Source organism: Candidatus Kapaibacterium sp. (assembly GCA_023957315.1).
Taxonomy (GTDB): Bacteria; Bacteroidota; Ignavibacteria; order Kapaibacteriales; family UBA2268; genus PGYU01.
In genome coordinates this window covers 115,343-230,685 of sequence record JAMLHE010000002.1, presented here as the reverse complement: position 1 = coordinate 230,685, position 115,343 = coordinate 115,343, and the positions used below count along the sequence as shown (strand labels likewise).

Annotated in this window: 102 protein-coding genes and 2 pseudogenes (2 of these 104 running past the window's edge); 60 read left to right on the top strand and 44 right to left on the bottom strand. The window is 38.8% G+C overall.

All coding sequences use genetic code 11. The annotated features are described in order from the left end of the window. The 12 genes from M9949_02780 to M9949_02725 form a co-directional block, all read left to right on the top strand. Positions 1-1,013: the 3' portion of an efflux RND transporter periplasmic adaptor subunit gene (locus M9949_02780; GenBank protein ID MCO5250330.1), read on the top strand. The gene continues 493 nt to the left of window position 1, outside the view; 1,013 of the gene's 1,506 nt are visible here — the last part of the coding sequence; its start codon lies off the left edge, out of view; it ends in the stop codon at positions 1,011-1,013. 13 nt (positions 1,014-1,026) lie between these two features. After that, the gene (locus M9949_02775) at positions 1,027-4,131 is read left to right on the top strand and encodes an efflux RND transporter permease subunit (protein ID MCO5250329.1); all 3,105 of its coding nucleotides are present in this window, start codon (positions 1,027-1,029) and stop codon (positions 4,129-4,131) included. After that, positions 4,131-5,309 (top strand): TolC family protein, encoded by a 1,179-nt coding sequence (locus M9949_02770; protein MCO5250328.1) that lies wholly within the window; start codon positions 4,131-4,133, stop codon positions 5,307-5,309. The genes M9949_02775 and M9949_02770 overlap by 1 nt, the downstream gene beginning before the upstream one ends. A gap of 336 nt (positions 5,310-5,645) precedes the next feature. Continuing rightward, entirely contained in the window at positions 5,646-7,043 is a 1,398-nt protein-coding gene (locus tag M9949_02765) for a hypothetical protein (protein ID MCO5250327.1), read from the top strand. Between the two features lie 9 nt (positions 7,044-7,052). Further along, complete coding sequence (locus M9949_02760) at positions 7,053-8,489, top strand: T9SS type A sorting domain-containing protein (GenBank protein MCO5250326.1); 1,437 nt, start codon at positions 7,053-7,055, stop codon at positions 8,487-8,489. Between the two features lie 4 nt (positions 8,490-8,493). Beyond that, the gene (locus M9949_02755; GenBank protein ID MCO5250325.1) at positions 8,494-9,111 is read left to right on the top strand and encodes a hypothetical protein; all 618 of its coding nucleotides are present in this window, start codon (positions 8,494-8,496) and stop codon (positions 9,109-9,111) included. Between the two features lie 10 nt (positions 9,112-9,121). Then, the gene (locus tag M9949_02750; protein MCO5250324.1) at positions 9,122-10,627 is read left to right on the top strand and encodes a hypothetical protein; all 1,506 of its coding nucleotides are present in this window, start codon (positions 9,122-9,124) and stop codon (positions 10,625-10,627) included. Between the two features lie 13 nt (positions 10,628-10,640). Next, positions 10,641-11,264 carry a hypothetical protein gene (locus tag M9949_02745; protein MCO5250323.1) on the top strand — a complete coding sequence of 208 codons (624 nt, stop codon included), beginning with the start codon at positions 10,641-10,643 and terminating at the stop codon, positions 11,262-11,264. Positions 11,265-11,528: 264 nt separating this feature from the next. Beyond that, complete coding sequence (locus M9949_02740; protein ID MCO5250322.1) at positions 11,529-14,057, top strand: YfhO family protein; 2,529 nt, start codon at positions 11,529-11,531, stop codon at positions 14,055-14,057. A gap of 2 nt (positions 14,058-14,059) precedes the next feature. Continuing rightward, positions 14,060-14,458 carry a nucleotidyltransferase substrate binding protein gene (locus M9949_02735; GenBank protein ID MCO5250321.1) on the top strand — a complete coding sequence of 133 codons (399 nt, stop codon included), beginning with the start codon at positions 14,060-14,062 and terminating at the stop codon, positions 14,456-14,458. Next, a complete protein-coding gene (locus M9949_02730) occupies positions 14,455-14,787 on the top strand; it encodes a nucleotidyltransferase domain-containing protein (GenBank protein ID MCO5250320.1) in 333 nt (110 codons plus the stop codon). Before M9949_02735 ends, M9949_02730 begins: the two co-directional genes overlap by 4 nt. Before the next feature lie 80 nt (positions 14,788-14,867). Then, the gene (locus tag M9949_02725; protein ID MCO5250319.1) at positions 14,868-15,086 is read left to right on the top strand and encodes a hypothetical protein; all 219 of its coding nucleotides are present in this window, start codon (positions 14,868-14,870) and stop codon (positions 15,084-15,086) included. Positions 15,087-15,102: 16 nt separating this feature from the next. Here M9949_02725 and M9949_02720 read toward each other — a convergent pair whose 3' ends face one another. Continuing rightward, complete coding sequence (locus tag M9949_02720) at positions 15,103-15,945, bottom strand: DUF4349 domain-containing protein (GenBank protein MCO5250318.1); 843 nt, start codon at positions 15,943-15,945, stop codon at positions 15,103-15,105. Positions 15,946-16,088: 143 nt separating this feature from the next. On the opposite strand from M9949_02720, the gene rlmB reads away from it, so the two are divergent. Next, positions 16,089-16,841 (top strand): 23S rRNA (guanosine(2251)-2'-O)-methyltransferase RlmB, encoded by a 753-nt coding sequence (gene rlmB / locus M9949_02715; protein MCO5250317.1) that lies wholly within the window; start codon positions 16,089-16,091, stop codon positions 16,839-16,841. On the opposite strand, the gene M9949_02710 is transcribed toward rlmB, so the two are convergent. From M9949_02710 to M9949_02700, 3 genes are read right to left on the bottom strand one after another with little or no spacing between them, the layout of a single operon-like run. Then, on the bottom strand, positions 16,819-17,514 hold the full coding sequence (locus M9949_02710) for a hypothetical protein (GenBank protein ID MCO5250316.1): 696 nt from the start codon (positions 17,512-17,514) through the stop codon (positions 16,819-16,821). The two genes, rlmB and M9949_02710, sit on opposite strands and share 23 nt — an antisense overlap. 9 nt (positions 17,515-17,523) lie before the next feature. After that, positions 17,524-18,573: an ABC transporter substrate-binding protein gene (locus tag M9949_02705; protein ID MCO5250315.1), complete on the bottom strand. Its 1,050-nt coding sequence runs from the start codon at positions 18,571-18,573 to the stop codon at positions 17,524-17,526. A 21-nt stretch (positions 18,574-18,594) separates the two neighbouring features. Continuing rightward, positions 18,595-19,341 (bottom strand): ABC transporter permease, encoded by a 747-nt coding sequence (locus M9949_02700; protein ID MCO5250314.1) that lies wholly within the window; start codon positions 19,339-19,341, stop codon positions 18,595-18,597. Positions 19,342-19,493: 152 nt separating this feature from the next. Between M9949_02700 and M9949_02695 the strand changes: the two genes are divergently transcribed. From M9949_02695 to M9949_02685, 3 genes are all read left to right on the top strand, one after another. Next, positions 19,494-21,500, top strand: coding sequence for a T9SS type A sorting domain-containing protein (locus M9949_02695; GenBank protein ID MCO5250313.1), 2,007 nt, complete (start codon positions 19,494-19,496; stop codon positions 21,498-21,500). A 68-nt stretch (positions 21,501-21,568) separates the two neighbouring features. Beyond that, positions 21,569-23,713 (top strand): T9SS type A sorting domain-containing protein, encoded by a 2,145-nt coding sequence (locus M9949_02690; GenBank protein MCO5250312.1) that lies wholly within the window; start codon positions 21,569-21,571, stop codon positions 23,711-23,713. Then, positions 23,714-24,625, top strand: coding sequence for a hypothetical protein (locus M9949_02685; protein ID MCO5250311.1), 912 nt, complete (start codon positions 23,714-23,716; stop codon positions 24,623-24,625). It begins immediately after the preceding gene. On the opposite strand, the gene M9949_02680 is transcribed toward M9949_02685, so the two are convergent. Beyond that, entirely contained in the window at positions 24,615-28,028 is a 3,414-nt protein-coding gene (locus M9949_02680; protein MCO5250310.1) for a T9SS type A sorting domain-containing protein, read from the bottom strand. The two genes, M9949_02685 and M9949_02680, sit on opposite strands and share 11 nt — an antisense overlap. 93 nt (positions 28,029-28,121) lie before the next feature. Here M9949_02680 and lnt point away from each other — a divergent pair, with 93 nt between their 5' ends. From lnt to M9949_02620, 12 genes and pseudogenes are all read left to right on the top strand, one after another. Next, on the top strand, positions 28,122-29,765 hold the full coding sequence (gene lnt / locus M9949_02675; protein ID MCO5250309.1) for an apolipoprotein N-acyltransferase: 1,644 nt from the start codon (positions 28,122-28,124) through the stop codon (positions 29,763-29,765). A gap of 30 nt (positions 29,766-29,795) precedes the next feature. Further along, the gene (locus M9949_02670; GenBank protein ID MCO5250308.1) at positions 29,796-30,572 is read left to right on the top strand and encodes a flagellar motor protein MotB; all 777 of its coding nucleotides are present in this window, start codon (positions 29,796-29,798) and stop codon (positions 30,570-30,572) included. Positions 30,573-30,663: 91 nt separating this feature from the next. Further along, positions 30,664-31,089 (top strand): flagellar assembly protein FliW, encoded by a 426-nt coding sequence (gene fliW / locus M9949_02665; GenBank protein MCO5250307.1) that lies wholly within the window; start codon positions 30,664-30,666, stop codon positions 31,087-31,089. A gap of 3 nt (positions 31,090-31,092) precedes the next feature. After that, positions 31,093-31,245 (top strand): annotated as a pseudogene (gene csrA, locus M9949_02660) (carbon storage regulator CsrA). A gap of 151 nt (positions 31,246-31,396) precedes the next feature. Next, on the top strand, positions 31,397-32,017 hold the full coding sequence (locus M9949_02655; GenBank protein ID MCO5250306.1) for a response regulator: 621 nt from the start codon (positions 31,397-31,399) through the stop codon (positions 32,015-32,017). Between the two features lie 9 nt (positions 32,018-32,026). Then, positions 32,027-33,235 (top strand): HD domain-containing protein, encoded by a 1,209-nt coding sequence (locus M9949_02650; protein MCO5250305.1) that lies wholly within the window; start codon positions 32,027-32,029, stop codon positions 33,233-33,235. A 72-nt stretch (positions 33,236-33,307) separates the two neighbouring features. Beyond that, positions 33,308-34,807: an acetyl-CoA carboxylase biotin carboxylase subunit gene (locus M9949_02645; GenBank protein ID MCO5250304.1), complete on the top strand. Its 1,500-nt coding sequence runs from the start codon at positions 33,308-33,310 to the stop codon at positions 34,805-34,807. Between the two features lie 18 nt (positions 34,808-34,825). Beyond that, positions 34,826-35,347, top strand: a complete 522-nt coding sequence (locus M9949_02640; protein MCO5250303.1) for a hypothetical protein — start codon at positions 34,826-34,828, stop codon at positions 35,345-35,347. Further along, entirely contained in the window at positions 35,344-35,559 is a 216-nt protein-coding gene (locus M9949_02635) for a hypothetical protein (GenBank protein MCO5250302.1), read from the top strand. Before M9949_02640 ends, M9949_02635 begins: the two co-directional genes overlap by 4 nt. Positions 35,560-35,568: 9 nt before the next feature. Then, on the top strand, positions 35,569-37,050 hold the full coding sequence (locus M9949_02630; GenBank protein ID MCO5250301.1) for an FAD-binding oxidoreductase: 1,482 nt from the start codon (positions 35,569-35,571) through the stop codon (positions 37,048-37,050). A gap of 2 nt (positions 37,051-37,052) precedes the next feature. Continuing rightward, positions 37,053-38,624, top strand: a complete 1,572-nt coding sequence (locus tag M9949_02625) for an acyl-CoA carboxylase subunit beta (GenBank protein ID MCO5250300.1) — start codon at positions 37,053-37,055, stop codon at positions 38,622-38,624. Between the two features lie 291 nt (positions 38,625-38,915). Beyond that, on the top strand, positions 38,916-39,818 hold the full coding sequence (locus tag M9949_02620; GenBank protein ID MCO5250299.1) for an Abi family protein: 903 nt from the start codon (positions 38,916-38,918) through the stop codon (positions 39,816-39,818). Between the two features lie 31 nt (positions 39,819-39,849). On the opposite strand, the gene M9949_02615 is transcribed toward M9949_02620, so the two are convergent. Further along, a complete protein-coding gene (locus tag M9949_02615; GenBank protein ID MCO5250298.1) occupies positions 39,850-40,308 on the bottom strand; it encodes a hypothetical protein in 459 nt (152 codons plus the stop codon). Positions 40,309-40,568: 260 nt separating this feature from the next. Between M9949_02615 and M9949_02610 the strand changes: the two genes are divergently transcribed. The 7 genes from M9949_02610 to M9949_02580 all read left to right on the top strand — a co-directional run bounded on the left by M9949_02610 (position 40,569) and on the right by M9949_02580 (position 47,887). Further along, positions 40,569-40,739, top strand: coding sequence for a hypothetical protein (locus M9949_02610; GenBank protein MCO5250297.1), 171 nt, complete (start codon positions 40,569-40,571; stop codon positions 40,737-40,739). 211 nt (positions 40,740-40,950) lie between these two features. Beyond that, a complete protein-coding gene (locus tag M9949_02605; GenBank protein ID MCO5250296.1) occupies positions 40,951-41,853 on the top strand; it encodes a T9SS type A sorting domain-containing protein in 903 nt (300 codons plus the stop codon). Then, a complete protein-coding gene (locus M9949_02600) occupies positions 41,828-43,189 on the top strand; it encodes a hypothetical protein (GenBank protein ID MCO5250295.1) in 1,362 nt (453 codons plus the stop codon). The genes M9949_02605 and M9949_02600 overlap by 26 nt, the downstream gene beginning before the upstream one ends. Positions 43,190-43,196: 7 nt before the next feature. Then, complete coding sequence (locus M9949_02595) at positions 43,197-44,507, top strand: T9SS type A sorting domain-containing protein (GenBank protein MCO5250294.1); 1,311 nt, start codon at positions 43,197-43,199, stop codon at positions 44,505-44,507. Positions 44,508-44,720: 213 nt separating this feature from the next. Then, positions 44,721-45,812, top strand: coding sequence for a glycosyltransferase (locus M9949_02590; GenBank protein ID MCO5250293.1), 1,092 nt, complete (start codon positions 44,721-44,723; stop codon positions 45,810-45,812). Between the two features lie 96 nt (positions 45,813-45,908). Beyond that, positions 45,909-46,922, top strand: coding sequence for a hypothetical protein (locus tag M9949_02585; GenBank protein ID MCO5250292.1), 1,014 nt, complete (start codon positions 45,909-45,911; stop codon positions 46,920-46,922). Then, positions 46,919-47,887, top strand: a complete 969-nt coding sequence (locus M9949_02580; protein MCO5250291.1) for a glycosyltransferase family 9 protein — start codon at positions 46,919-46,921, stop codon at positions 47,885-47,887. The genes M9949_02585 and M9949_02580 overlap by 4 nt, the downstream gene beginning before the upstream one ends. A gap of 5 nt (positions 47,888-47,892) precedes the next feature. Here M9949_02580 and M9949_02575 read toward each other — a convergent pair whose 3' ends face one another. Continuing rightward, entirely contained in the window at positions 47,893-48,531 is a 639-nt protein-coding gene (locus M9949_02575; GenBank protein MCO5250290.1) for a hypothetical protein, read from the bottom strand. Position 48,532: 1 nt separating this feature from the next. Beyond that, a complete protein-coding gene (locus M9949_02570) occupies positions 48,533-49,333 on the bottom strand; it encodes a ferredoxin--NADP reductase (GenBank protein ID MCO5250289.1) in 801 nt (266 codons plus the stop codon). Between the two features lie 205 nt (positions 49,334-49,538). On the opposite strand from M9949_02570, the gene thpR reads away from it, so the two are divergent. Together thpR and M9949_02560 are read left to right on the top strand one after the other, a co-directional pair. Next, complete coding sequence (gene thpR, locus M9949_02565; GenBank protein MCO5250288.1) at positions 49,539-50,081, top strand: RNA 2',3'-cyclic phosphodiesterase; 543 nt, start codon at positions 49,539-49,541, stop codon at positions 50,079-50,081. A 19-nt stretch (positions 50,082-50,100) separates the two neighbouring features. Further along, positions 50,101-51,753 (top strand): glycosyltransferase family 39 protein, encoded by a 1,653-nt coding sequence (locus M9949_02560; protein ID MCO5250287.1) that lies wholly within the window; start codon positions 50,101-50,103, stop codon positions 51,751-51,753. On the opposite strand, the gene paaJ is transcribed toward M9949_02560, so the two are convergent. From paaJ to paaB, 3 genes are read right to left on the bottom strand one after another with little or no spacing between them, the layout of a single operon-like run. Then, complete coding sequence (paaJ, locus tag M9949_02555) at positions 51,747-52,259, bottom strand: phenylacetate-CoA oxygenase subunit PaaJ (protein ID MCO5250286.1); 513 nt, start codon at positions 52,257-52,259, stop codon at positions 51,747-51,749. The two genes, M9949_02560 and paaJ, sit on opposite strands and share 7 nt — an antisense overlap. Before the next feature lie 4 nt (positions 52,260-52,263). Next, complete coding sequence (gene paaC, locus M9949_02550; GenBank protein ID MCO5250285.1) at positions 52,264-53,034, bottom strand: phenylacetate-CoA oxygenase subunit PaaC; 771 nt, start codon at positions 53,032-53,034, stop codon at positions 52,264-52,266. Next, a complete protein-coding gene (gene paaB, locus M9949_02545; GenBank protein MCO5250284.1) occupies positions 53,024-53,320 on the bottom strand; it encodes a 1,2-phenylacetyl-CoA epoxidase subunit B in 297 nt (98 codons plus the stop codon). Before paaB ends, paaC begins: the two co-directional genes overlap by 11 nt. A gap of 161 nt (positions 53,321-53,481) precedes the next feature. On the opposite strand from paaB, the gene paaA reads away from it, so the two are divergent. From paaA to M9949_02525, 4 genes and pseudogenes are all read left to right on the top strand, one after another. Continuing rightward, complete coding sequence (paaA, locus tag M9949_02540; GenBank protein MCO5250283.1) at positions 53,482-54,408, top strand: 1,2-phenylacetyl-CoA epoxidase subunit A; 927 nt, start codon at positions 53,482-53,484, stop codon at positions 54,406-54,408. A 134-nt stretch (positions 54,409-54,542) separates the two neighbouring features. Further along, positions 54,543-56,056 (top strand): annotated as a pseudogene (locus tag M9949_02535) (IS1182 family transposase). Between the two features lie 287 nt (positions 56,057-56,343). After that, positions 56,344-56,736: a HEPN domain-containing protein gene (locus M9949_02530; GenBank protein MCO5250282.1), complete on the top strand. Its 393-nt coding sequence runs from the start codon at positions 56,344-56,346 to the stop codon at positions 56,734-56,736. Next, the gene (locus M9949_02525; protein MCO5250281.1) at positions 56,712-57,023 is read left to right on the top strand and encodes a nucleotidyltransferase domain-containing protein; all 312 of its coding nucleotides are present in this window, start codon (positions 56,712-56,714) and stop codon (positions 57,021-57,023) included. The genes M9949_02530 and M9949_02525 overlap by 25 nt, the downstream gene beginning before the upstream one ends. A 325-nt stretch (positions 57,024-57,348) precedes the next feature. Here M9949_02525 and M9949_02520 read toward each other — a convergent pair whose 3' ends face one another. Further along, on the bottom strand, positions 57,349-58,845 hold the full coding sequence (locus tag M9949_02520; protein ID MCO5250280.1) for a T9SS type A sorting domain-containing protein: 1,497 nt from the start codon (positions 58,843-58,845) through the stop codon (positions 57,349-57,351). A gap of 817 nt (positions 58,846-59,662) precedes the next feature. Here M9949_02520 and M9949_02515 point away from each other — a divergent pair. After that, positions 59,663-60,250, top strand: a complete 588-nt coding sequence (locus M9949_02515) for a hypothetical protein (GenBank protein MCO5250279.1) — start codon at positions 59,663-59,665, stop codon at positions 60,248-60,250. Here the strand turns inward: M9949_02515 and rpiB are convergent. From rpiB to M9949_02465, 10 genes are all read right to left on the bottom strand, one after another. Further along, positions 60,237-60,677, bottom strand: a complete 441-nt coding sequence (gene rpiB / locus M9949_02510) for a ribose 5-phosphate isomerase B (protein MCO5250278.1) — start codon at positions 60,675-60,677, stop codon at positions 60,237-60,239. The genes M9949_02515 and rpiB overlap by 14 nt on opposite strands. Positions 60,678-61,024: 347 nt before the next feature. Beyond that, positions 61,025-62,299, bottom strand: coding sequence for a serine--tRNA ligase (gene serS / locus M9949_02505; protein MCO5250277.1), 1,275 nt, complete (start codon positions 62,297-62,299; stop codon positions 61,025-61,027). Between the two features lie 88 nt (positions 62,300-62,387). Then, a complete protein-coding gene (locus tag M9949_02500; GenBank protein ID MCO5250276.1) occupies positions 62,388-63,989 on the bottom strand; it encodes a S41 family peptidase in 1,602 nt (533 codons plus the stop codon). Positions 63,990-64,200: 211 nt separating this feature from the next. Continuing rightward, positions 64,201-65,466: a hypothetical protein gene (locus M9949_02495; GenBank protein MCO5250275.1), complete on the bottom strand. Its 1,266-nt coding sequence runs from the start codon at positions 65,464-65,466 to the stop codon at positions 64,201-64,203. Between the two features lies 1 nt (position 65,467). Continuing rightward, positions 65,468-65,932, bottom strand: a complete 465-nt coding sequence (locus tag M9949_02490; protein MCO5250274.1) for a hypothetical protein — start codon at positions 65,930-65,932, stop codon at positions 65,468-65,470. Positions 65,933-65,959: 27 nt separating this feature from the next. Then, positions 65,960-67,165, bottom strand: a complete 1,206-nt coding sequence (locus M9949_02485) for a hypothetical protein (GenBank protein ID MCO5250273.1) — start codon at positions 67,163-67,165, stop codon at positions 65,960-65,962. A gap of 9 nt (positions 67,166-67,174) precedes the next feature. Further along, positions 67,175-70,705 (bottom strand): chromosome segregation protein SMC, encoded by a 3,531-nt coding sequence (gene smc / locus M9949_02480; protein ID MCO5250272.1) that lies wholly within the window; start codon positions 70,703-70,705, stop codon positions 67,175-67,177. Between the two features lie 8 nt (positions 70,706-70,713). Next, positions 70,714-71,244, bottom strand: coding sequence for a rod shape-determining protein MreD (mreD, locus tag M9949_02475; protein ID MCO5250271.1), 531 nt, complete (start codon positions 71,242-71,244; stop codon positions 70,714-70,716). A gap of 7 nt (positions 71,245-71,251) precedes the next feature. Further along, complete coding sequence (gene mreC / locus M9949_02470; GenBank protein ID MCO5250270.1) at positions 71,252-72,097, bottom strand: rod shape-determining protein MreC; 846 nt, start codon at positions 72,095-72,097, stop codon at positions 71,252-71,254. 45 nt (positions 72,098-72,142) lie between these two features. Beyond that, on the bottom strand, positions 72,143-73,171 hold the full coding sequence (locus tag M9949_02465; protein MCO5250269.1) for a rod shape-determining protein: 1,029 nt from the start codon (positions 73,169-73,171) through the stop codon (positions 72,143-72,145). Between the two features lie 322 nt (positions 73,172-73,493). Here M9949_02465 and M9949_02460 point away from each other — a divergent pair, with 322 nt between their 5' ends. The 7 genes from M9949_02460 (at position 73,494) to M9949_02430 (ending at position 88,499) form a co-directional block, all read left to right on the top strand. Then, the gene (locus tag M9949_02460; GenBank protein ID MCO5250268.1) at positions 73,494-73,871 is read left to right on the top strand and encodes a DUF971 domain-containing protein; all 378 of its coding nucleotides are present in this window, start codon (positions 73,494-73,496) and stop codon (positions 73,869-73,871) included. A 2-nt stretch (positions 73,872-73,873) separates the two neighbouring features. Further along, positions 73,874-75,520, top strand: coding sequence for a urocanate hydratase (gene hutU, locus M9949_02455; protein MCO5250267.1), 1,647 nt, complete (start codon positions 73,874-73,876; stop codon positions 75,518-75,520). Between the two features lie 215 nt (positions 75,521-75,735). Continuing rightward, on the top strand, positions 75,736-76,293 hold the full coding sequence (locus tag M9949_02450; protein MCO5250266.1) for an RNA polymerase sigma factor: 558 nt from the start codon (positions 75,736-75,738) through the stop codon (positions 76,291-76,293). Positions 76,294-76,509: 216 nt separating this feature from the next. Then, complete coding sequence (locus tag M9949_02445; GenBank protein ID MCO5250265.1) at positions 76,510-79,242, top strand: T9SS type A sorting domain-containing protein; 2,733 nt, start codon at positions 76,510-76,512, stop codon at positions 79,240-79,242. 82 nt (positions 79,243-79,324) lie between these two features. After that, positions 79,325-82,072 carry a T9SS type A sorting domain-containing protein gene (locus M9949_02440; protein MCO5250264.1) on the top strand — a complete coding sequence of 916 codons (2,748 nt, stop codon included), beginning with the start codon at positions 79,325-79,327 and terminating at the stop codon, positions 82,070-82,072. A 307-nt stretch (positions 82,073-82,379) separates the two neighbouring features. Further along, on the top strand, positions 82,380-85,142 hold the full coding sequence (locus M9949_02435; protein MCO5250263.1) for a T9SS type A sorting domain-containing protein: 2,763 nt from the start codon (positions 82,380-82,382) through the stop codon (positions 85,140-85,142). A 195-nt stretch (positions 85,143-85,337) separates the two neighbouring features. Then, complete coding sequence (locus M9949_02430; protein ID MCO5250262.1) at positions 85,338-88,499, top strand: N-6 DNA methylase; 3,162 nt, start codon at positions 85,338-85,340, stop codon at positions 88,497-88,499. A gap of 4 nt (positions 88,500-88,503) precedes the next feature. On the opposite strand, the gene M9949_02425 is transcribed toward M9949_02430, so the two are convergent. The 12 genes from M9949_02425 to mnmE form a co-directional block, all read right to left on the bottom strand. After that, on the bottom strand, positions 88,504-89,028 hold the full coding sequence (locus M9949_02425) for a DinB family protein (GenBank protein ID MCO5250261.1): 525 nt from the start codon (positions 89,026-89,028) through the stop codon (positions 88,504-88,506). 38 nt (positions 89,029-89,066) lie between these two features. Continuing rightward, positions 89,067-90,545 carry an ATP-binding protein gene (locus M9949_02420; protein MCO5250260.1) on the bottom strand — a complete coding sequence of 493 codons (1,479 nt, stop codon included), beginning with the start codon at positions 90,543-90,545 and terminating at the stop codon, positions 89,067-89,069. 187 nt (positions 90,546-90,732) lie between these two features. Continuing rightward, positions 90,733-91,893 (bottom strand): molecular chaperone DnaJ, encoded by a 1,161-nt coding sequence (gene dnaJ, locus M9949_02415; protein MCO5250259.1) that lies wholly within the window; start codon positions 91,891-91,893, stop codon positions 90,733-90,735. Between the two features lie 17 nt (positions 91,894-91,910). After that, complete coding sequence (locus M9949_02410; protein ID MCO5250258.1) at positions 91,911-92,615, bottom strand: nucleotide exchange factor GrpE; 705 nt, start codon at positions 92,613-92,615, stop codon at positions 91,911-91,913. Positions 92,616-92,838: 223 nt separating this feature from the next. After that, complete coding sequence (locus tag M9949_02405; GenBank protein MCO5250257.1) at positions 92,839-93,507, bottom strand: sugar transferase; 669 nt, start codon at positions 93,505-93,507, stop codon at positions 92,839-92,841. A 173-nt stretch (positions 93,508-93,680) separates the two neighbouring features. After that, on the bottom strand, positions 93,681-94,427 hold the full coding sequence (locus M9949_02400) for a glutaminyl-peptide cyclotransferase (GenBank protein ID MCO5250256.1): 747 nt from the start codon (positions 94,425-94,427) through the stop codon (positions 93,681-93,683). 86 nt (positions 94,428-94,513) lie between these two features. Beyond that, a complete protein-coding gene (rfaE2, locus tag M9949_02395; protein ID MCO5250255.1) occupies positions 94,514-94,984 on the bottom strand; it encodes a D-glycero-beta-D-manno-heptose 1-phosphate adenylyltransferase in 471 nt (156 codons plus the stop codon). 1 nt (position 94,985) lies between these two features. Then, positions 94,986-95,972, bottom strand: a complete 987-nt coding sequence (gene rfaE1, locus M9949_02390) for a D-glycero-beta-D-manno-heptose-7-phosphate kinase (protein MCO5250254.1) — start codon at positions 95,970-95,972, stop codon at positions 94,986-94,988. 6 nt (positions 95,973-95,978) lie between these two features. Then, entirely contained in the window at positions 95,979-96,677 is a 699-nt protein-coding gene (locus tag M9949_02385; GenBank protein MCO5250253.1) for a DUF2461 domain-containing protein, read from the bottom strand. A gap of 9 nt (positions 96,678-96,686) precedes the next feature. Further along, on the bottom strand, positions 96,687-97,574 hold the full coding sequence (locus M9949_02380) for a sugar nucleotide-binding protein (GenBank protein ID MCO5250252.1): 888 nt from the start codon (positions 97,572-97,574) through the stop codon (positions 96,687-96,689). Between the two features lie 27 nt (positions 97,575-97,601). Next, positions 97,602-99,467, bottom strand: a complete 1,866-nt coding sequence (gene mnmG / locus M9949_02375) for a tRNA uridine-5-carboxymethylaminomethyl(34) synthesis enzyme MnmG (protein MCO5250251.1) — start codon at positions 99,465-99,467, stop codon at positions 97,602-97,604. A 41-nt stretch (positions 99,468-99,508) separates the two neighbouring features. Continuing rightward, positions 99,509-100,846, bottom strand: coding sequence for a tRNA uridine-5-carboxymethylaminomethyl(34) synthesis GTPase MnmE (mnmE, locus tag M9949_02370; protein MCO5250250.1), 1,338 nt, complete (start codon positions 100,844-100,846; stop codon positions 99,509-99,511). Between the two features lie 137 nt (positions 100,847-100,983). Between mnmE and M9949_02365 the strand changes: the two genes are divergently transcribed. Then, a complete protein-coding gene (locus M9949_02365) occupies positions 100,984-103,524 on the top strand; it encodes a glycosyltransferase (GenBank protein MCO5250249.1) in 2,541 nt (846 codons plus the stop codon). On the opposite strand, the gene M9949_02360 is transcribed toward M9949_02365, so the two are convergent. From M9949_02360 to fliP, 7 genes are all read right to left on the bottom strand, one after another. Next, positions 103,525-104,205, bottom strand: a complete 681-nt coding sequence (locus M9949_02360; protein ID MCO5250248.1) for a phosphatase PAP2 family protein — start codon at positions 104,203-104,205, stop codon at positions 103,525-103,527. Further along, on the bottom strand, positions 104,202-104,489 hold the full coding sequence (locus M9949_02355) for a DnaJ domain-containing protein (protein MCO5250247.1): 288 nt from the start codon (positions 104,487-104,489) through the stop codon (positions 104,202-104,204). Before M9949_02355 ends, M9949_02360 begins: the two co-directional genes overlap by 4 nt. 71 nt (positions 104,490-104,560) lie before the next feature. Beyond that, positions 104,561-106,693, bottom strand: a complete 2,133-nt coding sequence (flhA, locus tag M9949_02350; GenBank protein ID MCO5250246.1) for a flagellar biosynthesis protein FlhA — start codon at positions 106,691-106,693, stop codon at positions 104,561-104,563. A gap of 50 nt (positions 106,694-106,743) precedes the next feature. Continuing rightward, positions 106,744-107,826 carry a flagellar biosynthesis protein FlhB gene (gene flhB, locus M9949_02345; GenBank protein MCO5250245.1) on the bottom strand — a complete coding sequence of 361 codons (1,083 nt, stop codon included), beginning with the start codon at positions 107,824-107,826 and terminating at the stop codon, positions 106,744-106,746. A gap of 1 nt (position 107,827) precedes the next feature. Further along, positions 107,828-108,628 (bottom strand): flagellar biosynthetic protein FliR, encoded by an 801-nt coding sequence (gene fliR / locus M9949_02340; protein MCO5250244.1) that lies wholly within the window; start codon positions 108,626-108,628, stop codon positions 107,828-107,830. A gap of 2 nt (positions 108,629-108,630) precedes the next feature. Further along, a complete protein-coding gene (fliQ, locus tag M9949_02335) occupies positions 108,631-108,894 on the bottom strand; it encodes a flagellar biosynthesis protein FliQ (GenBank protein ID MCO5250243.1) in 264 nt (87 codons plus the stop codon). An 8-nt stretch (positions 108,895-108,902) separates the two neighbouring features. Beyond that, the gene (fliP, locus tag M9949_02330; GenBank protein ID MCO5250242.1) at positions 108,903-109,661 is read right to left on the bottom strand and encodes a flagellar type III secretion system pore protein FliP; all 759 of its coding nucleotides are present in this window, start codon (positions 109,659-109,661) and stop codon (positions 108,903-108,905) included. A gap of 279 nt (positions 109,662-109,940) precedes the next feature. Between fliP and rplS the strand changes: the two genes are divergently transcribed. Continuing rightward, positions 109,941-110,321 carry a 50S ribosomal protein L19 gene (gene rplS, locus M9949_02325; protein ID MCO5250241.1) on the top strand — a complete coding sequence of 127 codons (381 nt, stop codon included), beginning with the start codon at positions 109,941-109,943 and terminating at the stop codon, positions 110,319-110,321. A gap of 259 nt (positions 110,322-110,580) precedes the next feature. Here rplS and M9949_02320 read toward each other — a convergent pair whose 3' ends face one another. After that, a complete protein-coding gene (locus tag M9949_02320) occupies positions 110,581-110,769 on the bottom strand; it encodes a T9SS type A sorting domain-containing protein (GenBank protein MCO5250240.1) in 189 nt (62 codons plus the stop codon). A 100-nt stretch (positions 110,770-110,869) separates the two neighbouring features. On the opposite strand from M9949_02320, the gene M9949_02315 reads away from it, so the two are divergent. From M9949_02315 to M9949_02290, 6 genes are all read left to right on the top strand, one after another. Next, complete coding sequence (locus tag M9949_02315; protein MCO5250239.1) at positions 110,870-111,085, top strand: hypothetical protein; 216 nt, start codon at positions 110,870-110,872, stop codon at positions 111,083-111,085. Continuing rightward, positions 111,078-111,236 carry a transposase gene (locus M9949_02310; GenBank protein MCO5250238.1) on the top strand — a complete coding sequence of 53 codons (159 nt, stop codon included), beginning with the start codon at positions 111,078-111,080 and terminating at the stop codon, positions 111,234-111,236. The genes M9949_02315 and M9949_02310 overlap by 8 nt, the downstream gene beginning before the upstream one ends. A 187-nt stretch (positions 111,237-111,423) precedes the next feature. Next, positions 111,424-111,609, top strand: coding sequence for a hypothetical protein (locus M9949_02305; protein ID MCO5250237.1), 186 nt, complete (start codon positions 111,424-111,426; stop codon positions 111,607-111,609). Positions 111,610-111,730: 121 nt separating this feature from the next. Then, on the top strand, positions 111,731-112,090 hold the full coding sequence (locus M9949_02300) for a transposase (GenBank protein MCO5250236.1): 360 nt from the start codon (positions 111,731-111,733) through the stop codon (positions 112,088-112,090). A gap of 115 nt (positions 112,091-112,205) precedes the next feature. Beyond that, positions 112,206-112,310 carry a transposase gene (locus M9949_02295; GenBank protein MCO5250235.1) on the top strand — a complete coding sequence of 35 codons (105 nt, stop codon included), beginning with the start codon at positions 112,206-112,208 and terminating at the stop codon, positions 112,308-112,310. Then, complete coding sequence (locus M9949_02290) at positions 112,264-112,386, top strand: transposase (GenBank protein MCO5250234.1); 123 nt, start codon at positions 112,264-112,266, stop codon at positions 112,384-112,386. The genes M9949_02295 and M9949_02290 overlap by 47 nt, the downstream gene beginning before the upstream one ends. A gap of 128 nt (positions 112,387-112,514) precedes the next feature. On the opposite strand, the gene M9949_02285 is transcribed toward M9949_02290, so the two are convergent. Both M9949_02285 and M9949_02280 read right to left on the bottom strand, forming a co-directional pair. Then, on the bottom strand, positions 112,515-113,570 hold the full coding sequence (locus M9949_02285; GenBank protein MCO5250233.1) for a hypothetical protein: 1,056 nt from the start codon (positions 113,568-113,570) through the stop codon (positions 112,515-112,517). Positions 113,571-113,581: 11 nt separating this feature from the next. After that, entirely contained in the window at positions 113,582-114,247 is a 666-nt protein-coding gene (locus M9949_02280; GenBank protein MCO5250232.1) for a hypothetical protein, read from the bottom strand. Positions 114,248-114,388: 141 nt separating this feature from the next. Between M9949_02280 and M9949_02275 the strand changes: the two genes are divergently transcribed. The 3 genes from M9949_02275 to M9949_02265 all read left to right on the top strand — a co-directional run. Continuing rightward, entirely contained in the window at positions 114,389-114,634 is a 246-nt protein-coding gene (locus M9949_02275) for a type II toxin-antitoxin system HicA family toxin (protein ID MCO5250231.1), read from the top strand. Between the two features lie 3 nt (positions 114,635-114,637). Further along, on the top strand, positions 114,638-114,862 hold the full coding sequence (locus tag M9949_02270; GenBank protein MCO5250230.1) for a type II toxin-antitoxin system HicB family antitoxin: 225 nt from the start codon (positions 114,638-114,640) through the stop codon (positions 114,860-114,862). Positions 114,863-115,199: 337 nt separating this feature from the next. After that, positions 115,200-115,343: the 5' end (the start) of a cobalamin-dependent protein gene (locus M9949_02265; protein MCO5250229.1), read on the top strand. It continues 333 nt past the right edge of the window; the window shows 144 of its 477 coding nt (coding positions 1-144); the start codon lies at positions 115,200-115,202; the stop codon falls past the right edge of the window.

Genomic DNA, 115,343 nt, shown 5'->3' with positions numbered 1-115,343 from the left:
TTACTAAAGAAGACGCCTGGAGCCTTGGAGTAGTGACGGATGTAGTTGCTTTCACTGAGTTCAGAAATTCCAAAAAAGCAATCGGTAAATTTGCAACAAAAACTGAAAAAGAAACAGTCATTACCGCAAGAGTGGGTGGGATTGTCAGGCTTTTAGGCGAATCCATTACTTCCGGCAAACAGATTTCTGCAAATCAGGGATTGTTCATGATTGCACCATCGGGACTGGAAGATGACAACACTGATGTGCGGTACTATCAAGCAAAGTCGCAATTCGACAAATCCAAAGAGGAATTCGATAGAGCCAAAAAGTTGCTCGCGGATAAAATCGTTTCCGACAAAGAATACGCAAGAATCAAATCCGAATTTGAAATAGCCGAAGCAAAGTTTCAGAGCTATTCAAATTATACTCCAAAATCCGGCACTTTGGTCAGTTCTCCTACTTCGGGGATGATTAAAGAACTTTACGTTTCAAACGGAAATCATGTAAGTGCGGGTCAGAATTTGGCAAAAATTATTAACGTTGACAGAATGATTATCGAAGTCGAGATTTTGCAAAAAGATTATCTGAAATTGCAACCAATCACAGACGCTTTGATTGAATTTGGCGAGTACAAAGTCCCACTTTCAGAATTAAATGGCAAACTGCTTTCAGTCAGTCCGTCAAAAACGGGCAATTTGAACTTTATTACGGTATATTTTGAAGTCAATAATAAGTTTAATTATTTGCCCGGAATGCCTGTAGAAGTGTATTTGTACGGCGGCAAAGCAGATAAATCCCTGACAGTACCACATGCAGCAGTTTGGGAAGATTTGGGATATTTCTATATATTTGTCCAAAAATCGGGCGAATTATATGAAAGACGCGAAGTTCAGGTCGGTGGATACGATGGCAAAAGCTACTTGATAACATCCGGATTGGGTGAAATGGAGCGTATTGTCGTGAATGGCACTTACAGATTAGTTTTAGCTTCCAAAACATCAGAAATGCCTGCTCACGGGCATACACACTAAGGGAGCAACAATAATGGTAAACCAAATTCTCAAATTTTCGCTCGAAAACCGAATTTTCGTGCTTGTTCTGGGCTTCATTATTATTTCTGTCGGGGCATTCATCAGCCGTGACATGGAAATTGATATATTCCCTGATTTGAATGCACCGACTGTTGTCATCATGACTGATGCACACGGAATGGCGCCGGAAGAAGTAGAACGCAGCGTAACATTTCTTATCGAATCGGCAATGAATGGCGCCCCCGAAGTCAGACGCGTTCGCTCAAACTCAACTCTGGGCTTTTCGATTGTTTGGATTGAATTTGATTGGGGCACAGATATTTTTCGTGCGCGGCAAACCGTCAACGAAAGGCTGTCAACTCTATTGAACTCACTTCCGCCGGGAGTTAGTACTCCGGTTCTTGCACCGCAAACATCCCTTCTGGGCGAAATTATGATTTTCGCTATGACCTCAGACAGCTTATCGGCAATGGATTTGAAGACATATGCCGATTGGCAAGTACGTCCAAGATTGTTGTCGCTTGGTGGCGTTGCGTATGTAACTGTTATGGGTGGTGATTCGAAGCATTATTTGATTGCAGCAGACCCCGAAAAAATGAGATTCTACGATGTGAGTATGAACGAATTGCAAAATGCTTGCAAAGAGATGAATATTAACTCAGCAGGCAGTTTTTTCAGCCAATACGGCAATGAATATGTAATTCGTGGAATAGGCAGAACCAATGATATTAATGAATTGGGAAATATTCTCATAAAAAGCGTTAATGGATTGCCTGTCAAAATTTCTGATGTTGCAGAAGTCAAAATAGATGCCCTCCAAAAAATTAACGATGCTTCGTATAACACAAAAGAGGCTGTAGTATTTACTTTGACAAAGCAACCCAAGGGAAATACTATTGAATTAACCGAAAAAGTGATTCAGACACTCGATGAAATCAAAGCAGTATTGCCGGGAAATGTTCAATTCCATACCGAAGTTTTCAATCAGGCTGATTTTATAAATATTTCAATATCCAATGTTACCAGAGCACTTATCGAAGGCGGGATTTTTGTAGTAGTAATATTATTCATTTTCCTCTTGTCAATGAGAACCACTTTTATTTCTTTGCTCGCAATTCCATTGTCGCTGTTTACTTCGGTTATTGTTTTGCAATTACTCGGACTGACTATAAATACTATGAGTTTGGGAGGGATGGCAATAGCAATCGGCTCACTTGTGGACGATGCAATTATTGATGTCGAAAACGTATTCAAACGCTTGAAGGAGAATGCTGTTAAGCCCGAGCACGAAAAGCAAAAATCACTAAAAGTTGTTTATGAAGCATCGAAGGAAATTCGAGCATCTATTATTAACGCAACTATGATTATCATTGTTACTTTCATTCCGCTGTTCTTTCTAACGGGAATGGAAGGGAGAATGCTCCAGCCACTTGGCATATCTTTCATCGTAGCACTCTTCGCATCATTAGTTGTTTCGATAACGATTACTCCTGTATTGTGTAGCTATTTATTAACAAATCCGAAGACGCTCGCTTCAAATATAAATGGAAGTGCTTTAGTGCGTTTTCTTACAGGAATTTACGAGAAAATTGTACGATTCATCTTACCAAAATATAAAGTGATTATTGCTGTATCGGCACTTTTGTTCCTAATTACTCTTATTAGCAATTTTTATCTTGGCAGGAATTTCTTGCCTCCGTTTAATGAAGGCTCATTGACAATAAATTTGGCTACTTTGCCCGGGACATCGCTCGAACAATCCACCGACATCGCCCGACAAGCTGAAGAGGTACTCATGACCATTCCTGAAGTTGTTTCTGTCACCCGAAAAACGGGACGTGCAGAGCTATCGGAACATTCATTCGGCTCAAGCATTTCCGAAATCGAAGTGCCTTTTTTGGTTGATGAGCGTACTCGGAATGAATTTCTTTTCGATGTCAGAAACAAACTATCGTCAATAAATGGAGTAATTTATCATATAGGTCAACCGATTAGCCACAAAATTGACCATATAATATCGGGTTCGAAGACTTCGATTGCGATTAAACTCTATGGTACAGATTTAGACAGAATCTATCGTTTGGCAAATGTCATTCGTAGTCGGATTGTAAACGTTGACGGAATCGTGGATTTGAGCGTTGAACAATTAGTGAACGTTCCACAACTGCTAATTAAAGCCGATAGAGATAAATTACAAGCATACGGTATCACAATGAGCAATTTCCATAGACTTGTGGATGATTTCATAGCCGGAAGTAAAGTGGGGCAAGTTATCGAAGGCGACAGAACATTTGATATTGTGCTCAGAATTGACGAATCTAATCGTAATAATATCGAAGCAATAAAATCAATTTATATTGACACTGATTCGGGAACAAAAGTCTTGCTTTCAGATGTAGCTGAAGTTATTACCTCCAAAAGCGTCAATAGCATAAACCGCGAAAATGTAAAACGGCGAATTGTAATTTCTGCAAATGCTTTCGAGCGGGATTTGAAAAGCTTGATAGAAGAAATCAGAAGTGAAATTGACAAAATCCCATTGCCGGAAAATTACTATATCGAATATGGTGGTCAGTTTGAAGTCGAAGAGCAAGCCTCGCGTGTTTTGTTTTTCGCATCCATACTTGCAATTATAATAGTATTTTTCATACTTTATCAAGAATTTCGCAGCTTCATTTTAGCGGCGATTATTCTTATCAATCTCCCCTTATCATTAATCGGCGGGATTGCCACAGTTTGGATTACATCCGGCACGATTTCTATACCGTCAATTATTGGATTTATTACACTATTTGGTATCGCAACTCGAAACGGGATTTTGCTTGTTTCAAGATATAAAACCCTTCTCAACGAGGGTCATGAGATTAGAGAATCAATAATAATGGGCTCGAAAGATAGACTTAGTCCGATTTTGATGACTGCACTATCGGCGGCATTAGCACTAATTCCATTGGTTATTGCGGGAGACAAACCCGGCAACGAGATTCAAAGCCCGATGGCGGAAGTCATTCTCGGTGGACTTTTGAGTTCAACTTTTCTTAACCTAATTGTTATTCCTGCCGCATTTTATGCCGTTTTCAAGAAATTTGGATATAAAAAAATATTTGGAGCACGATAATGAAAAATATATTTATTATAATCGCAATGTTTGTAGTTGCAAATTCTGCCTTGGCACAGCGCATTGATGATGTCGTAAGCGAAATTTTGTCGAATAATAAGCAAATCAAAGCTCATACGGAATATGTAAACACGCTTAATTTCGAATATAGAATCAACAATTTGCCACCAAATCCGAGTATTTCATATACTTATATGATGAATAGCGCCGATACTGATTTGAACCGCACCGAGCTAATTGTTGGGCAAAAATTCGATTTCCCGACAACATATTTCATCAAAAGCGACATTGCTCGAAAAAGGGGAGAGCTGGGGAGATTTGAAATAGACACTTATCGCAAATCAATTATACTAATAGCTAAAGATGCTCTGATTGACTACGTGTTTTTGGATAAAATGCAATCGCGGCTTAGTGAACGCATGCAAATAGCTCAAAATTTGGTAGATATCGCCCAAAAAAGGCATGAATCCGGTGACATCGGAATTACCGATTACAACAAAGCACGCACGGAATTGCTCAAACTCCGCAATGCACAAAGCATCAACGATTCGGAAATAGAATTTGTACAAAATCGGATTATTGAGCTGAATGGCGGAAATCCAATAGATTTGTCGGGATTACGCTTGAATGATGAGCAATCACTGCCAACATTTGATGAATTATACGAGCAAATCTACAGCCAGAGCAGTGAGTTGCAATCATTGCAGCGAGAAAATGATTTGACGGAATCGAAGGTGAAGCTTGCAAATCACCAATGGCTGCCCGGCTTCGAACTCGGCTATCGGCAGGACAACGAGCAAGGGACACGATATTCGGGTATCCATTTTGGGCTGTCAATCCCCATTTTCGAAAACGTGAACAAAGTTTCCAAGGCAAAAAGTGAGTTGCAATTGGTCAGCCTCAAAATCAATTCCTATCAAAACGAGCTGAAATTGAACAAAAAGAGACTGTTTGACAAAGTGATTGCGACTCGAAATGCCATCAACGAATACACGGAAATCCTCAGCACATCGAATAATGCGACCTTGCTGGGGAAATCTTTGGAAAGCGGCAATATTTCGATGCTCGAATACTACTTCGAATTAGGCTATTATTACGAAATCGAAGACTCGTTAATCAGGCTGCAAAGCGTCTATGAAAAAGCTTTAGCAGAACTGACATTGGAGCTTTTTGAGTAAGGTCTGAACTATGATTTGTATGATTTTGGTGATTAAGATGATGAAGAATTAGACTTCGGAAGTCTTCATAATTAACTTCAAATAGCTTATTATATTCATATCCTGTAAAAAATTAGACTTCCGAAGTCTTGATCTGTCATACCTTCTGTCCCGTCTTTGTTATAATTGACGGAAAAAATAAAATTGTAATTTTCAGATATTCCCCTGTAACTTTTTACGATTTGAAGTGTCATTACATTTAGGGAGAGTATATTCTTTGAAAAGGATTTTTATATTTGGTAAATTGTAAGAGGCGGAAGCCTATAATATATTTTTTACATTTATAAAGGGATACCCATGAAACAAGCGGGTCAAAAGAGTGGAGTACAAGAGTACAAGAGTACAAGAGTACAAGAGTACAAGAGACGTTACATTGCAGTTAATATTGCAATGGTTTTAGCAATGTTTATCGCGAACTATTCATTTACAGAGGCACAATCTTGTCCCAATGTTTTCCCACCTGCCGGATTTGTAGGGATTCAAACGAATGGACCTTCTAAACCATTGCATATTGAGTCTAAAAATTTAGCATTCCCTACACCACCTTATTGTGATGAAGCAACAATAAGATTATCCGTCTATATCAGCGAGCAACTAACTTATGGTGGGCAAATCAGCTTGCTAAACGATGTGAATCAATTCTATTATACCAAAGTCCCAAATAGCATCAGGGATATGGTCTTTCAAGCAGATGAATTATCAAAAGGTATTGTACTAACAACTCGAAACTCGGAAGGAAAGATTCGATTTGCCACAACTTCCGCACCTTTTGTTGATGATTCTGTCAGAATGACAGTCGCTCCAGATGGAAATGTTGGGATACGGACTGAGAATCCGGGACACCCTCTTGATGTTAGGGGAACAATATCAACCGGTAAAGATGGAAATGATGGAACAGTTACTTTTTATCCAAATAATAATGGCTCACAGTTTCATATTGATAATCGTAATAATGGAGGGCTTTTTTGCATTTCTCATGGTCCTTTGCCAGGGTGGACATTACCTCCAGCTACTAATCAACCACCCCGTGGTATTACGGATATTATTTCCGTATCTGCTTGGGGCAAATCTGTGGGGATTGGCTGCCATCCATGGTCACAAGAAACTTATAATTTTCCGATAATTAATATAGAAAATGCAAGATTAGGTCCTGCAAAGCTCGGAGCATTATTATCTGTCTCGGATGAGTTTTATCCATGGCACAATGGTACAAGATGGGATACCGCTGATGGACATGGAATAATTTTACGTCTTGAACGAAGAAATAATGGAATTTATAATGATGATGTTGGTTATAAACTGATTTCTGCGGGACATAACGACACAGAAACCTTTATAGTTCGTGCTAATGGTAATGTATGGATTAGTGGAGTTGAAAATCCTGAAGCGAGATTAACTGTGGACGGCACCATTTGTGCTAAGGAAGTTAGAGTATCGCTTTCGGGTGCACCATGTTGGCCCGACTATGTATTCGAAGATGACTACAAGTTGAAATCTCTCAGTGAACTTGAAGATTTCATAAAAACAAACAAGCATTTGCCCGGAATTCCCAATGCCGAAGAAGTAGCTAACAATGGCGTTGAACTTGGCGATATGCAAGCCCGCTTATTGAAAAAAATTGAAGAACTTACACTATACATCATTGAACTCAAAAATGAAAACGAAGAAATAAAAAAGATTATACAAAAACAATAGGAGTTTAAAATGAAAAAGTCAATGATTGTGTTGTTTTTAATTATCTGTATGACTAATATTTTAAAAACAATAGAAAATGATAATTCCAATTGGCGAGACTTTGTTTTTGACAAACAAGCCTGGGGGTTAGGTCCGGCTAATAGAATTGTTATTAGTGGAGAAAGTTTTTTTGTTAGTGGATATTTTTCTGAACGGTTTTATGATACACTTTCTTTTAATGGTATCGCGGAGCTAAGGGATTCAATTTGGTTACCACTTGGTGCAGGCATCACAGCAGGCGTAAGAGGTGAATATTTTGCAGTTATAAATGATTTGCTTATCAAAGATAGCATACTATATGTTGTTGGGATTTTTGATTCCGTAGGTACAATCGAAGCAAAGAATATAGCTAAATGGAATATTAACTCAAGAGATTGGCAGGCATTACCCATTAAAGTGAATGGACCAATAGTATCAATAGTCGAGTGTAATAATAGTCTTTATATTGGAGGTAACTTTGATACCTTATTTACAGCTAACGATACTATACTTGCGAATAATATCGCATATTGGGATGGTTCAAACTGGTTTAATTTAAATAGTGGTCTCAATAAAGTAGTAAATGGGATATATGCTTACGAAAACGAGGTATTTGTTGTTGGTGAGTTTGATACGGTTGATAATTCATTTGCTCAGGGGATTGGAATTTGGAATGACAGTACGGAAAGCTGGAGTACATTTGGGCAGTATGGTCCTGATGGCGAAATCATAAATGTTATAAAAACTGATGATGGTTTGTATTTCAGTGGATATTTTGATTCAGTTTATACATCAAGTGGCTCTATTAATGCAAAAAATATAGTTAAATGGAACGGTACAGTCTGGTCAGCATTAGACGATGGTATAGATGGGCATATTCATCGTTTGAAAAGTAATGGCACTAATCTCATCGTAGCCGGTAGTTTTGCTATGGTAGAAAACGACACCAATTATTGCCAAAATATTGTCAAATGGGACGGAACTGACTGGGAATTTTTTGGTACAGGTACTAACGAAGCAGTCATTGATGTAGCTTTTAAAGGTGATTCAATGTTAGTAGGTGGTGTGTTTTATTTTACAGGGGATACCCTCGCTACAAATATTGGATTATGGTACATAGCACCTCCATTGCAAATGGTCAAGCAACAGCCATCATCGCTAAACGAACATTTAAAAATGATTCGAGTATATCCTAATCCGGCTAAGGAAATTGTAATAATTGATTATTATGTTGAGGAATTAACAAAGGTTCAAATAAAAATCTTTGATATTTCAGGGAATGAAACACTTAATATAAACGAAGGATATCGCAATAAAGGTTGGCATAGATTGTTTTGGAATTCTAACCAACATGCAGTAGGAGTTTACAATATTCATATTGTCACCGATAATGATATTATTACGGATAAATTTATTTTGAGCAGATAATATTATGAAACTCATATTTACATTTATGCTCATCATATTTTTCTTTCAATGTGTGTATATTTACGCCGACGATTGGGAAGCTGATTCAATTACGATTCAACCTATGGTAAAGTCAAAGACTCCCAGACCTAAAAAGAAGATTGATTTCATACTGATAGGCGGAGCAGGGCTAGCAAACAGCGGTGCTCACTTCAAGGAGTTTATTGGAATGGCACCTGCATTTAATATTGGTTTTGAAATCCCATTTACCAAATCTCATATTTTTTCATTTGAAACCACATTCCATTCATGGATTGGTAAAGCACAAAAATCAAGTCCTGTGGTTGATGAGTATTATTCCAAAGTTAAAGATGGTATTTATTCTCAAAGTGGACTTTCGTTTGTTATCAAATATTATTTAGGTTCAGTAAATTCAAAGTATCGTTTTTCATTTCATTTGGGAAGTGTAGCTTCAGATGATCAAAATACAGACTTTGATTTTGGGTTTGCTTTTTACTACCGAGTGAATCAGAATATCTCATTTCAATTATTAAGACGAATATTATTTGCGAAATTCTCAATTGAATCACATCTTACTTCTACACCGAGCTACTATTTTTTAAATTTTTGTTATAAATTTTAATGGTGATTAAATGAAAAAGACAATTTATTTTTTGATTTTTATATTTAGTATTTCAAGAGCTTTACCTCATGAACAACAGGAAGTTCCAGTACATCAGAGAATAGTTTATGAGGCGTATCAGCTATTAAAAATTCAATTAAGTAAAGAAGAAAACGGTATTGCTGATTTAGATTTTTTTGTTGGTGATATTGAAAATTATGGACACTATACAGGTACCTTAACAGGTGGTTCATGGCAGGAAGATAGATACGATATAGTTTATCATTATAGTGGCATTTTTAATAGTCATACTAGTATTACACATTTTTGGGATGCTGATAATCCATATGGTAAAGTGAAACTTTATGATGGAGGAAGTTTCCCATCAGCTTATACAAAAGCTCTTCGATTTATTAACGACGATTATGCAAAATTCTTCGAGATACCTCTTACCGTAGGTTTTGAAATGAAAGCTTGTTCTCCAGAAGCAAATGGTAGTTTGCATAAATGGTATTGGAATGATAAAATTTGGGTGAGTTACTCTTATAAATATATTCCTTTGCTAAATATTTATTATGATGTGGCCAATAATTATTATTGGCCAGTTGGCAACCTACAATGCAGGCTACTTTATTTTAATTTCTTGGGCAGGCTGTGCCATCTTCTTACTGACATGGGAGTGCCTGAGCATGCTAAAAGGTCAATGCACCCGAGACCGAATAATGCTCATACCGCACCTTTTGAGCATTGGCTTGCTCACAAACAAATCTATCGGGAAGAATTCTATTGGACAGCCGAAAGAGTCTTGGAAGAACGTGGTGGTTTCGTAAATCCTTTTTGCGAAGTTGATGGTGATAAAACATTATACCTTTTTTATACATTAGCTCAACTATCTGACCATTTCGGTTCTTTTGGAACAAGACCGAGTAATGGAAATACAAATTATAATATCGGCATAGGTGAGATTGAATCAATAGTTAAATCATATTTCCCTAATGAAGAATTTTTCTATACAAAACCTGATTTTATGAACAATATAAAAGTAGGTTGGGCTGAATGGGAGTTGACTAGATATGCCGGCAGAGCGTTTCGTGACGCTTTATTACCGTACACAATAAGAGCCACTGCAGGTTTACTTTATAGATTTATAATTGAATCGAAAATGCAATTCCCTGACGCTACCGAGTTTGATATGGGTACTATTTACGACCAACAACAGGAATTAAACTTATTTAACCAAAACATTAACGGTAATTACTACACTTACAGAGCCGAAGGTACTCCCGGTAGAATAACAGTATGTCCCGATGAAAGACCGATAGGGTATGATGCAGATTTTGTAATTGGCCCCGAAGCAAGGAACGTAACATTTCGAGCTTCAAATGAAATTATTTTCAAACCCGGATTTATCGCAACGGAAGGTTCGGAAGTTAGAGCTTACGTGGTACCAAATTGTTCTCGAACTAATCAAAGTGGTAATTGTCAGGAATGTTTGGACGAAGACTACAATCCTAAATATGACAAATCAATTCAATAAAAAGGAGTTCAAAATGAAAAAGTATTTGATTAGTTTTCTCTTATTATTATTGTTAGCTTCTTGTGGTGAAGAATCAACAAAACCAAGTGATTGTTCTTTGTACAAATTAAATATGTTCAATCATCCTGATACTATTGCTATTGATAGCTATATGGGTTCGATACCTGATTGTATTGGAGATTTGACAAATTTAAAAGTCCTTGGTCTATACAATAATGGTATCAAAGTTATACCTGAAGCATTTTTTAAATTGAAAAACTTAGATTACTTTATTTCTTTAGAAAATGCATATGAGTTTATACCCGATAAATTTGACCGCTTGGTAAGTTTAAGGTATCTACATATTTACAATGCGAATATGTCAAAAATACCACCATCATTATTTACACTTACTTCGTTAATTTCATTAAGTTTTGCAGATTCGCCAATTGATTCTATTCCTGATGAAATCGGGAATATGATTAATTTAGAAGATTTGAATTTTAACGATACAAAGATTAGTAAGTTACCTTCTACAATCCAAAACTTAAAAGGTACTTTACGAAAGTTAGAAATTATTGATACAAATGTACCTCAGAGCGAAATTGATTCATTAATTAAATGGCTACCTAATACAGAAATTTCTTATTCACCATAATTTAATCCGCCCCCTGCACCAAATGCGGGGGGCTTTTTTGTCCCAAAGTTTTTTATCCTGCATTCATCCGGTGGCTCGGAGTCATCGGATGGATTTGTTTTTATAGCTACATAGCGGATTTCGTGATGGACAGGATGAAGACAAATATTAATCTTTCCATTTTTCCCTCTTCTCTTTCAAAATGATTTATTAAATTTGAATTAAACTCAGTGGCGTTTCGTTTTATAGTTTTTTGAAAATGAAATTTTGGAGATGAGGCAAAAGATGACAAAAAAGATTACCAAGAAAAGTGTTGCTACTCTTAGCAATGATACTTTCACTTTATTCCCCGAAAAGTATCGCGATTTGATATTCATCGGATTGATTGTGCTGTCGGTGTTCGTGTTCTTTTGGGGTGTTATCACTTCGCACGAGTTGGCGGCATCCGATAACTTTGCTTCGATTAGCTTCAGGAATTACTTGGACGAAGCCTCCAGAAATGGCGATTTCCCGCATTGGGTGCCGTACATTTTCTCCGGAATGCCGGGTTTTGCATCGTTTTTGCTCACAGGCGACCGCCTTTGGGACGTGACCTCATCCGTCTTTTTTGGCTATACACGCTTGATGGGCGATGTCTTTGGCAACGATTCCGTCCGCGTCATGCAATTTTACGTAATCTTTGGCATTGGAATGTATTTGCTGATGCGCTCCAAAAAACATATGCACGCTATAGCATTTTTTGTGGCGATTGCGGCTCTTTATTCAACGGGTATCATACATTGGATAATGATTGGGCACAACACTAAACCGATTACGATGGCACTGCTGCCCTATATTTTCATGTTGATGGAAAAAGTCCGAGAGAAATTTTCGATTCTATACGCAACTTTGTTAGTCATCTCAATCCACTTGATTTTCGAATCCACGCACGTTCAGATGATATTTTACAGCGGTATAGCGATTGGTGTTTACGTACTTTTCGAGCTCATTAGCCGCTTTATCACCAAACGCGACCCGATTGGGATGGTCAAGCTAATTGGGGTGCTGGTGGTAGCAGGAGGCTTTGCATTCCTTATGTCGTCGGACAGATATTTGTCCATACAAGAATACACTCCATATTCTACTCGCGGTGCTTCGCCAATTACTCAAACAGATGGAATAGCCCAAGCGGACGACGGAGGAAACACTTACGAATATGCCACGATGTGGTCATTTTCACCACAGGAAGTAATGACCTTTTTCGTACCTAATTATTACGGCTTCGGCAAATTGCCTTACACGGGTCCTGCAACCAGAGGTGAGGAAATCAAAATTCCAACATATTGGGGACAAAAAGTTTTCGAGGACGTCGCCCCATATATGGGGATTATTGTTGTGTTTTTGGCAATTGCGGGATTTGTGATTTACCGCAAAGATGCATTTGTCCAATCGTTAATGGCAATTTCCCTCTTTATGTTGTTTTTATCGTTTGGAAATAATTTGCCTATATTGTTCGATTTCTTCTTCTACAATGTGCCGAGTTTCAACAAATTCCGAGCGCCGAGCATGGCACTTGCAATTATGCAATTCGCATTCCCAATTATGGCAGGATACGGATTAACGGGCTTGGTGAAGTATAGGCGTGAAAATAGCCCCGAAGGCAAAAAAATCATGAATTATATTTTGATTTCTGCCGGAGCTTTCCTCGTGCTTGGTTTGTTTTATGCCACAGCCATGAAATCATTTTACATCGATGCAGTCACAAATACAGCCAACCAATCGTTCAGATCCGTTATGCAGCAAATCCCTGATTTGCCGGATTTTGTATGGTCGCATATGATTGGCGATTGGATTATGAACGGATTTATTTATGCGATTTTTGCAGCATTAGCATTTTTATTTGTCAAAGGTCGCCTCAAAACAAATTTGTTTTTCATTTCGATAATATTATTACTTTTCATAGACTTATGGCGAGTTGGATTCCGTCCGCTCGATATTACCGAAACTGACCAAGTCGGAGATGCATTAAGAGCAACTGACGTGGTTGATTTCATCAAGCAAGATGCAGAAAAAAGTAGAATTGCCGACTTTGCGATGGCAAGTATTTCACCAAATTTGCCGTCATATTTCAAACTTGAAAATGTTGGCGGTTATCACCCTGCAAAATTGCGCGTCTATCAAGATTTGCTTGACGTTGCAGACGAAGGCTCGACTAATCAAGTGACAAATCCATTCTTGTGGAATTTGCTCAATGTCAAGTATCTCATCACTCCGCAACCTTATGGTCAAGTTCAACCCGCTTACCAATCTCAACAAACCGGATGGTACGTGTATTTCAATCCGGCATTTTTGCCGAGAGCATTTTTCGTTGATTCAGTAGCAATCGCCAGACCGATGGATATTTTGCGGAATATGAAAGAAGGCAACTTCAATCCGGAGCGTGTTGCCTTTTTCGAGGAAGACCATAAAATCAACATCGAACCCGCAACAGAAGGTGCCACTGCTCAATTCGTCTCCCAAAGTAACAGTTCGATAATATTCAAGGTCAAAGCCACAGGCAACAACCTACTTTTCATGAGTGAGACATATTATCCTTTCTGGAAAGCCTTTATCGGCGACAAAGAATTACCTATTTATAAGACTAATTATGCCTTTCGTTCGGTTGTTGTGCCTCCGGGCGAACACGAAATCGTATTCACTTTGACCTCCCCGGCATTCGAGCAGGGCAAAACATTCTCAATGATTTCCAATATTTTGATTTTGGCATTATTAGCAATTGGAATATTTTTGAATCAGAGAGAGAAAAAGCAATTACAAAGCGTGAATGAGGAATAAGCATGGCACCGAAATATAAACGTCAACTTAGATTTGGAAACTATTGCAAAGCTTTAGAAAGCTTAAACAAAGGTGCGACTCATTTCGACAAATTGAATGAATTGGAAAAAGACGGACTTGTTCAAAGGTTCGAATATACATTCGATTTGGCTTGGAAAGTAATGCAAGATTACATTGTCGAATTGGGGTATAACGACATAAAAGGACCTCGCCCGGTAATGACCCAAATGGCAACAAATGGATTAATTGACCCATTTATTTGGGAAGAAATACTCGAGGCAAGGAATAGTCTCAGCCATATTTATGACGAAACCGTAAGTCGCAAATATCTGCAACAAATTATTAGCGATTTTTTACCCGAATTCAACAGTTTTAAATCGAAAATGCAGAATATAAAGTGATTGAGTATCAAACAAATGAATTCGGTTTGAGAGAGAAAGACATGAATTACCTCATGTCAATTTTCGAATCAATTGATGAAATTGAATCAGTCATTTTGTATGGCAGTCGTGCACGTGGAGACTACCAATTAGCTTCAGATATTGACTTATCGCTTAAGGGCAAAGACATTGAATTTGAGCACGTTGCACGAATTAAATACTTAATCGAAAACGAAAGTCCAATGTTGCTTAGTGCCGATGTGAATATCTTCAGCAAAATTTCAAACAAACAATTGATTGAGTTAATCAAACGTGACGGTATAGAAATTTATAAAAAAAGAGCTTTATAGTTTGATTATTTGATTTTAACATTCAACAAACACTATTACTTTTGAGATTGCGTTTATCAGAAAAAGAATAGGTATTGATAATGAACCAAAATATTGAACATATATTAAATCAAATCAAAAAGCTTGATTTTGAATCCAATTTATATTTGATTCAAAAGATGGTTGACGAACTGAAATTAAAAATTCAAACAGTCAACGGTGGTACGCATCGTTTGTCTGAGCTTAACTCTTTAGGTTCAGATGTATGGAAAGATATAGACATTGAACAACACATTAAAAAAGAAAGAAGTTGGGATTGAAGGTCTAAATCTTTCCTCACACCTTCTTAGGCTTTCTAACTACTCTATACACGATGAAAAATACAATTGCACCGATAATCAGGAATGCCCAAAGATTGATGATGCCGATTATAAACCATTGAATAGCCAACCAGCCGTTCTCGAAGCCTTTGAGTACTTGTTCGCCGAAGCTGAAACTCTTCGATTCGAGCGTCTTGAAGTATCTGAGATTAACGGTCGAAAGGGCAACTTGGTTACTCATATGTTTCATTCGCGATTCCATTGATTCAATTTGTGCTCTAACGTTTGCCAAAGCTCGTTCTACTTCGAGCAATTCGGTTACGCTATTGCCTTTTGCTAATAGCTCTCTGTAACGATTTTCAAGCTCTTTTTGAGTTCGTAATCTGGCTTCGACATCCAAAAATTCGGCTGTAATATCTCGTACACTTATGCTTTTTTCGACAACTTTTTCTTCATTTGTGAGCAAATCATCTACAAATTTTTCAAATAAGTCATATTGAACGCGAATAGTCATGCTATTGGATAGTTCATATTCTGTGGCAAATTCATTTTCGTTGTCCAAATAGGCATTGTATTTTAGCAATATTTCAGATACTTTTTTTCTCGTAGCTTGCATATCCTTAGTTTCAAATGACAATCGAGCATCTTTGATTAGTTTTCGAGTTTCGACTATTTCCTGTCCGGTGTTTTCATTGCCGGACATATCCTCATTTATTGACATTTTTGCCATGTCGGGAGGAGGCGCCATCATCCTTTCTGATTGCAAATTTTCGCCGCCACTACCGCTGCCACCTTCGTCGAGACATGATATCAATGTGACCGAAAGAAGCATTAACAAAAAAATAAAGCTCTGTTTCATTTCTGACTCCCAATACAATTATAAAAATGTATCACCAATATAAATTACTTTTGTACAACATTATTATGTGATTAACGATTTAGAATATTAAATTATATTTTTAAATATCATTATTGATAAATTATTATACAGACAGCAAAATCATGAGTGAACAAGCATATTATATTTACGGTAGGAATGCCGTTACAGAAGCATTGAGTTCGGGAAGTGAAATCGAAAAGATTTATATTTTGTACGGATTGCACGGCACAAACCCCATCTTCAAATTGGCAAAAAGCAACAAAGTGCCGGTAATTACTTATGACAAAATGAAATTCAAGAATCTCGAGGATAGTGTTCTGCCGCGAGACGCCAAATCGCAAGGTGTAATCGCATTGCGAACGATGGCAAAGACTGTTGATTTGGGCGAACTCGCGGATAACGCCTTCGCAAGAAGCAACAAGCCTGTGCTTTTGATTTTAGACGGCATTACCGACCCTCAAAATCTTGGTGCAATAGCTCGTTCAGCCGAATGTGCCGGAGTCACGGGATTGGTTATGCCAATTCGCAATTCTGCACCGATTACACCTGTTGCTGTCAAAGCATCAGCCGGAGCTTTGGAGCATTTGGACATTTGCAAAGTCACAAATTTAGTGAATGCAATCGAAACACTCAAGGACAAAGGGTTCTGGATTTATGGCGCAGATATGCAATCCACAAGGCTATATAGCGATAATATTTACGACCGACCAATCGTTATAATTATCGGGAGCGAAGGCTCGGGCATGAAGGAAAATGTTCGTAAAAAGTGCGACGACATCATCAGCATCCCGATGTCGGGCAGAATCAATTCACTCAATGCATCAGTTTCCGCAGGAATCGTACTTTTCGAGATTAACCGCCAACGGATGGCTTAGATTTAGTGCAAATTGTCCGGTAAACATCAATATTTTTCCTGATGCAAAATCTCTCTTTATTTGTTGCGGGTAATTGCCATTCGTCGCGTGATTCCAAAATATGGACATCGAATAGTCCTAATTTGCGGAGCAAATTAATCTGATAAGTATGCACTTCGGGTACGTCAGTGGCAAGGAATAATTTTCCGTCATCAGCCAAAACCCTATGGCATTCGCTCACAAATTTGGCAGTAAAAGCACGTTTTTTATAATGCTTCCTTTTGCTCCATGGGTCAGGGAAAAGATAATAAATTTCACTTATTGAATTGCTCTCGACGAAAGGCATATTGTTGGCTACGCTATAATGCAAAGCACGACAATTGCTAATTGATTCGCCTTCCACAACAACATTAATCCAACTGACGGGCTCAGGGCGAATCTCTATGCCTAAAATATTGTCATCGCCAATTTCGAAAGAGCGTAAAATCAAAAATTTGCCGCGTCCACAACCGATATCCAAATATTTCGGTGCGGTTCCGTTAGCAAAAAGTGTGGTCCAATCAATTGTTTTCAAAGCTTCCGGATATGATTCAGGAATATATTTCAATTCTTCAATCGGCAAATAATTATTTGTAGAAACATGATGTCGGATTTTTGTTCCGAACGGGTATTTTGAGAATTTTATTTCAGTCATTTTTTTAAATCAAGGGAATATTACATAATCACCATCTTTGATGATATTCAAATTATAATCGTATGATGCTTGAGCGAGGGAATCGAATTTGATTCGCCCTAACATTCCGTAAAAGCCGTTGTGGTCGAACCAATCCCAAATGTCAGCAGGGGCAGTGCCGTTAGTTCTGATTGCATTGTCAAGCCCGAAACACAAATCATAGCCTTCCGCCACAAAAGATGATGGTTTCTTGCCATATCTTGACAAATAATCTTGATATGCCGGAGAATGCTCATCCAAATTGGGATAGCTGAAAATCAATCCATTCGCTTCGCTTGTTGCGAGTAATTGTTCAGTCAGAATAGGTCTCGTGCCAACAATCTGAACATTCAAACCGATAGCTTTTGCTTGACGTACAATATGTACAGCTTCGCGGGTACTTATCAGTACAAGTCTGGAAGGGTTTAGTGCTTTCACTTCTTCCAAAATTGAAGTAAATTGCGTCATCGTATCGGGGTACGAAAATGAACGGATGATTTTGCCACCTAAGTTGCCTTTCAAATTATTGTTCCAAGTTACTCCATAATCATTATCGAAGTGCATAATTACGATACGATTATAATCATTCAGATAATTGGAAAGATACTTGATTTCGTCGTTTACATCGGACGTGAATCGTACGCAATTTTTCAAATTTGCAAAATTATAAACAGCGCTCCCAACTGCGAATTGGACAACCCGATTATTTTTTGCAGGTTCGGCAATTGCATTTGAAATCCAGCTTGCGAGTGTAACTACTCCACGTGTATATGTGTTTGATGCAATCTTGATGAATTCTGCAAGAGCCACATCAGCATCACCTTTGCTGTCATAGAACCTCAATTCATACGACGTAGCGTACTTACGTGTGTAAAGCTCCATACCGCGAATCACTTCCTTGCCGAATTGGCTGTAATGTCCGGTGGTATCCAAAATTGCGGCAATTATAATCTTCTGCTCAGGCGCCACTGCCTCTTCTTTGCCGCATGAAAACATAAAGAACAATGCGACAAAAATCAATATTTTGTATATTTTATTCATATGATTAAACTCAATTTATATCTACCAAATATAGCCAAATAAGGCATCTATTATCAAAATTGCAGCAGCGGACAAAGTGAATGCCCTGACTGTACTGTTCCCGACTCCTTCGGCGCCGCCTGTGGTTGCAAAACCCACGTGTACACCAATCAACGCCGTCACTCCACCGAAAACGAAGGATTTGGTCAAGCCCAAGAGCACTTCGCTTGCTTGGAAAAATCTTTGGACAGAATCAAAAAATGTTGCCGCTTCGAATTCAAATTTGATATAGGTAAGTAAAAAACCACCGACCAAAGCCACGACGTTTGAAAATACTGCAAGCACAGGCATCATAAACAATGTAGCGATAGCGCGTGGCATAGCAAGATAGCGATTTTTATCAATTCCCATCATTTCGAGTGCATCAATTTGCTCAGTTACGTTCATTGTGCCGAGTTGTGCTGCCATTGAAGCACCTACTCGCCCGGCGATGACCAATGCAGTAAGCACAGGAGTAAGCTCGGTAAAAACGACAGTTGCGATTGATGAGCCGATAAAAGGCTTGGCGATATTGACCAAGTTGAATTTGTCGAACAAATTCGTTGCCTGAAGCGCTGCAATTGCACCTGTAAATGAACCAATCAACACAACGAGTGGCAATGAATCCGAGCCGACGATTGCCATTTGGTCGAGCACTAATTTCCGGTCTTTGATTGCTCGGGGGAAATATTTCAATACAGATACCAGCAGAATTACGATTCTACCGACTTCGGCAGTGAAATTTATCACTTTGCGTCCTATAAATGCCGGAAAATTTAACATATTTGTAAATAGTAATTGAAACAAACATGCAAAATAATCATTTTTTTTCTAACTATTTTGCTCGTTACTTGGAACTTTATCAAGTCGTATGTGTTTATTTGATATTTGAGAGAAAGAAAATGAAATACTTTTTATTTTTATTATTATATATACTCTCTGCTCGAGTCAGCGATGGTCAAATCCCTGAAACGAGCCGTGGATATGCACTATTGCTTACTCCTGTGCTTGATTCAACTTCAGGCAGATTGGATGCCATTTTCACTTGGGATGCCGACACCAACGCATACAGCTATACTGTTTTTATGAAATTCAAGGAAGATTCGCTATTTGGCGACCCAATTAAAACAATCAGCCGTTTCGATTCGCAGTATGTTTTCACAGATTTTGAACGCGGTCGTTGGTATGAATTTCTGATTGAAAAGGACATGATTGATTATTTTGCTTATGGTTACATGAACATAGGGATTGATGTGCCGGCGATAGAACATCGTGGCAATGTGTTGATTTTGGTTGATGAAAGCATAGATTTGGTTTTGAACGATAAAATTGAAAGACTGTCAAAAGATATGTTTGTTGACGGATGGCGAGTTTTCCGAGATACTGCTCCGCGAGCAGAGACATTTGACAGTGCCAAAGTGATGCAAACAAAGGGAAAAATAATCGAATATTACAACAAGGAAAATATCACTGCTGTTTTGCTTTTTGGAAGAATTGCGGTGCCTTATTCCGGCAGTTTCGCCGTTGACGGGCACACACCAGACCATGATGGTGCATGGGCATCGGATATTTTTTATGGCGACGTTGACGGCATCTGGACAGATACATTAACCAATTTGAAATCCGATGACGAAAGAACACGAAACCGTCCGAATGACGGAAAATTTGACCAAATTATCATTCCTTCGGATATTGAAATTGCAGTCGGCAGAGTAGATATGTTCAATTTGCCTTTTTTTGAAAAGAACGAGCTTGAATTGTTGGAGCAATATTTGGACAAAAACCATAGATTCAGGACCGGAATTGACAGATACCCGGACAAAATGATTGTATCTGATGCATTCGGACCAGATTTAAAAGAGGGCTTTGCCGCATCAGCTTGGATGAGTTTTTCGGCGATGACGGATTGGCGAGAGATAGACGATGAAGATTTACGCGATATGGTTTCTGATAATGATTATATATGGGGTTACGGTTGCGGTCCCGGCTCTTTTGTACGTGCTGAAAGGGTCGCATATGCGGAAGATTTTGCAAGCAAACCGATGCGCGTAGCGTTCACTCAGCTTTTCGGTTCATATTTCGGCGATTGGGATTCGGAAAATAATTTAATGCGAGCAGCTTTAGCAGCAGCACCCGGTGGTTTGATTTGCGTATGGTCAGGGCGTCCTCATTGGTTCTTCCACCATACAGCTTTTGGCGAATCTATTGCTTATTCTACATTGCTGTCGCAAAATTCCCGCCCAAATAATTATCGTGCTTCAAGCCCGTATGCAAGGCGTATGAATCATATAGCTCTAATCGGCGACCCAACTTTAAAAACAAGTTTTGTCCAATCGCCATCAAATTTGGCTGTCACAAGCGACTCACAAATTCATTTGTCGTGGGATGAAAGTCCCGATAGCAATATTATTGGCTATTATGTTTATTCATCCGATGAAAAATACGGACAGTACCAACGAATTTCGGATGAGATTGTGACCACAACTTCATTTACCGATGTTACTGCCAAGCATATTTGGAATTATTATATGGTGAGGGCAATCAAAGAGGAGCGCCTTCATTCGGGCACATATCTCAATCTAAGCCAAGGAGTAATATCCGAAGAAGGAACTTTGCGAATTGATTTGACTCGCGACAAAGTATTAAACACATTGCTCTATCCCAATCCCGCATCAGACAATACAAATTTAGTCATAGTCACGGATTTGAGCGGAGTGTCTGAAATAAAATTGTTCGACTTATCACGCAAATTATTGAATAAACTATCAATTAATATTTCGGAATTCGTTACCAAAAAAAATATTTTATTGACAGATGCGGAAGGAAATTCGTTAGCTTCAGGTGTTTATTACATCGAAATTAGCATCAATGGTGTTGTCCGACATATAAAATTCATGATAATTGATTAATTCATTTTAAGATTTAAGGATTTTTCCTTAATTTAAGCATAGTTTGAAATACATTTTTGGAAAAAGACATGAAAAGAGTTTTACTTCTTGTAGTTATAGCTTATTTATTAGCTTCCGCTTTTGCAAATGCCGAACCTGACCCACGATTTTTACGTTCAAGCGATTTTGCAGTTTTGATTAATGTTGAAATTGATGAACAAGCACCCTCAATCACATTGAAATGGAAACATAACGAATTGGCGAAGAGCTATTTCATATTTAAAAAATTAGTGAAAGATAATTTTTGGAGTGCGAATCCTATTGCAACACTTGATAGCAATATTACTGAATTTACAGATAATGCTGTTCAAATTGGTGTGGAATACGAATATGAGGTACGAATGCTCTTCCTTGTTTCAATTGGGTCCAATGATGACAGTCAAGTCGGTCAAATGATGGGCTTCGGTTATGCTTGTGCCGGAGTCAACATTGCTGCGAAGCATGACCATGGAACAGTATTGCTTGTAGTGGATGAAACTATGGCGACTCCATTGGAAAGTGAAATAGAGCGCCTTAAAGATGATTTACGTGGTGAAGGCTGGGGAGTAGATATGATTACGGTAGCTCGAGCAGAAGCTTTCAATGGTGCAGCAGTAATAGCTACTAAAAATCAAATTCTGGCTGCATATACAGCAAATCCGGCTATTAACACTGTTTATCTTTTGGGTCGAATTGCAGTACCGTATTCGGGAGATTTAGCACCGGATGCTCACGCAAACCATCGCGGTGCGTGGCCCGCTGATATATATTATGGCTATATTTCCGGACATCAATGGTTTACTGATGCATCAGTCAACGTAGTTGTAGAAGGGCAGCGAGAAGCTAATAAAAATGTCCCGGGCGATGGCAAATTTGATATTACAGAAATGGCGATTCCGGCGGAATTGGCTGTCGGCAGAGTTGACTTATACGATATGCCGCAATTTCACAATGAGGATAACGGATTAACAAATGAAACAGAACTTTTGAGAAATTACCTGAACAAAAATCATTTATATAGAACAGGTCAGCAACTTTTAGAAAAGAAAGGCATAATTGACGATAATTTCGGGGCGAATCCCGGCATTGAAACCTCTTTTTCATCAAGCGGATGGCGAAATATGGCATCCCTTCTTGGTAACGAAAATGTACAAGCGGCAGATTGGTTCACAACACTATCCACAAGCTCGGCACTTTGGGCTTATGGCTGTGGTGGCGGCAGCTATACCAGCGCCGGAGGAATTGGAAATTCCGAAAAATTTTCTAATACTCCTGTGAATTCTGTTTTCACTATGCTTTTCGGCTCCTATTTCGGCGATTGGGACAATAAAAACAATTTGCTGCGAGCACCGCTTGCGTCCAATCCTTCGGCTTTGACTTGCTCATGGTCCGGTAGACCACATTGGTATTATCACCACATGGGAACCAATCATTCAATTGGTTATTCGGCTTTGTTATCGCACAACAATAAAAATCTTTACAAACCAAGTATAGTATGGACAAGTCAATATCCAAATGGTGTGATTTATGCAATCGGTATGAAGCAAATTCATACGGCTCTTATGGGCGACCCAACTTTGACGATGTATTCGAATGAAGTACCCAAAGTGCCAAATCTTTCGGTAGTTGTAGATGAAAATGAAAAACAAGTTATCACTTGGGATGCTCCAAATAAGAGCGGCAATCTCAGATACGAAATTTACCGCTCAACATCCGAATACGGCATATTTCAAAAAATAAACACGACACCGGTGAGCGAGTTGACCTATACCGATAATTTCGATTATGACGGCAAAGTTTATTACTCCGTGCGTGCATCAAGCATTATCAACAACAACAGCGGCTCGTTTTGGGCGCTAAGTTTGCACAATGTTACTTCCGTTACACTTGTCAGCACATCCGTAGAAGATGAATTAGCCGACAATGTTGATTTGAAAATTTACCCAAATCCGGTAAGCGAATTGTTGAACATCAAATTCTCAACTCAAAAACTATGCGATGTCAAAATCGAAGTTACCGATTTGTACGGGTCATCGTTAATCACTTTGCTTGACAAAAGGTTGAGCTCCGGCACTCATTCAATATCTTGGGATATCAAGAATAAATCTAATCAGGTACTACCGCAAGGGGTTTACTTTGTGAAAATCATCAAAAGCGGTCAAGTATATATCGAGAAAATCAATGTAATTAGATAAATGTCAAAATTTTTAATTGTAGTTTTATTTATTTTACTCGCTCCGGCATATCTCGCATCACAAGGTTGCAGTGATGCCGGAGTTTGTAGTATGTTGGGTGATAAGGACATACAGCCCGAAGAAGAGAAATACATAGCGGGGCTTTCGCAATATTTTGGTGTGGGCGACGAAAACACCGTAATATTCAATACACTACTAACCTTCGATTACAGGTCTGAAAATATGGATGTATCGGTGATTCTCCCTTATGTTTACACGAATGGCAATCTCGGGACTTTGTCCGGTTTAGGCGATATCAAAATCGCGGCAGGATTTACTGGGTCGCTGAGTGAGGATGCCGCAATTAAATTTATTGCCGGAGTCAAATTTGCTACAGGCGAAGCCAACGGCAAAAAGTCAGGGCGTTCCTTACCAATGGTATATCAACCGGGTTTAGGAACAAGTGATTTAATGTTAGGCGCAAGCTTGAGACTCAGCACTTGGGTTTTCGGAGTGGGTTTCCAATTTTCCGATGATAGAACTTCTAACAAATTCCTACACGAGGATTGGGTGGACGAAGATGAAGCAGCTCTACACTACAACCAATCATTCAAGATGAGGAGAGGAATGGATTTCATGCTGTCAGTTGATAAATTTGTAAATTTCGACAAAACATCCATTTACGGAGGAATTCAAGTAATTCATCGCAATGAGGAAAACAACGTTCGACGTTATAATTTTGAAAGCGAAAAATATGAAATCACCGAGCAAAATCTTACGACAGTCAATCTCAGAGCAGGACTGAAAAATAATTTGACTGACTACGCAGCATTGCATCTTGAAGTAGCCTTGCCGATTCTGGCAAGAGACTATGCTGCAGACGGGCTAACACGCTCATTTTCAGCAGCATTCGGTCTGAAATTTAATTTATAACAATTACTTTTTCATGCCTGATTGGCAATCCGTCCCTGCTAATTCGGACGAAATATAAGCCTTTACTCAGCTTTGATATTCGGAAAAATATTTCGGTGGCTTCATTTCCTTGCAAATATTTACTCTGATTCATTTGAATAACACTTGTCAAATCAATCAATTCAAAAGAATAATTGCCACTTTGCTTCGGCAAATAAGACAGTGAAAAATGCTCACTTGCCGGATTTGGTACAATGTATAACTCATCTTTTTCAAAATTATCCGAAACTGATGTCAATAACATATCATTAGCGATATTGTAAATATTTCCGTTGACATCGCAGGCCCACAGCGAGTAATCGTTCGGGTCAACATCAATACCGCGAGCATTAATAAAATTTTGGGCGGTTGAAAGCGGAATGTCAGAAATGATTTCAGTTGGTGATGATGGCGAAAACACCAAAGCCGATGAACGATTCAAAGCATTAGCTATAAAAAGAGTTGATACTTGGTATAAATTTCCTTCATAAAATGTCATTCCACGCGGACCGAAAGTATTATCAAAAGGGTTTTTGAATGAATTTTTCACGGCAGCCGTTTGAGCATCAATCCGGAAAATCCGCCTATTCACATCACGCTCGGCAACGAACAAATCTCCATTGCTGTATGCAAGTCCTATCGGATAGCTCGTTGCAGGAGTAGCAAATTCGCGAATAAAATTGCCGTTGGTGTCAATAGTGATAATTTTGCCGCCGTTGCCGCTTGATTCGTTGAGCCGATGCAGATAAAGCAGGTCTTTCGATTCGTTGATTGTAATATCTGTGTAAAATTCCGAATATGGCAAAGTTAGCGATTTCGTGATTGTGAAATCTTCAAGATTTACCTTGTGCACTTGGTTGCCGCCGAAATCTGTCACCCATAATGAATTTCCGCCGTCATGCACAATTCCATAGCTTGCGATTGAAACATTGCCGGTTCGCAAAATAGCGCCCTTTTCCAATTTTTTGATGCTGAAAGAATTTGAAATTCTCGTGACGCCATCAATTGAGCTTCTAATTGAAATTCTCGCGGTCAATGCATCTAAATCCGGCACAGCCCACAAAAATGAATTCCCGTGAACACCGCTTGCGAGTTCAGTCCATTCTTGGTTTTCGCCAAATCGTACCGAAATATCAACAGGAGAGCGAAATCCCGACCAAGAAATACGAAAATCCGTTGTGCCGATTAGATTCTCTCCACCTGCCGGAGAAGTGATTTCCGTTGCTAATTGGGGCATATCGACTATATCGGCTTCCCATATCGAGCGCCCATGAGTTCCGGCTCGGAGCTTCATTTGCGGGAAGATTGTGGTATTATCGTGAATCAACAAATCAATCACAGGGCTGCGAGATAGAGAATGTCCGTACGGAAACCACACACCACCGCCGTCGTAGCTTGCATAAACGCCAATATCGGTACCGACAAATATTATATTTTCATCATTTGGGTGGAATTCTAAGGCATTAATCGGAACGTCGGGCAAATTTGAGCCAATATCAAACCATGAGACGCCCAAATCCGTAGTCTTGAACAAATGGGGCTTGCCATATCCCGAGAATGTAGCATATGCTGTTTCCCTGTCAATTTTAGAAAATTTTATCTCGGTTACTGTGCGCCTCGGCATTGGCGGAGCGTTAATTTGTTGCCATTCTTTTCCCGAATCGCTCGACCGAAAAATTTGCCCGATTCGGTTTCCGGCTAACAATATTTTCGCATCAAGCTCGGAAAATGCAATTGAAGTATGTTGGTGAGTGCCTCGCTGGGAAATCGGGAAAAAAGTATCGCCAAAATCATACGAAACATAAATTGCATGCAGTCCCAAGAAGATTCTTCTGAATTTTTTGTCTAACAAAAATGGCGAATGCCAAATTCCCGAATCTTGTGCAGGAATCTTATTGTACAGAAATTCCAAATCATTTTTACCGGAGGAATTGAATTTGTATTTGAATATTTGACCGTAGTATAACTCTCCGAATAAAATATTAGCGTTATCCGGATGAAGGAACAAATCAAATCCATCGCCCGAAATATATTTACCCCATTCGTTATTTCTGCTGCCGATAGTTCCATTGTCTTGGGTGCCGCCATAATCTCTATACGGCTGCATCAAATCGGTAGAAATTGCATAAAATTGAGTAATCGCCAAATTTGCATTGATGTCTTTCCAAGAAATTCCGGCATCGGAACTCATATAAATACCGCCGTCAGTAGCATTGTAAACAACGTTAGGATTAAGGGGCGAAAAAGCAGCATGATGATTATCCACGTGCATGCGTTCCTTTTGAGTATTATCAGAAACAGATTGCCATGAACTACCGCCGTTTGCTGTTCTCCATAAGTCAATTCCACCTGCAAGGACTATGTTCGGATTTGTGGGATGCACAGCCAAATAATTATTATAAAAACCTTGCCCTCTGAAGAAAGCATGGTCACCGTCGTGTACCATATTCCATTCATTGCCTCTATCCGTCGTTTTGAAGATTGCCGCTCGTGAATTGCTGCGTTCGACGAGTGCATAAGCAATTGAAAAATCTGATGCCGATGCTTGAACTGAAATCCGCCCACCGATATTTGTGATACCTGATGATTTTTTCGTCCAATTTTCGCCCATATTTCCTGTATAATAGACTCCATCGCCATTTACAGCGATGAACATTTCGTTCTTATTGGTAGGATTGAGCGAAATATCAGTAATATTTCCGGTAATTTTGCGATTCCAATTTTTGCCCATATCAAGAGAAATATAAAGCCCCCCGTTGCTTTCGGCACCACCGGCAATGATTAAATTACGGTCTGAAGGATGAACATAAATCTTAGAGAAAGCTCCCACATCGGGAAGTCCAATCAAATCCCAATTTTTACCGCCATTTGACGAACGATAAACCCCAGAGCCCAGATATGAAATACCGCCACCGATAATCATTTCGCCGGTGGCAGCGTAAATAATCTCAGGGTCAATAGGGTCGAGAGCTAAGGAGCCAAACGAAATGGAATTTTCGAAATCGAACAATGGAGTCCAATGCACACCGTTATCATGAGTTTTCCAAACGCCACCGGCTGCTGCTCCGATATAAATTTGTCCCGGATTTGAAGGGTGAACTACGATGGAACGGATTCTCCCCGAAATATTAAAAGGTCCGATACATTTCCACTCGGGTTGTGCAGACATCAATTCGGGAGATTTCCCGTATAGTTCGTGTCTCATCTTTTCGGATTGCTTAATCGCTTCTATTCTACGTACTCTCAGTTCGCCACCCTCACTTTCCCTCTCTTTCGCAAACTCAAGTTTTCTCATCAGCGGTTTGGGGTGCGGCAGTTCAATTCCATATATTGGGATAGCAAAGCAAAAAGTCAGTAAAAAAAGCAAAGTTTTTTTGAAAATCATCTCGGTTTCTGTCAAATCTTAATTATTAATTCAAAATTCATCGTTAAATTTGTTAATCGTTTATTATCAAACAATATTATAAAAACTCAAAACGTGAAAAAGTTTCAAAATACATTTCTATCCCTGATTAGCGGAATTTTGCTTGCACTTTCATTTCCACCATTGCCATTTTTTATGTTGGCTTTTGTGGCATTTATACCAATTTTGTTCATTTTCGCTTCGGAATCGCACCCACGCCGCATGTTCTTGAAGCTATATCTTACCTTTTTCATATATCATGCCGGAACAAACTGGTGGATAGGCAGTTGGCAAGCTGATACTGACCCGTATCTGACGGCATCTGCAATCGCACTCGCCATAGCGCATCCATTTTTCTTCATGATTCCATTCATTATTTTCAATATATTCAAACGCCGTTATTCAGCAACAGTAGCACTCAATCTATTTCCATTCATTTGGGTAGCATTTGAATGGGCACATTCCTTGGGCGAATTTTCATATCCATGGCTGACCTATGGCAATACGCAATTTTACAATTCAATTTGGATTCAATTCATAGATATTACCGGAATTTGGGGAGCATCGTTTTTAGTGCTTTCGGCAAATGTGCTGATTTTGAGAATTATACTCGAATATAGGAAAAGAAGTCAGATTGGGGCGGCAAATAGCAAATTCATACGGAAAGCATACATTTTATTAGCTGCAATTATAATTTTCCCGTTGATTTACGGAATATGGGCAAAATCTGAGTACAGTCACGACAAACTCAAACTCGAATATCCTTCGGCGAAAATTGGAGTTGTCCAACCAAATATTAATCCATGGAGAAAGTGGGAAGGTGGAGTGGATAGTCAAGTAATGATGCACTTTGCTCTTGAAGACTCGGTTAGAGCAGTCAGTGGTAAGCCGGATTTGTTCATTTGGAGCGAAACATCATACCCCAAGCATACAAATGTAGAAAACATTTACGAATATTACATGTTTTACGAGAGAGTTTTGGCTACGGGTGTGCCATTGATGATGGGATTTGCCGAAATTAGATTTTTTGAAGATAGCCTCCAAACTCCTCCGACTGCAAGAGTCTATCCTTGGGATTCGACTCAGATATACGAATCATACAATTCAGCGATGCTGGTCAACCCTGTGCAATCGTCCGAGCCACAAACATATAGGAAAATGAGATTGACGCCTTTTGCTGAGCGAATGCCCTATGCCGAATATTTGCTTTTCATGCGTTCGTGGTTTGAATGGGGAGTTGGGATTTCCGCTTGGGGACGTGGATTGGAGCAAATAAATTTACTTGTCGAAACGGAAAATGCAAAATTCCAAATTGCCCCAATTATTTGTATCGAATCAATTTATCCGTCGTTTGTCGCGGAGTTTACAGCCAAAGGTGCAAATGTAATGTCGGTAATCACAAACGATGCTTGGTATGATTACACTCCGGGACCTGAGCAACATTATATTATAGCTGCTTTGCGAGCAATCGAAAATCGCCGATATTTGGCACGTTGTGCTAATAGCGGCGTGTCCGGCTTCATAACTCCAACAGGCAGTTCAATTTCCATTCTGCCTCAATACACTCGAATAGCATCAATCGAGCAATTGCCCTTGATGGACAATCTCACATTTTATGTCCGCTACCGAGATTATTTGCCCATTGCTTTTTCATTGATTTTACTTATTTCGCTTTTATTCTCATTTTTCTCAAAAAAGAATCAAGAAAAGCGTCAATAGTACGATATAATAGTATATTAGTAAAGTATTTTGATAAAAAAAGGGCGAACATATCACAAAACGCATCATAATACCGGTGCAGATCGGTACTTGATAACCTATGCGGATTTGATTACATTGCTGTTGGGATTGTTTGTGGTACTGTACTCGACTGCACAGGTGGACCAAGAGAAGTTTAAGGAATATGCGGCTGCATTCTCGGGTTATTTCAAATCTTCGGATAAGTCTCCTTTAGATGGTGGCAGCGGTGTTTTGGAAGGCATGAAGGATGGAGTGCCTGAAGCAATTTTGCCTGAGGCATCGTCACGCAATATGGAAGAGATTTCCGAAGAACTCGAAGAGAAATTAGCTACTTTTATTGAAGCGGGTGGAGTAGCTATCGAACGTAATGATTCGGGATTTAAACTGATTATGCAGGAGAAATTGCTTTTCCCGTCCGGAAAAGCCGAACTTGTTCCCGATGGCAGTCGTGCATTAGATTCAATTTCGTCTATTTTAAGCAATTGGCAATTGACAATCGAAATTGATGGGCATACAGACAACGTGCCGATAAAAACTTTTCAGTACGAATCTAATTGGCATTTGTCTTCGGCGCGGGCTGTAAACGTTGCATATTCGATGATACGAAAAGGAGTGCCCGATTACAACTTGGTGATTCGCGGATTCGGTCCTCAACGCCCGATTGCCGACAACATAAGCCCCGAAGGGAAAGCTCGAAATCGAAGAGTCGAAATTAACATCGGACCTTTGACCGGAGACATGCCTTCGACGGACGGATATAAAAATAATCAAGAAATTGAAAATTAGCACGATATTTGCACTAATATTTTTTAATTTCAGAAATCTTTCTTAATTTTAATAGTATGACAAATAATAAATTGCGAAATAAATTGAAAATATGAAGAAGATTACAACTTTGCAATTCGGTGACATCGAAATTGAGGATGAACACGTAATTCATTTCCCCGAAGGTATTTTAGGATTCGAGGATTTGAAAAATTATGTGCTAATCAGTGAGGAAGAAACAGTGCCATTCAAATGGTTGCTGAGCCTCGAAAGTCCCGACATCGGATTCCCACTACTAAGCCCTTGGTTGCTTGAACTTGACTATAGCCCGGGCAATCATTTCGATTTCAATATTCAAGCGCTTTTTGTCATCATCACTCTCGAAGACGAACTTGGCAGAATGACAGCCAATTTGAAAGCTCCGGTCGTGGTGGACGTAAACAAAAAAACCGGCGAGCAAATCATATTGACTACCGATAAGTATTCGACAAATCACCTTATTAGCAATAATAAAACTGCTACAGGAGCGACGGAGTAAACGATGCTGGTATTGTCAAGAAAAATTGGTGAAGTAATTAATATCGGCTCGACTGTGACGGTTACTGTGTTAAGTTATGACAGAGGCGTAGTAAGATTGGGCATCGCTGCTCCAAAAACGGTAGCTGTACACCGTAAGGAAGTTTACGATAAAATTATTGAGATAAACCGTCATGCCGCAAGAACCCAAATCGTAGCTCTGAAAAATGCGATTTCTGCAAGCCAAGTCACTTGGGGCACAAACGACACAGACAAAGTAAGCCAAATCAATGTAGCCTCCAAAATCCAATCCAACAAGGAAGATTCAAATGATTGAGTATTCTACTCTTGTAATTGATGATGACATATGGATGCAAAGAATTTTATCTAAGACTTTGCAAAGCTACGGATTCAAAAAAACTTTTCTTGCATCTAACGGATTTGACGGCATAGCTCTCGCAGTAGAGCACAGACCACACCTAATAGTCTTGGATATATTGATGCCAGAGCTTTCAGGACATTTGACTTTGAAAATACTGAAGAAAATTCGTACAACGCAAAATATCCCCGTTTTGATGGTTTCAGCTTTATCCGATGTTGAAAATTTAGGTTTAGCCGTCAAAACAGGCACAGCCGGTTTCATTTCCAAGCCATTCACACGCGCTACAATTTATGACAAATTGCTCGATGTGTTTGGCAAAGATAAGCTCGATATGGTTGCGAAGGGCGAATACTCCGGCGAATTGCAACCTTCGGAAGATTTCCTCAAAAATAATGATTCCGAAGATATTTTAAAAACAAGGGTTACACCTAAAATACAATTAGCCGAAAAAGAGAAAAGCAGTTCTAAAACTTCTGTCAAACAAGACCAACTCTTACAACATTATCAAGACGACGAAAAACGCAGCATCGAATCAATAAAGAAAATGCTCTTGAAATCCAAAAAATAGGAGTTCTAAATGATAGTAAATTTTTCCCTTTTGAATGAATTGTTCAGAGGATTTCATATCCAACGCTGGAACGATAGAATTCGGGCAATGGATTTAATCGAAATGGACAAACACGCCCACAAAATGATTATAGCATATTGCCTTGCGAAATACGAAGAATCGAGGGGAGCCAAAATTGATTGGCAAAAAATCATCAAGTTTGGAATTTACGAGCTAATCAGGCGAATCGTCATAAGCGACATCAAATCCCCGATTTACCGTGAAGTCAAAAAGAACAAAAAAGTTTTCGAGAAGCTTAACCAATACGTCTATACGCAATTAGAGCCAAAAATCGAAAGCAAGATTTTGCTCGATGAAATTGCCGATTTTTTGTTCACAGAATCCGACCCGAATGAAATAAGTATGCGAGTGCTCGATGCGGCTCATATTTATGCAAGCTATTGGGAATTCCAGATAATCAAACAATCTAATCCTTTTAATTATCAAAATATTAGAATCGAAACAGAACTTTTGAACAGCATTGCCAATTTCAATGATTTAATCGGAATTCAGCGGCTAACCAATAAGCACACAATTTCAAATTTTGTAGATTTATGCGGACAATTGAGATTCCAAATCCGCTGGGCACAAGTCCCGCGAGTGCCGAAAACAGCAGTTTTGGGGCATACTTTGCTGGTTGCGACAATAGCATATTTCTTTGCTCGCGAAAATAACGCATGTCCGCAAAGGCTTTACAACAGCTTTTTCGGAGGGCTCTTCCACGATTTGCCCGAAGCCGTCACTCGTGACATCATTTCACCTGTAAAACGCTCGTCGGACGAATTTGACAATCTAATCAAAGAATTGGAAATGAGTCTCGCCGAAAAGGAAATATTCCCACTAATTGAAAAAAAATGGATGGAAGAAATCCAATACTACGTTCTGGACGAATTCAAAAACAAGATACATCTTAACGGAAAAGTCGAACTCGACAATATTTCAATTGATGATTTGAATTCAAAATATAACGAAGACCGCTTTAATCCTCACGACGGCGAGTGCATCCGGGCTGCCGACCAGTTAGCCGCATTTTTGGAGGCATGGAATTCGTGCTCGGCAGGAATCAAGACAGAAGAATTGAGCATGGCTGCACAAAAAATCAAAGATGATTACAAAGACAAGATGCTCGGCAACGTTTCAATCAAGACTTTGTATTCCAATTTTCAGCATGTGTGTTAGAGATAGAGAAATTTTAAATCAAAAAGCACTCTTCACGTCTAAAAAATGTTATTATTAATTTAAGAAAAATTGATGTTCAAACGAATACTGATTGCCAACCGTGGCGAAATAGCGGTCCGAATAATGCGTTCATCCCGAGAAATGGGAATTGAAACCGTAGCAATATATCACGAAATTGACCGGACGGCACAATTTGTAAATTATGCTGATTATGCTTATCGCGTCGAAGGCGAGACCCCGAAAGATGCCTATCTCGATATGGCTCAAATCATCGAAATAGCAAAGAATTCCGATGCCGAAGCAATTCATCCGGGGTACGGATTTTTGTCCGAACGAGCCGAATTTGCCAAAGCAGTCACAGATGCCGGGCTTAAATTCATAGGTCCCTCGCACACTTCAATCGAAATGATGGGCAACAAAACCCGCGCTCGCGAACTGATGTTCAACGCCGGAGTGCCGATTGTGCCCGGAACGAAAGAAAAAATCACCGATACCGACCGCGCCATTGAAATAGCTACAGAAATCGGCTATCCAATTTTGCTCAAAGCTGCAGCTGGCGGTGGCGGCAAAGGAATGCGGAAAGTATTTGAATCAAGCGACCTTGCCCCATCTTTGGAAGCTGCCAAGCGTGAAGCTATGAAGGCATTTGGCGATGAATCGGTTTATATCGAAAAATATATCGAAAACCCTAAGCATATCGAAATACAAGTGCTTGCCGACGAACATGGCAATTACATTCATCTCGGCGAACGCGATTGCTCTATTCAACGTCGCCACCAAAAAGTTATCGAAGAGGCAACTTCAACTGTACTCACACCCGAACTTCGCGAAGAAATGGGCAAAGTAGCAGTTGAAGCAGCAAAAGCATGCAATTATGCAAATGCCGGAACAATCGAGTTTTTGCTTGACAGGAACAAAAACTATTATTTCCTCGAAATGAATACGCGTTTGCAAGTGGAGCATCCCGTGACTGAATTGGTGACAGGAATTAACCTTGTAAAAGAGCAAATCAAAATTGCATATGGACAAGTCTTGTCCTACAAGCAGGAAGATATTAAGCTAAATGGTCATGCCTTGGAATGCCGGATTTACGCAGAAGATTCCTTCAATGGATTTTTGCCCGACACAGGCAAAATTTCATACTATCGCCAACCTGCCGGATACGGTGTGAGAGTTGATTCGGGCGTCGAAACAGGCTCGGAAGTTACGATACATTTCGACCCGATGCTCGCCAAGTTGATTACTTTCGGTCGCGACAGAATCGAAGCGATTAATCGTATGGAAATGGCGCTGCGAAATTACAAAATCAAAGGTGTTCGGACGATTATTCCGTTTTTGCTCGCAGTAATGCAACATCCGGAATTTCGCTACGGATATTTCGACACAGGATTCATCGAACATTCATTCGATTTTGAATCGCTGAACCGAATGAAAAACGAACACGAGGAAATCGTTGCCGCAATTGCAACTTGGGGCTGGAAAATGTCCCAAAATGCAAATCGTGCCACTGATACACAGCCGAAAATCAGCAAATGGAAAGAGAAAAATTTATACTTGCGCCGTTTAGTTTAACGAAAATCAAATGAGAAAATGGAAAATTTAGTACTTAAAATAAATAATAACGAATACAAAGCACATTGTGAAACTGATTGCCACAAATCGGTAATCATCAACGATAAGCAATACGAAGTGGAATTGCTCAAAAAGTTTTCCGACAATGTTTTTTCATTCATCGTAAACAGCAAAATCTACCAAGTAGAACTATTCGTGAATGACCGCAATACCATTACCATCAGCTTGAACGGCATGGACTACAAAGTTGATGTGACTGATTCGACCACATATTTACTCGAAAAATTTATCCGTCAATCAGGCAAAGCAGCAGGCTCAGGAGCAGGAATAGTCAAGGCGCCAATGCCCGGATTAATCATCAAAATCTTCGTAGAAGAAGGCATGACCGTAGTTCCGGGAGAAAAGTTGCTAATCGTAGAAGCTATGAAAATGGAAAATGTACTGAAATCAACTATTGCAGGGAAAGTTGTTTCGTTGAAAGTTCAGGAAGGCAGCACCGTTGACAAAGATTCAATATTAATCGAAATTGAACCCTCATGAAAAAATTCGCCCAAATAGCCGATATTTTCAAGAGACCCGGATTGAATTACGTCTCATATATCAAGGACGAAGAATCTGCGGGTTATATAATGGCATATTACGATGAACCGCTGAAGCCGCATACGCAAACAGATTGGTTCTTAGAACTCGAGGATTTGATTCGTTTAGCGGAAACAGAATTGGGTATAGACCCGGAATCGTGGAAGGATTAGATTAGCGTTATGATTATCAAAACTGAAACAGATACAATTCATCCCTATACATTCGATTCGTCGAATATGCACGGTAATGCCGATATAGTCTATATTCCTGAGGATTTTGACGAATTGCGCCAAGCTATAAAAAGCTGCTTTGAGCAAAACATTCCAATGACATTTTCAGGTGCCGGAACGGGCATCACAGGTTCAAGAGTCCCAAATGACGGTGCAGTTATTTCTACTGAATTATTGAAAAGCATTTCCGCTTTCGGCGATGGCAAAGTCACAGTTCAAGCGGGCGTCTCTTTGAATGAATTGGACGATTTTCTCCGACCGCGGGGCTACTTTTTGGCGCCAAATCCCACTGAGATGAATTCATTTATTGGGGGAAATGTTGCCACAAACGCATCAGGCTCGCGGACCTTTAAATACGGTGCAATTCGCGAGCATATTTTGGGATTAAAATTGATTTTGCCCGATGGCGAAATAATTTCACTCAAGCGTGGTGAAATTTTTGCCGATTCTTATAAATTATCTTTTAATTCCGAAAGTGGCAAAAAGTACGAATTGCAATTACCTGTTTACAAAATGCCCGCTACTAAAAATGCCACGGGTTATTTTGCTCACGAGAATATGGACGCAATTGATTTGTTCATCGGAAATGAAGGCACAATCGCAGCAATTGCCGAAATTACGCTCAAAGTATTGCCTTTGCCGGAATCAATAATCGGTGGAATTGTCTTTTTCGATGATGCCGATAAATTGCTCGATTTTGTAATTGAAATTCGTGATTTGAGCCTAATTAACAACAAATCCAATCTAGAATCTGTTAAAACTATTTCTGCGAGATTAATAGAATATTTCGATAATCCATCACTTAATTTGCTTCGCCCCAAATTTCCGCAAATTCCCGAAAAAGCAATAGCCGGAATTTGGTTCGAGCAAGAATATTCGACTCCCAAGGAGGACGAAATCATGGGCGAATGGTACGCGATGATTCAAAAATATACGGGATTAAGCGACGACACATGGATTGCACTAAATGACAAAGAACACAAGGAAATGGCAGAATTCCGACATGAATTGCCACTCCAAGTTTACGAAAATTTGACCGAGAACAGCCAAAAGAAAGTTGGGCTCGATACAGCAGTGCCAATTGAGCATTTCCCCGAATTATTCCGCTTTTATTCCGACATTTTTGGCAATTTACCCTTGCAATACGTAATTTTCGGACATATTGGCAATAGCCATCTCCACGCAAATATTTTTTGCCAAAATGAGGAAGAATACGCACTTGCACTACAAATTTACGATAAGTGCATAGACAAAACGCTCGCACTTTCGGGGACAGTATCGGCTGAGCACGGAATCGGGAAGCTCAAGAAAAAGTATTTACGAAAAATGTACGGCGATAAAACCGTTGACGATATGATTGAAATTAAAAAGTATTTCGACCCTAAATTATTATTCGGAATCGGAACTATGTTTGATATTAATAAGATATAAATATGACAGACCAAGAAAATAAGCAGAAAATCGAAGAAAAAATCGCCAAAATGTACAAGCTGAAAAGCATTGCCATGAAAGGTGGCGGCGACGCTCGGATAGATTCGCAACATGCAAAAGGCAAACTTACGGCTCGGGAACGAGTGGATTTGCTGTGCGATAACGGCACTTTTCGCGAAATGGATATGCTCGTGCATCATCACGCCACTCAGTTAGGGCTCGACAAGACTGTCCCTCTGGGCGACGGTGTAGTGACAGGATTTGCTGAAGTTCTTGGCAAAAAAGTTTATCTTTTTTCGCAAGATTTCACCGTGTTGGGTGGCAGCCTTGCCGAAATGCACGGCAAAAAAATATGCAAAATAATGGATATGGCACTCAAAACCGGCGCTCCGGTCATCGGATTGAATGATTCGGGTGGTGCTCGCGTCCAAGAAGGTGTGGTTTCGCTTGGTGCATATGCTGAAATTTTCCTCCGCAACACAATGGCATCCGGCGTTGTGCCGCAAATTTCGCTCATAATGGGTCCATGTGCCGGAGGTGCCGTTTATTCTCCCGCAATTACCGATTTCGTAATTATGGTCAAGCACACTTCCTACATGTTCGTTACCGGACCTAAAGTAGTCAAAACCGTAACGCACGAAGATTTGAGTTCCGAAGCTTTGGGCGGCGCCGAAACACATGCCTCCAAAAGCGGAGTGGCTCATTTTGTAGCCGAAAATGACGTTGAAGCAATAGAAATCGTCCGCCAGCTTCTCACATATTTGCCGTCGAACAATGCCGAAGAACCGCCATTTGTGCCGAACAATGACCCGGTCAACCGTGCAGACGAGGAATTGAACTACATCGTTCCGGCAAACCCAAATCAGCCCTACGACATGAAGGACATCATCAAAATTATTGCCGATAAGCACGAATTTTTTGAAGTGCATAAAGATTATGCGCAAAATATTTTAGTCGGATTCATCAGGCTCGGCGGACGCTCAATCGGCGTAGTGGCAAACCAGCCCGCAGTACTTGCCGGAGTGCTCGATATTGATGCCTCCAAAAAAGCTGCCAGATTTATCCGCTTTTGCGACTCATTCAACATTCCATTGCTGACATTGGAAGACGTTCCGGGATTTTTGCCCGGCTCCGACCAAGAGTGGCGCGGCATCATCACAAACGGAGCCAAGTTGCTGTATTCATATTGCGAAGCCACAGTGCCCAAAGTGACCGTCATCACTCGCAAAGCGTACGGCGGTGCATATGATGTGATGAGCAGCAAGCATATTCGGGGCGACCTGAACTATGCGTGGCCATCCGCAGAGTTAGCCGTGATGGGTGCTAAAGGAGCAGTGGAAATCATTTTCAAAAAGGAAATCGAAAGTTCGCCCGAGCCATCCGTTCGCGAAGCCGAATTAATTGACGAATATAACGAACGCTTCGCAAATCCTTACATATCCGCATCTTACGGCTATATTGACGACATAATCGAGCCCAAACATACGCGCCAAATGCTAATCGAAGCATTCAGCTTACTCGAGAACAAAGTGGACAAAAACCCACCGCGTAAGCATGGCAATATACCGATGTAAAGAGGCAATTGGATTTGGTTATAGTTTATTGAAGATACAAAAATATTCCCTTATTATAGGTACACTTAAACAAAGTTTGCAGAAGACATATGCACATAAGCAAAGAAGAACACCAAATAGACCAACTGGTATATAAGCTGTATGAGCTGACAGAGGACGAAATAGCAATCGTGGAGGGGAAAGGGTTGGCATAAAAAAAGACTTGCCCTAAGCGCGCTGTTCTTATGAGAAGCGGGGCAAGTATGTTAATACAAAAGTAAACAAAATAAATTTATTATACAAAAAAAATATATGAAAAAGATTGAATTCCAAAAAGCACCAAAAAGTAAAGAGGAACAACTTGAAATTCTGAAAAATCGAGGTATGGTAGTTAAAAACGAAGAACGAGCCTTGTTTTTGTTGGAACATATTAGTTATTACAGGCTTTCGGGTTATTGGTTTGAAAACTATATTGATTGGGAAACTAAGATGTTTCGTAACGGTACTTCATTTGAAGATTCATTTGATAAGTATTGTTTTGATAAAGAGTTTAGGAAGTTAGTCCTATCAGAGCTTGAAAAAATTGAAGTTTCTATTCGAGCAAGTATTATCAACACATTAAGCATAAAATATTCATCTCCATTCTGGTTTCAAAACGTGAACTTGTTTAAAGATGTGACAAAGCATACAAAATTACTTGAACAACTAGATAAGGATTTCTTTAGAAGTGATGAACTCTTTGTACAAAGTTTCAAAAAGAAGTATATTGAAAAATTACCACCAAGCTGGATAATACTTGAAATCACATCTTTTGGAACTTTATCTAAGATCTTTGAAAATTTAAAACCTTATGACAAACGTTTGATAGCAAATAAGTTTGAATTACCTGAAAAAGTATTCGTTTCATGGCTTCACACCTTAATTTATATCAGGAATGTTTGTGCTCATCATACGAGATTGTGGAATAGAAATCTTACAATAAGCCCAAAATTATTAAACAATGAAACTAATAATTGGTCTAAGGAATATGTGGTGAATAACAAAAGCTATTTTGTAGTTCTGATTATAAGGTATATCTTGAAAACTATTAATCCAAAGTCAACATTCAAAGAAAAATTGATTGAATTGTTCAAAAACTATCCTTTGATTGAATCAAACTTAATGGGATTCTCGGATAATTGGGAACAAGAACAAATTTGGCAGTCCTCAACATAACAAATGTATCAAAGTCATAAAATAGCACATCCTATTTGATATATTCCAATAAAGGCATATAGTTATTATTTTCTCCTAATATTTTGTTGCTGATAAAAATGTATTCCTTTATTTGGGATAATCCACTTAAACGAAGCCTCTCTACCAAGTTTCCTTTTTCTACTAAGTTAAATTCAAAATATATTTCTTCAATAGTAGTAGAATCTTTGATACTATAAATTCTTTTGATTTCATTCAATAATTCTACATAATCACTATGATTTATTATGATATACCTATAAAACATAAAGCCTTTGTCAATAATTTCTATTTCATTGCTGTCAAATATAGTGAAGGTCCTATCCTTTCGGAATTGATCCTTGAGTGAATAAAAAATACTAATCTGCGACGTTGACTCTAAATTTGGAATCATACTAATGTCACTCTCATTTCCAATCTTACAACTATTTAAAATACAAGTAATTAGACATATCATTAATATTTTCATCATTCTGTAACCCTATTGTTCATAAATTTTAAAATTTGTAGGGACAGAACAGCGTTCTGTCCTATTATGGTCATTCTGAAGACGAAGTCGAAGAATCAAGCTTTCATAAATTCATGGATTCTTCGCTTCGCTCAGAATGACACAGAGTTTCCCGCCTTTGTAACATGAAGAATGAAAATTTTATAAAATTTTGATATTTTATTTGGAAATGTCGAAAAGTATTTTTACGTTAGCATTGTACAAACATACAAAATGGAACTTTGATGTTGAAAATTTGTAAAATAGGGATTTCTACAGAGCTACAGAGCTACAGAGCTACAGAGCTACAGAGCTACAGAGCTACAGAGGAGCGACGAGATGCTAAAACCTTATTGTACCTTATTGCTCGGAACTTTTCCACAATCAAAAACACTTGCAACACACAAGAATCATAGGTTTAGTTTATCAACCAAACACTCGCAACGTTCATTGACATACCATAAATCGTATTCGCTCATAAACAAGCGAGGTCGTTTATGATTGTCAACTAAGTACCCAGAGCACGGGGAGCTTTGGGGGTGAAAAGAACACCCAAAATGTATAGTCTATTGAGTTTTTGCTTTTTAATTTATAAATATTTTGTGTAAATTATTTAAAGAAAGAATAATGAAAAAATTTAAATTCAACTTAATTTTTCAAGTTTTTGTTTGTATTTCACTTTTAATTCAATCAGAATCATTTGCATATGAAGAAGAATGCTTCGACCAAGAATTTCTTGATAATTGCGAATATTCGGGTGGAACGCTTACATTACCTTGCACACCTTATCCAGGCTCACCTTATTGTATAATTCAATATCAGGTATGTATTCTTGGCAAGCAAATTAGGATATTAAATTACTCATGGTCCGGAACATGCTCTTGTATGGATGTTGAAGCTGAGATTCTTCGTGCTGTTTTAGGAGATGCAGAGCGTTTTGGTATAACATCCCCGGGATGTTTCTTGGATTTTAGAGTACAATTGATGGGATGTTTTATAGAACGTGATATTTCGAATGGCACCATTGGTCAAGGTAAGGAGTTATCTCAATGTGAGCCATTTGATGCGGAACAGTGTTGTGGTGTAGGATATCAAGTGTGTTATAAATGGTCTTGTCCTACTGGACAAAACTGTAATCTAATAATAGAAAGTTTCGAACCTATTACAGCATCGTTTCCTATTACAGATTGCCCTGATGGATGCAACTCTCTATGTGATAGATGGTTAATTAGTTTTACATTACCTGTGGAAAAGGGAAGCTTGTCGAATGGTAAAGACGAATTAAAGGAGAATGTAAATGTATTAGTCAAAGAAGACATTTTAGAGATTATAATTGACCAAGAAAACAATGAAAAAGCTAATGTTCAAGTAAATGTATTTGATATAATGGGAAGAGAACTTAATTTGTCCATGAAAGAAGTGAGCATGAATAAGTTGATTCTTGGTTTACAAACTGTTCCCAAAGGGCACTATACTGTTATAATAAGAATTCAGGACAAGGTATATGTCAAGAACATCATTAAATATTAGTCTGCTGACTTTGATATTATATTTAATTTTTTCTAGTATTAATGCAAGGTCTCAAAGTCTCATTTGGGACCTTGCAGATACAATAAGTATAGGTACTATAAGAGAAGTATCCTGTATAAATAAGGATATTTGTATTTATAGATATGAGTTAATGTTCAACAATGGTATAATATTGAAACTGACAACTGATGGTGGTTTAAATTGGACACACATTTTTGCTGATACTAATATTATAGACAATGAAACCTTTCTTCCTATCTATTTAGCACCAAACTATTATACTTTATCCTTTAAATCACAAGATAAAATCATATTAACGGCCGATACTAATATCTTTTGGTATAGTAATGATTTGGGCAAAACATGGATAAAAGACTCAATTGATGAAGGATATAGTCTAAGTATCAAAATGGTAAATAGTTTAAATGGGTTAATGTATAAAACCCCCAAAGGAAGTATGCTAGTTGAAATATTTGCGACTTCTAATGGTGGTATCAGCTGGCATGAGATACATAAACCCTTAGAACACAAATGGGACCTTAATTTTTTTGGCGGTGTACTAATGGAAGGGAGTATTTATCTTTATTCTATAAATGAAGACTGGGGTTATAGTTTAAATTGGACGAGTGATTTGGGTAAAACATGGGATAGCTATTATTATGGTGGATATTATGCATTCAATGACTTACAATTTATAAATCCTTATATTGGATTTAGTATTAATAGATATATGAATTTGGATAGCAATAAGACCTTCTTTTCTGTAATGAAAACATATGACTCGGGTGCTACATGGACGGTACTTTTAGAATCAGACTCAGTCCAATATTCGAGATTGTCCTTCTCTGATTCATTAAACGGTATTGTTGCGGGCTCAACTACGGATTTAATCATTCGTACAACAGATGGAGGTTATTCTTGGCACAAAGATACAGTTCATGGTATACCGCCAAGACAAATGCGTAATCTAAGAAATATCAACATGATTGAAAGTAAAAGCGCATTTTTATCCACATCACGACATATTATTAAATTAACCGACAGGCCTACATCAATTGCTAATTTTCCACTTATTAATCAAAATTCAATAGACTTTGAGTCAATTATTGTAAATAAAGAAGTTGATTTAGAAATCTTGAATGATTGTGCCGAAAAGAGTCAAATATTTATAACCATTTATAATAGTACCGGAAAATTAATTTCTAACGATAAATTTCGATATTCTCACTTTGATAAAGGGGTTATTTTAAACTTCTCAAACTTTACAAGCGGTTTTTATTTGATTAGAGTTGATTGTGCCTCGAAAAACAAATTATTAAAATTATTAATTATATGAAAAATTTATGAAAAATCTCATTTTATTAATATTGATTTTAACTACATATTTCTCCCTTCCTCTTTATGCAGATAATAATTGGTTGCATATTAAGGACACTTTTTATAAGAATTTTCAAAAAGCTATATGTTTTGACTCCTTGAATTACGGTGCTTTAGGGCTCGCTATTAATGGTGTAACCAAATTTTATCTTACATCGGATGGTGGTATTAATTGGCAACAAACATTAACGGATGACATTTGTTTCTTAGAACCCGAAATTAGAAGAGGAAATCTTTATCCTATTGATATTTCTAAAACTATTGATGGTTTTGTTTATATTGCTTGCGATACAGGTTATTTTATTTATTCTACTGATAGTTGTTCTACTTGGCAACGATTTAAATCAGGCATTGACAGTAATTTTAAATTTTTTGATATGTATGACAGTAAAATAGGAATAGCTGCAACCGAACATACATTATTCATTTCAGAAGACGGTTGCTCTACATTCATAGAAATTCCCATAAATATCGAGAATGCCATAATCTCGAGAATTTGGAACATAAAAATTCTTGATGAGAACCATATTTTTATAATAGCAGAATCATACAGTTTGAAGTCTAACGTACTTATTAAGTCTTCTAATCAAGGTTCCACTTGGGAGATGATTTCATTCGGCAAAATTGAAACCGGTAGATTATTTAATATTGGGTTGGAGCATATTTGGCTCGCTGCACCTATTTCAATATATTCACAAGGGAAAAAAACAACAGAAGACTTTATATATTATTCGAATGACCATGGAAATACTTGGATTTTACAGTATTCTAACCAAAAAGATAATGATGGTTTTATAACCTCTTTAAATTTTTATGATGAGTTTAATGGCATTGCTACCGGTTGGTATGGATTAATATACATGACATTCGATGGTGGGAAAACTTGGCAACAAAGCTTCCATAGACAGTATTATTTGAATGAAAATTTATTCGCCTGCCTGAGGATTTCCCAAGATAAAGCTGTAGTATTTTCCGAAAAAGGTCATATTTACAAGTATGAATTGAACGAGATGAGTATAAATTATTTACACCAAGAAGAGATATTTATAAACTATTTGACTCAGTCAGATTATTTAGAAATTAATTTTAATGAGATTGACATTAGAACCAGCAAAAATTTAGAAAATTTTAAAATATATAATATTCTAGGTGAATGTATGGTTAATCAATCAATTCCAACTTCTAATGGAAAACATTATATTGATGTCTCAAAATTATCTGCCGGCTTGTATTTTGTGATAATTGGCAATAGTGTAGAGAAGTTTGTGAAGATGTGAATTCTGTCACACCGACAAGCTCACCTTTTGTCAAATTACTGACAATCATCATACAAATCATAGTTCAGACAACTTTATCCCGTCAGGTATTACACCTGGCGGGACGATACCCCCAAATAAATTCCTTCGCTCTCATTTGCAGCTTTTGTGATTTTTTCCTCACAATTTACTATTTTAGTAATTGTGAGAGATGAAAGAATAAAAATATTATATATGAGTCATTTCGGTGACCTTTCGATGGGCGGACAAAAAAGTATGTTTGCTCTGATTCGGAATTTGGACAAAAGCCGCTTTGAACCGCTCGCCATCGTGCCATACGAAGGGGAACTCTCCAAAAATTTGGCTTCAGCCGGTTGCAAAGTCTTCACTATGCCTTTGTTGCCGCTCAAACCAAAATTCTATTTCCAGCAAATCAGCAACATTGCCTCGCTCTCTCGGATTATTCGCACTCAATGTATCTCAATCGTTCACCCAGACCACGAGCGTGATGCTTTGATAGCGGGGCTTGCCTGCAAATTCACGAATGCGAAAATGCTGTGGCATGTACGATTGACGCGTAAAGTAGGTACCGACAAATTAACTTTTTCGCTGGCAGATAAAGTGATTGGCATAGCGGAAGATGTTCGCAATCGCTTTGAGGGGATGGCGTCGCTCGACCGGAAGTACATTACAATATATAATGGTGTAGATTGCGACGAGTTCAAACCGATTGATAAAACTACCATCAAGGCAAAATTGGGGCTTGAACCGAATAAATTTATCATCACTTTTGCCGGGCAATTCAAGCGTGGCAAAGGACTTATGGATTTAATCGCTGCAGCAACGCTTATTGATAATGATAATCATCAATTTATGCTAATCGGCAAGCCCGAAAGCGAAAATTTTCTCGCTGAAATGAAAGATGCAATATCGGCAGCAAACTTGGAAAGTAGAGTTAAAATTATGGAATTCCAAAGCGATATCCAAAATTGGTTTGCGGCATCGGACATCGTAGTTTTGCCATCACATGAAGGCACCGAAGGAATGGGCAGAGTGCTGTTCGAAGCTATGGCTTGTGGCACGGCTGTAATCGGGACGAATATTTCCGGCGTTCGCCAAGCGATTTCACAGGAGACAGGTTTGTTGGTAGCTGAAAAATCGCCGCAAAGTTTGGCAGAGGCAATAACTAAGCTTATGGCGGATAAGGTTATGAGGCACAGCATGGAACACAATGGACGGCAAAGAGCATTAGAATTTTTCGATATTAAAAATCATGCGAAAAATGTTGAAAAAATTTATGAGCAATTAATAAGTGTGCAAAAATAGATGGAGATAAATTTAAAAAAAATAGAACTATGGTTCAAAAAGAAAATTAATTCTTTTTTGAAAATGGACCGTCAGCCGATTTTAATCGAAAAGCCCATGAATAAATTCTTTTTTGTCGAAGGTAGCCGTATTCTGCTTCTTCGCCACGACCGCATTGGCGATGTGATGGTTTCGGTGCCATTTATCAAACTTTTGCGAGAGGTTTTCCCCATTGTTGAATTAGATATATTATTGTCAGAGAATAATTCCGCCGCCGCCGCCGCAGTTAAGCCATTTGTAAATAATATTTATGTTTATAAAAAGGATTTTATTAGCATTATTAAATTATTACGACAATTAAATAAATCAAAATATGATATGATTATTGATTTATTCGATAATTCTTCTACAACGTCATCAATGGTAATTAAATTCGCAAATCCATTATATTCTCTGGGAATAAATAAAAATAATTATTATACCTATAGTCATGTTGTACCTCTATTAAATAAAAATAAACATCACATTGTAGAGCGAATTGCCCAATTAATTTTACCTTTTGGAATAAATCCTTCATCACAAGATTTAAAGCTTTCTTACCCGCTGACTGATGAATTAATTAAAAAAGCTAAAATTTATTTGAATAATTGCAAATCAAAATTTAAAATAGGAATTAATTTATCAGGCTCGAATAGAAGCAAATACTGGGGCACGGAAAATTATATTGAATTTATTAAATATGTAAATAATAAATATCCACATTTCGATGTAGTCCTATTTTTTACTCAAGATTATGAAGCGGATTCCAACGAAATTATTGCAAATTGCAAATGTTTCAAAGCTCCCACCGGCAAAAGTTTTGACGAATACACTGCGATGCTGTCGCTATGCAACGTAATTTTGACGCCCGATACAGCAGCAGTCCACATAGCCGCGGCGTTTGCGATTCCGTGCATTGGGTTATTCCTATGGACAGGTTCAAAGGAAACAGGATTGCCATGGTTTTCGTACAATTCTCCTTACCGATGCCTTAAAACTTCAACCGGTGAATTAGTGAATATCGCAGTGGAGGACGTTATCAAAGAAACTGATGAAATCGTTATGGAACACAAATTGGGCGATACACAATGAAAGCAATGGTAGTGCAACTCGGCAGAATCGGCGATTTGATTTTATTAACACCGATGCTTGAAGAACTGAAAAATAAATATTCGGCACAAGTTACTTTGCTTGTTGGTCCGAGCAATTACAGCATTATCAAAGGGCATCCGGCAATTGACCGAATCATTGTCCTGAACAAAGCGCCTCACAAGCTGTTGCTCACATTGCTAAAGTTGCTGATTAAACGATTTGACGTTTGGATTGACCCGCGAGACCATCATTCCACCGAAGGAAGATTATTGGCTCGAATTGGCAGAGCAAAAATGAAAATCGGTTTCAATTCCGAAGCGAAAAAGGCAGTTTTCACGCATGGCATCAGCAACGAAAATCATAATTTGCACCAAGTCCAAATCGGCTTGAATGCGCTGAGACCATTGGGATATGAGCTAAGCAATGAAATCCCCCGCCCAACGTTGCCATTGAATCCCAATTCCGAGAAAAAAATTGACGAATTCATTGGCTCTCATGCAAATCAATTCACACTTTTGAATATTTCGGCAAGCAAGGACGACAAGATGTGGCACGAAGACTTGTGGGTCAGGTTCATCAGATCGCAATCGAATCTGCTTGGAGAACTTATATTGTGCCATGCCCCCAACCACAAAGGTGTGGCAAATTCAATCATTTTCAAACTTGATAGGGAAATAAAAGTATTTTCTTCGCCGGAAATATCGGATATTGTCTCGCTAATCAGCCGAGCAAGTCTATTGATTGGTCCGGATACTTCACTTGTGCATATTGCTGCGGCATTCAATATTCCTGTTCTTGCACTTTATAGTGGATTAGATGAATTTTACGTCAAATTCCGCCCGCTTTCAGAAATTGAAATCTCTGTACGCGCCGATAAAGGCGATACGGGAATAAAATCCATAACATTAGATAGTATGATTGAATCTTATACAGAAATAGGAAAGCAACTTTTGCAAAAAAAGTAATATTGCTAGTATTTAATTCCGGTCAATATAGATGTAAAAATGTCATCGGCTTCTGAAAAACTCGGAAGCGGATTGTCATCTACAATCATCGGGACGAGCGAAAACTCGTAAAATTCGTTTGCAGTGGAGATGAAAACCACCGATTTGGCTTTGACAGCACCTCCAGTGGTGGAATATTCGTATTTGACAAATTCTTGCAAACCAATATTAAGTTTTTGATATTTGCCCACTTGACGCACCACACTCGAAGTTTTTCGCTCTCTTTTGCCGAGACTCATCCGAGCAACGCCATACAAGCCTTCGCCTTCGAATGCCTCTTGGACAGTCGCCGAATGTCGAATCACAGAAAACACTGCACTGAGATTGTATTCAGGGTTGATAGCGATAGCGATTATATCCGGCGAAACTTTGTCCTTCGGGTCAATCACAAACCACCCTTGCGGCAGAAATGCAATCATATCGCCTTTGACAGAGCGAATCATGTTTTCAGATAATGGAATAATCGGTTTGGGGCTAATGGCAATTTCCGGCTCAATTTGTATATATTCGTCATCATGTTTGACGATAATACAACTCGAGACAGTCGTCAAAATCAGTAATGCAATTGCTATTAATCTAAAATAAGACATTTGAAATTTTATCATTTTAATATTCTTCAATATGCAATGAACCTTTAGTTTCTTTGCAATGTTTGATATAATTATTCTTATATAAATAAGAAGAAACAGATTCGACCATTTTGGGATTGCCACACAAGAAGAAATGAGTTTTCTTTGGGTCAATTTCGATTCCGGCTTTATTGGGTAATATTCCATCTTCGAGATGTTTTTCAATATATCCGGTCAATCCTGCCCAATTTTGGTCAGCTCTTAGTAAAGTTGGGAAATAATAGAAATTTTTGAAAGTATTTTGAATCAGCGTTAGTTCGCTGAAATAGCCCAAATCCCAAGGGTAACCTGCTCCATGAATAATAGCCAACTTAGTATTTAGGTGAGTTGCCAGATGCGAACGGAGAAAACTCATATACGGAGCAAGCCCTGTGCCTGTTGCAATCATAACGATGTTGCAATTTTCGGGGACGTTGTCGAGCGTAAACACACCGAGAATTTTATCATCAATCCACATTCTTCTGCCCAAAGTCAGATTGAAAAGTCTTGGGGTTAGTTGCCCCGATTTCACTTGACTAACATAAAACTCAAATTCGGTTGTTTCAAAATTAGCTGATGCAATCGAATAGGGGCGCTTAATCAAAATATCCGGAGCCATAGATTCGAGTGGCATTACCGAATTTGGCGAACGTTGCTCTTGGGACAAAAGCCCTATTTGTGTGTATTGACCTGCTTTAAATTGCGTTCGAGGCTTATCAGTGCTCAATCGCAAGACTAACAAATCGGGTGTCAGAAGTATTTTCCCGATTACTGTTGCATTATAAGGCGATTCTGTCATAAAGTTTTTTCATTTTCCATTTTTATAATAATCTAAAAATACGGCAAACTAAAAAAATAATCACTATGCTTTTAAAAAAATTGACTATTATTTCATTACTTTTTGTTATTTTTATTGATATTTTCTTGTAAAAGATTGATTTTGTTTGCATTCGAGGTAGAATTTTTTTGCATTAACTTTTGTTTAGTAATAGAGAAAAATTATAATGGCAGTAAAGCGACTTTTTATTGGAACTTTTGTTGACTATACATTATTCGAACCTATATACGATGAAATTGTAGATGAGTTAGGCGAAGTTGTCTTCGGAAAATGGACTGAAATCAACAACTTGCATTTCACTTACAAATTTTTGGGAAATATCGAATTAGATAAAATTGATTCTCTAATCGAATCACTCGGCGATTCCTTAGGATTGAAGGAATCTCCCTTGAAAATTCGCGGATTGGGTTGCTTCCCGACTCCCAACAAACCGCGAATCGTCTATGCACGTGTTTTCAATCCCGATAATAGCATTAAGAAAAATTATGACATCATCGAAAAGAAAATGACGGCTCTCGGATTTCCGCCCGAGGTCAAATTTTTCGTTCCACATGTGACTTTGATGCGTGTCAAATCTTCTCTGACCGGATTTGCCGATAAATTGAAGACCTATAACAATATGCCGATTGGTCTGATGCCGTCGTATAAGATAAGTTTAGTTGAAAGCTCTCTAACAAACCAAGGACCAATTTACAATATAATTGCCTGAAATGGATACGAAGAGCATATTGAGAATTTCATTTTTGCTTGCCATTCTCGGCGTAATTTTATTCATCCCAAACTTAGGTTTGGTGCATTTATTTGATTGGGACGAAATCAACTTTGCTGAAGCGGCTCGCGAAATGCTTGTAACGGGCGATTATCTAAACGTCCGCATAGATTTTGAGCCATTCCACGAAAAGCCCCCGCTTTTTATATGGATGCAGGCGCTTTCGATGCACATCTTCGGCATTAACGAATTTGCTGCTCGATTGCCGAACGCATTGATTGGCATCATCACGATTCAAGTGCTGTTCCACACAGGCAGAAAATTATTTGATGTCAAATTTGGCTTGATTTGGGTTATGGCTTTTGTAGGCTCTCTGCTGCCACATTTTTATTTCAAAACTGCAATCATAGACCCGACGTTCAATTTGCTGATATATCTCTCCATCTACTACCTTTTCAAACTTAGTAAAAATGAATTGGAGAAGAGTGAATTCAAAGCAATGGATTTGTTTTATGCAGGATTGTTCTGCTCATTGGGGATGTTGACTAAAGGTCCGGTGGCTTATTTGCTGATAGTACTGACTTGGGCAGGCGTCTTTTTCATTTATCGCAAACAAGCAAAATTTCCAATAAAAAAATTGTTGCTATTCACGCTTTATGCCTCAATTTTGCCCTTAATTTGGTATTCCTTGCTGATTATGCAATCAGGCAGTGGATTGGTGGAAGATTTCATAATGTACCACATCCGTTTGCTAACTACGGGAGATGCGGGGCATTCGGGACCGATTTATTATCATTTTGTGATTTTGTTGTTGGGATGCTTTCCGGCTTCAGTGCTGATTTTCAGGTCTTTCCGCAAACAAGCCGATGATTCGCAATCGCAAAATTTATTCAAAATATGGAATTTTGTTCTGCTTGCTGTTGTCCTAATTATTTTTTCAATCGTTAAAACCAAAATAGTTCATTATTCATCGTTGGCGTATTTCCCGATTACATTTTTAGCAGCATATTCAGTGTATTCAATAGTTTATCGTGAAATCGGCTGGAAATGGACAACGACCGCAATGTTAGCTTTGATTGGCATTGTATATTCGGCACTTTTTATACTTTTCCCACTTGCATTAATCAATGTAGAAATGATTTTGCCAAAAATAACAGACGAAATGACATACGAAGTGCTGAGTTCGCGCGTACATTGGGGAGGTTTTGAGTATATTGTAGGAATCATATTTTTCGTGGGGCTTTGCATTTCGCTTGTATTAGTCTTTCTGCGAAAATATTTGCCCTCATTTGTCGCCCTGACAGCGACTATTGCAGTAACCATAACACTATTTTTGCCACTCGTAGCGCCCAAAATTGAACAATACACACAAGCTGCTCCGATTGAATTTTTTGGCTACCTTGCCCAAGATGATGTTTACTTGCATACTCTGGGATATAAGTCATACGTGCCATTTTATTATGGCGCAAAGAAATACGAGCGCTCACGCTATTATTTGGGGATGTCAGGCAGGGAATATGAACAATTTCTGCTCGAAGGCGATATCGATAGCGACGCATATTTCTCGGCAAAGATGACAGCTGCCGACAATTTTGCAAATCAATACCACGAATTAATCGAGTTATATCGCAAAAACGGCTTCGTATTCTTCAAACGAGAGCGAATTCAATGACATTTGAAATGGTCGAATCCTTGCAAACATGAATTGCAATAATGGAGTGATTTGCAAGCGGTCGAACCAAATTCGCTTATGATTTTCGTATCGTCCGAATCGCAAAATGGGCAAATTATCGCCGCCGGAACTTTGATAATATTAAACAAATCGGAGCTTTCCAATTCATAAGTTTTATTTTGTGGCGGAGCAATTCCCGATTCTTTCAATTTCAGCTTCGTTTCATCGCTCATCCAATCAGTTGTCCAAGCGGGCGAAAGTCTCGTTTCGATAATTAAATTGCTAATTCCTACCGTTTCGAGCACTTTTTTGATTTCATTATGAATCCAACCCATTGCCGGACATCCGGAATAAGTGGGCGTAATAACGATTTTCACTTGATTATCGCTAACAATAACTTCCCGAACCATTCCCATTTCGATTACGCTAACGGCAGGAATTTCGGGGTCTTTGACCTCTTGGAGAATCTCCAAAATTTCGTCTTTTGTTATTGCAGCTACACTCATATTCTTACCATTTAGCATCGGGATAGAGCCGGCGCAGGTACTGCATATCCGACAAAATATGTCCCAAATTTTCGGTGTGATAGCCTTTTCTGCCGCCGGATTGCATAAACAAATCAATTGACGGCACATCGAGCGTTGCCTTCGTGAGCAATTGCGAAACAGATTCATACCATTTTGCTTTCAATCCGCTTAAATCAGGAATAATTCCTTCCGATTTGAGCAAATCGTCATCACCGTCAGTTTCGAATAATTCGCCTGTGTACATCCACAAAAATTCGACCGCTTCGGCTATTCGCTTATGGCTTTCTTCTGTTCCGTCGCCGAGCCTTAGCATCCATTCCGACGAGTGGCGCAAATGATATTTGGCTTCTTTGACAGATTTTTCGGCGATGCCTCTGATTTGCTCATCGGTACTTTTCGATAATGCTTCCATCAAATAATAATCATAAACATCGAAGAAAAATTGACGGGCAATTGCATAGGCAAAATCATCGGTGTTTTGCTCGCACAGCAGTGCGTTTCGGAATTCTTTTTCGGTTCGCAAATATGCCAAATCATCTTCTGTGTGGTTGGAATTTTCCAATTCGGCTGCATATTTCAAAAACAAAACGGATTGACCAAGCAAATCGAGTGCAATATTCGACATCGCAATATCTTCCTCGAGTATAGGAGCGGCGCTACACCATTCGGCAAGGCGATGCCCGAGAATCAGTCTATCGTCAGCGTGTTTTATCGCAAAATTGAACAAGGCTTTTTTCGTAGCATCAGTGGACATCAACGTTTACTCCTTTGGGGATTTTGTAGAATTGTGGGTGGCGATAAACCTTGTCATCAATCGAATCGAAAAAGGCTTCATTGTCCTGCGGAGCGGTTGCCGTAATCAATTCCGATGGAGTTACCCAAATGCTGACGGGTTTGTCCCGACGTGCGTAAACGTCGCGCGCATTTTGGATTGCCAATTCGGCATCTGGCGCATGTACGTTGCCTACGTGCTCGTGTGGTTTGCCTGTCTTCAGTTGTATGAAAACTTCCCAAAGTTTCCATTGTGTGTCGTTGCTCATTTTTCACCTGTTTTTAATTATTTTTTACTCGATAGTTTCTTTTACGTGTCATAGTCGGATTTATTACTTTGTGAAATATCGAATTAATACAACACTAACATATTTGATTCGACGTAATTAATTGTAATGATGGACTAATTAAAAAAATAATGGAAAAAATTATGGATGACAAAGCAAAACTCGAGGAATTTGAAGCTCGAATTAATGCAGGCGAAAAAATCGAACCCAAAGATTGGATGCCGGAAGAATACCGCAAAAATCTGATACGGATGATTTCCCAACACGCACACAGCGAAATTGTGGGGATGCTTCCCGAAGGAAATTGGCTGACTCGTGCTCCCAGTTTGCGCCGAAAACTTGTGTTGCTTGCCAAAATCCAGGATGAAGCCGGACACGGGCTCTACCTTTATAACGCTGCCGAAACTCTCGGCATCTCGCGTGAGGAATTGCTCGATAATTTGCATACCGGCAAAGCCAAATATTCCAGCATTTTTAATTACCCGACGCACACTTGGGCAGACATTGGCGCCATCGGATGGTTGGTGGACGGCGCGGCAATGGTCAACCAAGTCAGCTTGATGCGGACTTCGTACGGACCGTACGCTCGGGCAATGGTGCGAATTTGCAAGGAAGAGGCTTTCCATAATCGCCAAGGCTATGAGCTAATCGCCGAATTATGTGCCGGAACGCCGGAGCAAAAGCAAATGGCTCAAGATGCACTCAATCGTTGGTGGGGACCCTCACTTCAGATGTTCGGACCCGACGACAAGCACTCTGTCCATAGCGAGCAATCATTGCGATGGAAAATCAAAGCCGAAAGCAATGAATCGCTGCGTCAAAAATTCATAAATATGACTGTGCCTCAAGCCGAAGCTCGCGGCTTGACAATTCCCGACCCGGAACTCGTTTTCCATCCCGAAACCAAGACTTACAGCTACGGACCAATCAATTGGGACGAATTTTTCAATGTAATCAAAGGCAACGGCTTTTTGAATAAGCAACGCCTCAAAACCCGAAACGAAGCCCACGACCGAGGTCATTGGGTGCGTCAAGCCGCCGAAGCATACGCCCAAAAGCATATGCAGTAGGGGAATTTTAACTGTCTTTCTGAGGCTGTCTCACAAGGGCAGCCATTTTTTATATTTTTGTGGAAAAAAAAGAGAAAATACTAGGTACAAATCGGCGTCATAACGGTTGTAATCAACAATAAGTTAGCGATGCAATGAGACCAAAGTTTAAATACTATAATCAATCACAAGCGTTTCTACTACCTCCATCTCTTGATGAAATGATTAAAGAAACTCATCCTGTTAGGACAATAAATAAAATTATTGATGAAATTGATATAAGCGATATAAAGAAAACAATTACATCGGTGGCGGAGCTACCAGCTACAGCCCGAGAATGCTTCTGAAAATACTCGTATATGCTTATATGAATAATGTCTATTCAAGCCGAAGAATAGAAAATTTAGTGCAAGAAAATATTCATTATATGTGGCTAAGCGGTATGCAAAAGCCGGATCACAATACAATCAATCGCTTCCGCAGTAAACGCTTGGCAAGCGGCTTGAAAGAAGTATTCTCTAAAGTAGTAATGCTATTTCATGAAGCCGGAATTTTGGATATTAAAGATATATATACAGACGGCACGAAAAATAGAAGCAAATGCCAAACAATAAGTTTTGTTTGGGGTAAAAATATCCGAACCCGTAAAGAAAAAATATTACAACAAGTCAATGAATTGTGGAAATACGCACTTCAGGTAAGCGCAGAAGAAATGCGGGGCGTCCGACCACAGAGCTATGAAGAGATAAATCCCGAGAGTATAACTGAAACAATAGAAGAAATAAATAAAGTATTGGTAAAAAAGATTGATAAAAATGTACGCGCTAAACTGACAAGAGTGAAGAAAACTTGGTCATGAACAATTAAGGAAATATGACATACGAAAAGCAAATGAACGGTCGCAACAGTTGTTCAAAAACCGACCCTGATGCAGTATTTATGCGAATGAAAGAAGACCGCATACCAAAACGGACAACTAAAAGCTGCTTACAACTGGCAAATAAGTACAAACAATCAAATAGTGGTCAATTACAGCATTCATCAAACACCCGGAGACACTTCAACATTTGTTGAACATATAGAATCATATAAACGCCAATATCGTGAATATCCTAATTCAATCACAGCTGATGCAGGTTATGGGAGTCATGAGAATTAAATATGCAGAAGACAATAATATCAAAGCTATATCAAATACAATTATTTTCATAAAGAGCAGAAAAGCAAGTGGCAGAAAGACATCAGCAAGTCCGACAATCTATATTACAACGAAGAACAGGACTGTTACTATTGCCCAATGGGTCAAGTGATGGAAAATATCGGAGAGAAAGAAAATAACTTTGAACGGATACAAACAAATAGTTAGCCGATATAGAGCCAAAACCGTCGAGTTTGCTCGCTGCGAGCGGCTTGTCACGTAGGAGCTGACAATCGAACGATAGAAATAAACAAGAAGCAAAACGACTAAAGAGAGCAAGCAAAATCCCGACTGATGAGTCATGAAGGTGTGAAAAAACGAAAACGACGACCAATTGAACCGGAAGCGGTTTTTGGCAATATCAAACACAACAAACAATTTAGAAGATTTTTTTACTGAAGGCAAAGAAAAGTAGAAATCGAAGTTGGACTATTGGCTCTAGCCCACAATCTGAGCAAATTTGTAGCTTAAAATAGCAAAATATCTCACTTTCCCATCAAAATTGCCTCAAATTAGCATCAAAACATACCAAAAAATGGAATAATACTCATTTCTAGTCAATTATTAAATTTAGAATACTTTATTATAACAATTAGTCCCATTTTATCACCTTATTGAAAGCCAAAGAGGCTGCCCTTGTGAGACAGCCTCTCTGGGTGAGGTGATTTTCTTTGGTCGGGTTGAGGTAAGCTGTTGCACATTTTTAAAGATGTACATAAAAACAAATAATAATTTAGAATAAAATCGTTTCTGAACAAATGGAAATCAAGGAACATATTGAGTATTGGATAAAAGCTTCAAATGAAGATTATGAAGTTTGTTTGCTTTTGATTGAGTCAAAGAAATATTTACACGCTTTGTTCTTGGCTCATCTATCTCTTGAAAAATTAGTAAAAGCTCATTGGGTGGGATATAATGAGAATTCTGTTCCACCGAAAATTCACAACTTGGTTTCACTAATTAAACAGACAGAAACAGAACTTAGTGATGACCAGCTTGTTTTTCTGACTATTATGAATGATTTTCAGATTCAAGGGAGATACCCGGACTATAAATTAAAAGTTCATAAGCTATTAGCCAATGAATATGTTGATGAACTAATGGAAAGATTTAAAGAGGTGAGAGCATGTTTACTCGCGAGTTTTGCATAAAATATGCTTCTGAATTCGTAGCCAAACTAAAGAGCAAAGGCATAGATATTAAAATTGCTAAAATCTTCGGCTCTTACTCCAAAGGGTCTGCAAATGAATTTTCTGACATTGATTTGCTATTGGTCTCAGCCAATTTTAAGGGTGCAGGCTTTGTTGACTACAAATTATTTGCTCAAGAGTTGATTGACTACGATAAGATACATGTGAGAACATACTCATATGAAGATTATCAGGAAGGCGACCCATTTATCGATGAGATTGAAAAAAGTGCTATTGTTATAAGTTAAACTTTATTCTATGACATGTAATCTGTACGCCTCATCAAGGTATCCGCCATAACTACAATTTATTTTAGGACGATATACTGGCTCGTCCCAAAAAACATTGCCAAACATAGCCCACGAATTTATTCGTGGGTATTTTTTTTATAACGCGACAATCACTCCCTGAGCTTGTCGAAGGGTGCGATGGGGTGCGAATCGGGCGGGGCGGATTGACTTTTCTTTTCCCACGGTTGAAACCGTGGGCTATGGTTGTAAATTCAAGACGAGACACAAACAAAAAAGGGAGAAGCAATAATTTGCGTCCCCCTTTTAATCATTAATTTCTAAGTTATAAATTTAGAATCATTTTTCTTGAAAATCCAAAGTTTTCGGCTTGGATACTATAAATATAGACGCCGCTTGGTAAGCCCTTTGCATTATAGGTAACTTCATGGTATCCACTATTCATCCAAACATTATTGACTATAACTGATACTAAAGAACCTTGTGCATTATAAACATTTAAAGTAACATTTGAAGCACTTGGTAAAGCAAATTTAATCGTTGTTGATGATGTGAAAGGATTTGGATAGTTCTGACTCATGGTATAAGCAGATGGTATTCCACTTGCATTATTAACATGAGTGATACCATTTGTATGAATGCCCTTAGCATGAGTTGAAGCCCATTGCACATCTTTTGTTGTGTGGCATTGCAAGCATGAATATTCAAGAGTTGAACCGGACATGCCCTTGTCATCAACTTTTATGAATTTATAAGTTTTCGGCGGAGTCGCTGTATTTGAAATATCTTCCAGGTTATCAAACATTGTGATAGGATCTGTCAGTATTTTAAAGAAATGCAAACTTTGTTCTGACACATAAGGACCCAACTGATCACCATTTCTTGCGCCTTTTGGCATGTGGCAATCTATACAAGACGCATTTGTTTTTGAAAATTCATGTCCTGTAATATGTTTATTAGTATGACAATTTTCACAGCTTGCACTTGGTTTAATTCCACCTATATTAAAATATACGCCTTTATGTGCATCATGGCACGTAGCACAGTCGAAGCCCATAGCACCGTGTTTAGAAGCGAGTAGCATATCACCTTGTTCGCGATGACGGACAAATCCGGTTGGCACCTCATTAACAGTTCTAGGTTGCCATTCAACTCTTTTATTCCATGTGTAAGTAGTTGTTTCAAAGTCTCTGTCACGGGCATGACAAGGGAGACAATCGCGGTTTGTAGTTGGTTTTGAGCTTGGACTTGATACATGAGATTTCGATGGTCCATGACATCCTTCACATCCTATTCCAGCTTCAGCCCAGCTACCTTGGATTCCCGGATAAGCCTCAAATTCAGGTGTTTTATCTCTGCTTGGTCCGGTTGTATGGCAGCGGTAGCAATTGTAAGAATATGTAGTCTTACCGGGTTCGGCTTGAGTGTATTGTACCCATCTTTTAGTAGCAAGGTTATATTGGCGTTTTGGACCCCAAATTAAGTATCCTTCCAAATCTAAGAAGCGAGCGTTTGACCAATACCCACCAAGGACAAAACCAATATCACTCCAATTTAATCCTTCTGGTGGATGTGGGACACCACTTTCCAGGACATAGTTAATCTGGCTTCCTATTTTCTTTTCAGCAGATAGGACCGGGTAAGTTGGCCCATTTGTCCCATCCAATTTTTGAATTTTATATGGATGTCCAGATTGTTTCCAATGAGTATATGCATTAGGGTGGCAGTTTTTACAGGATTCACTGCCGGCAAATTCTTGGGCTAACATAAAAGTATAGCCTAAAGAAAATATAGCAAAAGAGAGAAGTAATCTTTTTAACATAACAACTCCAAATTTAGGGTTCATTAAATTAATATTTAACTATAATGTATATTTTAAAATGATTATAGAACCCAATTATATAATCATTTCTAAACCTTACAAAAATACAAAATATAAATTCTTGTTACTCCGCTGTAGCTCTGTATAAATCCCTATGTCATACATTTTCAACATCAAATTTTCATTTTGTATATTTGTACAATGCTAACTTAAAAAATAATTTTCTTATTTCCAACAAAAAAAATGAAAATATTTTCAAAAAATTTAAAATATTTTCATTCTTTATGTTACAATGAAGGGAAACATGTTTTTTTCAGCTGTCAATTGTAACAACAGACAGGACGAGTATCTCCGGTATACTTTTGTTATAGCTATTCAATCCCTTCAGGATTGTTGAATATGTCGCGATTTCTTTCCCCGCATTTCATACGGGGCTATTTACATTCAATCTCTTCGAGATTAACACGGATAAACGTTTCCTCGCACCCTAGAATAAATTCGTGGGCTATGTTTTGGACAGTACGCTGTTCTGTCCCTACATTTCAGGCTCAATATTCATCCGATGACTTGAATTCAACAGATGAATTATCTCTTTAACAAATGTGCCGCACTTGTGAACTTGGAGTCATCGGATGAATTAATTTATAAAGTCATTTTTCATTCCCCAAGAATAAATTCATGGGCTATGTTTTGGACAGAACGATGTTCTATCCCTACAAAATCTGAAGGGGGATAAATCCTCTCTCATCCATGCAATAAAATCCCCGAATAGCAGTTAATAATCTATATTTTGTTAATTTCGCATTGGGTCAGATAGATGAATTTTTTAGCTCTGAATTGTAGTAGTGCAGGGGATGTGCGTTTAGACAAGGCTTTCGATTTGATGATAGAAAAGTTGGGACCAACAGCTGAAATTAACAAATTTACAATTCGCGATTTGGATATCAAACCCTGCTACAGTTGCACTGCACAGTATTCCTACCAATATGACGATAAATGCAGATGCGATGACGATATGAACAAAATGTATCCCTTTTTCAAGGAAAGTGACATTTGGTTTTTTGCACTCAAAGTGGAAGATATTGAATCCTTGACTTATCTCCGAAATCTTTTGGATAGAATGGAACCTTTGTTCCAGCCAATCTATTTCTTAGATAATGGTATGGATTTCAGCTCCGCACCTGATTTCAAACTTAACGGCAAGATTGCCGGAATAGTCCTTTATGATGCAAATTTCAAAGATTCAGCCGAAAAAGTTGCCGAGCATCTCGAATCAGTCAGCATTTTATTCGACAAGAAATTTTCGAGCGTTGAATTGATTGATTCTAACGCCGATGATACTTATATTTCGGAACGAATTGACGACATGCTCGACAAACTAAGCGAAGAAATTACAGCCCTGTAAGAGAATGAATCTTTAAAACTCTCAGCTCATGTCTGCCGGCTTCAAAATTAGTCGCTATAAATTTCTCCGTGATTTCCATTGCGTTTTCCGAATTTATTAATCTCGCACCCATACATAATACATTCGCATTATTATGTTGTCGGGCGAGTTCTGCCATTTCCGGTGTCAAACAATTCGCTGCTCTGATTCCCCTAACTTTATTGGCAGTAATAGCCATTCCTGTGCCTGTGCCGCAAATCAAAATCCCAAATTCTGAATTCTTCGTTGCAACCGAATCGGATACTGCGATAGCGAAATCCGGATAATCAACGCTATCGGGAGATTTCACTCCATAATCTATAACTTCGTGACCTTTTGATTGCAAAAATGATATAATTTCTTTTTTTAAATCATATCCTGCGTGGTCGGAACCGATTGATAATTTCATCTTTTTATCAGTTTATTTTTACAAAATTTTTCAACATCTCAATACTATAAATTAACAAACTGTCTAAAGTCGGCTTTATTTTATCCCAAATTTTTCAATTCTACAATGTGGAAAATCGAGTTTCACTGTGGATAATTATACTTTCTAACAAAAGTGTTAATAATACTAAACTTTCCACAAAATTGTCAACATCAAAAGTTCCCTAAATCGCTTTTGTAAATATTCAAAAATAAACGAACTTATAAATTTCCAAATTCTAATTATCAACTTTTCAACGGTTCTTATTATTATAAAAACAAGAAGGTAAATAAAATATTATGTTGATAATGATAATAAGAAAAGAGGCACTAATCGTTTTTGCTGATTGTTTCAAAACCCGTATATTTGCGGAGTGCTTCCGGTACGTGGAAGCAATTGTCCGAATCGGTGTATTGCTCAAGCATAGCAACCATAATACGAGAGGTAGCCAATCCACTGCCATTCAAAGTATGGATGAATTCGGGTTTAGCATTGGGTTCGGGTCTGAAACGAATATTTGCACGGCGTCCCTGAAAATCCGTAAAGTTAGAGCAGCTTGATACTTCGAGCCAATTCTTTTCACCGGGCGACCAAACTTCGATGTCGTATGTCATAGACGCTGCAAAGCTTGTATCGCCGCTGCAAAGTCTAAGAACGCGATAGTGAAGTTTTAGAGCTTTGACGATATCTTCAGCTTCTGTAAGCAAGATTTCGAGTTGTTCCCAAGATTTATCGGGACGTGAGAAATTCACCATCTCCACTTTGTTAAATTGGTGCACTCGCAAAAATCCACGAACTTCTTTGCCGTAACTTCCGGCTTCGCGTCGCCAACATGGTGAAAAGCCGCAGTATTTAATTGGTAATTTTTCATTCGGCAGCATTTCGTCATAATGATAATTTGTGATTGGAACTTCTGCAGTAGGTATCAAATAAACATTATCTTCTTGAGCGTGGTACATATCTTCAGCCATTTTTGGCAATTGTCCCGTGCCGTACATTGATTTTTCGTTTACCAGATATGGAGACATCAATTCTGTGTAGCCATGATTTTCTAAGTGATAATCAAGCATAAAGTTGATTAGCGCCCGTTCCAATTTTGCACCTTTGCCACGATAAAAAGCAAATCCCGAACCTGAAACCTTTGCACCGCGCTCAAAATCGATGATAGCTAAATCAGTCGCTATGTCTATGTGGTTACGTTCTACTTCTTTTTTGTACTCTGCACCCCATGTACGGACAATTTGGTTGTCAGCGGCAGATTTGCCCGCAACAACATCAGGTCCTGTCATATTTGGTATGTAAAGTTGGACTTGGTAGATTTGCTCTTCTATTATTCTAAGCTCGTCGTCCAATTTTTTGATGTTATCGGAAACATCTTTCATTGATGCAATTTTGTCATCTGCATTTTGCCCGTCTTTTTTAGATTGAGCAATCTCTTTCGACACAACATTTCGCAAATTTTTCAGTTTTTCGACTTCTTGTATAATCGAGCGTCTTTTTTCATCGAGCTGAGGTATTTGGTCCACATCCGCAGATTCGTTCTTATTTTTAATGTTGAGCCGAACGGCATCAATGTTGTCCCTGATAAATTTCAAATCAAGCATAATCCACCATTTTTCATATTGTTACATAATTGAATACAAAAGTAGCAAATTAAAAGGAGATATTTATACTGTAGAGGTGTGAATTGAGCTAATTCTTGCGGATAATTCGTTCTGCCATCGGCATTAACTCGACGGCTTTTTTGATATGTTTTGAATTTGTCATCATAACTTCATTACGTTTGTTTTCATCCCAAATTATTCCTGCCAAAGCAGCCTTGATATTGAGCATAATGAAATGTTCATCTCTTTTAAATTCATCTTGGTTCCAAACTATTCCGGAAGCAATGCTAACGTCTATGAAATCATAAATCATTACGCTATCAACTTGGAAAGATTCGAAATAATACCGGAAATTTTCACGATAAAGTGTTTCGATATTTTTACGGTTCTTGATGTAATACGATAGGCAATACTTGTTGAAAATATTCTCTGTAGTCATAGATTTAGTCAAATACGTAGTGGAATCATCATTAATAACGTAGTCAGGCACAATACCGCCACTTGCTAACACCGGGCGACCTGACTTAGTACGAAATATAGGTGTAGTCTCGGTAAAGCCATGTTCGGGAGTAAGTTCAGTAGTATGACCCAAATTCATACCGTCTTTCAGTACGATACGGTCTGTGAGCGTACCGTAAGTTTCCTTGTTAGAATAATCTTTTTGGATGCTGCGACCGGAAGGAGTATAATATTTGGCAACCGTAAGCCAAAATTCCGAACCATCAGCCAAACGGTAAGGTTTTTGGACTAATCCTTTGCCGAATGAAGTTTGACCAAGAACAAGGCTTCTGTCTAAATCTTGAAAAGCACCTGCTAAAATTTCCGGTGCCGAAGCTGTTTCGCCGTCAATCAAAAGTATCAAAGGCAGCTCTTTATAATCTCCACTCTTCGTGGATTTATAAGTTTCATTATATTCCGGGTCACGACCTTTTGTAATGAGAACATTCTCGTTTTCGTCAATAAATTCATCAGCAACGAGATATACCTGCTCTACGATTCCACCGGGATTTCCACGCAAATCTATAATCAAGCCTTTCATTCCCATTTGGGATAAAATGCTTAATGTATCTGTCAATTCGATATGAGTAGTGGCATTAAAGCGGCTGATTTTTATATATCCAATGTGCGTATCATCAATCAAATATGATGAATTGATACTATAAACGGGAATTCTCGACCGAACGATGTTTACATCTTTTTGTAATTTACCGTTTGCTTTAAGTATGTCCAATGTTACATAAGTATTGCGTTCACCGCGTAGCTTATGGTCAACTTCACTCATCGTAATGCCGATAGCACTTTCTCCGTCAATTTTCAGAATTTTATCGGCAACGTCTAAGCCTGCAGATGAAGCAGGACCTTGTTTCATTACGTTGAGTATATTGATTGTATCATTGATTATGGTAAAAGTAATCCCTACTCCGAAAAAGTTCCCGGAACGGCGGGCTTCGATGTCTTTTATTTCATCTTTAGTGAAGTAGTATGAGTGTGGGTCTAACTCTTTGAGTATTCCACGAATGGCAGCATCCACCAGAATACTTGTTTCATTTTGGTTTAAGTGATTGTCTTGGGCTGTTTTGATTACCTGATTCAGCTTCTGTAATTGTTGTTGGACCTTATCATTGGAATGGCTTACAGTGCCGATAAACATCAGCACAATAATTGACACCATGAATGATTTTGAATACATAACCGTAATCGCCCCTAATTTAAGCTTATTAAGTAATAACGAAATTAAAACATTTTCATTTAACAATTTTATGGATTATCCACACATTTTCCACAAAAGTAAAGTAAAATTCGCTAATTTGAGGAATAAAAGAAGGGAAATTGCATCTTTTGATGTAAATATATTGAAGCAGCATGTTTATACTACAAAAATGTAAGTAAAAGCTTATGTTTTACTTTTTCAGAATCTTGATTTGCTTGATATCAGCATGTTTGAGCATCCAAAATAAAGCACCCAAAATGGTCGCATATTGCAAAAAAGAGAAGATGTTCATTTTTTGCTTGCCATGCCATGACCATAAATCAAAAAGAGGAAATTCGTTTGTGAGTGGCGTTAAAAAGGGAATTACTGAACTGAAATCATTCGGGTAATCGGGAATGAAAAGAAATGCACGAGTAGAAATTAGCTGTGTAATTGCAATTAGAGCAATGATTTGCCAATTCAGCAAAGTACCTCGCTCTGAAAGAAATTTGCCTATCAAAACATAGACAACCGGCATTGACCAATAGAGCAATCGTTCTGTATCCGAGCCGCCAACTAAGCCGACGAGCAACATCGCTATAACAAAAAATAGCAAGTGCGGTTCGCTTTTCAAAAACTGTAACCCATTACGAATATTATAGATAGCTAAAATCAAAATGGGACCGAAAGCCATCATAAGGGCATGAACATACTTCGCGGCTGATTTCTCGTAAAGCCAGCCCAAAGTCGCTCCAAAAAAGGTCGAATCATCACTTTTATTGACAAATGCTATTATCATGATATAGCCGAGCAAGCCAATAATCATGGGAATGAAATATGTTAGTTGCTTTTTTTGTGGGAGATGAAATTCCATTTTTTGCTCTTTCAATGATACAAAACTCGAAAATGCCAAAGCCATTGCGGGAACTAAGCATATTTCACGGAATAATACACCAACGCCTGTTAATAGTGTCAGAAGTATAAGATTTCCCCGTTTGGATTTGTCGCGGATTATATTTGTCACGGCAATCAATGATGCGAGCATGAATGTGATTGAAGCCGGGTCGGTATGCACGGGATAGTAAATTGATAGTCTCAGTGGTGCCTGCCAATATATAATGTATAATGCCACCAAAAGCATTATAATTCTTTCGTCATCAATATATAATCGCAGGAAATGGAGAAGCAAAAATATTGATATGACCGCAAAAACAAGATTGACGGATTTGAATCCCGTCATCAAGTCATTCGGGAAAAAGACTGAAACTACATATGGAGTGCCGATACGATAAACGAATGGCGATTTTGCAGTTGGTGTCTCGCCGTTTACGAAATCAGTAGCTAATTGATAATAATACACACCGTCAAAACCCTTGCCCTCATTGTGGCTTATTTGCTTTTGGAAAGTAAATCCAACTATCAAATATGCCAAAATCAGCAAGGCTACAAGTGCATGAGTATCAGCTTTTTTGAGCATATCACTCCGGCACGTCTGCTACTTTTGTCATGAGATTTTGGATTTCCTCACCCAAACTCTTGTTGTAATCTAAAATTCGCTGAAATTCCGGCTCATTATGGAAAATATGGGCAATTGATTCATAATAAGCTACGAGGGCATCTTGGAATCCCTTCGCACGGGTGAATAAAGATTTCAAAGCCGAATGGTCACCGACGATTTCAATATCTTGGAAAAAGTGGTTCAAATCGAGAGCAACCGAAAAGTCCACTTTTGAATCTTTGACATTGTAATGCCCGAGTTTTGCTTTGACTGCTAATGCGTTGAAATAAATCCTGTCTAATACTTTTTGCTTGGCGGCGCTTTCTAATAATAATTGCAAAGGGGAATCTTTGTGAAATCTTCTCGAAAATTTTGAATAAAAATTTACGGCGAGCTCTTCCGCTCTGATTGCCGTATCAATATACTTTTGAAGAATTTTGTTCATTGCTTTTCCAAATTTATTTATAGTGACTTAATCTTTCAAATCTTTGTATGTGTCTGTATGTATCCATTCGCTGCAAAGGTTGAGCACTCCGCGAAAAATTGCGTAAATGTATTCGATTGAGTTTCGGTTTAAGTTTTGATGTATCGGCAAACCAATTTCGCCGGTTTCCTCCGTATAAATGTGTTCAATTCCAAATTCAGTCAATTTTTTGTTGAAACGATAATTATGTTCATGTATAAAATAAAACGCAGATGGAATCAATTCATTTTTTTTCTCAGCTTTTATATCTTCCAAATTGAATAGTTCTTCAAAAATGCCCTTGTTTCGTTTACGTAATGCAATTAACACATCCATCTCGAGCAATTCATTGGCGATTGACGAGAAAACTAATTGTCGCTTGAACACATCGAGGCAATGATGATTGTTCCACATGTCTTTGTCGCCGATTTCAAGATTCACGATTAAAGCACCAAATTGGACTGCGAAAATTTTGCTCAAATCTATGTAATAAGGTTCTGCGTTTGCAGATTTCCATTCATAAGTGCGTTCAATTGGTTCAAAATTCAATTTGTTCAAAATATTAATCGCTTGTTCTGCAGAGGGAACGAAAGTAATAGCATCAGAAGCAATCGAGCTTTTGAGTGCTTTAAGTGTTTCAGTCGCATCTTCAGAGACTTTAGAGACTAAATTATTGGCATTAAATGGATTGAGAGAGATATTTAATTTGATTTTTGGAGGATTGAAAATAACCGGATAGCCGAAACTTTTCCATTTTTTGAAAAAATTATAAAGCGATTCGCGATACGATACACCAACATCAATATATTTGAACTTGCTGCCGGCGAAATAGTTAACGCAATGCCACAGTAAAAAATCTTGAACACGAAGCAGCTTACCCGCCGGATTTCCTGCCAAATTATTCAAAAAAAGATGATTGCCGACCGGAAGTAATATCACGGCTCCGATTGGCTCGCCATTTTGCTCGGCAATGAACATGAATTCGTTCTCGTTCAATTGATTTGGCATGTTTGGGTCTTCGGGGTCATACCACATTGATTTGAGAATTTCTATATCATCAGCGTTTCCGGCAACTTTACGAGCTGTGACGCCCTCTTTGCTTGCTTTTTTGATATTCTTTTGGACTGAATACGGAATAGTATCCCAAACCAAATCCGGGTCGAGAGCCAATCCGCAACCTGTGTGAACAAAATCTTTACTTACATACCCCGACATATTTACTCCTTACGCCGCACTCGTGTTTAGCTTGACTGATACCACTTTCGAGATACCGTCTTCTTGCATTGTAATGCCATAGAGTGTTTCGGCGGCTTCCATTGTTTTTTTGTTATGAGTGACAATTAAAAATTGAGTTTCTGTGCTGAAATCTTTGATTAGATTGACGAATTTATCCACGTTCAAATCATCAAGCGGTGCATCCACCTCGTCGAGTATGCAGAATGGGCTTGGTTTGACAAGATAAATTGCAAATAAAAGTGCAATTGCGGTGAGAGTTTTCTCGCCACCCGAAAGCATTTTTATTGATTGCGGACGCTTGTTTGGCGGCTTTGCAGTGATTGTAATGTCGGATTCGAGCAAATCTTCGCTTTCGAGACCAATATCTGCATCGCCTTCTTCGCCAAATAATTTTTTGAAAAGCATTTGGAAATTCGCTCTGACTTTGTCGAATGTTTCGCGGAAATTATGCTCAGCAGTCGAATTTATTTCCTCAATCGTTTCTCTGAGGATTTTTTCCGATTCGAGCAAATCATTCAGCTGATTTTCGTAAAAATCAAGTCGCTCGCTCTGAGTTTCAAATTCTTCCAAAGCCATAAAGTTGACATTACCCAATTCCGAAAGTTTTGCCCTTAGGTCTAATGCTTCGGCTCGAGCAGTCGCAGGCTCAAAATCTTCGGGAATTTCCACGCTTATTTCCGTAATTTCTATTTGATATTGTTCCATCGCTTTTTCGAGCAAATTCTGGATATTCGAACCGATTTCGGTCATTTCAATATCAATTTTGTGGATTTTGTCCTTCAATTTATCAAACTCTTTGCGGCGAAGTTCAAATTCCGAAAAATATTGGTCGTATTGCTCGGCTATTACTCTGCGGTCGTGCGCTAAAGTGTGAAGTTTTTCATTCGAGCTTTCCAATTCGTTTTGTGAAATTGCCAGTATCTCGCTAATTTCCAACGAGGAATCCGATAGTTTAACGCGTAATTCGTTCAATTCAGCGAGTTCTTTGTTTCTTTCCGAGATTTTGTTTTCCGCCGATGTGCGATTTGAATTATTCCTATTCTTGTCTGCATGGGCTGATTTTAGTTCTGCCTCGCTCTGAATAATCTTATATTCAAATTCTTTCAGCACTTTGTCGGATTCATCAAGTTTAGCCGAAATTTTGCTCATTTCATCGCGAGTTTGTCTTAAAGATTTGAGCAAAGTTTCCAAACTGATGTTGAATTCTTCCAATTCAATTTGAGATTTGTTGCTTTCTTCTGTGATTTCAGAAATTTCGCCCAAATAGCGAGAAGAATTTTCCTGAGTCATCTTAATATTCCGATTCAGTGATTCCTTTTGCATTATCAGTCTTTGCGTCTGATTCTCGTTATCTTTCAATTTCCTGTTCGCCGCTTCCAAATTTTGTTCCGCCGAATGCAAGTCAATTGCTTTTGATTCGCTCGCGAGCTTTTCCGTGTGAGATTTGAAAGATTCTAATTCTTTGTTTAGCGAAGTGATTTCAGTTTCGAGTGATTTCAAACGTTCTTTTTTACCAACCCAAAGTCCCTCTTTTTGCGAAAATGAGCCGCCACGAATCACACCGGCTGATTCATACACAGTTCCATCAAGCGTTACGGCTCTATCAACCTGAGAGTTAGCTGTCAGTTCAATTGCGGCTTGTTCAGTCCGGACGACGACTGTATTGCCCAATAAATGGCGCAAAAGATTGCGAATCGTGTCGTCAACGCGGACTAATTCGCTCAATAATCCAACCACATCATCAGACTCAATTTTTGAATCTACTTTTGGGGCATTTGGAATCAAATCTCTACAAACGAAGCCTGTTTTGCCTTTGTTATTCTTTTGTAAGAGTGCTATTGCGGCTTCGGCGTTGGCTTTCTCGTCAACTATGAAAAAGTGAGCGGCTTCACCCAATGCGGCTGAAACTGCGGTTCGGATTTCTTCGTCGCACCCCACGAGCTCGCCAAGCAAAACTTTTTCGCCTTCGTATTTCCAATCTTTGCCTGAGCTCAGGAATTTGGTAACTTCTCTGCCGTCAACAAGCGAATTCAGGAATTCGATTGATGATTTGCGGCTGCTGATTAGGTTCAGTCTATCGTTGATTTGTTGCTTTAGCGAATTGATTTCATTTTCGATTTCGCTCTTTTTGATTTTTTGAGATTCTAAGTGAGCCTTTGCTTCTGTAATTGCAATTTCCAAATCCGGTCTGATTTTTTGTATGCTATCGAGCTCGGAAGATAAATCATTCAACTGTGTTTCGTATTTGAAAAGCTCTTGCTCGGTGCTTTGCAACTTGATTTGGAGCGATTTGCTTTTTTCATTATTTCGCTGAATCAATATTGTTAGGGATTCCGACTTGGTTTTTTGCGAATTATATTCATTTTGCTTGGCGTTAACTTCGCCGGAAATAGTGCGATGGTCATTGCGAATATTTTGTTTGTTTTGCTCGGCACTATTTTTTTCTAATTGCAATTGCTTAATTTTCTCTTCAATCGCTTGAATATTTGCTTTGATTTGCTCCGATTCCGCTGTCAAATTGGCAATCGCTTGTTTATTTTCTTCGATTTCCTTGTTCAATCTTGATTCGGTTTCGGCATAACTGTTCAATTTTTCGTTGTTAACTGCAGATGTGCGATTTGCTTCCGCAATTTTTTGCGATAGTTCATTAACCGTATTGTTGGTTTTGCTGTACTTATTGTCAATGTGGTTGAGTTGCTCTTTTAGCTCTTTCAAAGTCAATTCCGAATCGGCAATTGCTTGCTCGGTTTTGATTCTTTCCGCTTCAAGATTTGTGTGCTCAGCGAGAAGAGTTTCCTTTTTCGAGGAGAAATTTGCCATATCGTCTTTGAGCAAGCACATATCGAGTTCTTTCAATCGCGTCAAATATTGGTTGTAGCGTTTAGTTTTTGATGCTTGGCGCGAAAGCGAATTAACGTTTTTCCTGACTTCTTGAATTATATCGTTCAATCTTTCTGTATCAGTCTGAACGTTTTCCAATTTTTTGTAAGTTTCCTTGCGACGCTGCTTATACTTCTTGATTCCGGCGGCTTCTTCAAACATCGAGCGGCGGTCGTCAACGTTGCCGCTAAGTATCGCATCAATCATTTTCAACTCGATTACAGAATATGAATCGGGTCCGATTCCTGTATCCATGAACAAATCGCTAATATCTTTTAGTCTGCAAGCAGTTTTGTTGATGAAGTATTCGCTGTCGCCACTACGGAAGAGCCTTCTTGTAATCGAAACTTCGGAATAGTCCGTAGGCAAAATTGATTTATTATTGTCAAAAGTGATAGTTACCTCCGCCATACTAAGTGGCTTGCGGTCTCTTGTGCCGTTGAAAATCACATTTTCCATTATATCGGACCGCAAAGTGGAAGCCTTCTTTTCGCCAAGCACCCAACGAATAGCATCTACTACATTGGTTTTGCCGCAGCCATTAGGACCAACTATTGCCGAAAGACCGCCATTGAACTTCAGCTTAATTTTCTGGGCAAAAGATTTGAAACCAACTATTTCTATATCACTTAAATACATTATTTTCCTTAGATTTTTATTTGTCTTCCGGGTATCTTAATAAAAATGGCAAAGATACCGATAACCGTAGTATAGAGCGCCCCGGCAATTCCGTATTTGAAGAAGAAATTCCAAAAGCTCAAGTCACTCAATTTTATATAAAAAAAGTAATAAATAAGATTGTGCACAAGCGCTGCAAAAAACAAGATGCCCAAAAATTTCATACTCTTAACAGTATGTTCTTCTTTGCCTTCGCGATAGAAAAAGCCCGTCAAGAATGCCATAATTGTTAACGACAAGGCATTTGTGCCAATTACATCCATTGTGACGGCATCATATATCAAACCACCCAAAAATCCTGCAAATAATCCGACGAATTGTCCGCGTTTGAGCGTTATCCATACAACTAATATTATCATCAAATTTGGGGTAATTCCCCCGATTGCAATCAGATTGGACAACACTACATGAAAAAAGGCAATCAATACTGCCGCTAAAGCGTAAAGTACGTATTTGATTCCCAAATCTTTTTTTCTTGACCTGTCGTAACCGTATTGCATATTATCTTTATTTCCTCAGCCTCAACTGTTCTTCGATTTTTTCTATCAATTCCATTCGTTCCGGGTCGGGCAAAAATTTGACTACAAAAACTTGTTCGAGCGAATTAATATTTGCAAACGGCTGAATATAAATTTTCTTGAATAGCGAGCTTGGGTCTTCGACTACTTCGATAATCTCGCCAAATGGGATGTCTGTTGGATATTTATTACTGAAATCCGATGTGACTACATAATCACCTTTCACAACGTCGAATGATTCGGGAATATTATTCAGCATGAAGTTTTCGCCACCGTCCCATACAGCAATCCCGGCAATGCCCGTTCGCAAGATACGAGAGGAAATTTTAACATTTCGATTTATAATCAATTCGACGATTGAATATTTTGCCGATACACCGACTACCATTCCAACTAAACCTGCATCAGTTCTGACAGGCATACCGACTGCGATGCTATCAGTACGTCCACGATTTATTGTCATGAAATTTCGCATTTCGACGACAGATTTGCCGACTACCTGAGCCGGAATCATAGGATGAGATGCCATTTGGCGGAATTCAATCATCTTACGTAAGCGATTGTTCTCGATACTTGCTTCACGCATCCTGATTACTTCTGTCGAAAGTTGGAGATTGAGTTCGCGTAAGGCACGGTTTTCATTGCGAAGTGCTTGCGGGTTTGGTATCCATGAGAACAATTGTTGCAAATTGCCTACCGTTCCAATTAAAATCGCGCGGAAACCACCGATTTGGGATACGTTTCCAATCGAAATAAGCGACAAACATATGATTACGAGAGCTGTAAATGTTATCAACTCTTTAAATCGTGCAACAAAGTCAATTAAGCTCTGCATATCAAGCAGGAGAAAAGTTAATGAAATTTATTAGCAACATTATTATTAGTATCTGGAACTTTTGAGAAGAACGGAAGAGTAATCACTCAGATTTTCAAGCACTTTACCTGTGCCTCTCACAACAGCCGTCAAAGGCTCATCGGCAACATGCACGGGAAGGCTTGTTTCTTTGCGTAATCTTTCATCTAAGCCTTTCAAAAGAGCACCACCACCTGTCAAAACTATTCCGCGCTCGAAAATATCGGCGGATAATTCCGGAGGAGTGCGTTCCAATAATTTCATAACTGCATCAATCATTTCGTTGACAGCTTCGCTGAGTGCTTCTCTGATTTCTACAGATGTTACGTTAATCATTTTAGGAATTCCGGAGACTAAATCGCGACCTTTGACCTCGATTTCGATTTCCTCTTCGAGCGGATAAGCTGAGCCAACGGAACATTTTATAGTTTCGGAGGTTCTGTCGCCAATTAATATATTGTGTTGCCTACGGAAGTATTGTGTAATGGCATTTGTCATTTCATCTCCCGCTACTCGGATAGATTCATCGGCTACGATACCTGATAGAGCTATAACAGCTATTTCGGTAGTTCCTCCGCCAATGTCAACAATCATATTGCCGACCGGGTCATGAACGTTAAGCCCAACTCCAATTGCGGACGCCATCGGCTCTGCAATTAGATGCACTTCTTTGGCTCCGGCATGTTCGCAACTATCGCGGACAGCACGTTTTTCAACTTCTGTAATTCCCGATGGAACGCAGACCACAACCCTTCTTGCGGGTTGCCAACTCATAGTAACTTTGCGAATGAAAGCTCGCAACATACCTTCTGTAATCTCAAAATCCGCTATTGCGCCATCTCGCAAGGGTCTGATAATCTGGATTTCCTTGTGAGTTCTGCCTAACATTTCATTTGCTTCGTGTCCGATTGCGATTATATTCTTTGTTGTTCTGTCGAACGCTACTATTGTAGGTTCGTTCAGCACGATACCTTTATTTTTCATCCAAATAAGAGTATTGGCAGTCCCGAGGTCTATCGCTACATCATTTGAGAACATTTTGAACAATGCCATAATTTAGTCTGCTTTACTTATATAAATTAACTGATTCTAATTGCAAAAATAGAAAAAATCCGCTTAAGTTTCCATAATAAAATTCACCCAATTTTACCATATTTTCTATTTTCTGTTAATAGTCGGCAATTTGGGGGATATATGAGTAGAAATAAAATTTTTATATCGTTTACTGTGACGCTGTACTTGATTATTGGGGGGTTTTAGTTAAGAAATCGGCGTCCGAATTATTTTATACGAAAATGACGAAAATCTATTGTAGTATAAGAAAAATATATTATATTGCATAAGTAAGATTAACTTAGTCGTATTAATTATGTCAAATATGCCGATATCTATTAAAAAAGTGTCGCCCGGACTTCTCAAAGCCGAGTGGTCTGACGGCTTTTCGGCTACTATCAAAATTGAGAAATTGCGTTCCGAATGCCCGTGTGCTGATTGCCGCGAAAAGGAAAACGAGACCGGAAAATTTGTCATGCCGACAATCAAAATGGGCAAAAATGATTTGAAATCACTTCAGCCCGTTGGAAATTACGCTGTAAACCCCACTTGGGGCGATGGTCACGACACAGGAATCTATCCCTGGGAATTTATCAGAATCATCTTCGAAAATTACAAAATGAGCGAAGGTGAAATATTAGAATTTGAAGAAAAAAATAAAAATAAACCCGATATACCGGGATTGAACGTGAGGAGTAATTAGAAATGAGAACGGTTAAAGTGCCACGTGGTACAGAACTGACTTGTAAGAATTGGCAAATTGAAGCTGCATACAGGATGATTCATCATAATCTCGACCCTGAAAATGCTGAGAAACCCGAAGAATTGATTGTATATGGCGGATTGGGCAAGGCTGCTCGTAATTGGGAATGTTTCGACGCAATTGTCGGCACATTGAAAGATATGGACATTGATGACACTTTGCTCGTCCAATCGGGCAAGCCCGTTGGAGTGGTCAAAACGCATTTATTGGCGCCGAGAGTTATAATCGCAAATTCAAACCTTGTCCCGAAATGGGCTACTTGGGATGAATTTCGTAGATTGGACAAGCTCGGATTAATTATGTACGGGCAAATGACAGCCGGAAGTTGGATTTATATCGGCACACAAGGCATAGTGCAAGGCACTTACGAAACATTTGCCGAATGTGCTCGCCAACATTTCGGAGGCGATTTATTCGGGAGATTCTTGCTTACGGCAGGTATGGGCGGTATGGGCGGAGCTCAACCATTGGCAGCAACTTTTGCCGGAGCAGCGTCTATCACTGTCGAAATTGACGAAAAAAGAATTGACAAAAGAATACATGACGGGTATTGTGACATGAAGTGTGACAATCTTGACACAGCTCTCGAAATTGTGCGACAAAATGTCACAGAACGAAAAGCAATATCAATCGGTTTGATAGGAAATGCAGCTGAAATACTGCCGGAACTTGTCCGTAGAGGCATTTATCCCGATGTAGTTACAGACCAAACTGCGGCTCATGACCCTTTGAACGGATACTATCCTACCGGTATGACGATTTCGGAAGCTGACGAATTAAGACGTAGCAATCCCGACAAATACCTTGAAGAGGCGTATAAGTCAATCGGTACACACGTTTCGGCAATGCTCGAATTTCAGAAAAATGGCTCAGTCGTATTTGATTACGGTAATAATATTCGCGGAGTTGCCAAAGAATATGGCAATGTCAGCAATGCATTTGATTTTAACGGATTTGTGCCTGATTATATTCGTCCGCTTTTCTGCGACGGCAAGGGACCATTCAGATGGGTGGCGCTTTCCGGCGACCCTGAAGATATTGCCAAAACTGACAGAGCCGTTTTGGAGCTATTTCCGGAAGATGAATCATTGCACCGTTGGATTCATAATGCACAAAGCAGAATCGGCTTTCAAGCCCTGCCTGCTCGGATTTGTTGGCTTGGATACGGCGATAGAATGAAAGCCGGCTTGAAATTTAATGAAATGGTCGCAAGCGGGGAGTTGAGTGCTCCTATTGTTATCGGACGCGACCACCTTGATTGCGGCTCGGTAGCATCACCATATCGCGAGACTGAAAAAATGCTCGACGGTTCGGATGCAATTGCAGATTGGGTCTATTTCAATTTTGCCTTGAATGCCGTTGGCGGTGCAACGTGGGTATCCTTGCATCATGGCGGTGGAGTTGGAATGGGATTATCACTACACGCCGGAATGGTAGTTGTAGCAGATGGTTCTAAGGATTCGGAATCGAGATTGACGAGGGTTTTGACCTTCGACCCGATGATGGGAATTTTACGCCATGCCGATGCGGGCTATGAACGTGCTCGTAGCAACGCTTCAGAGTTTGGCATAAGAATCCCTATGTTATAGACATGGGAGAATTGTCCCAAATAGATGACAATATGTCACTAATGAAGAAAATTTAGAAAATATTTGTATTTTTGTGAAACTTTTTGCATTTTTATGTGTCTATTAGTTTAAGTTTGATTACAAATTATTTTTGATTACAAATTATAAAGGGATTGTATAGAGCGTTTGGTACATTGTAAGTAAGTGTCACAAGCATCTTAAAGGAGATGAAAGATATGGATTTAGCTCTTCAAATAGAGAACTTGTTCAAAACGGACCGGAAGAAATTCCTTGGTTTTATCCGTCAACGAGTACGTAGTCAGGAAGAAGCAGAAGATATTTTGCAAGATGTATTCACCAATGTTTTGGCTGCATCGGCAAATGTTCAACGCCCGATAGAAAATATCGCATCGTGGGTGTTCACCGCAGTGCGTAATAGAATCATTGACTCGTATCGTAAGAAAAGAGCAGAGACATTCTCTGATATGCAGACCCCGGGTCAAGCCGAAGACGGCGTTGACGCATTCGAAAATTTCTTGGGCGATTTCTCAAGTAGCCCGGAAAGCGATTTGATTCGTAAGACAATTTGGGAATCTGTCCAAGCAGGACTTGCCGAATTACCTGCCGAACAACGCGAAGTTTTTGTTAAAAACGAATTCGAAGGCATCTCGTTCCGTGAAATGTCCGAAGAAACAGGTGTGAATATCAACACTTTGTTAGCCAGAAAGCGTTACGCTGTTCTGCATCTTCGCAAAAAACTGAAAGACCTTTATCGTTCGATTAATAATAATTAAAATCGTTTCGATAAGTAAAATTAAAAGCTACACTACAACAAAAAGCCCGAAGGTCAAGACTTTCGGGCTTTTTTATTATAATTAATATAAATTAACCATCAAAAATGTAACAAACCAAACTTTCACTTGTTATTTACAGTAAGAAGAAGATGAAGTTAATAAAAGAGTTTTTATTTTTTGGTTATTGTGTTTTTATTTTATATTTAGAGGTGTGCTATGAAATATTTTATCCTACTTTCGACGCTGGTATCGCTACTGTTTTCACATAATTCGCTTGAAGCACAAATTTATAGCGATGAAGAGCTTAAAATGATGACCGGCTCATCAAATATAGGTACTGAATTTTATATGACATTCCATCCTGCATGGGGGAATGCAAGCAAAATTGGCGAAATCAAGATATTCGTGTCTTCTATTTTTATAACAAATGTAACTCTTAGTATTCCTGCTCTTAACAAAATCGAAACTAAAAAAACTAAACATAGTGATGTAATTGAGTTTACTCTTACGCCAGAAGAAGCTCAGATGTATTTAATGACGAGCGAAAATGCAACAATTAAGCCTGAAAAAGCACAAGTATATAGTGGTAGAGCAATCATTATCACTGCTGACGACCCTGTGATTTGCTATGGTGTAATTCGTTCTAATGGTAAATCTGAAGGCTATATGGCTATGCCGACTCATGTTTTAGGACAAAAATATCAAATCGCTACTCAGCCTGACCCTTCAAACAATACTTCACAGTTCATGCCAAGTTACACAAGTATTGTAGGAGTTTATGATAATACTAAAATCACGTTCAGGTTAGGAGGCAATTCAACAACGGAAGTTGATGGTATGGGTGGTCTTTTAAAACCAGGCGATGTAGCCAGAGCCACTCTAAATAAAGGCGACGTTTGGCTGATAGCAGGAAGCGGAGCTAATAACGACTTAACCGGTTCGACAGTATCAGCTACTAAACCTGTTGCTGTGATTTCGGGCAATTTCTGCATGGGCGATAAAGATGATTTGTCAAATTGTGATTATACAATTGAGCAACAAACACCGGAGAACACTTGGGGCAAAAATTATATTGTTACTCCTATTGCCAATAGAAAGAAATTCCCAATTACGAGAATATTCACATCAGTGCCGGAAAACTCAATCAAAATGGACGGAATTGAGATTGCTCAGATTAAATCACCAGGCGGGCAAATAGGGAGCGGCTACATTGAAGTTCGTACCGGCGATACCGGGATTCCTACACCTGTCAGGATTTCTTCGTATTATCCCATTAATGTGGTGCAGTATAATCCAAGCAGCAGCGATGATGACGTTGCGAGCTCGCCCTTCCAAATGCAAGTTATACCAACAGAGCAATTCAGCAAAAATGTAATTTTTAGTACTATAAGCACTGAAGAAGATTTCGAATATGAAACTAATTATTACAATTTGGTCTATCTTGCCACAATTGATGGTGAAATCCCTGATGATATGGTAATTAAACATAGTGGAAATTTCTGGAATGCTGTCAAGGGTTTGGCTGAACCGGGAATTCCTGTATATGGGCAAGAGAAAGACGGACGCCAATATTATTCGACAATTTTGCCTATCACTGAAACAAGACTTCACCAAATTGAAGCAAAAGACCCCTTTGGAGTGTATAGTTATGGGAATGACAAATCTACTTCCTTTGGGACTACCTCAACGAGCAAGATGTTAGACTTAGTTTCTGCTGATACTGTTGCTCCGCTTGTTACTTATGATGTTTCTTATAGCGGTGAAGTAGTCGGCACCTTAGTTGATATTGCTCAAACTGGTGTCGAGCCTTCAGGTTTGGCATCCTTGACTATGTTTAAGATGTTAAGCGACAATTTTCAACTAATTCCACCATATATTACTGCCGGCAAGACAATAAATTCCACTTTTGGACTGAAAGCAATTGATTATTGGAAAGCTGCTGAAGCTGTCTTAGTCGCAACTGACAGACGTGGCAACAACACAATTGTCAAAATTAAATATAAACCAACAGTTGTTTTGAGCATCAATACAGATGATTTTAATTTGGGGATGATAAAATCAGGTAAATTTCGAGATTTCAACTTAACTCTCGCAAATGACGATTTCACAACTTCAGTGCCGCTTAAAGCTTTAAAACTCAAATCGAATGACCCTCAATTTGAAATAATTCAAAATATCGAAAGCGGTTCTGTACTTAGTTCTTTAGAAGAGCAAGAATTCACCGTCCGTTTCCACGCTCATGATTTATATTCTGATGATATCGAAAATTTGGAACAAGTATTCAAAACGTCATTCATAATAGTGCTGATGGAGCATAGTCGCGAATTAGAAATGAAAAAGGAAATAGAAATCGAAGTGGCAAATCCGCGAATAATTGCAGATGATGTTGATTTCTCGACACATATGATAGACGAAACAATTGAGCATCAATATCTAAAAATCAGCAATCCCGGCAAAATGCCTTTGCTAATTACCAAGTTCGATTTCCCGGCTGAATCTCCTTTTGTGCTTGATTTGCCCGCAGCAACTGAAGCCAACCCATTTGAAATTGAGCCATTTGGCGAATATTTAGTAAAAACTGAATTTATCCCAATTGAACCGGGTGAATTTAGCGACACTTTGACAATTACAAGCGATGCTTATATCATCAAAAATGTGGCTGTAATTTCAGCTTCTGCAATTCCTTCATCAGTTCTTGATAACAATCTTTATGGTGGGAAATTTGCCGTAAATTATGATGGTAACTCGATTACATTCCTTGCCGAACATGATGCAATTGTATCCGGCTTAAAAATTTACGATTTAATAGGGAGAAATATCTTCAATTCAGACATTACAAATAAAATAAATGAATATCGTGTGGCAGTTCCCGCTATTAAAACGGGCGTTTATCTGCTTCATATTAATATAGATGGCATTTGGATGAGCAAGAAATTAATAATTTCGTAATACTCTGTGTGTATTTTATTTAGGCAAGAGTAAAGCAAAAAAATAAAGAATTAATATATAACACATATTTTCGAGGTATGCTATGAAATATTTTATCCTACTTTCGACGCTGGTATCGCTACTGTTTTCACATAATTTGCTTGAAGCACAAATGACAGGCGATGAATTACTTAATAGGATGAAGAACTCATCATATTTAGGAACTGAATTTTATTTGGCTTTCCACCCGGGACCCGAAGGTGGCGATGGAGAAGGTGAAATAAAAATCTTTGTAACTTCATTCTTTAATACTTTAGTCAGCGTGAAAATTGAGGCGATTGATTATTACGAAGAAAAGTCAACAATTCCCAACCAAACAATTGAATTCACGCTAACTCCCGAACAGGCTCTAATGTATTCGAAGGACGCTTCTACTCCGCCCAAGCCTATGCAAGTATGGGAAGGGATGGCTATAATTGTTAAAGCTGCCGACCCTGTGATGTGCTATGGTGTGGCTCGATTTGGAGACAAGTCAGGTGGCTACATGGCTTTACCGGCTCATGTTGTTGGACAAACATATCAAATCGCTACTCTCCCTGACCCTTCAAATAGTGCAAATCAATTCATGCCCAGTTACACAAGTGTAGTAGGAATTTACAATAATACGAAGATTACTTTCAGATTGGGTGGAAATGCCGATACAAAAGTTCGCCTGCTAAATGGAGAAAATTTACTACCAAACGAAGTTGCCAGAACAACTCTAAACGAAGGCGACGTTTGGCTATTTGCAGGAAGCGGTTTTAGTAACGACCTAACAGGTTCAACAATAAACTCCACTAAGCCTGTGGCTGTGATTTCGGGCAATTACTGCATGGGCGATATGGACGATTTGTCAAATTGTGATTATACTATTGAGCAACAAACACCTGTGAGCACTTGGGGCAAAAATTATATTGTTACTCCTATTGCCAATAGAAAGAATCCCCCCATTACGAGAATATTCACATCTATGCCGAACAACGCAGTCTTTATGGACGGGCAGCTGATTACTCGGATTATATCACCGGGTGGACTAATAGGGAAAGGATATATTGAAGTTCGTACCGGCGATATTGGAATTAACAGGCCTGTGATTATTTCGTCAGATTACCCGATTAATGTGGTGCAGTACAATCCAAGTAAAAGCGATGATAGCATTGCGAGTGCACCATTTCAGATGCAAGTTATCGCAAACGAGCAATTCAGCAATGATTGTAAATTCGTAACTGTTGGAGCGGATGGATTGGAATTTAAGAAAAACTATTACAATTTAGTTTATCTTGCTGCAATTGATGGTGGTATTCCACAGGATTTGCAAGTTGGCATCTTTAGTCAAAGTCCATTAGACTGGATTCCTCTCGAAGCATTTTCCGGTAATCCCGGAACTCCTACCAATTGTTATGAGAATGACGGACGCCAATATTATTCAAAAATTTTACCTATCACGGAAGCAGGAATTCACCAAATTAAAGCCAATGACCCCTTCGGGCTTTATCAATACGGCAATGATGCAAATTCTTCTTTTGGGACTATGGCATCTGTCCGATTACGTGATTTGACGAAGGGCGATACTTTGCCACCTGTATTCCAACCTGCGGATGGACATTGTTGTAAAGGAGATTACAACGGCACAGTGCTTGATGTAGCTCAAGTAGGAGTTGAACCTTCCAACTTGGCTTCCCTATCTTTAGTTGAAGCTCTCAGCTACAATTATCAATGTAATATAGAACCTTTTATTTCGGGAATATCCCCTAAGACGACATTTGAATTAAGGACTCTTGATTATTGGAAGCCTGCTAAAGCTGTTATTATAGCATCCGATAAAAGTGGAAATTGGAGCTTAAAGGAAATTAATTATACTCCAATAGTCAATTTGAGTTTAAACGCCGACAATTATGATTTGGGAATGATTAAATCCGGGCATTTCCGAGATTTTGAAATTATACTTTCTAACGAGCGCGAAGAGAATACTCTTCCTCTCGAAAAAATTGTATTGAGCAACGAAGATTCCCAATTCGAAATAATAGAAAATATTCCCGAGAATTTAGTCCTCGGTCCTATGGAAGAGCATCCTTTCAAAGTCCGTTTCCATGCCAATGAATTATATTCAGATGATATCGAAAAACTGGAACAAGTATTCAAAAATCATTTTTATGTCGATGTCAAAATTGATGAATTCATCCAATCAATGAGCTTGAATAAAATATTCGAAATCGAAGTCGCAAATCCGCGAATAATTGCCGATGATGTTGATTTCTCTACACATATGATAGACGAAACGATTGAGCACCAATATCTAAAAATCAGCAATCCCGGCAAAATGCCTTTGCTAATTACCAAGTTCGATTTCCCGGCTGAATCTCCTTTTGTGCTGGATTTGCCCGAAGCATCGGTTGAGAATCCCTTTGAAATAGGGGCATTTGGCGAATACTTAGTAAAAACGGAATTTATACCGACTGAACCCGGCGAATTTAGTGACACTTTGACAATCACAAGCGATGCGTACATTATTAAAAATGTGGCTGTAATTTCAGCTTCTGCAATTCCTTCATCAGTTCTTGATAACAATCTTTATGGTGGGAAATTCGCCGTAAATTATGATGGTAACTCGATTACATTCCGTTCCGAAAATGATGCAATCGTTTCGGGCTTAAAGATATACGATTTGAACGGCAGAAATATCTTCAATTCAGACATTACAAATAAAATAAATGAATATCGTGTAGCAGTCCCGAGTTTTAAAACGGGCATTTACCTGCTACACATTAATATAGATGGCATTTGGATGAGCAAGAAATTAATAATTTCGTAAGCAAATAGCAATGTTTTAATCGGAATTGTTAATGATTTAAAATAGCTCGGAAGCGAGTACGAGACTGATGTCATATTTGTATGGCATCTTTCTTGCATTATTAATTGACACTATCATTAGCTCTAAAATGTTACGACTTTGTCTCAGAGCGACTCATAGAAAAATAAAAGCGGACTGAGCAAACGATAAAATAAATAGAATGTGGAATTTAATGTACAGGTTTACTCTTAGTGTGGCAAAATTGCCACAAGAGTATGAAAAATAAAAGGATAATAATTGAATTTTTAAAACATTTTTGAGGTGTATTATGAAACATTTTCTACTTTTTGTAGTGGCAATTGCTATTTTGTTGCCGCTTTCCTCACTAAGGGCTGACGAGTCCGATATTGACAAGCTTTCGCTGTTGCTTGGTGCTTCAAACGCCGGTACAGAATTCCTTATGACTTTTCATCCTTGCTGGGAAACGCAGGGACCAAACAATGCAATCCGAATTTATGTAGCCTCGCTCTACAAGACAAAAGTTACACTTAGTATACCCGGTTTTGCTATTACCATTGTCAAAGAGACTATACCAAATGATGTAATTGAATTTACTCTAAAACCGACAGAAGCCCAGGTGTATTCCAAATCGGACTTTGTTGCACCACAGCCATCTCAAGTATGGGAAAAGCGAGCTATTATAATAACTGCGGAAGACCCCATTATCTGTTATGGCGTAACACGTTTTCAATACACATCAGATGGCTATATGGCATTGCCAATTAACGTACTTGGTACTGATTATCAAGTAGCATCCTATGCCGACCCAACTAACAACACCGGGCAATTTTTACCAAGCTATACAAGTATAGTCGGTGCTTACGATAATACTACTGTTAATTTCAAACTTGGCGGCTTCGAGACTATGAGAATAATTAAAGAAAATGGTGACGAACTCAAAGCCGGACAGAGCATGACCAAAATGATCCACAAAGGCGACGTTTGGTTGATAGCAGGTGTCGGGCAATTTAATGATTTGACAGGTTCGAACGTAAATGCAGATAAACCGGTAGCCGTAATATCAGGAAATTTCTGTGCCTATATTCCAACTCATATAGCAGCATGCGACTATATTATTGAACAAGAATTGCCAATTTATAATTGGGGCAAGAGTTATTTGGTATCACCAATAGCGTATAGAAAAAAACCTGCCCTTGTTAAGGTTTTTGCGGCTGAAGCAAATACTAATTTTTCAATAGATGGTATTCCGGCAGGAAAAATCCATACTGCAGGCGGCTTCAAAGACAAAGGATATATAGAAACGAGAATTGCAATGGATACACCGAAACCTGCTAGAATATCTTCTAACAAAGCTATCAACGTAGTTCAATACAATCCGGGACAAATGGATGATGGTGTAGAAAGCGACCCGTTCCAAATGCAAATAATGCCTGTTGAGCAATTCCAAACTGATGTTATATTCAATACACCCGGGATTAAAGGTGGATTTGGGTTTAACGATAATTACATAAATATAGTTTATTTGGCAAAAGCAGATGGCACTATTCCCGATGATTTAATGTTTGCAGAAGCTAAAGCCGAAGAATTAAATTGGATACCTGTGAAAAATATAAGTCCTTCGCAGGGAACCCCATTTTATGGTGAGGAAAAAGACGGGCGTCAATATTACTCCAAAACGTTAAAACTGGATCATGATGGCGTATATAGAATGAAAGCTGATGAACCATTTGCGGTTTATGCATATGGATATGATTGGTATGATTCATACGGTTTCCCCGCATCAGGCAGACTTATTGATATGTCTTCTGACGATTCACTCGCACCTGAAATAGACTACGAAATGGACGAAAACGGCAACATCACCGGTGTAGTCCGAGACGTTACTCAACCAATCTCTAAAGTTAGCAAAGACGGCGACGAAGTTCAAACATCAAATGCTTCCGGACTATCTTCGGTACGATTGATTAATGCACTTAGCGATAATTACAAACTCGAATATACTCCTTTTATTCCGGGAATTGATAACGAAACAAATTTCCAAATAAATGTGGTAAATAAGTATAAATCATCAAAAGCAGTTCTTGCTGTGACTGATAGAAGAGGCAACGATAAAATTGTTGAATTCAGTATTAAGGCAACACCTGTTCCAACTATTGTTTCTACTGAGACTTATTTCGGCAAATTGAAATCAGGTAAATTTGAAGAATTAGAGTTTGCACTTACTAATAATGAAAGTATGAGCACTGTGCCTGTCAATTCGATCGTATTCCAGAAAAATGACACACAATTTGAAATTATTAATAATATCGAAGAAAACACAGTATTGAAACCCGGTGAAGAACACAAATTCCAGGTTCGTTTCAACGCTCGCAATATGAATGAAGATGATATTAAAAAAATCGAAGGGGCATTTTCTAATCAGATTGGCATCAAATTAGCCGATGGCGATGTTCAATATTTCGACTATCTCACTGCCGAAGTTGCTAACCCGCGTTTACAAGTTACAGGTACAGACTTTGCTACTCAAGCGGCTGGCGAACCTGTGAAAGACCGTTATGTCCGTATCACAAATCCAAGCATGGTAGATATGTTTGTCACAGGATTTGAAGTTACCGGCAGCTCCGAATTCACGTTCGCTTTGCCGACAGTATCGGAAGAAGAACCACTTGTAGTAGCTGCGGGACGTGAGTACAATATAGTAACAAGTTTCACACCTACAGCGCCAGGCGAATTTGCAGCAACTTTAAAAGTCATAAGCGATGGCTATGTAATAAAAGACGAAGCCCAAATCACAGGCGTTGCGATTCCATCATCAGTCATTGACGACAAACTGTTTGGCGGCACCTTCTCCGTAAATTATGACGGAGCCTCAATTACATTCCGCTCCGAGCACGATGCCACACTTTCGGGCATGAAAGTATATGATTTGAACGGCAGAACACTGTTCAATTCTGAGCTTACCAACAATGTAAACTCTTACAGCGCAGCCGTCCCCGGATTGACTTCCGGCGTTTATATGCTCCATCTCAAAATCAATGGCATTTGGATGAGCAAGAAAATCTCTCTCTAAGATACTCATAAATGCTCCACTCCTTTAAAGCATACGATATCCTCCTTTTGAAAAAAAGGGGGATTTTTATTTGTGGACTTAGGTGGCAAAATGAAAAGGTTGAAATGAGGCAAGAAATGAATATTATAAAATTGTTATGTTTGTAGAATGCATTTTTGCGTTTTGGAAAATAAATAATAAAAAGAAGGCATATAAATGTCGTTAGTCGCTATACAACATTATCAGAATGAACTGCAGAAAGTCAAGGATTACAGTGGTAGCAGTAAGGAAACTGCCATTCGTAACTCCTTTTATAATTTGCTCAATCATTACGCTTCGCAAAATGGACTGATTTTGATTCCTGAATTATCTATCAAAACCTCTACAGGTAGAACCATAACTCCCGATGGTACACTCAAGGATTCGCTTAGACTCGATTGGGGTTATTGGGAAAGTAAAGACGAGGACGATGATATTGATTTGGAAATCAAAAAGAAATTTGCCAAAGGCTATCCTAAAGATAACATACTTTTCGAGGACAGCCAAATTGCCATATTGTTCCAAGGTGGTCGAGAAGTCATTCGTGCTGATGTCCAAAACGCTCTCGCACTCGACAGTTTAATCAAATCTTTTGTCAATTATCAGCGACCGGAAGTTGCCAATTTTCGTGCTGCAATCGAACTATTTAAAAGCGATATTCCGAATGTCGTCACTGCATTGCGAAATATGATTAACGAGCAATTAGGTTATGGGGATCAGGGTTTAGTTGCTGAAAACAAAAGCACAGTTAATCAAAAATTCATAACAAAACTATTAGAATTTCACGAAATATGCAAGCAATCAATCAATCCGGAAATTACTCTCGATGATATTAACGAAATGATGATTCAGCATATTCTGACTGCCGATATTTTCAATACGATATTTGACGAGCCATATTTCCATCGTGAAAATAACATTGCCAAGCAGTTGGAAACTGTAATTAATACTTTCTTTACGCGGCAAATTAGAGAAAATTTGCTCTCTAAGATTAATATTTATTATCAAGCTATCAATGTAGCAGCAGCCGGAATTGCAGACCATCACGAAAAGCAGAAATTTTTGAAAATTGTTTACGAAAATTTCTACAAGTCATACAATCCGAAGGCTGCCGACCGGCTCGGAGTGGTCTATACACCAAACGAAATAGTCCGCTTTATGATTGAAAGCACGGATTATCTTCTGCATAAGCATTTTGGACGGTTTCTGTCGGATAAGAACGTGGAAATACTCGACCCTGCAACAGGCACAGGTACTTTCATTTGCGATTTGATTGATTATTTGCCCAAAGACAAGCTCGAATACAAATACAAGAACGAAATCCATGCAAACGAAGTGGCTATTTTGCCCTACTATATCGCAAATTTGAATATCGAATTCACCTACAAGCAACGCATGGAAGAATATGCAGAGTTCAAGAATCTGTGCTTTGTTGATACGCTCGACAACATGGGATTCGATTACAAAAACAAGGTTAATGAACTGTTCAGTGTTTCCGCTGAAAATACGGAAAGAATCAAGAAACAAAACGAACGGAAAATTTCAGTCATTATCGGCAATCCGCCCTACAATGCCAATCAGATGAACGAAAACGACAACAACAAAAACCGCGAATATCCGATTATAGACAAGAGAATCAAAGACACATACATCAAACACTCAAGCGCACAAAAAACTAAAGTCTATGATATGTACAGCCGTTTTTACAGATGGGCTATGGATAGATTGGGAGATGAAGGTGTAATTGCTTTTATCACAAATCGTTCATTCATCAACAGTAGAACATTTGACGGCTTTAGGAAGATAGTTGCTTCAGAATTTGACCATATTTACATAATTGACCTTGGAGGCGATGTAAGGGCTAATCCGAAACTTTCCGGTCCTAAACACAATGTTTTTGCTATTCAAACCGGAGTAGCGATTATGCTTTTAGTGAAAACCTCAGATAACAGTATTTATTTATCTAATAACGATGAGGAAGAATTTAACTATTTGAAAAAATCACTAAAACTCACTCCGATTGCTAAAGAACCAGCGGTCTATTATGATGAGCAAAAATATATCAGCCCCAAAGGATGCAGAATATTTTACATTAGACGTCCTGAGATGGAAACAGCAGAAGATAAAGTCAGCTTTTTATCGCAAACAAAAATTCATGACTTAATCAGAAATGGAACTTTTGACCATATAAGACCCGATAAAAATAACAACTGGATTGAATTAACTGAAAACGATTGGGATACGATGATACCAATTATTGATAAAAACTTTAAGTTCAACAAAGGTAGTCAAGCAATATTCAAGACTTATTTTCCCGGTGTACCCACAAATAGAGATGAGTGGGTTTATGATTTTGATAGAAAAAATTTAGAAAACAAAATGAAGTATTTTTCTGAAATTTATAATAATTGTATTCAAGAAAAGAAAATAAATTTAAGTATTAAATGGAGTAGAGATCTTAAAAAAGAATTTGAAAGAGCTAAAAAATCAATTTTTTCAAAAGATTTAGTAATTAATGCAATTTACCGTCCATTTACAATTTTGTATCAATATTCTGAAAAATTATTAAATGATGTACTTACACAAAATCATTATGATGCATTTGGTAAAGAATTCAGTTTACAAAATAAATTATTGAGTGTTCCAGGAGTTGGAATAGATCGCCCCTTCCATATTTTAGGCTTAAAATATTTACCACATTTGCAGATAACACCTAATGGACAAAATATTCCACAATATATTTTCAGTTCAAATAATAAAAAAACTGACAACATCACAGATTGGGGCTTAGAGCAGTTTCACAATAATTATACAGACCAAACCATTACAAAAGAAGACATTTTCCACTACGTTTACGCAGTATTACACAACCCGGCATACCGCAAGAAATACGAAATGAACCTGAAACGTCAGTTCCCACGCGTGCCATTTTACGACGACTTCTGGAAATGGGCGGATTGGGGCAAAAATCTAATGGATTTGCATATCAACTTTGAAACCGTAACAGAATTTCCGCTCAAAGTAACTACAATTGAGCTGAAAAATGAAGTCTATAAGCCAAAATTGAAAGCTGATAAGGACAGCGGAACAATCGAATTGGACAACATCACGACGCTCTCCGGAGTGCCCAAAGAAGCATGGGAATATAAACTCGGCAACCGCTCCGCTTTGGAATGGATACTTGACCAATACAAAGAAAAGAAACCCAAAGACCCCACAATCGCCGAAAAGTTCAACACATACCGCTTTGCCGATTACAAGGACAAGGTCATTGACCTGCTGATGCGAGTCACCACCGTCAGCGTCGAAACAGTAAAGATAGTTAGGGAGATGGAGTAATCCCCTATCCCCCAAGCCCCAAATAGCGTTCTTTGATTATGTTCATGTGGTGAATGGCGTGACCGATTGTGATATAGCCCAAGGCGCGAGCGGAAACCTTGAATCCGTCGTTGTTGCCTAAGAACTTGCTTTGCTCCTCGCTTGCATTTTCAAGTAGGTGTCTCATGCCGGCGCGGACTGCCTTGAACTCCGCAACTATGCTATCCATAGAGCGGTTGCTGCCGTCTGCGTTGGCGGCGTAAGCATTCTCGTTCAAGGGCTTGAGCAGAGTGTTGCCGTCGCCACGTATGCAAACAAAGGCACGGTATGAGAATATCCTGTCTGTGTCGCATACGTGCAGCAGTACTTGCTTGGGAGTCCATTTATTTTCCGCATAACGATATTCGTGCTTTGATTTGTCAATAGACGAGTAAAATCTTGCGACTTCATCGGTATTTTGGTCGAAAAGTTGGAAGAAATCACCGTCGGGGACCAGATTTAAATAATTTTTGAAATATGGTCTATGTTCGTTTGATTCAGGCTTCTGCATGGAATATTTTCCTTTAATTAATTAATAAAATTACGCCCCTAAACCCCACCTACTCTTTCACGTTCCGCAAGGCAATAATTGAGTAGTTCTTTGCCGAAATCTGATGCGGTGCTAATTTTGTCGGCTTCGATTTCTACATGATTGAGATATTGCAGTCGGAAGGCGTCGCCATTGAAAAGCTCGGGGATGATGCCGGAAAAGAAGAAGCCCAAGGATTCGAGCATCGGGCAAAAGTGCGCAGTAGCGGCGTTGCTGAATGGCATGTCGAGATAAATATATTCGATTTTGCGGCGGATTACGTCTCGCAAATTATATGCGATTACATCCGGGAAATCAGCACCAAAGCGGTGAACTAACAAATGAGCCTGTCCCCAATCGGGTTTGACACGAACTTCAATTTCGGATTTTTCATGCTCGACTGCGAAATCATCGCCGACTGCTTTTATTTCGCGATTTAAGTTATTTTCATTTATGATTTTTGTGAGCATTCCCCTGTGATTCTCAGGCAAATATACTTGTCGCACCGGCTCCTCATTCACCCGAAGATAGAACAATACTGCGGTTTGACGCTTACCTTCGCCCAAGTCGCCGATTTTCTTGAACGTCAAGTTTGGTGGGACGTATCCGAGTACAATGCCTGTTTCGTGTCCACCGAGTGCGATGTTACCTTTTTGGGTGTAAGGGTGAATTGAGACTGCTTCGCTATAAAAGCCGAAATCGCCGATAGATTGCGAATGCTTTGCCAAATATTTCTTCATGCTTTCAAAAAGTCCTCGCCCACGATACCGCGGGTCAACCACAGCTTGTCCGGTTTCGCCCACTTTAGCGCCCTCAGTCAAGAAATTCAGCCCCAAATGCGCCACGAGTTCACCTTCGGAATTGAGTGCCACTACCGAACGCAGCAGCTTGGAATCGAGCAACTCGCTAATTTTCTCGGGATAGTAGATGAAATCGCCCGCATAAGTCAGCCCATAAGAGCGATAGACACAGCGCGCCAAAGCGACCGATTGCTCGGAACTCATCAGCATAAATTCCACATCATCAGTGGCGCGAGTGATTTCGGGGTCAATCGGCGAAAGGTCTTGCTCAGTGTATTCGGCGATAGTTTTTGCAGGCAAGTTTTTGTGGATTTCGATTCTTTTGCCATTTTTGCCGAGATTGATAAAGTGCAGTTCGTCGGCTATCTTTTTCATCAGAAGCAGTCGGAGCGCTCCCTCATCGTTGCTTTCCAGTTGCTTTACATCGAATGGCAAACCTTTGTCTTCGAATGCAAGCACAATTTTGTTCGGCTGACGAATTAGGGCAATGTCGTAATATCCGCTCTCATCCGCATCGAAGGAGTTTTCGATAATGCTGACTGAAGTTTCTTCGGCAACGAGTTCGATTTGCATAAGCTCTCTATCGTCGAAACCGTAGTTGGAGAACATTTCGTGAATGTACTTCAGTGATGCAGCGATAAAGCGTTTTTCATTCAATAATCTGAGCCTTGCAAGTTCTACTTGAGGAGCATTCGACATAACAATTTCCGCTATTAGTTAAAAATATATCTTGCAAAACTAAGTATGAAAATTGCAATTTCCAAATCTGAAAAATAATATAAGAGAATCGAAAATAATTATATAATAATAATATAAATAAAAAAATTCCAAGTAATTAAATATAAACGACTTGGAATTAATAGAAAATATTTAATTATTTAAATAATCATACAAAAGCATCTTTTATTTTCTCGAAAATATTTTTATCTTTTTCTTTATTATTTAATTGTGTAGGCGAAAAATTATCAAACTCTGCGAGAGTTTCAATTAATTCTTTTTCCTTCGAAGTCAATTTTGTGGGAATCGAAATATGCAAAATCACATATTGGTCTCCCCTGCCCGATGAATTCAGATATGGAATCCCTTTATCTCTGATTCTCAATCTTGTACCGTTTTGGGTGCCGGCTTCGATTCTAATATCCTCTGTTCCGGTCAAGGTCGGGACTTCTACGCTGTCGCCCAGAGCGGCTTGCGGGAATGTGATATTAAGATTGAAGATGATATTATTTCGGTCGCGAACAAAATAAGCGTGCTTTTTCTCTTCGATGATTACCATCAAATCGCCCGAAGCACCACCATTTTTGCCGACATGTCCCTTGCCACGAAGCGGGATGTAGTTTCCTTCTTCGACTCCGGCAGGAATATCAATTTTGATTTTATCTTCGCCAAAAATCCGTCCTTCACCACGGCAATCAGTGCATCTGTCGGTGATTTCCTCGCCTGTGCCGCTACATGTTTGGCATACGGAAACATTGATGAATTGACCGAACACTGAGCGTGACACTTGGCGAACTTCACCATGACCTTTGCAAGTGCTACAAGTGCGTTTACCACCGGACTTCGCACCTGTACCTGAGCAAGTGGAGCAAGTCACAAGTCTGCGTACTTTCAAAGTTTTTGCGACGCCTTCGGAAATTTCTTCTAAAGTTAAAGGTAGTTTAATCTTAATATCCGCACCGGGTTCGCCGGAGTATCGTTTGCCACGACCTGCATTTGAGCCACCAAAAAAACTATCGAATATGCTTCCGCCGCCGCCAAAAATATCACCAAAAGAAGAGAAAATGTCCTCCATGTTTTGGTATGTGTGATAATCTTGCCCACCACGCAAACCTTGGTGACCATAGCGGTCGTACCGAGCCTTTTTGTTTGGGTCGCTGAGCACTTCGTAGGCTTCGGCAGCTTCCTTAAACATATTCTCAGATTCGGGGTCGCCCGGGTTTTTGTCCGGATGATACTTAATAGCCATTTTTCGGTAATTTGCCTTTACCAAATCAGGCGTTGCGTTTTTGTCCAGACCCAATATCTCATAATAATCGCGCTTTTCCATTCTTTTCCTATCCTATTTTATTGATTTCCGGCTGATGTGATGACTTTTGCGTGACGTAATACTTTTTCTTTTATCATGTAACCGGGTTGAATCACTTGTACGATTGCACCTTCAGGCAATTCCGAAGGAGCCATCATCAGTGCCTCGTGGAAATTAACATCGAATTGTGAGCCCACGTTTTCTTCCATTTTCTTTACACCGGCTTCGTCAAATAGCTTCATAGCTTTAGCTTGAATCATATCCAAGCCTTTGACTAAGCTGTCGAAATCAGTCGTATTGTGAGATGCATTCGATGCTGAAGTAATGTCATCAAGCAATTCGAGCATTTTGAATAGTAATCTTTCGTTCGCAAAATCAATCATTTCTTGCTTTTCGCGAATACTGCGGCGACGAACATTTTCGAGTTCGGCGGCTTTTCGAATAAGTTGCTCTTTCAAATCGTCACGTTCAGACATAAGTGTTTCGTTTTGTTTGTTTAATTCGCTAATCACATCAACGAATTCTGAAATATCAGTTTCATTGTTGTTTGATTCTGGAACGACATTTTCATTTTCAAATTCATCGTTCGTGTTATTATTTTCACTCATTTTTAATTCTTCCTCCAAATCTTGAATCGGTATATTACGACTTTTTTCATTTTTCAAATATGTATTGTAAATGTCCTGTTTTTTATTTGGAGCAGGACGCAATGGTTTTTTTTGATTTCCTGTTTGCTCATCCATTTTAAAATCTCCACTAATATTATATTTAATTATATGATAACGTATAATGGAAGATTTTATGACATAGAAAAAAAATAGTGCAATAACGTGTGTAGAAGCTACACAAAAGTGGCTTTCATATTCTCGCTATATTAAAAGTTTAGGGTGCAAAACATGTGATAATATGCCTTACACCCTAAATATGATTAAAAAGCAAATAAAGCCCCAAAAACGAAGTCGGATACTAAACGGCACCTTCCCCTTGTAAAACAGCCGGAATTGTCAGGAAAATGATTTTTATATCATTCCATAAATTCATATTTTGAATATATTCTATATCGTAATCAATCATATCAAAAATCGTACAATGATTGCTCCGATTTTTTACTTGCCATAATCCGGTCATGCCGGGTTTTACAATCAAACGAATATCTTTGAATCGCTGATTATTCAAAAAGAAGAATTCTTCCGAAGGTCGCGGACCGACAATACTCATATCGCCAAAGAGTACATTGAATAGCTGCGGAAGTTCATCTATACTTGTGTTTCGCAAGTAACGTCCGATGGGTGTTATACGCGGGTCTTTGGGAGATTTGATGAAAGTGCCTTTGGCTTTTTCGATGCCGAATTGCTCATGGTCGAAGTCTGCCGACGTGTACATTGTTCGGAATTTGTAAATTAGGAACTTATGACCGTATTGCCCAAGACGAATTTGGGTATATATTACAGGTCCTCTTGTTGTAAGTTTGATTAATAGTGCGGTAATCAACAACAGTGGCGATGAAAGCACAATCATAGTGAGTGCTAAGACTACATCTAAAGCACGTTTCATACGAAGGTAAGATTGCCTTTCGGTTTGAATGGCGTGTAAGTCAACGACAAGAGTGTTTCTCGGTTCTGAGTAAACTCGCATATTTAGCCCCTATTTGCATGTTCTACAAAAATCAGTTTGTAGAATTCTCCGCCCTATAAAAACCTCGCGTAACTAAACAAATAGAAACAATTTTACGAATTCGCTCCCGAATAGTGATAAATAATAGAATGTAAAATTATGATATTCTTATTATATTTCCAAATTAATTAAAATTAATTATTCAGAAATTTTATTTCAAAGTAGTTCAACCAATCTTTCCCGGTAACATAAAAAGTGTCTGTGTCCGGATTGTATGCGATACCGTTAAATGCTTCGGCATCTTTGTTGTTTACTTCGAATGAACGTAATTTACCGAAATCAATAATGCTCAGTACTTCTCCAGTTTCCGGCTCTATGACTGCAATCTTGTCTGACATATAAATATTAGCATAAAGCAATCCGTTTACGTATTCCAACTCATTCAAGTTAGTCAAAGGTCTGCCATTTAGAACCACCGTTATCGTTTTTTCTTCTCTAAAAGTTTCGGGGTCAATGACCCTGAGGAAATAGCTGCCGTCACTTTTGATTAATTTTTCACCGAAATCAGTCAGTCCCCAACCTTCCGAAGGGTAAGTGAATGACTTGATTTGTTCAAATGAGACAGGGTCAAATACAAAGCAAGTTCGCGAAGTCCACGTAAGCATATACAATTTATCGTTCATGATTGCAATGCCTTCACCAAAGTGTTGCGGGCTAATTTTCTTTGACTTTAGCACTTTCCCTGTGTTGTGGTCAACAATCCTGACTGATGACCTGCCATATTGCCCTGTGCTTTCGTACAGATGTCCATTATGAAAGAGTAATCCTTGAGTGTAAGCCATCGGCTCTTTGGGAATAACACGAACAAGTTCAAAATCATAGGGAATTGATGCATTCTTGGTAACAAATATGCTTTCCGATTGATTTGCATTTGTATCCATTTTTATGTTCTCGTCCTCTATAATGTATGCTTCCTTGCTTTTAGAGCAAGAAATCATTGTAAAAATCAATATAATTAGTGTGTATTTCATTGTTTTGTGGCATTTAGTCGTTGAATTGTGCTCGTAGTAGATTTCCCGGCGACAAGCTCAATAATCACTACATCGCCTCCATTGTTGATTACAAATTCCCCGCCGACAACATCCTGAACGGTATAATCACCACCCTTTGTAATGATATGTGGTTTCAATTGCATAATCAGCTCCAAAGGAGTATCTTCATTGAAAAAGCAAACGTAGTCAACTGCACGAAGAGCCGAAAGAACAATCGCTCTATCCATCTGATTATTTACGGGACGCGAATCACCTTTCAATCTTCTGACCGAATCGTCGCTATTTAGCCCTATGACAAGCACGTCGCCCAATTGTTTAGATTGCTCGAGATACTTGACATGTCCCGCATGGAGAATATCAAAGCAACCGTTTGTGAAGACGATTTTCTTTCCTTGCTCCGACTTTTCCTGCAATATATTTGCTAAATCTGCACTATCATACAACATATTATAAGCTCCCAATGCTTGCGATGAGTTCCTCTTTCGTAATTGTTACTATGCCGGGTTTTTCGCAAACCAATCCGGCAGCATTGTTTGAAAGCGTTGCCGCTTCTTTTATATCTGCTCCACCGGCGAATGTCGCCGCTATCACAGCTATTGCAGTATCGCCTGCACCGGAAACATCGGAGATATGTCTCGCCTTAGTCGGTACAGATGATATTGTCCCATCTGATTCGAATAGCATCATTCCTGCCGCCCCGAGCGTAATTAGCACGCTTTCGCATTGTAAAAGTTCTAACAATTTTGTGCCGGCACTTTTTACATTATCAATAGTATCAAATTCATAACCTAATGCTTGTTGGGCTTCTTTACGATTTGGTTTGAAGCAAGTTACTTTTTTATATGCAAAGAAATTATCGCTTTTGGGGTCAACAAAGACCGGGATGTCTTTGTCATTGCAAAACGTGATAATTTCTTCAATCAATTTCGAAGTCAAAGTCCCTTTGTTGTAATCTTCCAGTATCACACCTGCGAGATTATTTTGATTGCTCAAACAATTTATGATTAACTCAAGCCCGGTATTCGATAGCGAGGTTCTAACTTCGCGGTCAATTCGTGCAATCTGTTGATTATTGCCAATGATTCGAGTTTTCACTGTTGTGGGACGACCTGAATCTACAAACAATCCCGTAGTATTGATTCCTGATGATTCGGCAATTTGTCTGAACATTGCTCCCGAGTTGTCATCGCCAATGATGCCACATAGCATAGGTTCGAGTCCGAGCGAACGGAGATTTTTCGCTACGTTTGCAGCGCCTCCCAGATGAAAAGTTTCGGATTCGACATCAATTACCGGTACGGGGGCTTCGGGTGAAATCCTGTTCACGCTACCCCAAAAATATCTGTCGAGCATAACATCGCCAATCACGGCGACAATTTTGCCTTGTGCGTTTTCTAATATTGTTGCAGTTCTGTTTTTATCAATGTGCTTCATTATAAATTAGTCCGTAATTGCAGTATATAAAAAGTTGTGTAATTCATCGCTAATTTTGGCTTTTTCAACCAAAATGTCAGGTAATTCGGGTGAGAAAAAGGTGTCAATGGGCGCATCTATGAAAAATGTATGGTCTTTTCTGGCGATATATTTGAATGCCGGATGGTCGTTGGAATATCCCTGAACGCGAGTTAGGGCTCCTGATGTCATTTCTTTCGGGAAAGCTGCTTTGAATTTCTTGTTCCCTGTGATATATTCAAATCTTTCAAAATCATTTGCCAATACAGCACGGATTTTCTTCAAATCCCCACTTTCGGGAGTATGGATGCCGCAAGCAATGAAAGATTCCTCATTTGAGAAATGGAAATATATGCCCGGAAGTGGTTTCTTTGCAAAGCTCAAAACATCATCTCCGTATGGGAACCAAAAGCCGAGATTTGTTTTGTACGGGTCTTTATTTTTGCTGAATCTTATGTCACGATTAATCCGAAACATCGAAACCTTCGGGTCGGAAATATAACGAAGGTTATTGCCGGACAAACGTTTCCCCATTTCACCAATGAATAGTTTAGATTTATCTTTTATTTCCTTTTCGTACAATTTGCGATTAGCATCAAACCATTCCTTAGAATTGTTTTTGCTAAGTTCGGCAAAAAAGTTAGCTATTTCCGGATTGAACCTGTCGAATTCAGGCGTCGCTTTCATTGTAACTCCTCAAATATCATATTTACGTTTATCAATGAGAAACCTTATGGCAGAATAAGCTGAGCTTAAAGCCATAAATTTCATGTTCAAATCTGTTTCGGCTTTCAAACTTACGAAGCCGAATTTTAATTTTTGTTCTTTGTCTTTACTTATAGACACATAAGAAGGCGAAATGTTCCCACTCGAATTACAAAGATACTGATTTAGTTTCAAACCCCATTCGTAGGGAGTCAAATAATCAGGACCACCCAAGCAATACAAGCCTTTTCGTTGCTTGCTGATAATTTTGTAAATCACCAAAGCGGCGTCTTCTGCATAAATCGGATTGGTTAAATAATCATCTCGAAGCGACAAATGTTCATTTTCGAGAATTTTTTCTACCATATTCGGCACATCGGGCAAATAGCCAAATATCATGGGAACTCGCAAAATTGAAAAATCTGCAACTGTCGTCAGCACTACATTTTCTGCAGCATGTCGAGCTTTGCCGTAATAATTCAAAGGGTTGGGCTTATCATCTTCTTTGTACGGTCCTGAAGTCCCATCGAATAATGATTCATTAGAAATTAGCATCAGATGGCAATCGTTGATTGCAGCTGCTTTGGCAAGATGCTCGACAACAAGTACATTTTTATTCCAAATCTCTAATTTATGTTTGTCCTCATCGGCGGAGTTGAAATCGTTTAGTGCGATAATATGCGATGGTTTGACATTGCTTATCAATTTTCGGAGAGATTTCAAATCATTCACCTTATATTCGTATGATTCCGTATCGTCGGTAAAAATTTGCTCGGAATCATTAATATTGACAAATGAATATGTAGTATGATTGGTCAGAAAGCGTCGCAAAAAGTGACCAAGTATGTTATTACCGTTTATAATTGCTATTTTATTCATTTCAAAAAATGTTTCACGTGAAACAATTTACTTTAAAAATAGTGATAAAATTGATACATCAGAAGCCGAAACACCGGATATACGCGAGGCTTGCCCCAAAGATGCCGGGCGAATCCGAATGAGTTTTTCACGTGCTTCGTTTGATAAAGACGATATGCTACTATAATCAAACCAATCGGGAATAACTTTGGATTCATTATCCAAGAAGTATGTGATGTCCTTCAATTGCCGTGCTATATAACCTTCATATTTTATATTTATCTGGATTTGCTCGGTAATATCTTCATTATGGACTAAAGTTCTGACAAAAGGGTCGCCATTTACATTTAATTTGAGCAAATCATGCAAACGGACGTTACTACGTTTTGTGAGATTATACACATCAGTTGTAATATCTACATTCGTTTCGCCGATAATTTTCAAATATTCATTGATAATATAAGGCTTGAGTTTGATTGATTTTGTCTTTTCAAAGCCATCATTAATTAAACGTGTCTTTTGTGAAATTTGTTCAAATTCCAAATCACTTATTAATCCGAGACGATGCCCATGATGCGACAATCGCAAATCTGCATTATCTTGTCGGAGCAAAAGTCTGTACTCGGCTAATGAAGTGAAAATTCGATAAGGTTCTTCAGTACTTTTATTGACCAAATCGTCAATCAGAACGCCAATATATGCTTCCGAGCGTCGCAAAGTAAAGGGTTCTTCCTCACGAATTTTCAGTGCAGCGTTTATTCCGGCTATTAGTCCTTGTGCGGCAGCTTCCTCATATCCCGAAGTCCCGTTGATTTGTCCTGCAAAATATAAACCCGCAATAGCTTTTGTTTCCATTGTGAAACGCAATTGATAGGGAAAAAAGAAATCATACTCGACTGCATATCCTGCTTTTGTCATGACTGCATGTTCCAATCCCGGAATTGTATGCAAGCCCTGAAGCTGAATATCTTGTGGTAAAGATGTTGAAAAACCGTTGACATAAATGGAATTTGTGTTCAAACCTTCGGGTTCGAGCAATATTTTATGAGAATCGCGTTCGGAGAAGCGATTAATCTTGTCTTCAATCGATGGGCAATATCTTGGACCGGCACCTTTGATTCGTCCCGTGAACATCGGCGAATCTTCAAATCCTGTTCGCAAAATATCGTGAGTTGCGAGATTTGTCTCCGTTCCGTAACAGACTAATCTATTTTTAACGCTTGCACTACGAAATGAAAATGCTTTCGGTTCATCGTCGCCGCTTTCAATTTCAACTTTTGAAAAATCTATAGATTCTTTTGCGATTCTCGGCGGCGTTCCTGTTTTCAGTCTGCCACGTACCAAGCCGTATGAAGATAGCAAGTCTGAAATCTTATGCGAGGGCTTCTCGCCTACTCTTCCACCGGCTGTGATTTCCTTGCCCGTGTATAATAAGCCGTTTAGGAAAGTTCCGGCGCATAATATTACAGCTTTGGCATAAATTGTCTCATTATTATCTGTGATGATTCCGATAACTTTGTCATTCTCAATCAGAACTTCGTTTGCAGTTCCTTTTATCAGGTGCACATTGTTTTCATTTGACAAAAGCGACCGTACATATTTCGGGTACAAATCTTTGTCAATCTGGCATCGTGGAGACCAAACTGCAGGACCTTTAGAGCGGTTCAGCATTTTGAAATGTATGCCGCCTTTATCCGCCAGACCACCCATGACACCACCGAGAGCATCAATTTCTTTAACAAGATGTCCCTTTGCCGAACCGCCAATGCTTGGATTGCACGACGGGCGACCCATCGTATCCAAATCCATAGTCAATAAGGCAACGTTCATACCCATACGAGCACCTACCACTGAGGCTTCAATGCCTGCGTGTCCTGCGCCGATGACTATTATATCAAATTTATTATTATGCATAAATTATACAGACGTAGTTTTGAAAAGTTTCACGTGAAACATTATTTGCCGATGCAAAATGAAGAAAAAATTCTGTCTAAGACTTCCTCGTTCCAAGATTCACCTGTCAATTCGCCTAAGATTTTAGTTGCTTTTCGCAAATCAATTGCAATAAGTTCATTTTCCATCCCTTGCTCCAAGCCTGATTTGGCATCAATCAGACTGCGTTCGGCTTCGATTAGTAAATCGTGATGGCGTCTATTTATCAATATGTCAGATATTCGTTCTATACTTTTTGAAGCTTTTTCGGTAATTTCTCTTTTTAGCAAATCTATTCCTGTGCCTAATTCGGCTGAAATTGCTAATCCTGTGTTTGGATGAATATTTGCCAAATCTATCTTGTTTTGCAATAGCAATATTTCATTATTCGGATATTTATCGGAAATTTCTTTGACCAAATTTTCGGAATTATTTTCACCGTTTGTCAAATCATTTATCACAAGAATCAAATCGGCATTTTCTAAAATTTCGTTCACCAATTTGATGCCTTCGATTTCAATTATATCTTCCGTTTCACGCAAACCGGCAGTATCGGTGAAAATAATTTTCAAACCGTCTAAGAATAATGATTCTTCGATATAATCGCGAGTTGTTCCGGCAATTTCGCTCACTATTGCGCGGCGACGACCCAAAATTGAGTTAAAAAGAGTTGATTTCCCGGAATTTGGAAATCCCGCAATTGCTACTTTGAATCCCGAACGTAGCACTTCGCTTGCACGGTAGGAATTATACAAATTTCGGCAAAATTCTATTGTCGAATCGAGCAATTCGATAATCTTGTGACGCTCAACAAATGCTACCCCTTCTTCGGCAAAATCTAATTCTAATTCGAGCAAACCCGAAATATCCAATAATTGTAGCCTCAGCTTTTGAAGTCGAGACGTGAAATCGCCCTTCAATTGTCGTGCAGCTGTTCTCGTTCCCGGCACTGAAACTGCATGAATAATATCGGCAACAGCTTCGACTTGTGCCAAATCGAGCTTTCCGTTCAAAAAAGCACGCTTAGTAAATTCGCCCGGTTGAGCAGGAACAGCTCCCAAAGCATAGAGCAAATCGAGAATTTCATTTACAATTATCAATCCGCCATGACAAGCGATTTCTATAACATTTTCACCGGTGTATGAATTTGGCGACTTGAAATAGGACAAAGTTACGGTGTCCACCATTCTGTCATTTTCGTAAATTTTACCATATATAATGGTATGACTTTGGATATTTTCAAGCTTTGATTTATCGCGAAAACATTTGCTGATAATATCAATAGCATCGTCGCCCGAAATTCTCACGACGGCAAGTCCGGAAATCCCCGGCGGTGTTGCGATTGCTGCTATTGTTCTCAATTTATGCTTTTTTGATAATAAAAAAAATATAGTAATTACTTTTAGAAAATGCTAAAACGTATATGATTAAGATTTCATGGCTTATGGCACTTGTTTTGATAGTATTATCAGTAATTTTCAATATTGACTGATATTTTATGGCAATGAATCGAATACAATTTGTTCAAGATATTCCGCATGGCTTTTCAAATAAGTCGGCAAAAGGGCGTTTGCCTGAAGTTTTGCCGGATAAGCTGATGCTGAATTTGGGTTGTGGCAGAGATGTCCGCGAAGGCTTCTTGAACATAGATTTATACTCCGAGAATGAAAAAGTTGTTTCAATGGATATTCGGAATCTTGAATTGCCGGATTCTTGTGCGGAATTTATTCTGGCAAGCGACGTATTGGAGCACTTTTCGCATAGGGAAACAGACGCCGTGCTTAAAGAATGGGCGCGAGTGCTGAAACCCGGAGGGAAAATCGAGATTCGTTGTCCGAATTTAAGATTGCAAATGAATGCCTACCAGCGTGGCGATTGGGATGCCGATATAGCCTCATACATGATTTTTGGCGGGCAAACAAATCCCGGAGATTATCATTGCGTCGCATTTGACGAAAAATCTATTTCCAAACATTTAGAAAAAGCTGAGTTAAAAGTTGAAAGCATTACTTTGCAGGATTACCCACAGAGCAAAGGCTTGATTAACTTGAATATGACTGTAGTCGCCTCCAAACGAGTAACTCAGACAATGAATAAACCCGAAAGCAGATTTGATTGGCTCGATTTCAAAGTTGATTCCGAAAGTTTAAAAGTTCAGCCCGACGATGAGCCATTTGAAATTGATATGTTGATGGAACTTGTGGGCGAGATTGAAAAGAAAGTTGAACCGATAAAAGAGGAATCTTTATTCCCCAAAAATGAGCAACAATTAAATGTCGTTTGGGAAGGTTCGCAGTTTGTCTATCATTCCTTAGCCTTAATTAATCGTGAACATTGCATAAATCTGACAAAATCGGGCGCTGTAAACCTGACTATTATACCATACGAACCAGATACATTCGACCCGAAAAGCAGCGAGAAATTCAAATCGCTAATTGAAAATGACATTCGATACAAATCCGAAGTTAGCGACGACGTTTCGGCATTGCCTTATGTCTGGATTCGCCACCAATGGCCCCCCAAAACCGAAGCTCCAAACGGTGCAAAATGGATTATTATGCAGCCCTGGGAATTTTCGGTTCTGAGAGAGGATTTTGTCGAATTATTCAAACAAGCGGACGAACTTTGGACTCCGTCTAATTTTTCGCGAAATTCTTTCATCGAATCGGGAATTGACGCCGACAAAGTGCAAGTAATTCCAAATGGCATAGACCCTGTCCTATTCAAACCAAGCGGCGATATATATGATTTGCCGACCAAAAAGCAATTCAAAATGCTGTTTGTTGGTGGGACGATTTTCAGGAAAGGAATTGATTTGCTTCTCCGAGCATACGTAGAAAATTTCACCGCAGACGACGACATTTGCCTTGTGATAAAAGATATGGGCGGAAGCAGCTTTTACAAAGGGCAAACTGCAAAAAATCATATCGAACAAATTCGCTCTAAAAGCAATTCGCCCGAAATAATCTATCTCGAAAATGATATGAGCGAGCAAGAAATGACATCGCTATATAGGGCGTGCAATGTTTTGGTCAGTCCCTATCGCGGCGAAGGATTCTCTTTGCCCGTTTTAGAGGCTATGGCTTGCGGAATTCCCGTCATCGTCACCGAAAATGGTGCGACTGACGATTTCTCACACGGTTCCTTTTCGCTGAAAATTAAATCCACAAAACGCAGCATTGGCAACACGCTTGACGATAAGCCATTCGTCAAAGAGGCTTTTCTGCTCGAACCCGATTTTGAAGAATTGAAATCTATTTTGAAATCCGTTTACGATAATCCCGGGCATTTGCGTAGTATGGGTGCTTTGGCACAGTTTTCAGCACGAACAGATTGGACTTGGAAAAGGGCAAGTATCAAGGCTCTGACGAGATTAGATTATTTGTATGGCACAAATACTGCTCTCAAAGCGAACGATGCCTTGGAAGACTTTAGTGACGCATCTTTGATGATGGGTGCCGCAGAAAGCAGCTACATTGCCGAAGATTACGATAATGCCGCAAGTGCTTATATTTCAGTGATTTCCAACAAAGATTCCGTCAGCCATGAGTATTATATTCTCTCGTTATGCAGAATGATTATCATTTCAATTAATAAGGGAGATAATGATACAGCGGACAATTTCATTTCCGAATTAGAACGAATTTCGCCCGAACATAATGATTTATATTATGTTAAGGCAATTTATTTCGCTTCAAAAGATATGATTGTAGAAGCACTTGAATCAATAACTGTTGTTATGGACAGTTGGAAATCACGCAGATTTGATTCGAGCATGGGCTATTCCTTAGATGATTTGTTGGTTTTGACGGCAGATTTGCTTGTCGCAATGGAAGATTTCCAATCGGCACACGATTTATATACGGTAGCACTATCCTTAAATTCGCAAAATTCATTTGCATGTTTCGGCACCGCAATGTGCTTCGAGAGTGCCGGTGCAACCGAAGAGGCGCTTACTATGTACGAATGGGCATATCGACTTAATCCTGAATTCGAATCAGCAAGGCAAAAAATAGAAGAATTGAGCCAAATCGAATAATTATTCTTTTAAGAAATATTTATTAAATATTGAGTAATTTAAGAATTTAGAATCTTGCAGTGCAGGATTTTTGAATAATATGCTGTAAATCAATAGTGTAGCAAGCACACCTATAATGGAGCCGAAATAAACATCAACAAAAAAATGTTGAACTAAATAAATTCTCGAAATGCCCACCATAAGTGCTAAAACAAACATAATGCCGGACCAACGCTTGTCTTTGATTAATAAGGCAAAAAATAAAAATATTACAAATCCCGTTGCAGTATGTCCCGAAGGCATACTGTTCCAAGAATGAACGTCAATTCCGGGTACTAATGACAATTCTGTCACGCCGATAAAAAATCCTTTTGGACGTGGCGAATCAATTAATGCTTTGAGAATTTGAACTACAATTCCTGCGGTCAAATATGCTGCTAACCCGAAGAACATATACCTTAAGCCGATTACACCGGCTATCAGCAGTACGATTGCAAAGTACTTTCCGTCGCCTGCTTCCGTAAAATAGATGAAGATTTGGTCGTAAATGTGATTATGGTAAGAATTAATCATCAATACGCATTGACCTTTGTCGTAGATAATCAGCCAAGCAGCTCCTATGGCGAGAAACAAAGTATATAAAATGAAAAAGGGAGCGTTTTCATTTATAGTTTCAGAAATTGACAAATAAAGTTTTTTCATTGTGGGTTTGTTTTAATTTCGGAAGTGCGTTTATGTTGATTTTTAGCAATTTCTCTAATTTTATCGTACTGCTCAAGTTTAATCTTAAAATTGAGCCTATTGTCCAAGTCCCCCAAAATGCGATATGCTTCGTTGATTAATGTGAATTTGACGAGTGCTTTTTCATTATTATAGTTTAGGTCAGGGTGGTATTTCCATGCCAACGTAATATATGCCTTGCGAATTGCATCACCTGAAGCAGTTCGCTCGACACCAAGGACTTTATAATAATCTATGTACCTCATTAACTCTGTTATCGCTATTAATCGTTATATGCAAATTTAAGACTAATCAGTCATATATAAAATACGTATAACTACGTAAATTGCATTTGAACGCGACTTAATATTTCAATGTCGGTTTCTGCGGGTAATTCGGTATAACTAATCACACTGACCATTGGATATGTGGAATGAATCATCCGATAAAAATAGGGACGCACTTGAGCAGAGCAAATAACTACAGGCATATACCCTGCGATGGTGACTTCATCAATTGCTTCGGAAATACTTTGGTTGATGACATTTAGTATTTCGGGCGATAATCCGAGAGATGGCACAAGCGAATTTTGATTATTTGATTGCAAAGCATTCGTCATAACTTCTTCAACTTCGTGGTCTAATGCAATGGCATGAATCACACCATTTTGGTCTTGATATAATTTCTTAATCGTTTCGGACAAACTATGACGCACATATTCAGTCAACACGTCCGCGTTTTTCGTAACTTTGTAATATTCGAGCAAAGATTCGCTTATAATTGCCAAATCACGAATCGGGATGCCTTCGGAGAGTAATTTTTGAACGATTTTTTGTATCGTTGAAACAGGCAAAGTATCGGGAGATATTTCCTCGATTAATGCCGGATAATCTTCTTTCAGATTTTCCAAAAGATGCTTTATATCTTGGCGCGTGATTAATTTATCGGCATTACGGCGAAGCAATTCAGTCAGATGTGTAGTCAGAACTGTTGCAGCTTCCACTACTGTGAAGCCCATCAATTCAGCATTTTCGCGGTCATTATAACTTATCCATGTAGCCGGCAATCCAAACACGGGTTCGGTTACTTGAATTCCTTTCAAATTGCCTTCGGCAGTACCCGGATTCATCGCCAACAACATTTGCGGATAAAGCATATTTCGGGCGTTTTCATTCCCTCGGATTTTGACTACATACTCTTCAGGCTCTAACTGCAAATTATCTCGCACCCTGACAGGTGGCAAAATTATCCCAAGCTCGATAGCGAGTTGTCGCCGGACATTTGTAATCCGTTTGAACAAGTCGCCACCTTGTGATTCGTCCACCAGCATGATTAAACTGTATCCAAGTTCAATCTCCACAGGGTCCACCTTCAATAATTCTTCAACGGGTTGGTCTTCGGGCTTGCGGATTTGTTCGGTTTCTTGCAATTCTTCATCTAATTTTGCCTGTTCTTCGCGTGCTATAGTCTTTGTGCGTAAAAAAGCAGCCGTCGCTGCTATGACTGACAATAACAAAAATGGCAAAAGTGGAAATCCCGGTAACATACCAATACCCAGCAAGGCAATTGAAGCAATATATAGGGGTTTGGGTTTGCCAACAAACTGTTTCCCGATTTCAATATCCAGATTATCTGACGATGCTGAACGCGTCACGACCAAACCACCTGAAACGGAAATTAGTAATGACGGAATTTGGGAAACAAGCCCATCGCCAATTGTTAAAATTGTATAAATTGCAGCGGCTTCGGCGATTGGCATCCCGAGTTGGAGTACGCCGATAGCAAATCCGCCAATTATATTGATAGCTGTGATTACCAATCCGGCTATTGCATCACCTCGGATAAACTTTGCAGCACCATCCATTGCCCCGAAGAAATCAGCCTCTTTGGTCAGGCTTTCTCGTCTTTTGCGAGCAGTTTGTTCGTCAATATATCCGGCGTTCATATCCGCATCTATAGACATTTGCTTGCCCGGCAAAGCATCTAAAGTAAATCTTGCCGAAACCTCTGCAATTCTACTCGAACCTTTGATGATTACAACAAAGTTAATCAGCACTAAAATTAGGAATATAATTATACCTACTACGTAATTGCCACCAATCACAAATTGTCCGAATGCATCGATTATTTGCCCTGCTTCTGCCTGACCAAGTATAAGCCTTGTAGAAGCAACGTTCAGCCCAAGCCGGAATAATGTAGTTATAAGCAAAATCGTTGGAAATGATGCTAAATCGAGTGGAGTCTTGAGATAGAGAGACACGAGCAAAATCAAAATGGCTACTGCAATATTAACGGTCAAAAGCAAATCAAGCATGAAAGTTGGCAAGGGAACTATCAGCAATGCTATTATCAGCATGATTCCTGCTGCCAAGAAAACGTCATTGTTCTTAGATAGCCTCAGACTAAAATTCCGAGTGAAATCTTCCATCCCTGAGTTTTTTGTCGGTCCCAATTGTTTGCTTTTAGCCATATATCAGTTTAATATCCCTAAAAATATAAGAATAACAAAAGCCTTGCCATTTAGAGCTTTTTGTTTTTTAGTGTATAAACATAAGCGAGAATTTGCGCAACTGCTTTGAACAAATTCTCCGGAATTTCCATATCAACTTCAGTAGAAAAATATAAAGTTCGAGCCAAAGGAGGGTTTTCGACAATCGGCACATCAAAGTCTTCTGCTAAAGTTCTGATGCTCATAGCCATGAAATCCACGCCTTTCGCCACTACTCTCGGTGCACCCGATTCTCCGGGCGCATATGCCAATGCAACTGCAAAGTGAGTCGGGTTGGTAATTACTACATCTGCTGTTTTTACATTTTTGAGCATCAGTTTCCTGACTCGTCCCCTCATCAATTGCCTTATTCGGGATTTAATCATCGGGTCGCCTTCTGCTTGGCGAGATTCGTCCTTAGTTTCCTTCTTGGTCATTTTCATATCTTCCTTGAATTTCCACTTTTGGTAAGTGAAATCTGCAAAAGCAATGATAATGTAAACTGCTCCGACTTTCCACATAATTTCGAATGCTAAACCTGCCATCAATATACCAACATCTGCAAAGGGGCGTTCCAAAAGCCCGATAATTTCTTCGTCTTTGTTCCACAACACAGTCACAACAACAGACCCAAGAACAAAAATCTTGGTTAATCCCTTCGCTAATTCAAACAAAGAATGTTTTGAAAAGAAAATTCGTTTCAATCCGCTAAAGGGATTGAAAATTTGTTTAAATCTCAATCCTTCGGTAAATTTCTTTGTGGCTATTTTTAACCCAACTTGGGATATTTCTGCCGCTAATGCCACGAAAAAGACCAAAAACATAATAGGAAGCAAAAGAGTGGACATAAAACCGATGATTTCACCTGCAAAAGCAGGAAAACCTTCTTCGGTGACTCGCAATGACCCAAGATTTTGGAAAATCCCTTTCATGAAATGCTGATAGGTCGAAATTAATTCGCCGCCCATCAAAAATATTCCCATCACCCCTATCATCAACACTGCTGAAGTGGTAACGTCCATACTTTTTGATACTTGCCCTTTGTCTCTCCCCTCTTTAAGCCGCTTCGGGGTGGCAAGTTCGGTCTTCTCTTGTCCGTCTTTGTTTTCAGCCACTTTACATCACCCTATCGGGATACATACTCATCAGTATTTCGAATGTAATTTGTTGCACCGAGCCCAATGCCCATTTCAAAATATAAATAACCATGGGTACCGATATGAACAACATTATTAATCCGACTGCTACCTTAACTTGGAAACTCAGAATGAAAATATTCGTCTGCGGAGCAATTCTTGCCAAAAGTGCCAAAGCAAGATTTGTACAAAATAATGCTACGAGAATCGGTGCGGCAATTTTAATTGCAAGGATAAATACCGTAACTGCATACTTTGTAAGCAAAGCGGCTGTAGCTTCGGTCATGGCAAATGTGGTCAAAGGTACCGCTCGGACACTTACATATGCCGCCTCGATAATGTGATGATGCCCATTCAGCACTAAAAACAGCATCAATGCTATCATATCCTTAAACTCGCCGACTAAGGTTGGTGTTGTATTCGATGGGTCAAATAAAACGGCAGTTTGATAGCCCATTTCAATATCAATCACACCACCTGCAAATCGTGCCGCAAAAAATACTGCATGAGCTGCAAATCCAATAATTAGACCGAGAAGAAATTCTTTCATCACCAATAGTGTAACATACCACAAGTGAAATTCAATCACAGGTTGGTCTTCCCAAAATGCCGATGTCACCGCAATCGCAATCAATGCGGCAAGAAATATTTTCACTTGGGGAATAATTGCTGTTGCTTTGAAAAATGGAGCTGCCGAAAATACACCCAAAATCCTGATAAAGATTAAAGTCCCTATCAGAAATTTACTTGTAAGTAGGTGTAAGGTGGCGGAATCAATCACGCTCACATACCGGCGATTAGATTCATTATTTCAATCATATATGCCTTCAGCGTCTGAATCATAAAGGGCAAGAGCAAGACTATTACAACGAAAACTGCAATCAATTTCGGGACGAATGTCAGCGTTTGCTCGGAAACAGTCGTAGCCGCTTGCAAAATCGCAATAAACAAACCTACCGTTAATGAAACCAATAGCAAGGGTCCCACAATCAGCAATACATGATAAAAGGCATCTCGTACAATTTGAATTACCATTTGCTCAGTCATATATTCTCCTAATTCAAAATACTTTTCATTAATGAATCAATCACTAAGTTCCAGCCATCCACCAAAATGAACAGCAAGAGCTTAATCGGCAATGAGATAAGTTGCGGTGGCAGAAGGAACATACCCAGGGACATCAGAGTGCTCGCTATAATCATATCCAGCACCAAAAATGGCACAAAAAGCATAAAACCGATTTGGAATGCCACCCTTAGTTCGCTAATCGTATATGCCGGAATAATCGCCCAAATCGTAAGTTCAGTCTCGTCCATAGGTTTTTCGGAGCCGCTAAGTTTGACAAAGAGTGCCAAATCTTCTTCCCGAGTATGCTTGAGCATAAACTCGCGGAAGGGCTGAATAATATTCTCGACAGCTACTTCTTGAGTGATTTCATCTCTCATATACGGCTGAATCCCGCGTTCGTTAGATTGGTCGAGAACCGGTTGCATCACAAAAAATGTCAGAAAAAGCGCCAATCCGGTAAGCAATTGGTTGGGCGGTTGAGTATGTGCACCCATAGCTTGTTTCAGGAAGTGGAACACTACAATAATGCGAGTGAAACAAGTCATCATCACCAAAATCGAAGGCGCCAAGGTCAAAACTGTCAGTACGGCAAGAATTTGGAGCGTCAACACCAAATCATTTCCGCCGTCATCCATGCCCACATTAACCGAAAGATTCGGCAACTGAAGCTGCTGAGATTGCTGGGCTTCGGCTATAAACGGGAAAAGCAATACAATCAGAACGTATATAATAATAAGTTTTTTCAAAATTTATGCTCGTAATATTTATCGGAGTATAGATTACAAGCATAGTGCCATTAATATGCTCGCGCCGGATAGAGAGTACAAAAGCAGTCCAAATCAAAGTTCAACATTATTTTGCAACATAAACGTCATTGACCCCACAAATAGAATTTGAACAATATTATTCAATTGGTGAAAAAACTTCAATTCGATTTTTCTTTGTAAATTTTTGAATTATTTTATGCTTATTTAGAATTTTTTCGTATATTTGTTGCTCTAAATTTTTGCAGGAGAAGAAATAAAGTGAATGCATTAGAATATGTAAACGACGTTGCCAAAGAAAGGGCAACATCAGTCAGAAAAGCTAAAGACGGCGACAACTATGCGGCGTTTCCGGAGTTTCGCGAAGGCGACATGATAACCGTTGCGGTTAGAGTAGTCGAAGGCGAAAAAGAACGTCTCCAGAACTTTAAAGGAATCGTCATCGCAATGCATAGTGGCGGCATCAACAAATCTTTCACAATCAGAAAGATTTCGAACGGTGTCGGAGTCGAAAGAGTTTTCCCATTCTACTCACCAATGATTCAATCAATTTCATTGGAAAAGAAAGGTCGTGTCCGCAGAGCAAAATTGTACTATCTTCGCGGCATGTCCGAAAAGAAGATTCGCCAAAAACTCAGCTAAGACACTCTCAGCTATTATTTTCAAAAAGCTGTCTCGGAAATGGGACAGCTTTTTTGTGTTGGAAGTAAAGTCTGAACTATCTCATTCGTCATTCTTAGCGAAGCGAAGAATCCAATCCGAACTTGTCTGAACTATGATTTGTGTGATTTAAGTGATTGAGATGATAAAGAATTAGACTTCGGAAGTCTTTATAATTAACTTCAAGAAGCTTATTATATTCATATACTTTAGAAAATTAGACTTCCGAAGTCTTCAACTGTCAGACTTTCACAAACATCTGCGTCCGGCTGCCGATGCGGAGATAATACACACCACGAGATAGATGCGAAATATCAATTCTTAAAATATCGCTCCCTGAGCCTGTCGAAGGGTGCGGGGTGGTACTCACACATTCGCCAAGAGTGTTGAAGATTTTGATGTCAATAGTTTCATCAAGAGGCTGTCTCATAAGGGCAGCCATTTTTTATATTTTTGTGGAAAAATACGAGAAAATACTAGGTGCAAAATAGCGTCATAACAGCTGTAATCAACAATAAGTTAGCGATGCAATGAGACCAAAGTTTAAATACTATAATCAATCTGAAACGTTTCTGCTACCTCCATCTCTTGATGAAATGATTAAAGAAACTCATCCTGTTAGGACAATAAACAAAATTATTGATGAAATTGATATAAGCGATATCGAAAACAATTACATCGGTGGTGGCGCGACCAGCTACAGCCGGAATGCTTTTGAAAATACTCGTATATGCTTATATGAATAATGTTTATTCAAGCCGACGAATAGAAAATTTAGTGCAAGAAAATATTCATTATATGTGGCTAAGCGGTATGCAAAAGCCGGATCACAATACAATCAATCGCTTCCGCAGTAAACGCTTGGCAAGCGGCTTGAAGAAGTCTTCACTAAGGTAGTATTGTCTCTATTTCATAAAGCCGGAATTTTGGATATTAAAGATCTATATGCAGACGGCACAAAAATAGAAGCAAACGCAAATAAATACAGCTTTGTCTGGAGTAAAAATATCCGAACACGTAAGAAAAATATTACAACAAGTCAATGAGTTGTGGAAATACGCACTTCAGGTAAAGCGCAGAAGAAATGCGAGACGTCCGACCACAGAGCTACGAAGAGATAAATCCCGAGAGTATAACTGAAACAATAGAAGAAATAAATAAAGTATTGGTAAAAAAAAAGATTGATAAAAATGTACGTGCCAAACTTACAAAAGTGAAGAAAACTTGGTCTGAACAATTAAGGAAATATGAAGCATACGAAAGCAAATGAACGGTCGCAACAGTTGTTCAAAAACCGACCCTGATGCAGTATTTATGCGAATGAAAGACAGTATGCAGAACGGACAACTAAAAGCCGCTTACAACTGGCAAATAAGTACAAACAATCAATAGTGGTCAATTACAGTATTCATCAAACAGCCGGTGACACTTCCACATTTATTGAACATATAGAATCATATAAACGCCAATATCGTGAATACCCTGAATCAATCACAGCTGATGCAGGTTATGGGGGTCATGAGAATTACAAATATGCAGAAGACAATAAAATCGAAGCCTATATCAAATACAACTATTTTCACTTAAGAGCAGAAAAGCAAATTAGCGAAGACATCAGCAAGTCCGACAATTTATATTACAACGAAGAACAAGACTGTTACTATTGCCCAATGGGTCAAGCGATGGAAAATATCGGAGAGAAAAGAAAAAATAACTTTGAACGGATACAAACAAATAGTCAGCCGATATAGAGCCAAAAACTGCGTCGGTTGCCAGCTGCGAGCCACTTGCCACGAGAGCGCTGACAATCGAGCGATGAAATAAACAAAGAAGCAAAACGACTAAGAGAGCAAACAATCCCGACTGATGAGTCCTGAAGGGACGAAGAAACGAAAACGACGACCAATTGAACCGGAAGCGGTTTTTGGCAATATCAAACACAACAAACAATTTAGAAGATTTTTTTACTGAGAGGCAAAAGAAAAAAGTAGAAATCGAAGTTGGACTATTGGCTCTAGCCCACAATCTGAGCAAATTTGTAGCTTAAAATAGCAAAATATCTCACTTTCCCATCCAAAATTGCCTCAAATTAGCATCAAAACATACCAAAAAATGGAATAATGCTCATTTCTAATTGATTTTTCAAATTTAGAATGTTAATTATAACAATTAATCTCATTTTTTCTTTTTATTGAAGTCGAAGAGGCTGCTCTTGTGAGACAGCCTCTTGATAGCAGCATTAATTTCGATATATTCGCTTGCCGGATTGGGATGCAGAATTAAGCTTGAGCTATTTGCACTTTCCCAAACGCTGGTGGCAGGGGTGGCGGTGAAATCTAAAGTGAAGCTGTGCGATGTTATTAGAGTGTCGTAATATATTGGAGCAAAAGTATAGGCTTCGTCTATTGGGGTGATAAAATATTCTTTGGATTCCGCTTTATAGTAAACATAGTTCCCTGTAGAGTCGGTTTTCACCGTGTTTTCGCCAATCTGAACATCCATATTTGCAAGAATATCACCTTTATTATCTTTGATAATGCCCATTAATGTATAGTTTGACCTTATATCTTCGGCATTGAAATCAAATCCGGTCGTGTCACTTGTGAGTTCTATGTTGTATTCAAGTGGTGTATAGTCAAATGGTTTGTAGTAGTAGGTTGGGTTGTCACCATCATAATACTTGTTCAATGCTCTGACTTGATAAGATCCCTGCAGGTTGCCGAATCTGTAATAGCCGTCTTTGTCCGTCATTGTGACACGGAAAGTGTCTAATTGGATCGCTACCCCTGCTTGCCCTTTGTCGCCTTCCCAAACGCGTCCGCTTATACTGTACTTATGTTCGACACTCGGAGCGAGGTTATCTTCTATCATTCTGTAAATATGCCTTGTAAAGGTTGCAACTACAGGAATTGTATCAGAATATCTTACGAGCATTGTAGGCGGGGTTGTCTTTCTTATTGAATCGTGCAGTTTGCTTTCATAAGTCCATGATTCACCTCCATCGTGAGTATAAACAATCTTTCCAAACTGACCGACTGTAATACCTGTTAAACTATCTTTGAATGCAATGCTCTGTAGTCCAAAAGGTTGAATATCATGGTCGTAAAATTTATTTCTAAGTGAATACAAATCTAACATCCTTCTCCAAGTTATTCCACCATCAGTACTTTTATATATTGCATCGTGTCCTGTGCCACCGCTTATCGTGTTACTTGAACCACATACAAACATTGTATTGTCATCTACAATATAAAGTCTCTTATTCCTGATAAATGTCCGATATAAAGAAGCTCGTATTCAAAAGTTTTTATATTTAATTTTAATAATGAGTGATTTGTAAAACCTGAAATACTTGGATTTGATTTATCAAAAATTCTTGCTATCGAAAATAATATAGAGTCATTTTTAAATGTTGGATATAAAAGAGTATAACTCATATTCTCATTCTCACTGAATAATTGCTCATAGAAGTTATAGTAACTATTCCATCCGTCAGATGTGACATAATATCCACCTGAAGCTACACCAATATTTTTATTGAACATAGCTATGTTGCGAATATAATTAATACCGTCAAGTTTCAATGATTCGAAATTTTCACCTTTATCGTTTGATTTATAAATTGTACCATCGAAAAACGTTATAAAAATATTCACACTGTCAGGACAACTCATATCTTCAGCTGTATCGTGGTCTATGTTATTAGCAAACTCCCATGAGCTACCATTATCATCTGATCTATAGAAATTACAAAATCTACCAATAGTAGAAATGATGAATACATTTTTATTATCAGGACATTCCATTGCTATTGGATTAGACTCAATAATGAAAGTCATTTCCCATACGTTTTGAGAATACCCTTCAAGAGCTACAAACATTAATAAAATTGGAATTAGTGCTTTCATTTCAACATTTTTCTAAAATTAACAAAACCATATATATAATATACACATGAATGCGTAAATTATCTCAAAAGGATGGAAGAATTTTTTTGCAAAGTTGAAAGAATGTACTTAATTTTATGAAGATTTTTATAATTTTGTAGAATGAAAGTTGAGAAAATTCTAAAGAAATTGATTGCAGGCACCCATAACGTCAAATTTGGCGAGATGTTATATCTGCTCGAAGCATTTGGATTTGAGTTAGACAGAACTAAGGGCAGCCATCACATTTTCAAGCATGTAGGAATAAATGAGATCGTCAACATACAAAACGTGAATGGAGAAGTTAAATCTTACCAAGTAAAACAAGTTTTAACTATTATCGAAAGAAATTCGTTAACTTATAAGTAAATTATGAAAGATTATCATATAAATATATTTTATAGCGAAGAAGACGGTGGTTACATAGCGGACATACCGGACTTAGCTTATTGCTCTGCATTTGGAGATACACCTGAAGCAGCACTTCATGAGGTGTTGGAAGCTAAAGAATTATGGCTTGAAACCGCACAAGCAGCGAATAAAAAAATCCCTAAACCACATTATAAGCCTCTACTATACCAAATAGCCATGCTTTGAGTTGGCATCTTCCCGTGCCGTCAGTTGTTCTAAAGTTAGTGTATCATCAATAATTACAACTGACGACTATAATTCAGGTTCATCCCTATCCGTCAATTATAACAACTGACGGGACATACAAAGACGGAAATATCTTTAATTCCCCTCCTGAGGGGTGGATGCGCCAGCAGACGGGGTGGGTGTCTCGTCATAAAAATTCTTTTCCCACGAATAAATTCATGGGCTATGTTTTGCACAGAACGCTGTTGCAGTCCTACAAAATTCCTCTTCATCTTGCTTAAATTATGAAAATTATATTATTTTGCATATATGATTTTGAATTAAATGTAACAAAAAAATGGCAACAACAAAAATAGCCCTGATAAATCCTGAGTCAAAGAGGACTGTTAATTATTATCCCACCGGATTATGCTCATTAAGCTCTTATGTCAAAAAGTACTCCAAGAAAGATGTTGTTATCAAAATTTTCAATTATGATGAA

What these genes read in the sequence shown, in the direction of transcription:
- M9949_02775 (MCO5250329.1), top strand. Translation starts at nt 1,027, where the DNA reads ATGGTAAACCAAATTCTCAAATTTTCGCTCGAAAACCGAATTTTCGTG.
- M9949_02770 (MCO5250328.1), top strand. Translation starts at nt 4,131, where the DNA reads ATGAAAAATATATTTATTATAATCGCAATGTTTGTAGTTGCAAATTCT.
- M9949_02765 (MCO5250327.1), top strand. Translation starts at nt 5,646, where the DNA reads ATGAAACAAGCGGGTCAAAAGAGTGGAGTACAAGAGTACAAGAGTACA.
- M9949_02760 (MCO5250326.1), top strand. Translation starts at nt 7,053, where the DNA reads ATGAAAAAGTCAATGATTGTGTTGTTTTTAATTATCTGTATGACTAAT.
- M9949_02755 (MCO5250325.1), top strand. Translation starts at nt 8,494, where the DNA reads ATGAAACTCATATTTACATTTATGCTCATCATATTTTTCTTTCAATGT.
- M9949_02750 (MCO5250324.1), top strand. Translation starts at nt 9,122, where the DNA reads ATGAAAAAGACAATTTATTTTTTGATTTTTATATTTAGTATTTCAAGA.
- M9949_02745 (MCO5250323.1), top strand. Translation starts at nt 10,641, where the DNA reads ATGAAAAAGTATTTGATTAGTTTTCTCTTATTATTATTGTTAGCTTCT.
- M9949_02740 (MCO5250322.1), top strand. Translation starts at nt 11,529, where the DNA reads ATGACAAAAAAGATTACCAAGAAAAGTGTTGCTACTCTTAGCAATGAT.
- M9949_02735 (MCO5250321.1), top strand. Translation starts at nt 14,060, where the DNA reads ATGGCACCGAAATATAAACGTCAACTTAGATTTGGAAACTATTGCAAA.
- M9949_02725 (MCO5250319.1), top strand. Translation starts at nt 14,868, where the DNA reads ATGAACCAAAATATTGAACATATATTAAATCAAATCAAAAAGCTTGAT.
- M9949_02720 (MCO5250318.1), bottom strand. Translation starts at nt 15,945, where the DNA reads ATGAAACAGAGCTTTATTTTTTTGTTAATGCTTCTTTCGGTCACATTG.
- rlmB (MCO5250317.1), top strand. Translation starts at nt 16,089, where the DNA reads ATGAGTGAACAAGCATATTATATTTACGGTAGGAATGCCGTTACAGAA.
- M9949_02710 (MCO5250316.1), bottom strand. Translation starts at nt 17,514, where the DNA reads ATGACTGAAATAAAATTCTCAAAATACCCGTTCGGAACAAAAATCCGA.
- M9949_02705 (MCO5250315.1), bottom strand. Translation starts at nt 18,573, where the DNA reads ATGAATAAAATATACAAAATATTGATTTTTGTCGCATTGTTCTTTATG.
- M9949_02695 (MCO5250313.1), top strand. Translation starts at nt 19,494, where the DNA reads ATGAAATACTTTTTATTTTTATTATTATATATACTCTCTGCTCGAGTC.
- M9949_02690 (MCO5250312.1), top strand. Translation starts at nt 21,569, where the DNA reads ATGAAAAGAGTTTTACTTCTTGTAGTTATAGCTTATTTATTAGCTTCC.
- M9949_02685 (MCO5250311.1), top strand. Translation starts at nt 23,714, where the DNA reads ATGTCAAAATTTTTAATTGTAGTTTTATTTATTTTACTCGCTCCGGCA.
- M9949_02680 (MCO5250310.1), bottom strand. Translation starts at nt 28,028, where the DNA reads ATGATTTTCAAAAAAACTTTGCTTTTTTTACTGACTTTTTGCTTTGCT.
- fliW (MCO5250307.1), top strand. Translation starts at nt 30,664, where the DNA reads ATGAAGAAGATTACAACTTTGCAATTCGGTGACATCGAAATTGAGGAT.
- M9949_02655 (MCO5250306.1), top strand. Translation starts at nt 31,397, where the DNA reads ATGATTGAGTATTCTACTCTTGTAATTGATGATGACATATGGATGCAA.
- M9949_02650 (MCO5250305.1), top strand. Translation starts at nt 32,027, where the DNA reads ATGATAGTAAATTTTTCCCTTTTGAATGAATTGTTCAGAGGATTTCAT.
- M9949_02645 (MCO5250304.1), top strand. Translation starts at nt 33,308, where the DNA reads ATGTTCAAACGAATACTGATTGCCAACCGTGGCGAAATAGCGGTCCGA.
- M9949_02640 (MCO5250303.1), top strand. Translation starts at nt 34,826, where the DNA reads ATGGAAAATTTAGTACTTAAAATAAATAATAACGAATACAAAGCACAT.
- M9949_02635 (MCO5250302.1), top strand. Translation starts at nt 35,344, where the DNA reads ATGAAAAAATTCGCCCAAATAGCCGATATTTTCAAGAGACCCGGATTG.
- M9949_02630 (MCO5250301.1), top strand. Translation starts at nt 35,569, where the DNA reads ATGATTATCAAAACTGAAACAGATACAATTCATCCCTATACATTCGAT.
- M9949_02625 (MCO5250300.1), top strand. Translation starts at nt 37,053, where the DNA reads ATGACAGACCAAGAAAATAAGCAGAAAATCGAAGAAAAAATCGCCAAA.
- M9949_02620 (MCO5250299.1), top strand. Translation starts at nt 38,916, where the DNA reads ATGAAAAAGATTGAATTCCAAAAAGCACCAAAAAGTAAAGAGGAACAA.
- M9949_02615 (MCO5250298.1), bottom strand. Translation starts at nt 40,308, where the DNA reads ATGATGAAAATATTAATGATATGTCTAATTACTTGTATTTTAAATAGT.
- M9949_02610 (MCO5250297.1), top strand. Translation starts at nt 40,569, where the DNA reads ATGTTGAAAATTTGTAAAATAGGGATTTCTACAGAGCTACAGAGCTAC.
- M9949_02605 (MCO5250296.1), top strand. Translation starts at nt 40,951, where the DNA reads ATGAAAAAATTTAAATTCAACTTAATTTTTCAAGTTTTTGTTTGTATT.
- M9949_02600 (MCO5250295.1), top strand. Translation starts at nt 41,828, where the DNA reads ATGTCAAGAACATCATTAAATATTAGTCTGCTGACTTTGATATTATAT.
- M9949_02595 (MCO5250294.1), top strand. Translation starts at nt 43,197, where the DNA reads ATGAAAAATCTCATTTTATTAATATTGATTTTAACTACATATTTCTCC.
- M9949_02590 (MCO5250293.1), top strand. Translation starts at nt 44,721, where the DNA reads ATGAGTCATTTCGGTGACCTTTCGATGGGCGGACAAAAAAGTATGTTT.
- M9949_02585 (MCO5250292.1), top strand. Translation starts at nt 45,909, where the DNA reads ATGAATAAATTCTTTTTTGTCGAAGGTAGCCGTATTCTGCTTCTTCGC.
- M9949_02580 (MCO5250291.1), top strand. Translation starts at nt 46,919, where the DNA reads ATGAAAGCAATGGTAGTGCAACTCGGCAGAATCGGCGATTTGATTTTA.
- M9949_02575 (MCO5250290.1), bottom strand. Translation starts at nt 48,531, where the DNA reads ATGATAAAATTTCAAATGTCTTATTTTAGATTAATAGCAATTGCATTA.
- M9949_02570 (MCO5250289.1), bottom strand. Translation starts at nt 49,333, where the DNA reads ATGACAGAATCGCCTTATAATGCAACAGTAATCGGGAAAATACTTCTG.
- thpR (MCO5250288.1), top strand. Translation starts at nt 49,539, where the DNA reads ATGGCAGTAAAGCGACTTTTTATTGGAACTTTTGTTGACTATACATTA.
- paaJ (MCO5250286.1), bottom strand. Translation starts at nt 52,259, where the DNA reads ATGAGTGTAGCTGCAATAACAAAAGACGAAATTTTGGAGATTCTCCAA.
- paaC (MCO5250285.1), bottom strand. Translation starts at nt 53,034, where the DNA reads ATGTCCACTGATGCTACGAAAAAAGCCTTGTTCAATTTTGCGATAAAA.
- paaB (MCO5250284.1), bottom strand. Translation starts at nt 53,320, where the DNA reads ATGAGCAACGACACACAATGGAAACTTTGGGAAGTTTTCATACAACTG.
- paaA (MCO5250283.1), top strand. Translation starts at nt 53,482, where the DNA reads ATGGATGACAAAGCAAAACTCGAGGAATTTGAAGCTCGAATTAATGCA.
- M9949_02530 (MCO5250282.1), top strand. Translation starts at nt 56,344, where the DNA reads ATGGAAATCAAGGAACATATTGAGTATTGGATAAAAGCTTCAAATGAA.
- M9949_02525 (MCO5250281.1), top strand. Translation starts at nt 56,712, where the DNA reads ATGTTTACTCGCGAGTTTTGCATAAAATATGCTTCTGAATTCGTAGCC.
- M9949_02520 (MCO5250280.1), bottom strand. Translation starts at nt 58,845, where the DNA reads ATGTTAAAAAGATTACTTCTCTCTTTTGCTATATTTTCTTTAGGCTAT.
- M9949_02515 (MCO5250279.1), top strand. Translation starts at nt 59,663, where the DNA reads ATGAATTTTTTAGCTCTGAATTGTAGTAGTGCAGGGGATGTGCGTTTA.
- rpiB (MCO5250278.1), bottom strand. Translation starts at nt 60,677, where the DNA reads ATGAAATTATCAATCGGTTCCGACCACGCAGGATATGATTTAAAAAAA.
- serS (MCO5250277.1), bottom strand. Translation starts at nt 62,299, where the DNA reads ATGCTTGATTTGAAATTTATCAGGGACAACATTGATGCCGTTCGGCTC.
- M9949_02500 (MCO5250276.1), bottom strand. Translation starts at nt 63,989, where the DNA reads ATGTATTCAAAATCATTCATGGTGTCAATTATTGTGCTGATGTTTATC.
- M9949_02495 (MCO5250275.1), bottom strand. Translation starts at nt 65,466, where the DNA reads ATGCTCAAAAAAGCTGATACTCATGCACTTGTAGCCTTGCTGATTTTG.
- M9949_02490 (MCO5250274.1), bottom strand. Translation starts at nt 65,932, where the DNA reads ATGAACAAAATTCTTCAAAAGTATATTGATACGGCAATCAGAGCGGAA.
- M9949_02485 (MCO5250273.1), bottom strand. Translation starts at nt 67,165, where the DNA reads ATGTCGGGGTATGTAAGTAAAGATTTTGTTCACACAGGTTGCGGATTG.
- smc (MCO5250272.1), bottom strand. Translation starts at nt 70,705, where the DNA reads ATGTATTTAAGTGATATAGAAATAGTTGGTTTCAAATCTTTTGCCCAG.
- mreD (MCO5250271.1), bottom strand. Translation starts at nt 71,244, where the DNA reads ATGCAATACGGTTACGACAGGTCAAGAAAAAAAGATTTGGGAATCAAA.
- mreC (MCO5250270.1), bottom strand. Translation starts at nt 72,097, where the DNA reads ATGCAGAGCTTAATTGACTTTGTTGCACGATTTAAAGAGTTGATAACA.
- M9949_02460 (MCO5250268.1), top strand. Translation starts at nt 73,494, where the DNA reads ATGCCGATATCTATTAAAAAAGTGTCGCCCGGACTTCTCAAAGCCGAG.
- hutU (MCO5250267.1), top strand. Translation starts at nt 73,874, where the DNA reads ATGAGAACGGTTAAAGTGCCACGTGGTACAGAACTGACTTGTAAGAAT.
- M9949_02450 (MCO5250266.1), top strand. Translation starts at nt 75,736, where the DNA reads ATGGATTTAGCTCTTCAAATAGAGAACTTGTTCAAAACGGACCGGAAG.
- M9949_02445 (MCO5250265.1), top strand. Translation starts at nt 76,510, where the DNA reads ATGAAATATTTTATCCTACTTTCGACGCTGGTATCGCTACTGTTTTCA.
- M9949_02440 (MCO5250264.1), top strand. Translation starts at nt 79,325, where the DNA reads ATGAAATATTTTATCCTACTTTCGACGCTGGTATCGCTACTGTTTTCA.
- M9949_02435 (MCO5250263.1), top strand. Translation starts at nt 82,380, where the DNA reads ATGAAACATTTTCTACTTTTTGTAGTGGCAATTGCTATTTTGTTGCCG.
- M9949_02430 (MCO5250262.1), top strand. Translation starts at nt 85,338, where the DNA reads ATGTCGTTAGTCGCTATACAACATTATCAGAATGAACTGCAGAAAGTC.
- M9949_02425 (MCO5250261.1), bottom strand. Translation starts at nt 89,028, where the DNA reads ATGCAGAAGCCTGAATCAAACGAACATAGACCATATTTCAAAAATTAT.
- M9949_02420 (MCO5250260.1), bottom strand. Translation starts at nt 90,545, where the DNA reads ATGTCGAATGCTCCTCAAGTAGAACTTGCAAGGCTCAGATTATTGAAT.
- dnaJ (MCO5250259.1), bottom strand. Translation starts at nt 91,893, where the DNA reads ATGGAAAAGCGCGATTATTATGAGATATTGGGTCTGGACAAAAACGCA.
- M9949_02410 (MCO5250258.1), bottom strand. Translation starts at nt 92,615, where the DNA reads ATGGATGAGCAAACAGGAAATCAAAAAAAACCATTGCGTCCTGCTCCA.
- M9949_02405 (MCO5250257.1), bottom strand. Translation starts at nt 93,507, where the DNA reads ATGCGAGTTTACTCAGAACCGAGAAACACTCTTGTCGTTGACTTACAC.
- M9949_02400 (MCO5250256.1), bottom strand. Translation starts at nt 94,427, where the DNA reads ATGGATACAAATGCAAATCAATCGGAAAGCATATTTGTTACCAAGAAT.
- rfaE2 (MCO5250255.1), bottom strand. Translation starts at nt 94,984, where the DNA reads ATGTTGTATGATAGTGCAGATTTAGCAAATATATTGCAGGAAAAGTCG.
- rfaE1 (MCO5250254.1), bottom strand. Translation starts at nt 95,972, where the DNA reads ATGAAGCACATTGATAAAAACAGAACTGCAACAATATTAGAAAACGCA.
- M9949_02385 (MCO5250253.1), bottom strand. Translation starts at nt 96,677, where the DNA reads ATGAAAGCGACGCCTGAATTCGACAGGTTCAATCCGGAAATAGCTAAC.
- M9949_02380 (MCO5250252.1), bottom strand. Translation starts at nt 97,574, where the DNA reads ATGAATAAAATAGCAATTATAAACGGTAATAACATACTTGGTCACTTT.
- mnmG (MCO5250251.1), bottom strand. Translation starts at nt 99,467, where the DNA reads ATGCATAATAATAAATTTGATATAATAGTCATCGGCGCAGGACACGCA.
- M9949_02365 (MCO5250249.1), top strand. Translation starts at nt 100,984, where the DNA reads ATGGCAATGAATCGAATACAATTTGTTCAAGATATTCCGCATGGCTTT.
- M9949_02360 (MCO5250248.1), bottom strand. Translation starts at nt 104,205, where the DNA reads ATGAAAAAACTTTATTTGTCAATTTCTGAAACTATAAATGAAAACGCT.
- M9949_02355 (MCO5250247.1), bottom strand. Translation starts at nt 104,489, where the DNA reads ATGAGGTACATAGATTATTATAAAGTCCTTGGTGTCGAGCGAACTGCT.
- flhA (MCO5250246.1), bottom strand. Translation starts at nt 106,693, where the DNA reads ATGGCTAAAAGCAAACAATTGGGACCGACAAAAAACTCAGGGATGGAA.
- fliQ (MCO5250243.1), bottom strand. Translation starts at nt 108,894, where the DNA reads ATGACTGAGCAAATGGTAATTCAAATTGTACGAGATGCCTTTTATCAT.
- M9949_02320 (MCO5250240.1), bottom strand. Translation starts at nt 110,769, where the DNA reads ATGAGACAGCCTCTTGATGAAACTATTGACATCAAAATCTTCAACACT.
- M9949_02315 (MCO5250239.1), top strand. Translation starts at nt 110,870, where the DNA reads ATGAGACCAAAGTTTAAATACTATAATCAATCTGAAACGTTTCTGCTA.
- M9949_02310 (MCO5250238.1), top strand. Translation starts at nt 111,078, where the DNA reads ATGAATAATGTTTATTCAAGCCGACGAATAGAAAATTTAGTGCAAGAA.
- M9949_02305 (MCO5250237.1), top strand. Translation starts at nt 111,424, where the DNA reads ATGCGAGACGTCCGACCACAGAGCTACGAAGAGATAAATCCCGAGAGT.
- M9949_02295 (MCO5250235.1), top strand. Translation starts at nt 112,206, where the DNA reads ATGAGTCCTGAAGGGACGAAGAAACGAAAACGACGACCAATTGAACCG.
- M9949_02285 (MCO5250233.1), bottom strand. Translation starts at nt 113,570, where the DNA reads ATGTTTGTATGTGGTTCAAGTAACACGATAAGCGGTGGCACAGGACAC.
- M9949_02280 (MCO5250232.1), bottom strand. Translation starts at nt 114,247, where the DNA reads ATGAAAGCACTAATTCCAATTTTATTAATGTTTGTAGCTCTTGAAGGG.
- M9949_02275 (MCO5250231.1), top strand. Translation starts at nt 114,389, where the DNA reads ATGAAAGTTGAGAAAATTCTAAAGAAATTGATTGCAGGCACCCATAAC.
- M9949_02270 (MCO5250230.1), top strand. Translation starts at nt 114,638, where the DNA reads ATGAAAGATTATCATATAAATATATTTTATAGCGAAGAAGACGGTGGT.